Here is a 115,343-nt window from a genome sequence, read left to right on the forward strand (position 1 = left end):
TGCATACAAATTTTCATGAATGCTGACGAGATAAGCTGCGATAAATCCTTGAAATACGTCAATTGTCACTACACAAATCCATGCCGCAGTGGTGATACCAAACATTACGGGTAATGAATTTAATCCTAGCTGGCGATCGCCTTCTACACTCTTAAAGTCATTGACAATGGCAATACCCAATCCAGCCAAGCTGTAGAACATTGTCAAAATTATAATTGTGGAATTGAGATCGCCAAACAAAGCGTGTCCTGTAGACCAAGGTAGGGTAATGTAACTTGCACCCAAGGCATAACTTCCTAGCCAGCCGTTTTGCTTGAGTTTCAGGGGAGGTGCAGAATAAATATAGGCGATGAAAGAACCGATAATTGCGATCGCTGTAATTGTCGGGAATTCATGACCAGACCACACATCCAGCGCAAACGCCAAACCATAGCCAGCAATCAGTAATACCCAAATCTGAATAATTACCTGGGGTAGGGGAATTGCCCCAGAGGGAATTGGGCGATAGGGTTCATTGATGGCATCGATTTCGCGATCGTAGTAATCATTAAGGATTTGGGTGTAACCTGTCATCAATGGGCCAGCCAGCAGCATACAGGTTAATACTTTCAACACATTTTCCAGCGTCCAAGTATAGTTACCCGAAGAAGCCGCACCACAGACTACGCCCCAAATTAAGGGAATCCAGGTAATCGGCTTCATTAGCTGCAAACGAATTTTCCAAATTGAAGTTTCTCCAGCAGCTGCGCCTTTCATCCCCAGCAACTGCCTAGTTTTCGCATTGCGATCGGCGGATGCTATTGCTTGCTCATTGGGATTATTTACCACTGAGTCTAATGTCTCAGATGGGTTAGGGTCTGGGGTAATGGGAGTTAATTCTGACATAAGATTTACTGATTAATAGGGCATTGGGCAAAACAGTTCCTCTTTTCCATGTTCCAGTTCTGAGTAAAGAAGTGAGATTTTCTACTCGGTACGGGCTAAATCTTAGCTATCCACTAACAGCATTCATGAGGGGCATTGAGCATTAGCCAGAAAACCATCTTCCACAAAATTTAAACAACTTACAGGAGTTAGTCGCAGAACTTATCAGTTAATGGTTCGTATGAGTTAAAGGAAAAAACTACTCATAAAAAACCTGGGCGTTCTCCCGAATTAATAATTCTAGATCAAGTCTTAATGGTGCTTCAGTGTTGCAGCAAAGCAAGAAAAGCTCCACCTCATGAGTAAGAACATGGAGCATATTATCATATCAACTACCTCTAGCCGGCTTCTCTACGAGATGCTGTGCGTAGCTTGCTTCGACCTAGGAGTATACGGTAGTCTGCGGCAAGCCCTACGGGTAGACGCTCGTACCGACGCTCGTTCCTCGCTAACGCTGCGCTATCGCTAACGCAGTTCCTTTATACCGGGAAACCCGTCCACCGGACTGGCTCACCGCTTTGCGTCTACGTTCAAAAAATTGACTTTGATAAAGAGTTTTAGCCTTAACTGAACCGTATTGGCTTATATATCATTTTTCAATAAGCAATAGTACTTAAAACCTTGCTCAAAATCGGATCGGAAACACAATTTTTCGGTAGGCAATGCCGTTCGGGTAGCGTCTCGTAGAGAAGGCTAGCTACGTCTACGCATAATCTTAATACATTATTACCCCAAAGCTTAATTTAAAGTCTTATTTTATACCTAAAAATTTATGAGATTTCAAGAATAAACACTTGTTAGACAAAAGTAATATTATTTTATCCTCACACGGATCTCATCCGTGTATGATGTTTTCTTCTACTTTCTTCTTGGAGAGAAACACAATGTCTTTTGAGCTTCCCCAGTTGGGTACGTCTTGTACTGATGTGATATCTAAAAACAGCCTTGCGCCTGCCTTGGACGAAGGCAGCTTGACAAGTTCTTTAACGGGACTGGGACGAGCTAGCCAATCTCTCTTGTTTGTCGATAGATCAGTGACAAACTATGAGCAGTTACTGGCGGGTGTGACTACGGGCACGGAGATCCATGTGCTTGACTCGGTGCAGGATGCTGTTACCCAGATTACTAACACCCTGCTGGGACGGCAAAACATTGCCAGTTTGCATATCGTTTGCCACGGGGAAGCCGGCGGACTGGACTTTGGCAGCAGTCAGCTGAACTTGGGCAACTTGCCAGAGTATGCGTCACAGTTGCAGAGTTGGGGCAAGGCACTGACCAACGATGCCGATATTTTGCTGTATGGCTGTAACGTTGCCCAAGGTGAACTCGGTCAGAAGTTTGTCCAAAGAATCAGCCAGGTTATTGGAGCCAATGTTGCCGCCTCCAATAACCTGACAGGTAAGGATGGCGACTGGAATTTGGAAGTAACCATTGGCAACATTGAGTCACCCCTCGTCTTTGACTCTAAAGTTACCTCTGCCTATGCTTACAATTTGGATAATATTCTCAGAGAAACCTTCACGGGCAATGATATTACGAACTCCTCCTGGATCTACAATACAACAGGAACAGGCACAGCACCGCTACTGACCGCCCGTTCTACAATAGGAGCATCCACCGGCGGCATACCCGGTGGTGGCTCCGATGCGGTTGGGTCAGGCGCATTGCGATTAACCTCTGCTACCTCGGATCAGGCATCCTTTGTCATCTACAACCGCCCCATTAACGCCAGCAACAGTCTTTCCATTACGTTCAACATTCATGCCTATGGTGGCACTGGTGCAGATGGTATCAGCTTCTTTCTTATTGATGGCAATGCCAACCCAACTGCGGCAGGTTCAACTGGAGGATCGCTCGGCTATTCTAGTAACGGCTCTACACCTGGTCTTGTAGGCGGCTACCTTGGTGTTGGTTTTGACGAGTTTGGTAACTTCTCTAAGTCCGTATATGGTGCAGGTGGTCCAGGTGCTAGACCTGACTCTATTGCAGTTCATGGCAGTCAAGCCAACAGCTACAACTATCTGGCGGGAACGGAAACGCTTCCAGAAGGTATTGACACTCCAGGTCAGAGCCGATCGGCTGCTCAGAAGAAGGTGCAGATTGATTTGACACCTGCTGGGCTGTTATCTCTCAAAATTGATTTGAACAATGACGGAGATTTTTTAGACAATAACGAAACTCCAGCCGCACTCCAAAATTACAATGTCGTTGCCAGTAATGGCGAACTGCCATCCACGTTCAAGTTCGGTTTCTCCGCCTCCACTGGCGATTATACCAACGTCCATGAAATCACAGGACTGGGTGTTGATACGTTCGATGGTGTGCCGTATACCCCGTTGGTCAACTTTACCAGTAGTAATGGCTCAGTTGGTGAAGGAGCAACTAGTCTAAACATCACAGCACAAATTGATGCTGTAACTTCCAATACCGTTACAGTACCAGTTACGCTATCGGGAACAGCGACGGACGGAACAGACTACACACTGTCTAACAATTCCATCACAATTCTGCCAGGACAACTGACTGGTAGCATCACCCTGAATCCGATTGATAATTTAGTTGTCGAGCCTAATAAAACTGCTGTGTTGACACTGGGAACACCGACGAATGCTCAACTGAGTCCTCAGAATAAGGTACTTACAGCAACGATCGTAGACAACGATAGTGTGATCCAAAGCTCGCTCAATAATCTGCTGTGGCGCAACAGTGGCACTGGGGAGAATGCTGTTTGGCAACTGAATAACTTCTCCCTGCAAAGCGACTACTTTTTACCCACCGTGACTGATGCGAACTGGCAGATTGCCAGCACAGCTGACTTCAACGGTGATGGCATTGCTGACATCCTTTGGCGCAACCAGGCAAGCGGGCAGAACGTCATTTGGCAGATGAATACCACTGGCTTTCAATCCGACCACTACATTACCCAGGTGTTTGATCCGAACTGGGAGATTGCAGGTACTGATGATTTCAACAGTGACGGTACACCTGATATCCTCTGGCGCAATCAGGCAAGCGGCGAGAATGTGATTTGGCAGATGAATAGCAACTTCACCCTGCAAACCGACCACTACATTACCCAGGAGTTTGATCCGAACTGGGAGATTGCGGGTACTGATGATTTCAATAGTGACGGTACACCTGATATCCTCTGGCGCAATAAGGCAAGCGGCGAGAATGTGATTTGGCAGATGAATAGCAACTTCACCCTGCAAACCGACCACTCCATTACCCAGGAGTTTGATCCGAACTGGGAGATTGCGGGTACTGATGATTTCAATAGTGACGGTACACCTGATATCCTCTGGCGCAATAAGGCAAGCGGCGAGAATATGATTTGGCAGATGAATAGCAACTTCACCCTGCAAACCGACCACTTCATTACCCAGGTGTTTGATCCGAACTGGGAGATTGCGGGTACTGATGATTTCAACAGTGACGGTACACCTGATATCCTCTGGCGCAACAAGCAGACGATGAAGGAAGATATCTGGCAAATGAGTGGCTTTAACTATGTACAAAGGTATCAACTCGTTGACGTGATCGATCCCAATTGGAGCGTGAGACCTTTTGTGGCAGCTTAATATCGTTTCCGAAGAAAGACTTATCATTAAGACCGCAGACGAGCAGAAGGGAGGGATTTTTGGATTTTCTGCATAGATTCGGGAACTATAACTAAGTAACCGAACTTGATATTAGATACTTCTGACAGATCCAACTAAGCAAAGCGAGAGCCGCATGATCGCGACTCTCGCTTTCCCTATGTCCACCCTCTCATGGGTAGGTTTTTCAGATTAGACGAATTTTTTGGCTTTTAGAACTAAAATTATTGTCCTAAACCTTAAAACTACGTTGAATAATTGAGAACATTCCCAATTATTTCTCCAAAACCTAAATACCTATCCTTGAAAGACTCCCCATTCCCTTAACTTAAAACGAAATTATCAAATAATTATTCTGAAACTTTGCTCCAGCAACGGGTCTGCCACTTAGAGCCGGAGGTAAGGGAATATTGCGTCGCTGATCTCCTGCTTCTACCGTAACTTCTGGCCCGTATTGGGTAAGCTTTACCTGCTTTTTGTCAAATCCTGGCAAAAATAAGCGTACTTGACGATTGTGGATGTCTATTTCAATTGGTTTAGGAGCCTGTAAAGCTTGTGCTTCAAAGTTGGGTAGTGCGTCTATCAGTGTTTGCCAGTCACTTGTTGGCGAGTCGGGAACAACGCTGACAGGTAGGGGTATAAATTCCTCTGGCAGATTGACGTTTGTCTCAGGAGACACAAGCAGAACACCACCGACAGTTAAACCAATTTGTTGAGCGCTACCCCATAAATAACGAGCATTTGCTACGTCAATTGGATCTCCTGTGGTCACTAAGAAAGCAGCAAGACGCTTCGGATCGGCAAGAGCGGCTCTCCCTTTTTCCAAAAAATTATTGACTTGGTTGGTAGGTTGAGCAAAGTTATCTGCTGTCCAGTTGATATTGAAAAAGCTGCTAATTAGCGGTTGGATTAAGGGCGATTCAGTAATAGTCTTACCCAAATCGGAGTTGACAAATAATTGCCGAAATCGCCGAACATACCAACTGAGAGATTCTGGCAAACCCAACATTCGCAACGTTAAAGAGTCACCCGTGCCATCGTAGACGATCGCATCATATTTGCCACTGGCATCATATTCGCGGATAGCATTGAGAGCTAGGGCGTTGTCCATCCCTGGCAATACTACCAGTTCTTGACCAAAAACGTCTTTGAAGATGGGCGTGCGGAGATATTGTGCCTCCAGTTTTTTCACTTCGTCCCAGTTGCGCTCAAGCAGTACAGATGCTTGAAACTGTACCGCCTGTAACTTGGGAGCGATTTCTTGAGGATCGGCAGCAATGGTAGTACCCAACAGGATTGACAATGTTGGTTCTGCTTGTCCTGCTAGGAGTACGCGCTTGCCTTGACTTGCCAATAATTTGGCTGCGGCGATCGCAATTTTGGTACGAGCGGTGCCGCCTTTGCCCAAAAATGTCAATATTAGAGCCATTACTTGATTCCTATTTTCACCGCCGATCTTTTCAATTCCAACTTAGCACTCAATAAAGATTCTCAACCTGTGCTGGAAATTTCAGATACCGAGAAAAACTCTGATCTGAGTTCTTTATCACTACACAGGTTTAATTTCATCTTCAAAAAACCAAGTGGAAGTATTGTCCTCAAACAGCACTACTACACCGATCCCACTATCAATGACTTTGTAGCCTTGAATGATACCCACTTGTCCTAGTTTTTTTACAATTGGGGGAGAAACGCGATCGCGCAAACGAAACACTTTAACCTTTTGTCCGATTTCCATGCCTGATTACAATGCAACAAACCAGTCTCAGTGTAGCGGAATCCGTGACTCAGCTTTCACAATTTCAGGGGAGATGAGGGAGAAAATTCTAAACTTCTAACCTCAGAACTTAAAATTAACCACAGATGCGATCGCAACGATTAGTCGTATTGATGGAACATTTGTGATCGTTAGAGGTTCATCTAGATAGCTTGAGTTAAGCAACCCAAGTAGTCGTTATGTATCAAACTATCCTCCGTCCACGACAAGAAACCATGCCTAGGATGGATAATTTACCCAGTGAATTAATAGGATAATCAGGTTTTACAGATAAATTTCACTGCATTCAGGCGGATTTTCTGAGTGAGACTTGTCAAGCTCTAACCTTATCCATCTGAAGAAGTTTTGTTTGCTAGCAACTTAAACCTTTACTACCATGCCCGCCATCCTTTGTAATATAAAGAGTTTGTGGTTGCATTGCTATACTTCAGGGGGTTGGGTGGCAAAGCTAGGAGAAAAAGCAGAGCAAGACCGCCAACGGCAGAGCGATTAGCAGAGTGTCTGCGATCGCAAGGAATTGATCCAGATAGCTTGAGTTAAGCAAAAACTTACGTCCTTAACAAGACAAGCAGTGTTGCCAACAGAATTTATATTGCTAAGAAAAATATACTTAGCAATAGCCGATTCATTGTATAATCACCAAGACAATTTGTGTAAGATTTTCTAGTAATAATGTATTCCCCAAGTAACACAAGGATACTTTCATAGCTATTAAGCTTTATGGAGACAAATTGGGTGTGTCGGTAGTGAACGAGGAAGCAGGAATTGTTGCGAGCAATACGAGGATTTGTACATAAAGCAGGGAGGCTGAGGCGCATACTACCGATAAATGAACGGTTGTGGGCAAAGTTTGACTTGCTGAGAACTTTGGTGCGTCGTGATTTAGAAGCGAGGTATAAGGGTTCTGTTTTAGGCAATTTGTGGCCTTTGCTAAATCAGCTATCACAATTACTGATTTACACCTATGTGTTTTCGGTTGTGTTGAAGGTGAAGTTAAGTCTGAAAACTTTACCAGAAAATAACTTCACCTTTGGTTTGTGGCTATTTGCGGGATTAGTTCCTTGGATTGCTTTTAGTGGTGGTTTAAGTCAGGCTGCTAGTTGTGTAATCGGACAGCCAAATTTAGTCAAGAAAGTGGTATTTCCACTAGGATTGTTACCTCTAGTACCAATCTTGTCAATGTTTATCGAAAGTTCCTTTGGTTTAATAGCATTGATTTTTTTTGGGGCGATCAGTTCTCATACTCTACACACTACATTAGCGTTTTTGCCGTTGGTCTGGATACCGCAGTTATTGTTAACAGCAGGATTGAGTTATTTAGCCGCAGGACTAACGGTATTTTTGCGAGATATCCCGCAGACTTTAGGGGTGATTTTAAATATTTGGATGTATTTGACACCAATTATTTATCCAGCCTCAGCAATTCCAGAGGCATGGCGGGAATGGGTATTTTGGTTAAATCCGATGACAGCGATCGTTGAGGGATATAGAGATTTAATTTTAGTAGGAGAAGTTAAACATTGGGGCGAGTTAGGAGTTTCTTCGCTAATTGCTTTAGTAATTTTTTGTAGCGGATTGTGGTGTTACCGTCGCCTGCGTCCAGCTTTTGCAGATGTATTGTAAGCACAACTGTTGAAGTATAGATGCCATAATTGTCTTTGATTAATAGTGTGGTAGTTTTGAGGATTGGCAGCAAAATATGGGAGAAAAAATTGCAATTTCCCTAAAGAATGTATCTAAGTGTTTTAAACGGTATGCTCATCCTGTAGATCGACTCAAAGAAATTTTGTTACCAGGAAAAAGTAGAGCAGATGAATTTTGGGCACTGCGCGATATTAACTTGGATATTCCCAAGGGAGAGACTGTGGGAATTATTGGTCAAAATGGTTCTGGCAAAAGTACACTTTTGCAAATTATTGCTGGGACTCTCAGTCAAACTAGAGGTAATGTAAAAGTTAATGGTCGAGTTTCTGCATTGCTAGAGTTAGGAAGTGGATTCAACCCAGAGTTTACCGGCCGACAAAACGTATTTTTTAATGGACAGCTACTCGGCTTAAGTAAAATAGAACTTGAGCAAAAATTTGAAGAAATAGTCAAATTTGCAGATATAGGAGATTTTATTGATGAACCTGTTAAAACTTATTCCAGTGGTATGTTTGTCCGCTTGGCATTTGCAGTAGCTATTAATGTGAATCCAGAAATTTTGATTGTAGATGAAGCTTTGTCTGTGGGAGATGGTGTGTTTGTGCATCGCTGCATGGCAAAAATTAAAGATTTTCAAGACTCTGGTGGAACTATTTTGTTTGTATCTCATGATATAGCATCTGTGAATCGTCTGTGTTCAAGTGCTATATGGATTAATCATGGTCAAATAGTTGAAAAAGGTACTCCAGTTGATATTAGTAAATCGTACCAAGCGTGGATATATGAAAAGATAAATGATGGAATTAAAAATAAGACAGAACGCTTAATTGATTCGCAAAATATAGAAATAATAAAAAATCATGAAGGAAACATAGAAGTTAAATTGGATAAATCTATTGAAAATTTGAATTACAACTATTTTACGAATAAAGAATTTCTGGCGTTTCCGACAGTTAAGAGATTCGGAACCGGACGTTGTGAAATTTTAAGTTTAGAAATTTTTAACAGTGAAGGGCAAAAAACAGGTTTTGTTATGCCTGATGATACTTTGATAATCCGCACAAAAATCGTCAGTCACGACTACGTTGAAAGCCCAATCTTTGGTATTACAATGTATGACAGATTAAGAGTCCCAATTGCTGGGTGGAACACACATCAGTATAAGCATCCATTAGCCAAATTTGAGAAAGAAAAATTGATTAGTGTGAGTTTTGAAATAAAATGGCCTCATATAAAAAGTGATACTTATTCACTTGAACCAGCCGTAGCCGATGGTAGCCAGGAAAGCCATGAAATGATGGATTGGTTGCAGGCTCCTGTGGTTATAGAGTCGGGAGTTACGGATTTAACTTTTGGTTTTTTTAGATTTACCAAAGTTACCGTTTCTCATGAAATAGATATTTTCTTAACAACTCAATTATTAACAAATACCTTAGTAAAATGATTTGTTATTGTTGCGGATCGAGTTACTTAAAAACTTATGATGTTCTGTGGAAAGAATTAATCGATGAATGGCGTATATCACCTTATGAAGTCGAGTATATTAACAAACAGCAAGGTCTACATTGCATAGACTGTAAGTCTAACTTACGCTCCATGTCGTTAGCCAAAGCAATAATGAGATGTTTTAGCTATACAGGGTTTTTTAAAGATTTTGTGAAGCAGAAAGAAATCCAAAATTTGCAAATACTAGAAATCAATGAAGCAGGGAGTTTAACAAACTTTTTAGTTGAAATACCGAATCATACTTTAAAAGTATATCCGGAAATAGATATGATGAATATGAATATTGCAAACATGACTTTTGATTTGGTTATTCATTCAGATGTTTTAGAACACATAAAGCATCCAATTCGAGGTTTATCTGAGTGCTACAGGGTATTAAAGCCTGGGGGATATTGTGCTTTCACTATACCCATGATTGTCGATAGACTAACCATTTATAGAGAAGGTATGCCTGCAAGTTATCATGGCTCTCAAGAAAATCAACCAGATTTTGTAGTTCATACAGAATATGGATGTGATGCCTGGAAGCATGTAATTCAGGCAGGATTTACAGAGTGTCGACTGTTCTCTGTAGAATATCCTTCAGCACAAGCGTTAGTAGCAGTAAAGTAATTTTATAAGGTTGATAGGAAATATGGAATTTACAGGTGAGAGATATGTTCCTTCCCTAAATGGTCAAATTCAATATGAGCATCTACATAGATATGCTCTATGCGTTGACTATGTAGCTGGTAAACATGTATTAGATATTGCTTGCGGTGAGGGATATGGTTGTGCGTTGCTCGCAAGTGTAGCCGAGTCGGTTGTTGGAGTTGATATAAATTCTGAAGTTATAGAGTATGCCACTAAAGAGTATAGTACTCATAAGAATATAAGATTTATGGTGGGTTCGTGCGACTCAATACCACTACCTGATAACTCAGTTGACGTAGTAACATCTTTTGAAACAATTGAGCATCACGATAAGCATGAAGAAATGATGCAGGAGATTAAGCGAGTTCTTAAGCCTGGTGGACTATTAATTATTTCCTCTCCTAATCGCTTAACTTATTCAGATGAACCGAACTATTCTAATCCATTTCATGTCAAAGAGCTTTACTATGATGAATTAGCAGCCTTATTAAGAAGTTATTTTGATTATGTTGAGATTTATGGACAAAAAATAGCTATAGCTTCTTTCATATTTAAATTAGAAAATTCCCAAGTAAATAATTTTAAAGCCTATACAACAGACGGGAATAAAGTCGAGCCAAAAGTTTCTAGTTTAAATGCACCTATTTATTTTTTTGCAATATGTTCCAACCAGAATATTACTACTAAGCCAGATATTGATTCAGTTTATATTAATAGCCAGGATGATTTGTTCAAGTTGATGGAAGTAGGTTGGCGCCAAACTCAGACAGAATTGGAGCGCTCGCACTCTCAACTGCAACAAACTCAGACAGAATTGGAGCGTTCGCAATCTCAACTGCAACAAACTCAGACAGAATTGGAGCGCTCGCACTCTCAACTGCAACAAACTCAGACAGAATTGGAGCGTTCGCAATCTCAACTGCAACAAACTCAGACAGAATTGGAGCGTTCGCACTCTCAATTGCAAGAAACTCAGACAGAATTAGAGCGTTCGCACTCTCAATTGCAAGAAACTCAGACAGAATTGGAGCGTTCGCAATCTCAATTGCAACAGACTCAAAGAAAGTTGGATTTTCTTAAAATTACCACTTGGATCAGATTTTTGAATAATCCACTAATCAAAATTATCACAAAATCTTCTAAATTCAATGAAATATCTCCCTCTAGATATCTGCAAGGTAATTTAGAAACACCAAGAACTCAAGAAAATAACATTAATGATACCTTGCTAGTTTCAGGCTGGCTTTTCAGTAGAGAAGCCAAAATTAAATCTCTCATCTTGGTGAAAGACAATTTGGTAGAAAATCAAATTGAGTACGGATTTTCACGTCCCGATGTATCTCAAGCATATCCAGATATGGAAAATGCAGGTTCATCAGGATTTGTACATAATTTGATTTTAAATAATCAACACTCTGGATACATAGATATTCAAATTTGGGCAATCTTTGAAACTGGACAACCAATTTGTTGTTTTACCAGACGTGTTAATTTTCAATCTCCCAATCGAGGTAACTACATTAAAAGTCCAATAAGTCTAAGAAATATTCTTTTCTTTATGCGTAGTGTGGTTATCAAAGCAATTACTGCCTATAAACAGGGAAGATTACCACTTTCTCCAGCTTTGTGGATTTATTATCTACGACGTTATTATAGGCAAATTCAGCATTTTCAAAATACAGATATAAAATACTCAGGCATAATTCATCCCTGGCAAACGCAAGATTTATATCAAAGATGGCTTCAAACTAATGTATTGTCATCAAATCTTTTAGGCAGGATGAGAGAAGATGCTGAAAAACTAGTTTCAAAGGGAGTAAAGATTAGCATCGTTGTACCTGTTTACAATACTCCCAAACATTTTTTCAAAGAAATGATTGACTCAGTAAGAAGTCAAATATATCCAAATTGGGAATTATGCATTGTTGATGATGCTTCTACCAAGCCCCATATCAAAGAATTGTTGCAACAACTAATAGCAGAAGACTCACGAATCAAAATCATTTTTCGGCAAGAAAATGGTCATATTGTAGAGGCTACTAATTCGGCATTGGAAATTGCCACTGGTGATTATGTAGCTCTGCTGGATCATGATGATATTTTATCTATTGATGCCCTATTACACGTTGCCGAATGTATAAACAACCATCCTGAAGTGGACTGGATTTATACTGATGAAGACAAAATAAACGAATCTGGATACCACTTCGATCCACAAATGAAGGGTGAGTGGAGTCCTGAAATGGCAATTACTCACAACTTTACTCATCACCTGACAGTTATCCGCAAAACTCTGATTGATCAACTTGGAGGAATGCGAAAGGGGTTTGAAGGAGCGCAGGATCTCGATTTGTTTTTGCGTGTGAGCGAGAAAACAACGCCAGATAAAGTTCACCACATCCCCCATATATGCTATCACTGGCGAACACACCCTGGCAGCACAGCCTCACATGGCACGCAAAAGCAGTATGTATTTGATAGCGCCTACAATGCCATAGAAGATGCAATTCAACGCAGGGGTTTAAAAGCTAAAACATTTTTACCCTCCATTGCTAAACAACACGGCTTATGCCTACACCAGCTTAAATGGGATTATTCCCTAATAGCCGAAAATAATGTCACAATTGTTATTCCGACAAAGGATAGAGTAGACCTACTACAAAAATGCATTTCTAGTCTACAAAAAACCGTAGATCAGCGGTTTGTCAAACTATTAATCATTGATGACTGCTCAAAAGAACAATCAACTCACCAATACTTTAAAAAATTACAACAAGACTGCGTATTGCAATGTCGAGTTATTCGCTCCGAACGTAGAATAGATGTTTTTAATTATGCCAAATTAATGAATTTGGGTTGCGAGCATGTCGATACACCGTATATGCTTCACCTTAATAATGATATACAAGCTTTAGAGCCAGGTTGGTTAGAAGACATGGTTGGTTGGATGTCCATAGATGGTGTGGGTGTCGTGGGAGCTAAACTTTTATATCCCGATAGCACTATTCAACACGCTGGAGTTGTAGTCGGATACCACAATGGACTAGCTGACCATTTATTTCATCGTTTGCATAAAGATGAAATTGGCTATATTTGTTTACCCCATGCAGCACGCAACGCTTCAGCAGTGACAGGTGCTTGTATGCTGACATCAACCAACCTGTATCGTCAACTTGGTGGCTTTGATGAAGATAATTTTGCAGTTGAATATAACGATGTTGATTATTGCTTACGTGTGTTGCGTTCGGGAAAACGTATTGTTTATACACCTCAAGCCATCCTGATACACGAGACTAGCGTATCTAGAGGTAAAAGTTATAACCCCAGTGAACATATTAACTTTATTGAAAAATACAAGTACTTTGTAGATCCATTCTTTAATAAAAATTTAGAGATAAATTCTATGCTTATGGCTATTAATCCTTACCATTATAGCCATGTAGATAGAATATCAACGGCAAAAATTCTCTTTATTACTCACAACCTAAATCTAGAAGGTGCGCCACTAATCGTTTACAATTATGCTCGTTATTTTGCAACTAAAGCTGGGTGTGAAATATGTGTAATTTCTTGTATTGATGGTGTTTTACGACAAGAGTATGAGAATTTAAATATTCAGGTAATGATTTTCCAAGAAACATTACCTTTACAGCAGGAAAGTTTAGAAAAGTATCACCAGCGTCTCCAAGAATTTGGAGATAACCTAAATTTAAATTCATATAACTTAGTAGTATGTAATACATTACTCAGTTTTTGGGGTATCGAGTTGGCTAAACTCTTTAAATTGCCAACTATCTGGCATATTCATGAAAGTCAAAGTCTAAATATGAGCATCAATAATTTCTTTGGTCATGCATCTAAAGAAATTATGCAGAAAATATTGCCGGATTGCTTTGTCAACGCTACAAGAGTAATTTATCAGGCTGAAGCTACCCGCAGGATTTTTCATCAATTTGATATCAAAGACAATTTCCGCACCATACCAGGAGGAATCGACTTAGAAAAAATCAAAGATTTTCGCAATCTCCATCACAAACATCAGTTACGGGATAAATATGCAATTAATCAAGAGCATCTAGTAATTTCTATAATTGGTACTACATGTCAACGTAAAGGTCAACACATCTTTATTGAAGCCCTTAAAGAGTTAGAGAAACTCTGTCCTAACAAGTTTGGTAATATATCTTGTCTCATAGTAGGCGCTAGAAATAGTACATATATAGATAGCAACTATCTAGAGTTTTTGAAAAATCAAATACAAGATTTATCACTTAATAACTTTTCTATTTATTTTGAGACTAAAGATGTTTATGATTTTTATGCCTTGAGTGATATTTTTGTCTGTGCATCTTTTGAAGAATCTTTCCCTAGAGTATTGCTAGAAGCAATGGCATTTGAATTAAAGATTATCAGCACCGATGTATTTGGCATTCCAGAAATAATCAATGATGGCGGTGAAGGCTATTTAGTACAGCCAGGGGATGCTAAAGCCCTAGCTAATGCAATTCATAAATGCATAATTGAGCCAGAAATATCAGATCGTTTGGCAAAAAATGGTTACGCAAAAGTCTGCCGAATGTTTGATAACAATAATCTTCTTCAACAGCATTGGTTACTCGCGAAAGAAGCTATTTTGAGCCAGTCCTAAAGCAAAGTTTCAATGATTATGTTCAATAAAACTCTTCCATATCAAAAAACAAAGCTACTCTTATTAGTTGCCTATTCACTACCAGTTATTCTACTTTTCTGGTTTATTGCTACCTTCAGTGTCAACGTACCTTTTGGGGACGACTGGCAAATAGTAGCATTTTTTGAAAAGATTTATATGGGTACTGTAAACTTGGAAGATTTCTTTGAACAACACAATGAACATCGTATTTTTTTCCCAAGGATAGTATTTGCAACCCTTGCATTTTCATCACAGTGGAACATTAAATTGGAAACTTACTTTAGCCTTTTCCTGGCTTTAGTCAATTTTATTATCTTGTATAGAATTGCACTTTGTACTTACAATAAGCATCATAAAATATTATTTCATTTATTTAATTTTACAGTTTGTATAATAAACTTCTCTTTAATTCAGTATGAAAATTGGCTATGGGGATTTCAAATAGCTTGGTTCTTAATAAATACCTGCGTAATTCTGGCAGTTTTCATTCTTAGTGTACCAACAAATATACATCCGAATTTCAGACTCTCACTTGCATCTATTTGCTGTTTTATTGCTAGCTTTTCGTCGGCTCATGGATTACTGTGTTGGCTGGCACTATTACCATCAGTATACTTAGTTGAAGGGAGGACTAAACAAAAAAAAATCAGGATTTTAGTATGGATTGTAATTTTTGCTTTTTGTGTTGCTATCTACTCTATTGGTTATAAAAAACCTTCTCAACATCCTAGCATATTCTTTATTTTACAGAAGCCATTAATTGCATTTGAATATTTCTTCTCCCTCATAGGTTTTTCATTGGGCAGAAATATTTGGCCGGCTGTAGTTACTGGGCTCATAATACTATTAATTTTTTCCTTTTTTAATATTTTCTGTTTAAAAAATTATCAATCAGAGTTTGTCAATAAAGCAGCCCCCTGGCTATCATTAGGTTGGTTTGCCATTTTGTTTGCATTAATTACGACTATTGGTAGAGCTGGTTTTGGTGTTGAGCAAGCTATAGCGCCAAGGTATGTAAGCGTTTCGATATTATTAGTCATATCTTGCCTACAATTGTGTCAATTATGGATTTTATATAAATGGCAAGATGCAGACAAAAATAAAAATATCTTTCCACTATTATTTCTAGGTTTTTTAATATCTCTTTTTGTTTTTAGCTCTAAGAGTAGCATTGCAGAAGCCAAGAATATTTATACACAGAGAAATATAGGAAAAAATTGCTTAGAAATTATAAATTTTATAGACCAATCTAATAGTAATTCATCTGGTAATTGTTTATCTTTTCTTTTCCCAGATGAATTGCAGATACGAAAACTAAGTAAAACTCTTGAAACATTAGAGTTTAGGTATTTTCCTCGTAATATAGCTTTTATCACTAAACCTGAACAAGCTCACGGTTACATTGAGATTCCCACAACAAAGGAACAACCTTTCAATTTACGCAAGAGCGATACTTTAAAGTTGTTTGGGTGGGCGATTCTCCCTGAACGCCGAGAACAGCCATCGCTAGTTCTACTGTCCTATGGTAATAATCAATCATTTTTTGCCACTGGGCTTGTAAATTCAAATAGACCTGATGTTGCTACAGCTTTAAACTCAAGTCTTTACAATACATCAGGTTGGGAAGCAAATGTTTCTCTGAATTCTATACCAACAGGTGAAACTGTAATTAAAGCTTGGGTTTATGACAGAGAACGTCAACAGTTCATACAGTTAATTGGTGAACCAAAGATAAAAGTGATTGAGTAAAAAAGCAACCTACTTTAGAAACTTTTATATTAATGATTGGGAGCATAAAATGATTGATAGAGTAAAAATGTTAAAAAAAATGTTTAACCCAAAAATACTAAAGTTTCTACTAGGTGGCGGTTTAGCCGCAGCACTCAATTTAGCTCTAATTTTTTTAATAATTGAAAAATTAGAATTCAATACTCCTTTATTACGAAATATCGCCAATGTAGTTTCAATTGAAATTTCCCTAATATTTAGTTTTTTTATATACCGAAGTTTGGTTTGGACTGGCGGTATTTGGACAATTAAAGAAGTATTATTACGACAACTTCCTCTGTATCATGTTTCTGCTGGAGTTGCAGTTATTACTCGTGTTTTCTTTATTTTTCCGGTTTTAGATTGGTTAAAAGTTAACTATGCAATCAATACTATAGTAGGCGCACTTGTTAGTGCATCGATTAATTATTTGATTAGCGATCGCTTTGTATTTAAAACCACAACACAAAAAAATCATGACAATTCACAGACAGAAAAAATATCAGTTACGTATTATCCAGAATCATTTGCTCCAGCCCTATCAGTAAATCCCAGTCTCAGAAAAGATGAATCAATAACCATAGATACTTCAAAATATGTCAAGACTTTATCAATAGTAATTCCAGCCTACAATGAAGAAGATTGCATAGTTCCAACTGTTCAGACTATTAGCAAATTTTTGGAAGAAGAAAAAATAGATTACGAAATTTTAGTTGTTAATGACAACAGCAAAGATAAAACAGAAGAATTATTGCAGCAGATGAATTTTCAAAATAATAAGCTGCGTTATCTAAATAATTATTATCCTAACGGCTTTGGCTTTGCAGTTCGCTGTGGGTTAGAAAATTTTACAGGAGATGCTGTAGCGGTAGTTATGGCAGATAGTTCAGATGCACCAGAAGACATTGTATCTTATTACTATAAACTGCAAGAGGGATACGATTGTGTTTTTGGTTCCCGCTTTATTAAAGGAGGTAAAGTAATTGACTATCCCAGCCACAAATTAATTGTAAATCGTTTAGCTAACTTGTTTATTAAAATTTTATTTGGTTTAAAATTCAATGACACTACCAATGCATTTAAGATTTATCGTAAAGAAGTTATTGAAGGGATCTCACCATTAGTATCTCATCATTTCAACTTAACCGTAGAGATGCCACTCAAAGCTATAGCAAGAGGGTATTCTTATACAACTGTTCCAATTACTTGGAGAAATAGAACTACTGGAGTTTCTAAGTTAAAGCTAAAGGAAATGGGGAGTCGATATTTGTTTATAGTTCTCTACATTTGGCTAGAAAAACATTTATCGCGTGGAGATTATCATCTAAGCAAAAATAGACTGTTAGGAAATCAAAGGTTGAAATCAAATGGCTGAGAATATTCTGATTTTAGGAGGGGCTGGTTTTGTTGGCAGTTGTTTAGCAATTAGTCTAAAAAAGCATCATCCTCAATGGAAGATTATCTGCTTTGATAATCTCCGAAGGCGTGGTTCAGAATTAAATCTTTCTAGACTAAAAAATTTGGGAATTGACTTTATTCATGGTGATATTCGCTTTTCTAGCGATTTAGATCCTGGAATGTTTAACGTCGATACTATCATTGATTGTTCTGCTGAACCTTCTGTACTTGCAGGATTTGCCTCTCCACAATACGTCCTGCAAACGAATTTAGTAGGAACGATGAATGTCCTTGAACTAGCTAGACAAATCCATGCTCGTTTACTCTTTCTATCGACTAGTCGCGTTTATCCAATTGAAACACTGAAATCAATTAATTTAGTAGAACTACCAACCCGCTTTAGCATTACTCCTGACCAGACAATACCTGGAGTATCTAATTGTGGTATTGCAGAGGAATTTCCACTCCAAAGCTATCGTTCTCTATACGGTACTACTAAACTTGCCTCGGAAATGCTGATCGAAGAGTATCGACAAGCTTATAATATTCAAGCAATAGTCAACCGTTGTGGTGTAATTACAGGCCCTTGGCAAATGGGTAAAGTTGATCAAGGTGTTTTCGTTTTGTGGTTAGCCGCACACTATTTTGAAAAGTCTCTTAGTTATATAGGCTATGGCGGTACAGGCAAACAAGTTAGAGATTTATTGCATATTGAAGATTTGTTAAGCTTGATTAATTATCAATTAGAAAATTTTTCAGAACTAGATGGGGATGTTTTAAATGTTGGTGGAGGGGCTGATAATAGTCTATCTCTATTAGAGACTACTAGACTATGTGAGGCAATTACTGGTAAATCTATTCCTATCAAATTAGAAGAAACAGCTAGACAAGGTGACATCCCCATTTATATTACAGATGCTTCCAAGATCAGCTCTAAGACTGGATGGAAACCAATCATGAATCCAGAACGAACTCTCCAAGATATTTATAACTGGATTATTGAGTATGAAAAAATGCTTGAGCCTATATTATCTTAAGTTGTTTAGTGAAAACAAACTTTTTGTGAGCAAAAACCTATGAAACAAGAGGAATACCTTAAAAAACTTTACTCTAATCGTTTTGATCATAAACAAAAAAGAGCTAAAATAGCTCTGTGGAAAACTTTAATTGAGGAATTCTTGCAAAAACATTTGGGAAAAGACTCAGTTACTTTAGATATTGGTGGGGGCTATTGTGAGTTTATCAATAATATTAAAGCAAAAGAAAAATACTTAATTGATATCAATCCTGATTCTCAGACATTTGCCAATCCTGATGTAAATATTCTCAATCTGGATATTTTGAACAAAACAGAACAGGAGAAAGTAACGGAACGCTTTGACAAAATATTTGTTTCAAATTTTTTTGAACATTTAAACAATAAGGAAGAACTAGTTGAAGTTTTGTTATTTTGCTTTAACTACCTCAAACCTGGAGGAGCGATATTAATCATACAGCCAAACTTCAAGTATTCTGTTAAGGAATATTATGATTTCATCGATCATCAATTACCAATCACCCATCTTTCTCTTCAAGAATTATTACATACTCTTGGTTTTAAAATTGATGTTTTAATTCCCAGGTTTTTACCATATTCAACTAAAGGTAGACCAGGGTCGCCTAATCTTTTGAAGCTTTATCTCAAGTTACCATTCCTTTGGAGTTTTCTGGGAGGGCAGATGTTTATCAAAGCATCCAAACCCCTCTAGTTTAACTGCGATTATAAATCTATTTTATCCTAAAATGTGGATTGTACTGTAAGTGAGTCAAAATATTATGCCCACCGTTTTAATTACTGGTTCCTCTGGTCTTATTGGTTCAGAATCAGTTCATTTTTTTGCACAGAACGGTTTTCATGTTGTGGGTATAGATAATAATATGCGGGCGGTATTTTTTGGTGAATCTGCTTCGACAGAATGGAATCGTCAGATATTACAAGATAAATATGGTGATAGTTATCGTCATTATGACATTGATATCCGCGATCGCTCGGCAGTAGAAAACCTATTTCAAGAATATTCCTCTGATATTTCTCTTATTATTCATACAGCAGCACAACCATCTCATGACTGGGCAGCAAAAGACCCTCATACAGACTTTACGGTTAATGCCAACGGTACTTTAGTATTACTAGAAGCAACTCGGCAATACTGCCGTGATGCAATTTTTATATTTACCTCAACCAATAAAGTCTATGGCGATACTCCTAATTATCTACCCTTGCAGGAGTTAGAGACTCGCTGGGAGATTGAACCAAATCATCAATATATAGAAGGCATTGATGAGTCAATGACAATTGACAACTCCAAACATTCTCTATTTGGCGCTTCTAAAATTGCCGCAGATATACTAGTTCAAGAATATGGTAAATACTTTGGTATGAAGACTGCTACCTTTAGAGGAGGTTGTCTGACTGGACCAAACCATTGTGGCGCTCAGTTGCATGGTTTTCTAGCGTACTTAATGAAATGTACTATCACTGGTCAAACTTACACCATATTTGGCTATCAAGGCAAACAGGTTAGAGATAATATACATAGTTATGATTTAGTCAAGGCCTTTTACTATTTTTATCAAAATCCTAGATGTGGAGAGGTTTATAATATTGGGGGTTCTCGGCATAGTAATTGTTCTATGTTAGAAGCAATCTCAATTTGCGAAAACATCGTAGGTAAAAAGCTGAAATACATCTATACAGATGAGAACCGCTCTGGCGATCATATCTGGTATATTTCAGATGTAATAAAGTTCCGCTCTCACTATCCAATATGGGAATATAAGTATAATCTTCAACAGATACTAGAAGAGATTTATTATGCCCAAGCATCTAGGAAAACAAACTAAACTAGTATAAAAATCAGGCGTTGCTGAATCACAATATAAATTATTCAATGCCTGCGGTGGGCTTAGCTATCGCCATATCCTTGCGGGGGCTTTCCCTTGCATTGAAATACAACGATACTTGAGATAATAAACTAACAATTTATTTTACGGTTATGGTTTGAATTACAACGTGGATATTACATGAATATTCACTCCAATACTGCTCGGTTAAGGAGAAATAGAGGGTAAAACAAGGAAGATTTTGTTCGCGTAAACTGTCCGCGAACAAAATAAATAATTAGACTTACTTTTTCTCTTTGAGGCTATCGTACAAGTCCACCCAATTTTGACGAAGAGAGTCGATGCACTCTGTTAAGTAATCGATTTGGGTTCTTCTAGCCACAGAAAGAACAGCATTAATATGGGCAGAGCTTCCAGCCTTACCCAAATGCTTGTATTTGCTCAATTTGTTAGGTTGAGTTGTGGAAAAAATTGGTTTGGTTGCATGTAACTTATAGTACCAGTAAGCTTGCTTTTTCCCGCGTGCTTGGTAACGCAAAACGCAACAACCAGGTGGTGCAACTTCCCCCGAAGTCTGAATTTGTTGAATGGAGAGTTGTAACGTCGCAATGGCTTGTTGTATGAGTTCGGCTCTAGAAATAATGTCAGAGTCAACCATCTGGCAAAACAAGAGTGCTTATGGTGATCGCAGTGTTCGCGTATTGATTACGAGAACAAGCCCGAATTTAGTTTATATTATTTTACAGCCAAAATTAAACGTAAGTACCGTCTTGTTAATGTCACTTGTTAACTTTGAGGTTCAACAGCCATACATTACCCCAGGGCAAACGCATCTAAAGTATAAGAATCCTTTAATAGCAAGGGTTTTGGCGTTTTTTAATTTAGCCTATTTTTTCATCAAGATCCTTGCCCAGCAAGGGTTTCAGAAATCCCGTGCGTTCGCCCTGTACATTACCCCAAGCCAATTACTTCTGGCAATGGATAAAGTAATTCCATCTCAAACCATAACGAACGCAATTATCAGTACTTCTTCTGTTGGACAACGACAACGAATACTTCCGACTCATGTAGTTGTGGTTTTGGTAATAGCCATGAGTTTTTGGTCATCGGACTCTATTGTATCGGTGTTCAAAAATCTGATTCATGGTTTCGCCAGTTTACGCATACCGGAATTAATACGTTTTAAAACACCAACTTCTTCATCAATTACCGAAGCACGGCAACGAACCGGAGCATCTGTAATGACACGTTTGTTTGAGATGGTTGCAAAGCCATTAGCAACGCCTTTAACACCAGGTGCTTTTTTGGGAGGGTTAAGAATAATGGCTGTAGATGGGACAGTAATGGACATTCCTGAGACTCAAGAGAATGCCAGAGTATTTGGTTATCCAGGTTCGCGTCCTGGTACATATCCAGCATTTCCTAAAGCCAGATTAGTTTTTTTAGTAGAAGCAGGGACTCATTTAATTACTGATGCATTCATTAGTCCTTATCGAATTGGTGAAAGAAAAGGAGCTTTAAAATTATTACGAAGTGTTAGTGATGGGATGTTGCTGATGTGGGATAGGGGACTACATTCATTCAAGATGGTTAATGCTGCAATTAAACAAAAATGCCATATTCTTGGACGTGTACCAGCCCACGTTAAATTCGAGGTCGTTCAAACTTTTGACGATGGTTCTTATTTGTCTTGGATTGGACCTGATGGTCAATCTAAAAAGAAGGGTGCAACCCGAATACCCATCCGTGTAATTGAATATGTTGTTGAAGAGAATGGGATAGAAAAAGTTTATCGTCTGATTACTGATTTGATGGATATTACAATTTTCCCAGCTTTACTTCTAGCGACTGAGTATCACCAGCGATGGGAAGCAGAGAATACTTTGGATGAATTAAAAGTTCATCTTTTAGGGCGAAAAACTCTTATCCGCTCGAAAAATCCTCGTGAAGTAGTCCAAGAAATTTATGACTGGTTACTGGGACATTACTGTATACGTTGTTTAATGTTTCAAAGTGCTGAAAAAGTAGGATTATCACCATTACGTCTAAGCTTTACTGGCAGCCTGAGAGTGGTTAGACGCGCTATCCCTTTGTTCCAGATTGCAATAGAAATGTTCCCAGATATCAATGTATTTTTTAGCTGGTTAATTTCGGAAATAAAAGATTTAAAAATTCCACCACCACAGCACAGAAGTAATCCCAGAGTCGTCAAGAAAACTCGCTCAAAATTTCCGAGTAAAAAACGATGTCATAGAAATAATGGCACTCCTCGACAACTATTATCCTTTCAAATTTTCAGGAAAGCAAGTTGAATACATCTATTATTTAGGCGATACCGTAAATTGTTCATTCTCAATTTATAGTTCAACAGGTTAAAAATCTTCTCAGCAATTGACAATTAAATTTTTCGAGAGTGCCTTTAGGTACAAGCAACGTTTTTAGCTGTTTTTGTTCTCGTAAATCATACGCGAACAAATTATGATTTATTCCACTATCTATTTTTCCTTAACCGAGCAGTATTGATATTCACTCTAATTCATATTATTGTTATGCAATACCAAATAATTTTGAGTAAAAGAATAGCAGAGTAAAAATTTATGAAACTTATCCTCACCTTACCTTTAAAATTATACTTTAATAAAAGTTGCCCATCTCGTTATGCCAAAATAAATTAAACTTAGATGCAGGCTCAAGAAAAAATCGGTATTGTTTTAGCAACCTATAATCCTCAGCTTGAATATTTTCAGAAACAGATCCAGTCCATTCAAAATCAGACTTGGTGCAATTGGGTTTGTCATATTGTTGATGACTGCTCGCAACCTGAATATCAAACTGCAATGCAAGAAATTGTTGGCAATGATTCACGGTTTATTTTTCATTTTCATAGCGATAATCTTAAACATTACTATAATTTTGAAAGGGGTTTGGAATACTGTATTCAAGACCACACAGTTACAGCCATAAGCTTCTCCGACCAAGATGATATTTGGCAGCCAGAAAAGCTAGAAGTATTGCTAAAAACTTTACGCGCTGAACACGCACTATTGGTTCATTCTGATTTGGAGTTAATAAACAGTGATGACCAAACTATCAATCCTTCTACTTGGGATTTTGAAGGACGTAATCCCGAAAAAACGACGGTAGAATTGTTACTACTTCGTAATGTCGTGACAGGATGCTCTTTGTTATTTTCTAGTTCTCTAGTTCCTTATATTCTACCCTTTCCCCAACAAGATGAAATTGGTTGGCATCATGATTGGTGGGTAGCATTGGTGGCAATTCAAAAAGGTAAAATTTCTCATATTCGCCAACCATTAGTCCGCTATAGGCTTCATAGTTGCAATGCAGTAGGAGCAATGCAAAATGCTGGTAATTTTTATACTGAATTTATGCTCTGGTTCAGTAAAAAATATAAAATTAGAGGTAAAAGCTATATAATTCATTCTAAGTTGAGTAAAGTGTTTCAGGCTAGATTTTACCACCAATTAGATTCAAATTGGTATAATCCTTTTGACGATAGGCAATTAGATTTTGGTTTGGGCATTCTTAAGCTCTGTTACCAAAGTTTAAAAGCTGGATATCATTCTGAAGGTATAGCACTACGAATTTTGATTTTTAAAATTTTATTCGATATTCAACGAGTTCAAAATTATATCTTCAAGGTGTTGCCCAGATTTAAAATGAATAAGAGCAATATCCCAAAAAAATGAATCAGCAAAAACCTATCTCAGTATCGATTATTTTAGTTAACTATAATGGGGTAGATATTCTACCTGATTGCTTAAACTCTATACAAAAATTTATTGATATACCTAACCATGAAATCATTCTTGTAGACAATGCTTCTAGCGACGGCAGTGTTGAATTAGTTGAGGCAAATTATCCCCAAATTCGCTTAGTTAAACAGCTAGAAAATAGAGGTTTTGGAGCAGGGAATAATGCAGGTGCAAAACTTGCTAGTGGAGAATTCTTATTTTTATTAAATACTGATACTGTACTTAATAGTAATATTATACCGCCTTTAATTGAATTGATGCAAGCAGACCCACAAGTAGGAATTATTGGCCCAAAACTGCTAAATCCAGATGGAAGCTTACAAATTTCTGTTTCGCCAGCATTAGGAATTAAGGGTGAATATCAAGCTCGTCAGCTTCATAAAGCTTATCAAAATATCTCTCAGCAACATTTGATTGAACAGAAATTTCAAGAAATTCGAGAATTCGATATTGTTGTAGGGGCTGCTTTTTTTATTCGCTCAAGTTTATTTCATGAATTAGGCGGATTTGACGAAAATTTTTTCATGTATTTTGAAGAATCAGATTTATGCCAAAGAGCGCAATATCAAGGATATAAAATTATCTACATGCCTCATGTATCTTTAATTCATTTGAAAGGATATTCGATACAGAAAGCTGCAAATTTAATGGCGATTGAATATAGACGTAGCCAACTTTATTATTATCAAAAGCATCGTCCTGTCTGGGAACAAATCATATTACGTCTATATCTTTTTTATAAATTTTTTGGCGAATTTATAACTACAGCTAATCCTAACAGTCTAAAAATTATTGTTTTGTTACTTACTATAAAAAAAAATGCCGTTAAAGTATCTGTATCTAATTAATAATATAGGGATTTTATTATGCCCATACTGGCAAATCTATCTTTCGCTCCGGCACAGCCGACAGGTTGGTTAAGTTATAGCTTGAATTTATTAAAAGAACTAAAAAATTTAGATATTGATGTATTAAGTCCAATAGAAATTTCTGGAATTAAATGTCATCAATCACCATCAGGTATGACAACAGATTTTGGTATGAAAGGGAACTTAAAGCGTCTGCTATGGACACAATTAAAACTGCCAAGTCTTTATAAACAGATGAAGTCTACATTATTATTTTCTCCGATCCCAGAGGCTCCTTTATTTTCTTCCTGCCCTTATGTTGTTACTGTTCATGATTTAATTCCTTTAAGATTTCCACAATGGTTTTCCATAACACAGCGACTTTATTGTAGTTATTATATTCGTGCTGTAATACAACAATCAAAACACGTTATTTGTAATTCAATGGCAACGGCTCAGGATTTAAACAGTTTTTTGGGAGTTTCTGAAGAAAAAATCACTGCGATTCCACTAGCGTATGATATAAAGAATTTTCTTTGCTTGGATTTATCCACACAAAACTATTTCCTTTATTTGGGACGGCATAATCCTTACAAAAATCCTGAACGTTTAATTACCGCCTTTGCCGCACTGCCTAATTACAAAGATTACGAATTGTGGTTAGCAGGGCCGACTGACGCACGTTACACCCCAAGTTTAATAGCGCAAGTTGCAGAACTAGGCATAACTAATCAAGTCAAGTTCCTAGATTATATTCCTTACAGCGAATTGCCAAAAATCATCAATGAAGCGATCGCTCTGGTTTTCCCCAGTCTCTGGGAAGGCTTTGGTTTACCTATCCTCGAAGCAATGGCTTGTGGTACTCCCGTCATCACCTCCAATCTCTCCTCCCTACCAGAGGTTGCTGGAGACGCGGCGATTCTGATCGATCCATACAACACTGGAGAAATTACAGAGGCGATGCAGGCGATCGCAACTGATTCGGGTTTGCGATCGCACCTTTCTAGCCAGGGTATCACTCATTCCCAACAATTCAGTTGGGAAAAAACAGGAAAAGCAACCGTCGAAGTGTTATCCCGGTACATGTAAAATAATACCGTTGAGTAAGGCAGGGACTTAGAGAACGCAGGAACGCGGAGAATAACAAATGAAAAATGAAAAATCCCTATGAAAGCACTAATTCTCTCTGGTGGAAAAGGTACACGCCTACGTCCCCTTACTTATAGCGGAGCCAAACAACTCGTACCAGTTGCTAATAAACCTGTTTTATGGTATGGCATTGAAGAAATGGTCGCTGCTGGGATTACTGATATTGGTATTATCATCAGCCCGGAAACTGGAGCAGAAGTCCAAGGGAAAACCGGAAATGGAGAATACTTTGGAGCAAACATAACATACATCGTACAAGAGCAGCCACTCGGACTTGCTCACGCCGTCCAAATTGCCCATCCGTTTTTAGAAAATTCTCCCTTTGTCATGTACTTGGGCGATAACCTAATTCAACTAGGTGAATTACGTTACTTCCTGCAACAATTTAGCCAACAACAGCCAGATGCTTTGATTCTCTTGCGTTCAGTTGCCAACCCTAGCGCCTTTGGTGTAGCTGAGGTAGATGAGACAGGACGGGTATTACAGTTAATTGAAAAACCCAAAGTTCCTCCTTCAAATCTGGCATTAGTAGGGGTTTATTTCTTTTCTCACCTCATCTTTGATGCGATCGCAAATATCCAACCTTCTGCCAGAGGCGAACTAGAAATCACTGATGCTATTCAATACCTAATTAATCAGGAAAAGCAAGTTTTAGCATACAATCTCAAAGGTTGGTGGTTAGACACTGGTAAGAAAGATGACTTGTTAGAAGCTAACCGATTGATTCTCGATACCTATCTGATAGCATCAGTTCTTGGCGAAATCGATGCCCAAAGTCAGATTATTGGACGAGTCCAAATCGGTGCAAAATCTAAAGTAATTAACTGCACAATTCGGGGGCCAGTAGTCATTGGTAGCAATTGTCATTTAGAAAACTGCTTTATTGGCCCTTATAGTAGCATTGCCAACAATGCGACACTCATTGATACTGATTTAGAACACAGCGTGATTTTAGAAGGCGCTAAAATTGCCGGAATTCATCAGCGCATTATTGATAGTGTCATTGGGCAACGGGCACAATTGACTCTTGCACCTCGCCGCCCCAAAGCCTTGCGATTTCTAATTGGCGATGACTGTCAAATTGAACTAACCTGATTTAATTGTTGAAAAGAGGAAAAGCCACGGTCGAAGTGTTACCTGCTAGCTGTAAAATACAAGCATTAAATTACTCTCACAATTAAGGGACTTGCGTAAAAATAAAGTACCAGTAAACCGAGTTTCGACTGCGCTCAACTCTCGATGGCTGAGGGTTGAGCGCAGTCGAAACCCGTCTAGTTGGGATACTATTAACCCGCAGATCCCTAACACTGTGGTGGGTTACTCGAAATAATATTGATGAGTATTGTACATACCAAAATTCCCGAAGTTATACAACTCGAACCCAAAGTATTTGCAGACGATCGCGGGTTCTTTTTTGAAGCCTACAACGATCGAAAATTTGCCCAAGATACTGGTATTATTACCAACTTTGTCCAAGATAACCACTCTTGCTCTAAACAAAACGTTTTGCGGGGATTGCATTACCAAATTCAACAACCCCAAGGTAAACTTGTCCGAGCTATTGTTGGCACTATCTTTGACGTAGCTGTAGATATTAGAAAAAGTTCAGCTACCTTCGGTAAATGGGTGGGTTATGAACTCAGTGCTGAGAACAAACGTCTACTGTGGATACCACCAGGCTTTGCTCACGGGTTTCTTGTGCTTTCAGAAATAGCCGAAGTTCTCTATAAAGCTACAGATTACTACGCACCCCAAGGCGATCGCACAATTCTATGGAACGATCCAGATTTAGCAATAGATTGGCCCCTGAGTGCGCCACCGATTTTATCAGCTAAAGACCAAGCCGGGAAACCTTTGAGAACTGCTGAAGTATTTGATTAAGTAGTAGTCATTGGTCATTGGTCATTGGTCAGATACGCAGCTTCTTGCTATACCCTAAGCTTACTTTTATAGTGTGCGGAAAAACTTTGTCTTTCATCGAACTAATTCAAACCACGTTAAAGAGTGGGCGTGGCTTCTCTTGGACAAATGACAAATGACAAATGACAAATGACTAAATCAATTTTGCTGATTGGTAGCAACGGTCAAGTGGGTAAGGAACTAGAACAAATCGTCTCAAGCTATGGCGATGTTACCTCAGTAGCACGCCCAATAGTAGACCTTGCCCAACCCGATAACCTCCGCAATTTTATCAGAGCAAAGCAGCCGCAAATCATTATTAATGCTGCTGCTTACACTGCTGTAGACAAAGCCGAAAGCGAACCCGAACTTGCGATCGCTATTAATGCTACTGCACCCCTGATTATTGCCCAAGAAAGCCAAAAATTAGGAGCTTTTCTAATTCATATTTCGACCGATTATGTTTTTGATGGTAATGGGTATCGTCCTTACCAGGAAACCGATGTAACTAATCCCTTGAGTGTTTATGGTAAAACCAAACTTGCTGGAGAAGAAGCAATTCGGGAAACTTGCGCCCATCACCTCATCCTCCGCACTGCTTGGGTTTATGGAACCTTTGGCAAAAGTAATTTTGTCAAAACCATGCTGCGACTAGGTGCAGAACGCCAAGAACTTCGTGTTGTTGCCGATCAAATTGGTAGCCCGACTTGGGCGCAAGATATAGCCACAGTCATCGCCCAGACGATTCCTCAGTTAACCTCAGAAATTAGTGGCACTTATCACTACACTAATAGCGGCGTTGCTAGCTGGTATGACTTTGCAGTTGCCATTTTTGAAGAAGCCCAACAGCTAGGCTTCCCTTTGAAAGTTGAACGTATTGTCCCCATTACAACTGCCGAATATCCAACACCAGCCAGTCGCCCAGCCTATTCTGTGCTTGCTTGTGGGAAAATTTCTGCAATTCTAGGGACTTATGCCCCTCATTGGCGACAAAGACTTCGGCAAATGCTTAGGGATTTGAAAATTGGGAATGAAGATTAGGGGAGAGGTGACAGGTGACAGGTAATAGAAAATAATCTATACCCTGTAACCTGTAACCTATTCCCTTCTTCACTACCCATTCCCTATTTCCTTTGACTTTTTAATACTCCCGTTTCATGTTGTATTGGCAAAACATCTAAAATATCAGTTTGGGAACAATATTTTAAATCATCTAGACAGTCAAGACGCAACAATCGTTGTCCGTGACTAGCTTGGTGGAATAATCCTAATAAGTTATCTTGCCACTGAGAGTAAAGAGCGATCGCACCAGCCACTTCATCGTTACCAGCTAGTTCTTCTGGTGACAACTGTGTTTGTTGTAAAATGCTATGAGCGATCGCACCCGCACAAACTGTATCCTCTAAAGAAAAACTACCTTCCCAACCGGAACCGACAATCCACACTGTCTCTGGTTGTTTTTCTAGGAGAAATTGCACTACCGCCGCCCGGTTAATCAAGGCAGCTGCTAAGAGATTTGGGGAGTCTTGTACCCGTTGTAAAGCACGAGTGCCATTAGTGGTACTGATAAACAACCGTCGCCCCTGCACTAATTCTGGTGTGCAATCGAGGGGAGAGTTACCCAACTCAAAGCCAGGTACTTTCGCGCCACCGCGTTCTCCAGCTCGCAGCCGTTTTTCAGCGGGCCATTTTTCGCTAACTTCAACTAACTTGTCTAAATCGCTGAATACTTGTACAGCTTCGCCTCCAGCTGCCAAAACTGTCGCTATTGTGCTAGTAGCCCGCAAAACATCGACTGCGATCGCACATTCTGGCGCTTTACCCGTTGGAGTCAATTCAGGAGTGTGGTATACAAATAGCTTCACGTGCTGGATACACCTGCTTTAATACAACTTCCGCAAATAACATTCTACCCAGTTGGTGACACTAACTATAGTTACAATTACTCTCAGGGATTTTTTTAGCATCAGAATGCACTATGCAACCCATTCAATATATAATAAACACTCAAAAAGTCTACTTTTATGCTTATAGACTTTCAGACTTACTGCATTATCCTGTAATCTAAAACAAGAACAGACTTTCTAAAACTGTATTTGGCATTCCAAGTTAGCACCACTACACATACTGACTAACCTTGCCAAACAAAAACCGAAATTTTCACCTCCACTCCGCTTATCCAAAATCTCAAATCGAAATCGCTATGGCACCTTTACCCGACTACCGCCCTAAACAACTATCTTTAGGCCCCTTGGAAGCGGAAATTTTAAATATCATCTGGGAACTTGGTTCAGCCACAGTCAAGGATGTACACGATCGCATTTTGACCGATCCCAACCGCGAATTAGCCTATACTTCTGTCACCACAGTTTTACGTCGCCTCACTGATAAAGGTTGGTTAGCCTGCGATAAAAAAGAGCGGGCATTCTATTGGCGGCCAATGCTGAGTAAGCAGCAATCAGATGTCATCAAAGCTCATGAGCAGTTACAGCGATTTCTAGCGGTGGGGAACCCCGATGTTGTTGCAGCCTTTGCTGATAGTCTGGATGAAGCAGCTAGTGAGCAAATAGCAGCGATCGCCAAACGGATTCAATCTGCACGCCAAGCCAGGGAGGAAAAATGATGCATCTGATAATGATTTTGAATTCTTTGGCAGTTGCCTGGTGGTTAAGATCCGCTTGGAATCAACACCAAGGTAATTGGAATCTGCGGTGGCAGCGATCGCTATTTTTGTTCCTCTTCCCCCCCTTACTAATTTTCATGACTGCGATCGCTGTGCTGTTCATGGGGCCTCAAGGACAAATGGGCGGGATGTATACAGGCTCAATTAGCTATTTACTAGCATTAATTTATTTGGCATTTTTTGCCATTTCATGTATTAAACTTGCCTTCCAAGGTTGGCAATCTGTAGAATCTGCCCGTAACTGCCCTCTAGTGAATGTTGGCGATAGACGAGCCAGACTACTGCAAACGGGCGCGTTGTTTGCAGGTCAAATCGGTTTTTGGCAACCAGAATTAGTGGTTAGTCAAGGATTAGTGCAAACTCTCTCCCCGGCTCATTTAGAAAGCGTTTTAGCCCATGAGCAAGGGCATCACCATTACAGGGATACGTTCTGGTTTTTCTGGCTGGGTTGGGTGCGTTCCTGCACTGCATGGTTGCCGAATACAGAGCCTTTGTGGGAAGAACTGTTAGCTTTGCGCGAACTCCGTGCTGACGGTTATGCAGCATTGCAGGTAGATCCTCTGGTGCTAGCAGAATCACTTTTATTAGTAGTTAGTAGCGGCCCCGTCTTATCAGAAATTTGCTGTGCTGCATTAGGTTCCTCTGGTGCAGATCGCTTAGAACAAAGAGTAGAAGCTTTATTAGCACCACCAGAACCAACCACAGAAGCTAAATTGCAATCTTGGCATGGCTTTCTGTTGGCATTCCTGCCTTTACTGACTGTGATATTTCATAGTTAATAAAGTAATTTGACCTAAATAATACAATTATGAAGTCAGTGAATTAACATTGTACTGACAACTATCGCATCTATTCAAAACGCAAATATCGACGCGATCACTTACTGTTCCCCAAGTACTAAACAGGAGGTAAGCGATCGCTGTTTTTTGGTTCTGTAGTTAACAAGCAAGTGATATCTGGTCGCAGTAAAATCGTTTAAGACGAGGCACTAACTGATTTTTCCAGCAATGAGCCAAGTCTTTTAGTTCAAGAGTAAAAACAGTTGCATCTGTGTAAGGGTGGGCAACAACAATTAGTGCATGACTAATTTCCAGATTGTAAAAGTTCCGAACTGCCTTGACTTGGGCAGTTACTTGCTCTAACTTATTACCGAGAAATGCTAACTCAGAAACAGCCTGTGTGCTGGATGTCCACTCAATTACATGAAGTATTCCATCGTATTTGCCCATAAAATCTAGCTTGGCAGCATAAGGTAAAATTCCTTTCCAAGGAACTACCTTTTCTACAAGGTGAACTGCACTAATTTTTTCTAAAACTGGTTCTATGCTACGTCGATAAGCCTTAATGCGATCGCAGTAGTGCGCCAAAGGCTGATTATTAAAGTGCTGCTCCATCATTTTATGAAAAGATGCTCCCTCAGTACGATTTCTATACGCAATCCAATCTGATTCTCGTTTATCTAGATTTTGCTGCCGTTTTGGAACAGTGGTAGTTTTCTTAGACCAAGTGGTATTAAACACTGTGCCTATAGCCGGACGAAGTTTTCCGTCAAATTCATCCTGGTAAAAGGATAGACCATTAAGCGAAATGGGACGTTGAAGATTTAACTCCAGTTGCTTATATTCTTCCAGTTTTTGCGTGAACGAGGATAAAGGCTGAAAAAGTCCAGATATATTCTGCTGTTGGTGATTCATGTTTTTGATGTTTAAAATATGAACTTTCCCTGATTCGTCAGAGCTAAAGGATCTATCTTTAGGCAGTGATGCTCTCAGTTGGAGATTCACTATCAATGCGTGGAGTTGTAGGAAACTCAGCATTTAGGCTAAACAGAAATATACCCCGGTAATTGAGGAAGGATGAAATGTACCCGCACTTAGATTACGTGAGTAAACAGCCACATTCATGACAGCACAAAGTAATGCTGCTATTTTGGAAGAACTTATGAAAATTTTAATGTTAGCCGTTTTGACAAAAAGCTAACAAAATCCATTTGTTAGTTTCACTTATTTTGTTAGCCGTTTTTTTATTTGCTCTACTAGCTGTTTACGTTGTTTGGAAGATAATTTTGTATAGCCATAAGAATCAACGTTGGGATCTCCCTTCATCACCCATTGGGCTGCCTTTCGCCCGTCATCAGTAATTCTTATATGCGTACTGTACTTAGGAGCCGCTATATTCTTATACTTTCGAGGTAAATTTTTATAATTATTGCGGATAATCAAGCCCCGATTTTCTAGTCTCTTGAGAGAGCGAGACAGGTCAGAACGGTCAGATGATGTGTATTCATCTGAGCTTTTATTCTCAATATTTTTCTCATAAAATTCTGATGGATGAAGCCACCACGGAAATCCCAAGTCATCAATCTCAATATTTTCCTCATTTACTATTTGCATCCGAAACTCCAAAACGCTCAAAATTCTTTTTTGTAAACGGCTGAGTTTTCGAGTTGCTTTTCTAACTTCTGGACTGTCCAAGCATTTTGGTAACTGCTTAACTGGAAACACTGAGTCTTGTGTATCAACCAAGTTGGCTATTCTGTAACCTAAGTAAGTAAGTTTGATTGCTGTGGTGCGCTTAGGTGGGGGAGTATCCGTAGATAGCCGAGGCTCACAATTGTAATTATTCCGAATGATTAAACCACGATACTCTAAATTTGCTAGGGATTTAGACCAAGAAGCTCGCTTGGATGCTGACCATTCTGATCCTTGTCCAAAAAATTTACAAAATGTCTCTCTATTGTTTCCTGGCTTCCAAGAAAATCCCCATATACTGGCTTGTCTAAACCATTCTGGTCTGTGAGATTCTTTTGCTACTGAATACCAAATTTTTACCTGATCCAATACAACAAGCAAAATTAATTTCTGTTGAAGACTAAGTTTTTTCGCAGCCGTTTTAGCTTCTAAACTATTTAGGTCTTCGTTCCACTCTGGTAAATTCACAGCAAATTAGCCTCCATACAGGTTGCTCTGTTGGATATTTTGGCACAACTGTATTGCTACTTTTATACCCTGTACCCCTGAATGATAAGACTTTGGATTACTTTGAACTAACAATCAGTGCGAGGAGATCACTTCTACTTGCTCATCTATTTTTCAACAACTTCAAAAGTGCTTTTACTAAATACTCATACTGCTCTAAAGTATTGTAAATCTGCGCCGAAATCCTTACCAACAGCCGAGGTTGTTCTTGCCACGGCATCACCTGCACTTGAATACCAAACTTATCAAACAACTCATCGTGTACAGATATAAAATCACGGTTTTCCAAAGTCGTAGGCATTGGCACAACTGCCATTGAACCAATCATCTCCTCTGGACAAAGCGGCTGCACTTCTAACGCTTCACAAAGTAGCCGTCTTCCCTGCAACACTAGCTGATGATTTTGCTGTCTCAATTCTGTCCACCCACCAGGTAGCAACGAACCCATAAAAGCGATCGCTTCTGGTACACACATATAAGCTGTAGGATCGTCTGTACCTGTCCAATCAAATTCCAACTGGAAGCGGCTTTTATCAGTGCGTGGCGAATTTGTCCCGTGGCTAATTGTCAGAGGACGAATTTCTGACTGTTTATCTCGCCGCACATACAAAAATGCTGCCCCTTTGGGCGCACACAGCCATTTATGACAATTCCCGGTGTAATAAGTTGCCCCAATCTCTCGCAAATCGAGAGAAATCATTCCAGGCGCATGTGCCCCATCAACTAATGTATCTACACCCCGTTGTTGCAACTCTTTCGCCAACTCTTGAATCGGGAAGATTAGCCCTGTCTGGCTAGTAACATGATCCAAAAGTGCTAATCGGGTTTTTGGTGAAACTCGCTCAATTACTGCTGCAATTACTTGCTGTGGCGAGTCAATCGGGAAAGGAACTTTTGCCACCACCACCCGCGCACCAGTGCGACTGGCAATAAAATCAAGTGCATTGCAGCAAGCATTATATTCGTGGTTGGTTGTAAGTATTTCGTCCTCTGGTGAAAACGTCAGCGACCTTAACACCGAATTAACGCCAGTCGTCGCATTGGGTACAAATACCAAATCTTGTACATCAGCACCCACAAACGCCGCCACCTTACTTCTGGCATCATCTAGCAGAGGTTCCCACTCCCTACCAAAAAAGCGTAAGGGTTCATGTTCTAACTGCGATCGCAATCTTTGTTGAAACTCCAGCACTTGTTTAGGACAAGCACCAAAAGACCCATGATTCAGAAACGTCACAGTCGAGTCAAGCGACCATAAGTCTCTAATGGATAATCTAGAATCCAAAATTTAAAATCCAAGATTGATAAACTCCCCAGGCTGGATTCGAACCAGCGACCAATCGATTAACAGTCGATCGCTCTACCACTGAGCTACTGAGGACCACTCACGATTTATAATAGTAGGGCTAAAAATAAGATTTGGCAAGTACTTTCGCCAATATTTTTTTTAGATGCTTAATTTAGATAATTTTTGCAGCCAAAATCCATTCAGTAACTTAAGCAGAGACTCTTAAATACTAGATAATCTACTGTAATCCCATTCGTAATTCAGCCAGACGTTGCCGTGCTTTAGCATCAATAGCATTAGCTAAAAATCTACTCTTCGATTGTTTGCGCGTATGATACTTTTGTCGCATCCGGCAGACAGTAGCTTCCACTTCCCCACAAAGTTGTTGCGCCGACAACCATTCAGCCCCATAACCCTGTATCATCAACTGCTGCGCCCGATCTGATGTAGCAACAATCACACGAGAAATTAAAGATTGGGCTATTTGGTGGCGAAAAGAAGCACAGGATTTTTCAATGTAAGTATCCGCCGTCTGCCCAAAATCAGTGTAATAAACTGATAAAAGCTCAGTGATTATTTCTTTATTGCTAGAAGAATTCTGATATTGGGCATCAAAAACAATCTGAGTTGTATAACCTTGAAACGCACTATAACCAGTCATTGCTTCCACAAGTTCGCCCCGTGCGGCCTCTAATCCAACGCTATCACGCGTTTTTTTAAGGCAAGGCCAAGCGCCTATTATATTGTAGCCGTCCACTAACAAAACGGCTTGGAGTAAGGAACGGGGCATGGTTTTTAATCACAATTTTCTAGAGTTAACAAAATTCATTCATAAGTTTTATAATAATTGATGCATTGTCTGTAACACTATGCTACACAGAATAAAAAATACGGCAACCTCATAAAACTACAACCTAAGATAGACGCACCAACTTAAAACGCGCCTTTATTTAAAAGGCGCGTTACAGTTCTTTCTTAGTAGTATTCAGGAGTGCTAAGTACAATTCATTGTACTTATTCACTCAGCACTCAATTAAGAGGCTTCGCTGTGTACCTCCATCAGACGTTGTTTAAGGCGTTGGGCTTCACCTTTATCTACCAGAGAGCCTTTTTCTAGCAAAAAAGCGCCGTCACAGTAATTTAACTCGTCTAATCGATGTGTTACCCACAAGGCTGTTATCCCTCGACTTTTGACAAGGCGACGGACACTAGCAACTAAATCTAACTGGCTATCTGGATCTAGTAAGGCAGTGGGTTCATCTAATAATAAGACTTCACAGCGACGGGCGATCGCACCTGCGATCGCCACTCGTTGTTTCTGTCCCCCAGAGAGTGCATAAATAGGTCGTCGTTGGAGGGTAAGCAAATTCACCGCTCCCAGCGCCTCCTCAACCCTGGCTCTAGTGGCAGCAGGTGGCAACTTTTCTTCCACCAATCCAAAAGCCACATCAGCACCAACCGTTGGCATCACTAGTTGATGGTCTGGATTTTGGAAGACAAAGCCAACGGGGTGTAAAACCCGAATTTCGCCAGATTCAGGAGCCAATAACCCCGCCAGCAGTCTAAGTAACGTTGATTTTCCACTGCCATTTGTACCCAAGAGCATCCAAAACTCACCCTTGGGTACTTCTAAAGAGCAAGATTTGATAACTTTCTCTCCATTTGGCCAACTGAAATTTAAATCCTTGACCTCAATGCCCACTTGAGCCATTTGTCAACCTTGGTTACTCAGCAGCTACAGCGAAAAATCCAGGTGGTCTTCCACCACCGGGGGTTGTACCATCTTTCTGAACAATCTGCACCCCAGAAATTTCACTAGCGCGGACAGCAATTTTTTTCTCTGTCTTGCCCTCACACTTGAGTTCCACAATGTCAGGATTCCCAGAACGGATTGCTGCCAAAATTAGCTGATAGACAGCCTCAGCATCCTCTGCTGACTTACGTTGTACCGAGATAGGGAAAGCAGTGTTTCTGATGCTTAAATCGATGGTAAACATTTAGCAATAATCAAATTTAACTGTGGACTCATTTTAGCGTCAGCTGACTGATTCTAGGGAAATGGGTATTGGAAGAGGTAGAGGGGCAGGGCGAAGGGAGCAAGGGGGAGAATTCAAATTACCTCTTTCCTCTCTACTCTTCTGCTTTATCTACCTCATCTGGATAAAAAATTAATTTTTATTACAAAACCCCTAGAAAAATTAGCGATTTACACCTAATATGATTAAAGGTGTGTAAAAAATTGTAAACTTGGTTAACAACCCGGTTAACTTTCTGCTTATAGAAGGCTTTTATTTAGCCATCTATAATACAGATACAACCTGTACTTATAAACATTTGGAGATTTGCTCTAATGACCATCGCAGTTGGACGTGCACCCAGTAGAGGGTGGTTTGACGTTCTAGACGACTGGCTCAAGCGCGATCGCTTCGTATTCGTAGGTTGGTCAGGGATACTATTGTTCCCCTGTGCCTTCCTAGCACTAGGCGGTTGGCTGACCGGCACCACCTTCGTCACCTCTTGGTATACCCACGGATTAGCCTCCTCATACCTAGAAGGTGCTAACTTCCTCACAGTGGCAGTATCAACCCCCGCCGACAGCATGGGACATTCCCTATTGCTGTTATGGGGACCAGAAGCCCAAGGCGACCTCACCCGTTGGTTCCAACTGGGTGGCTTGTGGCCATTCGTTGCCCTACACGGAGCCTTTGGTTTGATTGGCTTCATGTTACGGCAATTTGAAATTGCGCGTCTAGTAGGAATTCGTCCTTATAACGCCCTCGCCTTCTCCGCTCCCATTGCAGTATTCGTCAGCGTATTCCTGATGTACCCCTTGGGACAATCAAGCTGGTTCTTTGCACCCAGCTTTGGCGTAGCGGCAATTTTCCGGTTCCTGCTATTCCTGCAAGGCTTCCACAACTGGACACTCAACCCCTTCCACATGATGGGTGTTGCTGGTGTATTGGGTGGTGCATTATTGTGTGCTATTCATGGAGCCACGGTAGAAAATACCTTGTTTGAAGATGGTGATGGTGCTAACACCTTCCGCGCCTTCAATCCCACCCAGTCTGAAGAAACCTATTCAATGGTGACAGCAAACCGTTTCTGGTCACAGATTTTCGGGATTGCTTTCTCAAACAAACGCTGGTTGCACTTCTTTATGTTGTTCGTACCAGTCACAGGTTTGTGGATGAGTGCCGTCGGCATCGTCGGTTTAGCACTCAACCTGCGGGCTTATGATTTCGTCTCCCAAGAATTACGGGCGGCGGAAGACCCTGAGTTTGAAACCTTCTATACCAAAAACATTTTGCTGAACGAGGGTATCCGCGCTTGGATGGCTCCTCAAGATCAACCCCACGAACAGTTTGTATTCCCTGAGGAAGTTCTACCTCGCGGTAATGCTCTGTAGTATTAAAAGCTGATCATGACTTGAATCAGTTTTATGGTTGCCTAAAATTGACATCAGCCAGATTAAATAATCTCCTTGGCATAAGCTAAAAAAGTGTCAATATTCCCCATTCTCCAGTCATCTCCCACCAAAAGGCGGGAGATTTTTTTATATATAGCTAATATCTCTAAATTTATGTGTTATGTTAGGTGAAGGTTATAAACCCGGAGTAAATACTCTGCCCTTTTAAAACTAAGACCGCTTAGGCAATAAGGAGGTGATGCCCATGATAGAAAGTAGTAAATGCGTGGGTCATCAGGTTGCAGTTAGCCGGCTGTGTGCCGGGGCTGTTCTCTAAAAGTTAGCCTTAGTCATCTTTGAGATACTAAGTTAGCTCAATTAGCTAGGCAAGCTCGGAGTTCCTTCCGGCAGTCTGGTTGCAACCTGAAGACCCGCTAGACCGCTCTGATTTAGATCATCCGATCAAAATCAGAGCGGATAGTTTTTTATGGGTGACTTTTTAAAACTTAGATAGCAATACACGCGATAGATAAAGCCAATGCGTTTAAGTTTTCTTAAAATTAAAAATATCTTGCATCAAACCTTGGTGTATGACCTGATGTGAGCTAGAGCATTTATTTACCAAGCCTGATTTAAATATACACACACGCATTAGGCATTAGCTGATCTTCCCATAGTTTATGTGTGGAAAATTAAATGGGTCTATTTCTGTCAAATGCAAGATGTAACAAATATATAAGTAGGAATTTTTTGAGATGACACAACTACTCACGGAAACGGAAATTCAAGAGCAAGCAAAGGTTTTGTCAGGTTGGACTGTCGAAGAATCTAAGTTGTATATTACTCGCACATTCAAGGATTTTATCCAAGCAATTGAGTTCGTCAATAAACTGGTGGAACCCTCTGAGTCAGCAGGACATCATCCAGACATAGAGATTTCCTACAACAAAGTGAAGATTACACTCACAACCCATGATGCAGGCGGACTAACACAGGCAGACTTTGATGTAGCGCAGACGATTTCCGAAATTAAATAAGTGATTTCTTCTGATATCTTGCACCAGGCGACTGTGAAGTAACAGCGACAAAGACAAAACACGCATATCTGTACTCATGAGGGAAAACTAACCCGTAGCTTGATTGAGAGTAAAGGTATGCGTTTTTCTTGAAAGTTCGCGGGTTTCAAAAACCTTGATTCCTGATTTTGTTTTTTATTCCAAAAATACCAGGCAACGACCCTCCTGAAAGGCTTTGCTATGTTTGATTATGGCCCCAATTTCTACAGGCTAAGTGTAAGAAGTGATTTTTATCTGCAAGATGCTAAGTATAGAAGACTTTCAGCAATTTAGCCAAGTAGGAACTAAATGCCCTAAACTTTACTCCCTGCTTAGATATATAGATAGCTATGTGTGACAGTTATTAAGCCGATCGCTCCAATCTTGCCATCTAGATCAGATGTTTTATAATGTTATGATATAAAGATATGTTTTTGCATAAGTTAATCACATCAGTTTTTAACCCCAAGTTAATCGTTTATTAGCTTTGCAAAAACTAGAATTGTAGTAAGGCAATTATGCCTCATCCATAGGTTTCGATGAGATGTCGCATTTTCGAGAATTAGGTGGAACGAAACCAATTATCTAAACAAGGTGTGAGGAGTAAAGAAAAAATGTCTAATCTATTATGGAAATCCTTAGTGGTTAGCCCAGCAGTTTTGGGAGCAACGTTGTTAGTTTCGACAACAGCGATCGCGGCTCCAAACACAACCACTGAAGTATCACCAGCAAAACAAGTAGGTGTAGCTGAAGTTGCCCAACAGCCAGAATTGTTGGCTCAAACAACGATAGATCAAGTTAATCGTTACAGCAACGAAGGCAACCAAAATAACTCTCAGTCTCAAGTAACATCGGTTTCGCAATTTTCCGACGTACAACCAACTGACTGGGCATTCCAAGCATTGCAGTCCTTGGTTGAACGCTATGGTTGTATTGCAGGTTATCCGAATGCCACTTACCGTGGTAATCGTGCTTTGACCCGTTATGAATTTGCTGCTGGTTTGAACGCCTGTTTGGATCGCGTTAACGAGTTGATTGCCACAGCAACAGCTGACTTGGTAACGAAACAAGATTTAGCTACCCTACAGCGTTTACAAGAAGAATTTTCCGCAGAATTGGCAACCCTACGCGGTCGCGTAGATTCCTTAGAAGCGCGGACTGCTGAATTGGAAGCGAATCAGTTCTCCACCACTACAAAACTAGTCGGTGAAGCCATTTTTGCCGTTACTGATGTCTTTGGCGGTAACACTGGTGACAACAACAATACAGTCTTCCAAGATCGGGTACGTTTAGACTTGCAAACCAGCTTCACTGGTAGAGACATTTTACATACTCGTCTCGCAGCAGGGAATGCAACAGCTTTCACACAATTTGATAACGCTGGTGGTGCGATCAACACTGCTGAAGGCACACAAACATTTGAAGTTGGTAGCACTGGTAACAACGCTGTTCGGATAGACCGATTGACCTATGAAGTTCCCGTAGGTCCAGCCAATGTATACTTGGCAGCCAGTGGTGGACGACACAGCCATTATGCTGCTGTCAACAATCCTTACTTTTTCGACAACACTGATGGCGGTAACGGCGCTTTATCCACCTTTGCTTCTGAAAGTCCTATCTATCGGATTGGTGGCGGTGCAGGTATAGCGCTCAATCTACCTCTTGGTAAGGGTGGCGGCCTCTTAGGAAATAGCTCAATCACTGCGGGTTACTTGGCATCACAAGCTAATGATCCTGCTCTTAGTTCCGGTCTGACCAACGGCGATTATGCTGCTTTAGGACAGTTGAACTTTAGTGTTGGCGATCGCTTGGCTTTAGCTGCTACCTACGTCCACGGATATAGCGCAGGTGGTGCTTTATTTAACTCTGGTTCTACGACAGATGGAGATATTGTTGCAGTAGGTACTGGACAAGCAAACACTCTACTAGGTGCAGGTTCCAGCAACTCCTACGGTGTGTCAGCTGCGTTTAGACCCAGTGACAAACTATCAGTTAGTGGCTTCGTCTCTTACCACGATGTGACTGGCTTCGGTGTAGGTGATGATTATGAAGCTTGGAGCTATGGTTTAGGGGTAGCCTTACCTGATTTCGGTAAAAAGGGTAACGTTTTAGGTATTTTTGCAGGTGCAGAACCCTACTCCTTTAACCGAACAGGTGTTGCTGCTGGTAATGATGTACCATATCACTTTGAAGGCTTTTACAAATATCGCGTATCGGATAACATCTCTATTACCCCTGGCGTAATTTGGTTGACCTCTCCTGGTCAAAGCAGCGCTAACGATGATGCAATTATCGGTACACTCAGAACAACTTTCACCTTCTAGACTGTTGACTATCCATTGATAATTTAGAACTTTATTTTTCCCCGCCATCAGGCGGGGTTTTTTATTTTGAGTAGCAGCAATGGATAAACCCCAGTGATTAACCCGGGTATAGTAGGGGCAAAAGGCTTTGTGCCCCTACGTTCGCTCAAATTAACAGATCGCGCGTCTTCTATCTCGTAGCACTGTTAGGCGAACCAACCGCAGCGACTGGATTTGTCTGATTCAGATAATCGTAAACTAGTTGGGAAACTTGACGGATAAAGTCCCTCCCCCTAGTGTCCTTATAGGGACGTGTGACGAAGATAGCCGCTAAATAACGTTTTCCATTTGGCATACTCACAAATCCGGCATCACCGATGAGAAACCCGATATCTCCGGTTTTGTTGGCTATGACTGCACCTTTCCCCAAACCTGCGGGAAGCAGTGTGTGAATTGTAGTGTGACGCAGAATATCCAAAGCTTGCTCCCGACTTTGTGGAGAAACTAGCTTGTTATTCACAACTAAAGCCAGCACTCGCGCCATATCTTGAGAACTTGTGGTGTTGGTTCCTCTCAAGTCAGCCAAAAGATGCCGAATTACTGTGTCTTTCAGTCCCCAGTTATGGAAGCGCTGATTTAGTTTCGTAGCTCCACCTAAGCGATCAATAATCATATTGGTGGCGGTATTGTCACTAATGGTAATCATCTTAGTGATGGTTTCCAAAGCTGTATACTTTTTGCCAACTCGCTCATACTGCATAGTTCCAGAACCATTGGTTACTAAGTCACGTCGCATAGTCAGGTTTTCCTGAAGAGTGACTTTACCCGCATCTAAATCTTGGAAAAAGGCGATGAGAATTGGCAATTTAATCGTACTAGCTGCGGGGAAAACGCGATCGCCCCCAACATCCAAATAATCCCCAGTATCCAAATCCAGGAAAAACATTCCTGTTTTCAGGAAGCTGTAACGATTCATCAAGGCTTTAATCTGCGGTTCCAGCGCTTTCATCGGTGAATGCATTGGAACTACACCAGCAAACAGAGTGCTATCATCACTTACTGCTGGAGAAATACTCGATTGAGTCGGAGTTATTTCTAAAATGTTTGGCCGGGTTGCAGTCAATTGTATCGGCTTGGGTAACTGCACAGACCAATGATTGAGAGATTCCTCTTGCAGCTTCACCTGTGCTAAGTCGAAAGTATAATTGGGTGCTAAGGTAACTACCATACGGGTAGTATCTGCATTAAACTGCCCGATGCTAATGTCTTTAACGACTAACCCCACTCTTTGACTAGTCTGTGGATATCCTAGTTTGACTCCAGGTAAATCAATTACCAGACGGGTTGGATTGGTAAGTAATTGTACTTTGGGTTGAATATTCTCGTCTGTCGTAAAATCTAGATGATTACGATTGCTATCAAAATGCCAATTAGCGATCGCAGCAGCTTTGACAGTGGAACCAAACAGGAACAAGCTGAAGAAGCTGGGTAGAAGCCAGCTAAATTTTAAAATGTTTTCTTTGTGTGTGAGGAGCATCGGTGATCGTTTTGTGTGATGAAAATTCATGAACGAACAAAAGCCGCCCACTATTAAAGCACACATATCAAAAAAGTTTTCAATTATTGATTTATCAAAACAGAATTCAGGAGTCAGGAGCCAGAATTCAGAATTTAATTCTGTGTGACTGGCGGATAGCGGTAGCGGGGCGTTTAGCCCATTCTGACTTCTGAATTCTTGAAACAAAAAACATCAGTTACAAGTATTTAATTTAACTAGTATTTGACAAGAGGCTATTTATATACTGAATCTAAAGGCGAGTAGAAAAGAGCGTTGCCTTGGCGATCGCTATATGAACAATCTCTCTCTGCATAAAAAAAAGGCGGGCAAGATGCCCACCTCACAATATTTTGAGAATATTCTGTTGCTATTAACCCAACAATTGTTTAGCCTTAGCTAACACATTATCAACGCTAAAGCCAAACTTCTCTAGACAAACATTGCCTGGAGCCGAAGCACCAAAGCGATCAATACTAACGCAATCGCCTTCAGTACCAACATATTTGTGCCAACCGAAACTGCTAGCAGCTTCTACAGACAAACGCTTGGTGACTGCTTTTGGTAGAACAGACTCTTTATAAGCTGCATCCTGTGCTTCAAAGAGTTCCCATGAAGGTAGCGAGACAACACGGACTTTCTTACCTTCAGCCTTGAGTTTTTCGGCTGCGCCGACGGCGAGGCTCAATTCTGAACCAGTACCAATCAAGATGATTTCAGGTGTACCTTCGCTATCCACCACGGTGTATCCACCCTTAGCTACACCTGCAATCGATGTACCTGCCAAGTTGGGGACGTTTTGACGAGTGAATGCCAATAGAGATGGAGCGTTTTGCTTCGCTTTCTCGATCGCTACTTTATAAGCACCAGAGGTTTCGTTACCGTCTGCGGGACGAAAGACTAATAAATTAGGAATGGCTCTCAAGGAAGCAAGAGTTTCAATGGGTTGGTGTGTGGGGCCATCTTCACCTTGTCCAATTGAGTCGTGAGTCATCACCCAAATCGCGCCAGCTTGAGAAAGGGCGGATAAGCGGATGGCAGCACGCATATAATCTGTGAAGATTAAGAAAGTAGCACCGTAGGGAATTAATCCTGAAGTGTGCAGCGCTATACCATTACAGATTGCGCCCATAGCATGTTCCCGCACACCAAAGTGGATGTTGGGGTTTTCGTAGTGACCTTTTTGGAAGTCGCCCTTGCCCTTGATTTCGGTCAAGTTAGAGTGGGTTAAGTCAGCCGAACCACCAATCAATTCAGGTAAAACTGCCGCTAGTTTGTTGAGGCAGTTTTCTGAATGTTTGCGGGTGGGTAGTGCTTTATCTTCTGGAGTGTATTCGGGTAGTACCTTATCCCAACCATCGGGTAGTTTGCTGCTTAGGTAGCGTTCAAATTCAGCTGCTTCTTGAGGATACTTAGCTTTGTAGTCGGCAAATGTTTTGTTCCATTCGGTTTCGTAACCTGCGCCGCGTTCAACTGCTTTGCGTGTGTGGTTAAGGGCTTCTTGTGGAATATCAAAAGGCTCGTATTCCCAACCCAAATTTTTCCGAGTCAAGGCTATTTCGTCTCCACCCAAAGCAGCACCGTGAATACCAGCAGTGTTTTGTTTGTTGGGAGAACCATAACCAATGGTGGTTGTCACCTTAATCATTGATGGTTTATCGGTGACAGCTTTAGCTTCTTCAATTGCTTTGGCGATCGCTGCTAAATCGGTATTGCCGTCTTCAACGTGGAGAACGTGCCAACCGTAAGCTTCAAACCGTTTGGAAACATCTTCGGTGAATGCTACATCTGTGGAACCGTCGATGGAAATGTGGTTGTCGTCGTACAGAGCGATGAGTTTGCCTAATCCCAAGTGTCCTGCGAAAGAAGCAGCTTCACCAGAAATACCTTCCATGTTGCAACCATCACCTAAAATTACGTAGGTGTAATGGTCAACAATTTTGGTATCAGGTTTGTTGTATTTAGCGGCAAGATGCGCTTCGGCGATCGCTAAACCAACTCCATTAGCAATTCCTTGACCCAAGGGCCCAGTTGTGACTTCCACGCCTGGGGTTTCAAAGTTTTCTGGGTGTCCAGGAGTTTTAGAACCCCATTGACGGAATTGTTTGATATCTTCAATGGTGACGCTATCGTAGCCTGTCAGGTACAGTAGGGCGTACTGCAACATCGAGCCATGACCGGCAGACAAGACAAAGCGATCGCGGTTAAACCACTTGGGATTCTTGGGATTAAACTTCAAAAAGCGATCCCAGAGGACAAAAGCCATCGGAGCTGCGCCCATTGGTAGTCCTGGGTGTCCCGATTTTGCCTTTTCTACGGCATCAATAGCCAAGAAGCGGATCGAGTTAATAGCCAGTTCTTCGACGGACAATTCTTTGGCGGATTGGGTTGCAACAGTCATAATCTCTTGTTTTTAACGACGGGTTAGCACTCTTCGTAGCTTCTCTTGTTGGGGTTATTTTAGATTCCCCACAGTATCCTCATCATCCCATTCCCGCTTGTCGATGGACAAGCGGGATCTCCTGAGTTTCTGGTGATAAATCAAGCTGATAATTGGGTCATGCTGAACGCTTAAGTTATATCGGAATGATATTTCTGATACTTTGGGCATTGGGCATCCCTTCGGCTTCGCTCAGGGCAAGTGGGCATTGGGCATTGGGCATGAGGCATGGGGCATGGGGCAAACGGGCAGAGTCAGATTAAACTACTGAATTCTGACTCCTGCCTCCTGCCTCCTGCCCCCTGCCTCCTGATTTCTTTTAAACGTATTTCTTAAAGGCCAGTGTGACATTATGACCGCCAAACCCAAAAGAATTGGATATTGCCACCTCGACTTTTTGAGCGCGGCTGTAGTTAGGCACGTAATCTAGGTCACATTCTGGATCGGGATTTTCTAGATTAATTGTCGGTGGAATTTGGTCATTAGCGATCGCTAGTACTGTTGCCACAGCTTCAATACCTCCAGAACCGCCTAATAAATGACCTGTCATCGATTTGGTTGAGCTAATTGCCACCTTATAAGCATGTTCTCCCAAGGCTTTTTTGATGGCTGAGGTTTCAGTTGAATCATTCGCCGGGGTACTAGTGCCGTGGGCATTAATGTAGCTAATTTGTTCGGGAGTTATACTAGCATCTTTGAGCGCCAGTTCTATAGCTCTCGCTGCACCTAATCCGCCAGGGACGGGGGAAGTGATATGGTATGCGTCACAGGTCATACCATAACCGATCATTTCGGCATAAATGTGAGCGCCGCGACTTAGGGCGTGTTGCAGTTCTTCTAGAATTAAAATTCCTGAACCTTCACCTAATATAAATCCGTTGCGATCGCGGTCAAAGGGGCGGCAAGCATGAGCCGGATCGTCATTGCGAAAAGAAAGGGCTTTGCAGGCAGCAAACCCAGCCATTGATAATGGTGTCACAGCTGCCTCTGTTCCGCCGCAAATCATTGCTTTGGCATATCCCCCTTGAATTAAGCGGAACGCATCGCCTACAGCATTAGATCCAGCAGCGCAGGCAGTTACAGGGCAGGAATTAGGGCCTTTAGCACCCGTGTGAATTGCCGTCAATCCTGCTGCCATATTAGCGATCATCATCGGTATCATGAATGGACTACAGCGATCGGGCCCACGGTTGAGGTAGATCGTTTGCTGGTCTTCTAATACCTTAATGCCGCCAACGCCAGAACCGATCATGACACCTACCTGTTCTGCATTCAGTTCATTAATAACTAACTGCGCGTTAGCTATAGCTTGTTTTGCTGCTGAAACCCCAAATTGGGCAAATCGATCCATGCGCTTGGCATCTTTGCGCTCCAAGTAATCATGTGGATCGAAGTTTTTTACCTCACCAGCAATGCGGCAATCATGGCTAGACGCATCAAAAAATGTGATGTAGTCAATGCCATTGCGTCCACTTAATAATCCATCCCAATATTCTGTTGCTGTGTTACCTATCGGTGTAATCGCGCCAACACCAGTTACAACAACGCGTTTACGTGTATGATCTGTCATGATTCAGTTAAAGGTGGCGAAAAAGCAGCAGGCATTAAACAGTGCTGAGTTATGTTAGCGGATAGCTAGGGTTTAGCCCGTCCTGAGTTCTGAGTTTTGGAAGCACCCAAAGATGGAGAAAACTCCGAACTTTTGCCTCCGAAAACTCTAACTCCTAAACTTTTAACCGTTCAGCACTCAGTTAAAAGTTAAAGCAGTGGTTTTTGCCATAAACGCCCAGAGGGAGCGAGACAAAGCCATCTGAACTTCTCCCAATCGGAGACTGCAAGGGCGAACAGAGACTCAAAACTTTTTTTAAGCTGATGCAGCAACTTTGTTATTGATGTAATCTACTGCGTCTTGAACCGATACAATCTGCTCGGCAGCTTCGTCGGGAATTTCGATATCAAATTCTTCTTCCAAAGCCATCACGAGTTCAACAGTATCCAGGGAATCAGCTCCTAAATCTTCCATAAACTTAGCTTGTGGAGTGATTTTGGAAGCATCTTCAACACTCAGTTGTTCGATGACGATTTTCTTGACCTTTTCAAAAAGTTCCGTTTGGCTCATAAATAATAAAAGTCCTTAACCAGTTGCTAGGATCTACTCTTTAGAGAAGACATTGTTTTGAGCATATACATCTTATCGTCAAGCGCGATCGCCCGTATACTACCAAGAGTTTTTCTGTTAGAAAACCTCTCCTGTTCCTCAAAAGAATAGGGTAACTTTTCTGGGAACAGTTGTTTATGGGAGCGGGCTACGCCATCGTCGATACCGTGTAAATGCTTTTATTGTCAATTATTGCTAAATTTTTTTACAATGTCTCGATCGGTATTTACAGCCTTGCTAGCAATCAGAATATTTAGACGCTGCGGCTTTGAACCTAGATGGTTAAAGAATCGCTGAAGGTCAAACATCATAATTTTGGTGCTAACAAGGAAGTAATAAAACAGTTATTGTTTAGAGCGATCGCTCTAACCCAAATATACCTCTATGCTATCTCAGACACTCAAACTCAAGTACGCTTATTTCCCTGGTTGTGTTGCTCAAGGGGCCTGTCGGGAACTTTACCAGTCAACTCAAGCCCTTACCAAAGCACTAGGTATTGAATTGGTTGAACTTAAAAAAGCTGCTTGCTGTGGTTCGGGCACATTCAAAGAAGATTCTCAACTGTTAGAAGATACAGTCAACGCGAGAAATATCGCCCTAGCAGAAGAATTAAATTTGCCCTTACTTACCCATTGCAGTACTTGTCAAGGTGTTATTGGTCATGTAAACGAACACCTGAAAGAATGTAAGACTTCTGACCCTACATACATTGAACAGGTTAATGGCTTGCTGCATAAAGAAGGCTGTTCGCCTTATCGCGGCAGTACTGACGTTAAACATCTTCTCTACGCTTTGGTGACAGATTACGGTTTAGAGGAAATTACCAAACGTGTCACCCGGAAGTTAACTGGATTAAAATGCGCGGCTTTTTATGGCTGTTATCTCCTCCGCGCCCAAAAATCCATGCCTTATGACGACCCGTTCCAACCAGAAGCGATGGAAAATATGTTTCGGGCGGTGGGTGCAACACCAATTTATTACCGAGGCCGGACACAATGTTGTGGTTGGCCTCTTGCTAGTTATGCTACTACCCAATCTTTCAAGATGGCGGGGATGCATATTCAGGACGCTTTGACATCTGGTGCTGACTGTATAGTTACACCTTGTCCACTGTGCCACTTAAATTTAGACTCGCGTCAGCCAGAGGTGGAAAAGGTAATTGAGCAAAAGTTAGGTTTACCAGTATTGCATTTACCCCAGTTGATTGCTTTAGCACTTGGGGTTAGTCCAAAAGAACTGGGTTTAGAACGGCACGTTGTTTCCACCAAGCCAGTGTTGGAGAAATTAGGATTTTAGTTTGTGGATTATCAGGCAATACAGTTCAGATAAGACTAAAACAATTGTAGAGACGGCGATTTATCGCGTCTCAAAACCCATGATTTTGTTTTGAACCGTATTGGATTATCAGGTAGGGGCATAAGACAATACGGTTCGGTTAAAGGGAAAAGTTTTAATACATCTTTTACCCTTTACCTAGACCACAAGGAAAGTGAAAAATGCTTATCCAAACCGTATGGGAGTTTAAAATTGTTTATGCTATCAACTTAAGCAAAATCCCGTGTAGTAAAGTTTTGCGTCAAAGTGTAGCGTTTTTAATGTAAGCCGACGCATTAACAATGTAAGCTGACGCATTAACAATGCAAGCTGACGCATTAACAGTAAAATCGATTTGTTTCATCAAAGATTTATGTTTAACTATTCAAGGGATGCTTGATCACCAAAGGCTCAATATATGCTTGTAGAGTATCTTTAATTTTAGAAGGCTGGCGAACTGGAGCGATCGCAGAATAATCCGGTTTTACTGTCCAGTCGTAATGGCGAAGTAGTATGGAAAGCACAATTTTCATTTCCATCTGGGCAAATTCCATACCTAAACAACTGTGCGAACCATGACCAAAACCTACTAATGCTAAGGGATGTTTCTTATCTTCTTCACGAGGTGGTGCAAAGCGATCGGGGTCAAAGCGATCGGGTTCGGTGTACAGTTCTGGTAAACGGTGAGTCAGCATTGGCGAAATAGTCACAAACCAACCTGCTGGGATGCGATAGCCTCCATACTCAATATCCTTGAGGACACCACGATTATAGGCATACACTGGCGGATAGAGTCTTTCTGCTTCTTTTAGTACGTTGGTTAACTGTGGAAGTTGTTTGAGATGGGACAGGCTAAGGGGATTATTTCCCACAACTGCTAATTGTTCTTGGCGCAGCCGTTCTCGCCATTCTGGATGATTACCTAATTCAAAGATTACCCAAGTCAGCAAGGAGGCTGTTGTCTCATGTCCAGCAAACAGCAATAGTAATGCTTCGTTGATTACCTGTGTTTCGCTCAACTTATTGCCGTCTTCATCAACAGCGGCTAGCAGCAATCCCAAAACATCTTTTGATTCTTCTAAGTTACCCTGCTCGATACGTTGGGCGATTTCTTGACGCAAGAAAGCCACTAATTTACGCCTAGCATTTTGACCACGACCATATAAGGTAAAAGGGACATTCCATTTCAATATTGCCATACTGCTATCTATCAGTTGTGTAAACCACTGACTGGTCAGGGCAAACGCATCTAAAGTATAAGAATCCTTTAATAGCAAGGGTTTTGGCGTTTTTTAATTTAGCCTATTTTTTCATCAAGATCCTTGCCCAGCAAGGGTTTCAGAAATCCCGTGCGTTCGCCCTGACTGACTGGTTTGCTCAACTTCGCTCTTGTTATGACTTCCCAAAAATAAAAATAGGCGAGTCGCAACCATCAGGGTAAGCTGACGGAAACTAGAATTTAAGGAAACCGTTCCCCGTTCTCCCCAATCTTCGAGGAAGTCTTGCACAATATTTTGAATGGTATCGAAGTATGTTGCGATCGCTTTTCCGTGAAATGCTGGATACATCAAGCGACGAGTTAACCGATGTTCTTCCCCATCTTGTAATAAAATATTGTTGCCAAATGTTGATTCTAGGAAATACCATCCTATCCGCGACGACATATTTTCAGCCTGTTCCACCAGTACTAGCCGATTAGCATCAGGGCCAATTAAATAAGCACGTTTACGCCCCATGACGCTCGTTTTAAAAACTGAACCATGCTGCTGGAATCTTCGCAATAGATACAGTTCTAAATCCCGAAATATTTCTAAAGTCTCCCCCAAGATGGGCAAGCCATAGCTACCAGGCATTTCCTCGGCGGATTTTAGTTGCCGCATATTTGAGTATCTCCAGCAGTAATTAGCTACAGTTTAATTGTAAAGTGCAGTTAGACTTTGCAAATCCAAATTACCAATCGCGGTAGAGTTTTTCTGCGTAGAACATAATCTCTTCATTTGGCAATCTAATTTTCGGTTTTTGCCGAGGATACAAACTTTCAACTGCACCTGTATCCTGTTCAATGACTGTCGCTGCTGCTTGTAAAACTGAGTTTTTAAACAGAAATTTCATCAAAGGATTGACGACTTTGGCATACATCAAAATAAAAGTTTTGGTGATTTTGTCTGTTTCAGGGTAGAGAATATGAATTTGAGCAATATCACCAATCGGCGTTTTAGCAAAAAAAGCTGTAGTTGAAGGAAAAGCGTATTCTAGTGTGTTAGAAAGTGTTTCCGGAAGGATTCCCAAAACAGGGTTTTTGATAATTTCTCCTAACGTGTTGTTGGCTCTGATGAGTTCTTGTTTAACTGTGGCATAATATCCTTTTTCTTCAAAATTACTGACATTACAATTTGTAATCTTAAATAGTTCTTTATGAGTACCATTTTGGTGATTATAGTCATAGTTAACCATCAGGTTAGTCAAAAACTCACCCTGAATACTTTTATCCCCAGTTACTCCGAGAAACTCATATTCATCGACAATTTTTTGATGCAAATCTGGAATTGGTAATCTTGGCTCAAATCCGGCATAAGTCCAGATACAATCATTGCTAATAATTAGCTCTAATGGTTTGGTGATTGGCTGAGTGTCTTTTTTATTTCCTTGCTGTAGTCTGCCTTGTCCATCAAATTCTAGTGCATGAAAAGGACAAGTAATAGTATCTCTTTCTTGGCAAACCCAGCCGTTTGATAATGGAGCCTGCATGTGTGGGCAGATGTTATCAAGGGCAAATACTTCGCCTTTTGGGTTTTGCCAAATGACATAATCCTGTCCGTTTAAAGTTATTTTATTGGGTTTATTGACTCCTAATGTAGATTTGTGGGCGATTAACCAAGGCGCACCTGGTAAAATTGGTTCCATTTTTCCTCCAAAATATTGAAAAGTTATTTATTGAAGTTCGATAGATGCGTTAGCAAAAGGTAACGCAATCTTGGAAATTAAAAGTTGTGGGCAAGCTGGTGTCACTTGCCCTACATTGCTATTTTGAATGTTAATTGGAAAATTAAAGTCTTATCTGCAATGGACGAACTAACACTACCAAGCATTTACTTGGCTGACTTCGGCTACTGCATGGATGAGTTATACAACTAACTAAATTTTTAGTTAGTTCATATTAATGTAATAAATTTCATTTTCTATGTCAACTACCAACCAATTTTTTAGTTAATATATTTTCGTTATGATGATGGAGCAACGTGGGTCGTTCAACGCAGTCAAAATTTTCATCTAAAAAGCCGCGTCAGGTGCGTGATGCAGAAGCGACGAAAAAGCAGATTCTCGATGCGGCGGAAGCAGAGTTTGCCAGAAATGGACTTCAAGGGGCGCGGACAGGAGCGATCGCTAAAGGTTCAGGTGTCACCACAGCGATGATTTACTACTACTTCCAGAGCAAGGAAGGACTATATGAAGCTGTTCTGCAACGTCCGGCGGTGGAGATGCACGAAGGGTTTCAACAGCTAAATCTGGATCAGTTTCCACCAGAGGAGGCGTTGAAGGTGCTAGTTAAGGAAGCGATCGCTTATGAAGCTGCTCACCCGCACCGGGGAATGCTTTGGTTTCAAGAAGCCAACCAAAATCAGGGAAAGTATTTCAAACAGGCAAATTGGCAAGAAAATTTTAGCTATCTCATCAAGATTTTAGAGCGGGGGATGGCAGAAGGTTGTTTCCGTCAGATCGATCCATTTCTCACCACTCTTCATATTATTGGGGTTTGTAATTTATACTTCAACGCTTACGAAAACATCAAGCATACTAGACCTGATTTGCAACTGCTAAGTCCAGAAATGATTGAGCAGCATACTCAAGCAGCAGTTAATTTTATTTTGGCTGGGGTGCGACGTACTGGAGATTAAGGATTGAATATTGGGAAACTGCGATCGCTTAACTTAAAATCTGCGTCAAATCCAGCACAAACCCAGGCAATACATCCTCTCCTGATAAGCTGGTAGGCGAGCGTAAAACCTCAACTTCCTGTCCTGGGCGGTAAATTTCCACCTGTTGGTTCTGAGGGTCAATCAGCCACCCTAAACGCACACCGTTGTCAATATACTCCTGCATTTTTTGTTGCACAGTCTTTAAGCTGTCTGAAGCAGAGCGTAATTCTACCGCAAAATCTGGAGCAAGCGGTAGGAATTTAGCAGGGTCGGGATTTAGGGCTTCTAATCGCTCCCGGCTCACCCAAGACGCATCGGGAGAACGGTTTGCACCATTGGGGAGTTTGAAACCTGTAGAAGAATCAAAAGATAGTCCTGTACCATCAGCGTCAGTCCAATTACCTAAACGCTGTGTCAGTCTACTATTACGATTTCCGCTTTCCCATCCAGTTGGTGGCATGATAATTAATTCTCCCTGTGCTGTGCGCTCAAGTCGCAAATCTCGATTATTTTGACACAGTTGGAAGAACTGCTCATCTGTTAGTTCAATGGTGGGGCTGAGGTTTAGAATCAGGGCAGTCATAGTTGCCTCTCAATCTTGCTAACTGTAGCGTAGCATTTGGTTGACATACTAGGTTGTTATTAATTTTTTAGTATTAAATTTTACATATCCTTTTAAAATTATCTAAGTTAAAAGCTTATATTGTAAATCTGATTAATATTAGAGAGTATATTAAATGAAAGAAAGACAAAAAACAACTAGGTTTAACGGAATATCAAAGTGGTTATCTAACTCAGTTAGCGAATCTGAAGATAAGCGGTACACACATCGTCTGCTCACAGAAGATAAAAGCCAACGAGATATAATTATCAATGAATTAATATTAATCGTTCAAAAAGCCCATGAAGATGCTCGATATCGTCTTCGTAAATTAGCAGGAAATTCTCTAGCCCCATTTGGAGATTTTTCAGAAACCGATCCAAGCGATGGCTATCCTGAGCGTCTTCATATTCAGACACTCAAAGGTTATTTTGGAGAGATATTTGCAGGAATTATTGCTGAAAATTTTGCTCCTTTTGGGCAAGATAATTGGGAAGTTCCCGCTTTTCTCTTTCGATTCCACCCAGTTACGTTTCAGCATTTAGAATTTCTAAAGCAAACTGGAGAAACTGCAAAGCCACAACCTGGACGTACAGGTGATGATTGTCTTGCCTTTCGGCGTAATAGTGAAGGAATAATTATTGCTTCTTTAATTTGCGAAGCAAAATGCACAGCCAATCATGATACAAACATGATATCTGAAGCACATATAAAAGCAAATAAATCAAGTGGATATCCAGTTGATATTCCACAACTTATTGATATTTTGCAAGATTATAATGATGATTTATCTTTTAACTGGAAAAATGCTCTACAAGTTTTACAGCTAAAGATAAATCTAAATAAAGTTGATAAAAATTATGAGAGTTGTTATTTAATTAGTTACACATGTGGTCAGCATCCTGTCAAAAAGCTAACTTGGATGTCTCCTAAGAAAGTACACGAAAAATATACAGCAGAAAGAAGACTCGAAGCAGCTGAAATTCATCTTCATGAAGTTGAAAATATTGTTAAAACTATCTATATCCAGCAGAAAGTTTCTACACCTTCAACAGATATTCCTGCCCAGACAGTTCAACAACCAGATGATGCAGAGATTGCAAAAGCTGATTACTCCAAATGGTAGAAATTTCTTAGAATGTTATTTACGTCAAAGTTATCAAAAGTGTAAAGCTTTAGCATGGCGTTCTCAAGTTTGTGGAATCGAACGACTAGCAAGAGCAGAATCGTTTGCTCTTTGTACCCCTACAGGTTCAGGAAAAACAACGATAGCTGAAATTGCAATTCTGCAAAGCTTGTTCTTGAAAACAACAAATTCTAACAATTTTAGTAGTTCGGCTCCTTTAGTAATTTACTTAGTGCCAAGTAGAGCGCTTGCCACAGAAGTTGAATCAAATTTATCTCGTGTTTTAAAGCGTTCTACTAATAACAATGTCATAGTTACAGGTTTGTATGGAGGTACTGACTGGGGGCCAACAGATGTATGGCTGACATCAGAACAACCAACAGTTTTAATTTGCACTTACGAAAAAGCAGAAGCTTTGATGAAATTTTTAGGATCTCTATTTATCCGTAGAGTATCGCTTATTGTACTTGATGAAGCCCATGCAGTTCAATTTGATGGTAATAAAGATTCTTTGCAAAAAGCTGAGAATAGATCCTTACGCTTAGAGTCACTAGGGGCAAGACTGTTTACTTATGTAGAACAAAATTATAGCCGAATTATTGCACTATCCGCTGTTGCATCACAAACAGAAAACGCATTAGCAAGCTGGATAGAAAATTCAACTGATGCTAGCCCAGCAAAGACAAATTACAGAAGTACACGTCAATTAATAGGGCGGCTTGAATGCTTACCAGGAAGAAGATTTGAAATACGCTATGACTTACTTGACGGCAGAAAATTAGAATTTCAAGAAGGTGGTCAAGCTGACACACCTTTTATTCCAAATCCTTTTCCGACATATCCTCCTGTGCCAAAAGGGAAAAATGAAGGAGCTGAGAAGAGGTTACGCCCTTATCTTTTCTGGGCAGCTATGCACTTAGCTGCACCAGATGAAAAAGGTCAAAGGCGTGCTGTTCTTATTTCAGTCACACAGCAGCCTGGTGGTTATGCAGAAGACTTTCTGAAATTGTTGAAAACATGGTCGCAAATAGAAATGCCTGCATTTTTTCAAGAACCTATAGAGGCAGAAAAACTTGAGGTTTGGCAAAAGTGTTTACGTTCATGTGAAGATTATTTCGGTACTAAATCCCGCGAGTATCAGCTGTTAGAGAAAGGAATCATAGTACATCATGGGAAAATGCCAGGTTTGATGGCTCGATTACTTATCGATGTCATAGATGAAAAAATTGTACATTTAGTTTTAGCAACGTCAACTCTTTCCGAAGGGGTTAATCTTCCTTTTGAAACAGTATTGATTCCAAGTTTAAGACGTGGTACGGGAGAACTAAATATTCGTGAGTTTGGTAATTTAGTTGGCCGTTCTGGAAGACCTGGATTTGGCACAGAAGGACGTAGTTTAGTATTACTTAGTAATCCATCGACAGATTGGAGCGACAAAGAAGCACGTAAAAGATACTTATCTTTGATAGGAGAATTCGAGAATCAAACACAGGCAATTAACCCAAATGCAAATCCTCTAAGTCCTCTAGCAGAATTGCTGCTACGTTTGGAAGAACAATGGCAGCTAATTTTTATTTATAATAGACAGGATAATTTTTTAAACTGGCTGGAAAAAACTGCACCGATTAACCCTGGTAATAATCTTTCTGATGCACAATTATCAGCTATTGAAACTCTCGATTCACTAGATAGTATTTTATTGTCTGCCATTGTCGAAATTGAACAACTAGAAGCTAAAGATTTAAGCCCTAATGAATTGGAGGAGCATCTACAAAAAATTTGGCAACGAACCTTTGCTCATTACGCTAGCTGCGAACAAGAAAGATTAGAAAATTTATTTATCAGGCGAGGTAGGGCACTAAAAACAGAAATTTATAAAGATTTGTCACAGCGTCGGCGCTTGTATCGTACAAGTTTACCACCACGTGATGGAAATCAGCTTTTAACTCTCTATCCTAGACTTAAAGAACAATTAGCAGTGGGTGGAGATTATGCTATTTGGACAGTAGAAAAACGCTTTAATTATATTCAAATATAGTTAGTAATTTAAGCAGTCTGTCCAAATTCAGACTTAGTGACTCATCAATAAATGTTTCTTGGAATGAAATATTGCACTGGTGGCTTGACCCTACTAAAGCAACTAAACAACCAAAACCGACTCAAATTTCAAAATGGCATTCATATATTAGCCAAAATTTTGGATATCGATTTAATTGGGGTTTAGGAAGTATTATTGCACTAGCAATAGATGAAGCTTTTGGTGGCGAGTTAGTTGAATCATCATTGGAAAACTGGTCACAAACTGGGCTACCTTGGATTGTTTTCTGGATGAAAGAACTTATTGTATGGGGAACTTTAGATCCTGTAGCTGCATATTTGCTTGCTAAAGTAGAAGATGTAACAACTCGTAAACAAGCTGAAGAATTAGCGCAAACTTACTATCAGTATATTAGTGAAAGACAAACAGAAGTCAATGAACATCTTAATGCAATCAATATCAAAAATTGGGTAGAGCAATAATTTTCTAGTGTTGAACGAAATTTACCAACTCCTAAACCTCCTAATCAAATTAATGTCAATCTGCTGAGAGATTTCAGTAAGGCTCCAAGTAAAAATTGGAGAGTAGTACCAGTAGAAATTGGGGATGATATTCAATGGTTTGATTTAGCAGGATTTCCGCTTGCCATTTGCCAAAAGCCTGAAAAGTGGCAGTCTGATTTTCTAAATACCTATGACTTTATGCTAGATGCGGAAAATCGAGTTGTTTCATCAATGGTTTATGTTTGACTTTACGAGGGATGTTTGAATCAGTAAAGGCTCAATACAGCACTTCCGTCTGTTATAAGGTACACTAGATTAAAATATAAATACTTTTAAATGAAGTCATACTCTGTCGAGCTTCGAGAAAAAATAGTTGCGGCACATCTTCAGAAAAACATCTCAATCAGGAAAGTAGCTAATATATTTTCCGTCTCAAATAGTTTAGTCCAAAAGCTTGTAAAACAACAAAAAGTTGAAGGAAATTTACAATCCAAGCCGCGAGGAAAGCCACAATTTAGTCATCTAACAAATGCTGACATAGAGTTGACAGAATTAGTTGCATCACATCCAGATGCAACATTAATAGAATTGTGTGAATTATTTGCAGACAAGACTGGCAATTTCGTAGGTCGAAGTGCAATGTGTCGTGCGTTACAGAAATTAGGATTAAATCGGAAAAAAAAACAAAGCGGAGTACCCAAGCAGGCACGGAGAGAGTCCTGAATTTAAGATTAGATTTTTGGGAAAAGGTCAAACATATAGAGCCAGAAAATTTAGTATTTTTGGACGAAACTGGCGTTCTACTTGGTTTAACAAGGACTCATGCCCGTTCACAAATTGGAACAAGAGCTTACTCTCTTAACCCCTTCTATCGGGGATGAAAAGTTACAGTAATTGGAGCAATTAGTATTAAAAAAGTAGTCGCATTAATGACAATGAATAATTCAATGGATGGCGTTGCAAATGATGTATTTATTGAGAAGTTTTTAGTACCAGAGTTATGGTCAGGAGCAGTCGTAGTGATGGATAATTTATCCGCGCATAAACTCGATTCAATTGTGCCAATGATTGAAGCTGTCGGCGCTTCAGTTCTTTGTTTATCCCCATATTCTCCCGATTTTAATCCAATTGAATTATGGTGGTCACAACTCAAATCTTTCTTACGCAGTTTTGCTCCAACTACAACAGAAATGGTTGATAAACTAATATCAGTTGCACTCGACTTAATAAATCCTCAACATTTAAGAAACTGGTTTGCTAATTGCTGCTACTGTACCTCATAACAGCCGGAAGTGCTGTATATGCTTTTAGAGGCTATTCGTGCTTTTGATTCCATAACTGCTTTAAGCTTTTTCTCGCAAATTAGGTGATTGCTTGCATCATTGCGCTATAGTCTTTCTTATTTTTATTCTGTCAAAGTGTCAAGTTTAGCCAGTATTCTTAAGCCTTCTTCTGGGTTGCCAGTTGCAGCCATTGCTTTAAATCTGGTATTGGCATCAAATTCTGCTAGGGCTATCGTAGAAAGTTCTTCAATCAGCTTCTTTACACTTATTCCTTTAGCTTGAGCAACTTCTTTTAATCTGTTGTGTTTTTCGTCTGGTAAACGAATAGTTAAAGTAGCCATTTTTGTTTAACTCCTAATAATTTCTTTGGGTTTTAAGATTGATAAGTTAGGAAATAAAATTCAGCATTTTGGAAATCTTTAATTACAAATTCCGCGCAGTGTTACTAGCCTTCAACTTCGGATAAGCAATGCGTTTGTGGTGAAATTGCTGCCAAACATCCACAAATATCTGGGCAATTTGTGACATCTCTTCCCGCTTTAATCCTGAATCAACGAGTTGATTGTCTTGCCATTTAGCACGCAGGATATTATTCAGCATTGTTAAAGCTTGTTCGGTGGAGACATCTTTAAGCGATCGCTTCTCTCCCACACGCTTACCTGAACTTGATGCTTGCAGCGATCGCAACGCTGCTTCGCAAGAGTCCGCTAACATCACAATTCCGGTCTCGCGTGATTGGGGAATCGGGCCATCGTAGCGAAAATCTGCGTCGTCTACTGTTAAACTTGGATTTTCCTGAGCCATTTGCTGGGCTTGGTGATGGAAATAGGCAATTAGCATCGTTCCCTGATGCTCTGGAATAAAAGCTTGAATCGCTGTCGGTAAAAGGTGTTTACGCGCCATCACTAACCCTTCAGTTACGTGCTTTTTGATAATCTCTGCACTCTTCCAAGGGTCTTTAATCTCTGTATCATGTTTATTCGGCCCCCCCATTTGATTTTCAATAAATCCAAGTGGGTCGTGCATTTTACCAATATCGTGATATAGTGTCCCAGCCCTAACTAGTTCAACATTGCATCCTAGTTCTTTGGCAGCAGCTTCGGCAAGGGTAGCTACAAATAACGTGTGTTGAAAAGTTCCAGGAGTCTCTGTAGCGAGCCGTTTTAATAAGGGACGATTAGGGTTCGCCAACTCTGCTAAACGGATGGGAGTGACTAAATCGAACACTTTTTCGAGATAAGGACTCAACCCTAAAGCTACAACACTCCAGCCTAAACCGGATAAACCAAAAAACCCGGCTTCTCGGAGAACTATATACCAGGTTGAACCAAATGCTTGACCAATTAAGATTTTAACAACCAGATAAATGCCGCCCTGAGTTAAAGCGATCGCAAGCCCTAATAATGCCAATTCTTCACGCGATCGCAATCGTTGCGCTATGTAACTACCTAATATTGCCCCACCAGCACCAGCTAAAAGCGCAACTTTGCTCATATCCAAGATAACAGCTAATATCGGCAACAACAGTCCAACAACTGTTAACCCTAAAGTCGGGCCGTAGAAGCTTCCCAACAATAAACCAAGGGCGCTCCAAGTGGTGTAAGGCAATCCCATTGTCACCAATCCTGGCACACTTAGAGTTAGCAATAAAACTAATAGGCGATCGCGTTGTCGTAATTCATAATCAACATGGCGTTCTACCCAGACAAAAATGCCAATGGCGATCGCAATCAAGCCTCCTAACTTCAACAACCCCCGCCATTTTACTTCTCGGCGAACCAAGCGATAATGCTCCAGCACCTCTAAGTTCCATGCAGTAATTTGCACTCCTCTTTTGACAATTACCTCACCATGTCGTACCTCTTCCATCACAGGTGGCACTCCAGCAGCAGCCTTTTGAGCGTTTACTCTCGTTTCTTCTTCATCTTTTTGCAGATTCGGCTTGAGTACAGCTAACAACAGGTTCTTTGCCAAAGGTTGGGCGGATTCTGGTACAAAGGACTGCAATTGTAAACTCACCGCATCCTGTAAGATATTTTTTGGCAGTCCTTGTGGGATGCCTTGGGTGAGAATCCGCTCTGCACTCTGATGGATTCCCATTTGTGTTTTTTCCCACTCCACATCTGACAAATCCAAAAGAAAGGATTCTTCATATACTGCTTCTGGGGTAACAGTCTCTAACTGTAAAAGTTTGGTAGTCGCTTCGGTGTATCTTTTGCGTGTTTGGGAAATTTGGGCAATCAGTAAAGACAAGTTTTTCTCAGAAGTTGTGAGGCGGTAAGATTCTAGTTCTGCAACTGCTTGAGTAAAATCAGTACTTTGAGAAAAATCAACTGGCTCTGTTTTCTGTGGTGTTGTGCGCGGTTGGCGTTCCTGATTGGGTGCAGCTATAGATGATGAACGGGATGAGGCGGTGGTTTGTCCTGTTCCTTTCTTTTGCTGATTTTTACTATTTTCTACGGCAACTAGTACCGCTTGCCATTCTGAGTCATTACAAGAACGGAGGTAACGCTGGGTAGAGATGGGCAAAACTACAGGATCAAAAAAAGGAAAAGCTCCAGCAACAGCGCGAATTTCGTTACCATCATCCAGAAGTTGCTGCAAATTTTCGTTGATTTGTTCGTTCATTCGCGCATCCAGCATCAACACTTGTAAGGAGCTTCTACTGACGGCTTTACGCTCGGCTTCTGTTTTTTTCTGATCTTCGATTTTAGCTGTATAAGGCGCTGTAATCGTTTGGGGCGCGGGATGTCCTACTTGCAGTTGAGTTTGGTTGTATAATTTTTGCCCAATAACGCCTGTAAGGGATAATACAGCGATCGCTAAAATTCCTAAGGATCTCTGTTCATGCACCCAATCTAAACAGACTGAATAAATACTACTCTTAGTTGTCACCGATTTTGCCTTTGACTGGAGCGCTCTTTCTTGTTTTCGACGAGCGCTTTTGTCATTGCTTTTGGATAAAAATAAGATTACATTCTTCTGGAAAGTCCTTAAAAGTTGCTTTCTATCGCTTTTACTTTTAGGGCTTCTCATTAACTTTCCTTTACGGCGTAGTCCTTTGTACTGTCGCCGCCAGTGAGTCAATTGCTGGGTTAAGAACTGCAAAAATTCCTGCATTTTCATTATCTCTGCCTGCAATTGCCTACTTTGATAGCTCAAAAAAAAGACAATCATCAGGGAAATTTTATCTGCTACTGTTGCAACTACGGTGACGGAGGCTAATTAAAGCTGATTTGCCACAATAGCTACTGACAGAATCTGTCTGAGGTTTGCTGAAAAGTTCTAGTATATAAGACTAGTACACTATAGCAATGGGCAAAAGCCCCTTGTCTAGTTTATTGAGATGCTAGCTGGATTTAATTCAAGCTTGTCCTATTATGTTTTATCGAACAGAATTCAGGAGTCAGGAGTCAGAATGAATTCTGACTCCTGTTAGCGGATAGCTAAGGTTTAGCCCATTCTGACTTCTGAATTCTTCTTCAACAAGCTAATTTTGAGAGTTTAGTACCCGCACCATTGTTCGGTGGAAATAAAATTAACGCGATCGAATAACGCGGGGAGCTGCGTAAACTGAAAGCAAAGCCTCCTCACATCCCTGTGTTAACTCTCTGGGATTTAGGTCAATATCATACACTCCTGACCACACCGCCACAAATGCATCGGTCAATTTTAACATTTGGGAAAAGCTAGTTAATCCCCATGCTGGAGAATTCCTTTGCAAGAGCAAGACTTGCCAATTTACAGGGATTCCGCCTATACCGTTATATGCTCCTGATAAAGCACCAGTAATTGCACCTGTAGCCTGTGAGCTTAAAGATGTAACATCTTGCACTTTAGAATTGCCATTGTGAACAGCCTGCAAAACTGCAAGGCGAAAGTCTTCTAAGGTACTCAAAAAGCAGTAAAATGCCATAGCAATAGTATTACTGAGTTTTTCTTCCCTAACAAACTCAGCTTGCGCCCTTGACAATCCCGCCCCTTGCTCTAATAAATTCTGGACTTTTAATAATTTGTTTGGTATAGATGTCGGTGTTTCACCAAGAAAAGAAATTGTTTGTGGGATGAGGGTTAGAGGGTCGAGTTTTTCAGTTAGGGCAAGAGATATCGCATAAGCTACCGCGAGTGTTCCATCCCTTACTACTGGGTCATCTTCCCAGATTTTGAGTACACGCAGCAAGTTTTGTCGCAACTTAATCGGATTTTCGTGAAAAAAAAGTGCTATTGGTAGTGTGGCAATAATTATTTTTATCGATATATCATCAGCTGCTAAATGAAGAGATTCTTGCTGCTGACGCGCTATCCAATCATCGAAATCTAATTTACCCAAGTTAATTAAACTCTCAGTACCCAGAATCGCCATTCTACCTAAATCTAGGTAACTCTGAGACTGTATTTTACCATCAGATGTTAAACTTCCCCCCAGAAATGCTCCGAGGAAAGTACCTCTAAATCGACTTATAGGAGAGTACCGCATAGAATTTTAGATTTTGGGTCGCACTTTTGGTGCGCTTCTAGCGTAACTTAGATTTGGGATTGAATAATTTAACTCCAAATCTAAACTCTAAAATCGATTCATTTTTCATTCTTTACGTTTCATTTTTTCTTAAATGATTTACCAAAGCTTGTAAGCCCAACAAGTAACTTTGAACACCAAAACCACTTATTTGCCCGATCGCAACTGGGGCGATGTACGAATGATGGCGAAAATCTTCCCGGCGGTAAATATTACTCAGATGTACTTCGACTGTGGGCAAATTAACAGCCGCGATCGCATCTCGCAATGCCACACTTGTGTGAGTATATGCCCCGGCATTAATCAAAATTCCTTGATGTTGTCCTAATGCCTCATGAATAGTATCTACTAAAATTCCTTCATGATTTGACTGCAAGGAAAAAACTTTCGCCTGTAACTTGAATCCTTCTTCTTCTAACAGGCGGTTAATTTCAGCTAGCGTCAACGAACCATAAATTCCTGGTTCTCGTTGTCCTAGCAAATTCAAGTTTGGCCCATGCAGTGCCAGAATGCTTAAGGGTTGTAATGTCGAGTTCAGCACTTTAGCTCTAGTGGCGACGACGCGAGCGATCGTTCACAGGAATCGGAATCAGTTCCGGTTCCGGTTCAGCCTCTGGCCCTAACAGGCTCTCAATCAGCCTGCGTGCTAATTCCTTAAGCTTTTCCAGCACCTTTTCTATATAGTCCATGAACTGAATGCTCCTGAGATACTACCTCAAATTTTGATTAACAGGTACGCAGAAAATGGCACATTGTCGTACCTCTGGCTTCCAACTGGGCACAGACACAATCCCGTATTTGGGACATAAGCCACTTCTAAAATTTGGCGTTGTGTTCTCCCTTACTTTTTAGAGTATCACACTTGCAACCTACAGAACTGCATCCTATCAAGGATGAATATCAAGGGTCAAGAGTTTAAAGATCGGACTTTGGACTCTTGACTACGAATTTTAGATTTACGCTAGGGTAGCGTTAGCGAAGCGGTAGCGAGTCATCGAGCGTCCGTAGGTAGGAGCGTCTTTTAGATTTTAGATTTTGCCTACAAGGGGGAGCCACTGCGGTGGAAGGATTCTCCGGCATAAAGCAAGTGGCATCGGGGTATGAACCGCAAAATTCTATTTAATCCAAAATTCGAGTTGCACTGGAAGCGCACCAAAGCTAGGATTCAAAATCCAAAATTAGTTGACTTACAGTTAGCCTTCTGTGACTTTCTTTTTCGCAGCCGTCGTTGACTTAGCAGTTGACTTAGCAGTTGACTTAGATTTGGAAGTCGTTGATTTAGTCGTTTTGCGAGTCGATTTCGTTGTCGATGCCTTAGCTGCCAATAAGTTAAGCGCCTCAGTCAGGGTTATATCTTCTACAGTTTGACCTTCTGGGATACTCACATTAGTTTTGCCATGCTTGATGTAAGGGCCATAAGGGCCATCGTAGATGTTAATTGTTTCCCCGTCCTCTGGATGTGGGCCCAATTCGCGTAAGGCTGCCTTGGACTTGCTATTGGTGGAACTGCGTCCCTTTTTTGGTTCGGACAATAATTCCAATGCACGCTCTAGGCTAATTGTCAATACATTGTCAGCAGCTTTAAGGGAACGGTAATCTTTCCCTTCCTTACCCTGGTCATGAACCACATAAGGGCCAAAGCGTCCCAAACTTGCTTGGATTTTGCTGCCTGTGACTGGGTGAACTCCCAATGTCCGGGGTAGTGCCAATAGACCAACAGCCATTTCCAGGGTAACGGTTTCTGGGGTGACACCCTTGAGTAGAGAAGCTTGTTTCGGTTTGGGGTTTTCGTCGGTTTTATCGCCCAATTGGACATAGGGCCCATAAGCACCGATTTTCACATAAATCGGTTCCCCAGTTTCGGGATGCCGACCTACCTGGTCAGGGCCTGTGATTTTTTGTCGCAGCAAAACTTCTACCTGTTTGGGGTCGAGGTCAGCTGGGGTCAAGTCTTTGGGAATTGAGGCGGTGATTACCCCCTCACCATTTGTAACTTCAATGTAGGGGCCATATTTACCAATACGGACTTTGGCATCTAGATTCTCCAGTTCTACAGTCCTAGCTGTGGTGGCATCAATTTGACTTTCCCGTTCTTTTACCAGGGTTTCCAGCCCTTTTTCTCCCAGATAAAATTTCTGCAAGTAGGGTAGCCATTTTACCTCACCTGTAGAAATGTCATCAAGGGTTTGCTCCATCTTCGAGGTAAAACTGGGATCAACAATGTCTGGGAAATGTTTTTCCAGTAAGTCGGTGACGGCGAAAGCGGTGAAGGTAGGAATGAGGGCGTTACTCACCAAATGGGCATAACCTTTGTCAATAATTGTGCCAATGATGCTGGCGTAGGTACTGGGACGACCGATACCTTCACTTTCTAAGGTTTTCACCAAAGAAGCTTCGGTGTATCTAGCTGGCGGTTGAGTTTCGTGTCCAATTGCTTCTAAATCTGTACAATTCGGATGATCTCCCACTTTCACATTGGGCAAAATTACTTCCTGGTCTTCCAGTGCTGCTTCTGGGTCATCTGAACCTTCGACGTAGGCACGTAAATATCCAGGAAATTCAATCCGTTTGCCAGAAGACCGGAATCCAGCATCCTCAACTTGCAATTGCACGCTAATTTGAGTTTGTCGGGAATCAGCCATTTGACAGGCGACAGTCCGCTTCCAAATCAAATCGTAAACGGCAAGTTCTCGACCGCCCAAACCAGTTTCTTGGGGAGTGCGAAAGGTGCTACCGGCTGGACGAATTGCTTCGTGCGCCTCTTGTGCGCCTTTGGATTTGGTGGTGTATTGGCGGGGTTGGGGACTGAGGTATTGTTGACCGTAAAGCTTTTCTACAGAACTCCGAGCAGCTGCGATCGCTTGATCTGACAAATGCACCGAATCTGTACGCATATAGGTAATATACCCTTGTTCGTACAAATTCTGGGCAACCCGCATCGTGTCACGGGCTGAGAGGCGCAGTTTCCGGTTAGATTCTTGTTGCAACGTCGAGGTGGTAAACGGTGGCGACGGTTTGCGCGTCACTGGGCGTTCTTCGATGTCGGTAACACTCCAGGTTTTCCCTGTTAGGCGTTCCTTGAGGGCTACCGCTTGATCTTCGTTCAGCAACAAGACATTACGACCTGCGATAATTTCTCCAGTCGCTGCGTCAAAATCGCTGCCGTTAGCAATTTTGGTTCCTGCCAATGTTACCAACTGGGCACCAAAGGGCGTTTTTTCCTTTGACAAACTGGCTTTCAAATCCCAGTATGTACCCTCATGGAAAGCGCGGCGTTGGCGTTCTCTAGTGACTAAAAGCCGCACAGCTACAGATTGCACCCGCCCAGCAGATAATCCCCAGGCGATTTTTTTCCATAGTAGTGGAGATAGGGTATAGCCTACGAGTCGGTCTAAAATCCGCCGCGTTTCTTGAGCGCGAACCAACTGCTCATCGATTTGGCGGCAGTTTTTCAGAGCTTTTTTGATTGCCTCTTGGGTAATTTCGTGAAACACCATCCGCTTAGTGGGAACTTTCGGCTTCAGCAATTGGTATAAATGCCAACTAATGCTTTCACCTTCCCGGTCTTCGTCTGTTGCCAGAATCAGTTCATCTACATCTTTAAGGGCTTCTTTAAGCTGGGTGACAATTTTCTTTTTGTCTTTCGGGACAACATATACCGGTTCAAAGTCGGCGTCCACATTTACCCCTAGCTGCGCCCATGTTTCCCCCTTGACGGCAGCAGGAATTTCACTAGCCGACTGGGGGAGGTCACGCACATGACCCATAGACGCTTCCACCCGATAGCCTGCTGGCAGGTAGTTGCGAATGGTACGAGCTTTGGTTGGAGATTCGACGATGACGAGAGTTGACATGGAAATTTCAATAAAAAGAATAGCTACTAAGCTAAACAGTCAAATTGAGGTAATTTTTGCAAATTGTCAAGATAAAAGGTCGCGCTTAGGGCGGTGACTTAATCCTCACATAAACTGTCTGCTTGGGAGAAAATCCCCTGAACTTGTGGCCCCGTCTGTCCCAAAGGATAGAGAAGGCTACGCTGGGTGTGAATTTCCAGCTATTTCAATCTTTAACTTATCTAACGCATAATTGGCGACTACAGTTTTAAAATTTGGGGAATTGGGAATGGGGAATGGGGAATGGGGAATTGGGGAAGGAAGGGAAGAATAACTATTTATTGCCCAATGCCCAATTCCCAATTCCCACTTTCATATAGCTTGTGCCAAAATTAAACCAAATTTGAGAGCAAAAGCGAAGTAGGGCTTGTAGCTGTGTCAAGAAAGCAAAACTATGCAACCAATTCGTCAAGGTGATGTAATTTTACTGCCTGTGCAGCAAATTGAAGGACAAAAAATACCTCACTTAACTTTGGCAGAAGGCGAAGTTACGGGGCATAAGCATCGCATTACTGAGGGAAATGCCGAATTATACGATAAAGATAGCACACTATACTTGCGTGTGTTTTCAGAGTCGGCATTGCTTACCCATGAGGAGCATAAAGCTATTTCTATTCCCCAAGGTGATTGGATGGGATGGTGAAAATTCAGAGGGAATACGAACCGGAAGGTTGGCGATATGTCGCTGATTGAAAATTTAACGCCTGAGCAAGAGGCTTTGATTCCAGTTTATCGGGAAAAGTGGAGAGCGATCGCGCTTTCAACTGAGCGGATTGATAAAGAAAAGGCGGCGGAAGTCATTAAAGCTGCATATACAGCGATCGGTAAACAACAGCCGGAAATTATTTTTTGTGACAGTCCTTATGCAGGTTTGAAAATTATTCTTAAAAAGCGAAATAATAAATTAAATTCGAATAACATAAATTTAAATAACAATTTTATTAACTATATTTCTACAGCTTTAGTTAATAAAACTTCAAAAACATTATATAAACTAGATAGGCAGGTTATTAGGCAATTAACTATTTTTAGACTAGATTTTATTATATCTGAATATGTATTTGAAAAAAAATTAAAATTCAAAATTCAACCTAAAATGAATTTAGATCGTCTTTGGTTAAAATCACAAAAGTTGGCTAGTGATTGTTGTTGGTTAGATTTTTATATATCTGTATTAAATTGTTCTTACAGCAAAATAAGATGGAAAACCTTACAGTCTCTATCAAGATTTTGTGGTTGGATTTCTCCATTTGAAAACCTTTGTATTATCTGCGATCGCCCCCTTCACCTACGCTTTGACAATGAAAACCGTCTCCACGCTGAAGGCGAACCAGCCATTGAATTTACTGATGGATATAGCCTTTACTCATACCACGGTGTAACCTTGCCTGAAGAATACGGTAAAATTCACCCGCAGCAATGCCAATCTCAATGGCTTTTAACAGAAGAAAACGCCGAACTACGGCGAGTGTTAATTCAGGGTATCGGTTACGCCAGAATTTGCCAAGAATTACAAGCTATTGAATTAGATATTTGGCAAGAATACACGTTATTAAAAATTGATGCTGATGTTGATGAAGAACCAATTTACTTATTAAAAATGACTTGCCCCAGTACAGGGTTTATTCACGCCTTGCGAGTTCCACCAAATATGAATTCAGCGCGTGAGGCAATTGGCTGGGTGAATTGGGGTGTAGACCCAGAGGGATTTGGTATGCAAACATAACTGCTTCAGCGACCTTCCCCATTTAGAACCATACTAAAAAAGCGTAAGACTATTATTATTGTCTCTACTTCTGGTAGCGTAGCGGGCTAGATGAAAATGGAACAGCCATAGAATCGCTATATTATTTTGAAATATCAAGCCCAGCAAAAATACTAGGTTTTATTTTTGAAACCACACACAAAAAAAGACGCAAAGGATTAACTTGCGTCTTTTTCAATATTTGAAAATTAGAAAGTGAATGTGGTTCTCACTGTCCCAATCACGATATCATCGTTTTGATTATTATGATCTGGCGCTGTTAGCCAGATAATTCCTGGGGTGATGCTGATATTGTCACTCAATTTATATTGATAGAAACCTTCAATGTGATATGAAGTGTCTGGATCTTTGTTGATACCTGCATTACTGAGAGAACTGCTGACGCTGGTAACTTTAGGTTCCATACCCACAATAATGCCTGCAATGTTACCTGTTTTACCAAGATCCGGAAAAGCCAGTGTGACGGCATAGTTCCAGATGTCAGCATCGCCAGGAGTGACCGAAAGAATGCGAGCTTTGGTCAAGCCAGCCCAACCGCCAATCACAAATTTTGAGCTAGGTTGAAAGGATGCTTCTATACCGTAGGAGTTACTAGAAGCATTTTGCAAGATGTTATTGGCGTTATTGCTACCACCACTACCATTGGCAAAAAAAGTATTGTTGTAGGCGTTAAGGTAGGTTAAACCAAGGGTAATTTGGTTGCTAGGCTTAACAGTTAACTGCGCCATAGCACCATAAGCACCGTTGAACAGTCCAGAGCCTAGCTGAGGATTAGCAGCGTCATTCGCTAAATACCCCAAGCTTAGTTCCAGCTGATCGCTGAACTCGTGTTTGATTCCGATACCAGTACCATTGGCTAGATAATAAATTGGGTTGCGAGTTCCAAAATGAGAAAGGGCACCGCTACCACCGTCCCCATCTAAGTATGGGTTAACTGTGTTAGTGAAATCATCAATTGCACCTGCATTTGCTTCCAGGGTGATGCCTGTTTTACTACCGAGAGGGAACTGATACAACAGTGCGTCTATCACAACTCCATTACTGTTGTTACCACCAGCAAATCGGAAGTCACCTTCTGGTGTAAAGGTAGCAGTGTCAGAGAATGGGTCTAAGTTTGTTGCCTGAAGTCGTGTTCTGAGTAAATCTTTTCCTGTGAAACTGGTGTCGAGGTTCAGACGTACCCGATCTGCAAGGACAGCATTTTGGTTGACTTCTTGACCATTAACTGCATTACCACTGACGACACTTGCGATCGCTATTACTACTTCCGCATTCAGCTTGGTTGTGGTTGAGAACTGATTCGCCTCCAATTCAGCAGTTTTAGCTTCTACTGCATCTACACGGCCTCGGAGTGTCGCCAGTTCTGCTGAAAAATCTTCTTGCAACTTTTGTAATGTTGCTAAATCTTGTTTGCTAACTAAATCGCTTGTGGCTGTAGCAATAAGTTCGTTAACGCGATCTAGACAAGCATTCAAACCAGCAGCAAACTCATATCGCGTTAATGCGCGATTACCGCGATAAGTACTATTTGGGTATCCTGCAATACAGCCATAGCGCTCAACCAACGACTGCAATGCTTGGAATGCCCAGTCGGTGGGTTGTACGTCGGAAAATTGAGATACGGAAGTAACTTGCCCTGTTATGTGAGTGTTTGTGTCTGGACTAGCTAAAACTTGCGGTTGATTGATTTCAGACGTAGCGGATGTTTCACCTGCAAATGCAGCAGTATTCACAAATAGCATTGCACAGCAGACTGCTGGACTAACTAGCAGATATTTACAGAAATTTTGCATTTTTCTCCTCACACTTATCTCCAATTCACACCCAAAGCACGTTTTTTTAACGTGTATTTCATGCAAATATTTGTCAGTAATATTATCAGAAATAGACAACCTTTTTAACAAAAAAAGTCAAGAAATCCTAATTATTCAAGGAAAACTAAATTGCAGAGGACTGTACCATCTGACAAAGTTTTGTTGTTACTCATTACACAGGAAACTGAGAATGATATTATGTGTTGGGAATGAGAATGAGAATTATTATAGTCTAAAATTTAGAATACGTCTCATAGACTTGCATCCATTTTGAGGAGGAAAACACCGTGACGATCAATGGCAAAGGGCTGATCAGAGGAAGACAAAGAAGCGGCATCTTGTCCATAATGACTCTATTAATGTTGTCGATGATTGCTAGCTGTAGCCAATCGAATCCGAATCAGGGAACAATACCTGAACAGTCACCGCAAGCACAGGCGACTGTATCCACCCCAGTAGCGCAGTTAGGAAAAACTAAAGTTGTGACGACATTTTTGCCGATATATTTGTTTACTAAGGCAGTAGCTGGGAATGTGGCAGATGTAGAAATTCTAGTGCCGCCTGGTACGGAGGTACATGAATACCAAGCGACACCCGAAAATGTCAAAGCGATCGCAACCGCGAATGTGTTAGTAAAAAATGGTTTAGGTTTGGAGGTATTTCTGGAAAATACGGTCAAAAATGCTCAAAATACAAAACTAGCTGAAATTGATGCCAGTAAAGGTATTAAACCCTTAAATGAAATTTCACCTGTTGTAAAAACAGCGAAGGAGGAAGAAGACCACGATCACGCCCAAGGTAATCCTCATGTTTGGTTAGATCCAGTTTTGGCAAAACAACAGGTAACTAATATTCGAGATGGATTAATTGCTGCTGACCCTGTGAATAAAGCTACTTATGAAGAAAATGCTGCGGCTTATATTAAAGAATTAGAAAGTTTAAATAATGAATTTCAACAGACTTTACAAAAAACTCCTAGTTGTACCTTTATTACCTTTCATGATGCGTTTCCCTATTTAGCAAAACGCTATAACCTCAAGCAAGTTGCTGTGGTGCAAATACCCGAAGATCAACTTTCACCAACTGATGTGCAAAATGCAGTTAATGCTGTTAAAAAGTACAAAGTTAAAGCTTTGTTTAGTGAACCAGGAGTAGATAATAAACTCCTAAGTAGCCTCTCCAAAGACTTGAAATTAACTTTGCGTCCTCTGGATTCCCTGGAAACTGGCGAAACAGATCCACAGCATTATTTCAAGGCAATGAAAGCTAACTTACAAATTTTGGAAACGTCATGTAAATAGGTTTGTCATTTGTCCTTTGTAAAAACTAATGACCAACGATCAATGACTAATGACTAATGACCAATGACTAATAATGACTAAGAACCAATGACTAATGACATTGCTATTTTAAAAGTAGAAGGATTAACTGTCTATCAAGGTAGTTATCTAGCTGTTCGAGATGTTTCTTTTGAATTATTGCCAGGAACAGATACAGCCATAGTTGGCCCCAATGGTGCTGGTAAAAGTACCTTAGTAAAAGCGGTTTTAGATTTGATACCTCGAAGTGCTGGTACGATTGAAATTTTCGGTCGCCCAATTGCAAGGCTGGGGCGTTTGCGTCATTTATTAGGCTATATGCCGCAAAACTTTATTTTTGACCGCAGCTTTCCTATTTCTGTTAGCGAATTGGTGGGACTGGGATGGGCAAAGGAAGGAAAAAAGGGAGATTTATTTTTCTCCAAGCTGTGGAAACAAGACAGAGAAAAATCGGCAGCAGTAGTAGAAGCTTTGCGGCGAACCGATGCTTATCATTTACAGCATCAAGCTATTGGTACTCTTAGCGGTGGTCAACTCAAGCGGGTGTTGTTGGCTTATTGTTTGGTAATGCCTCGGAAACTTTTGGTACTCGATGAAGCCTTTGCTGGTGTTGATGTGCAAGGTTCAGCAGATTTTTACGCTTTGCTAAATGAATTAAAGCGAGAGGAGGGTTGGACGGTATTACAAGTTTCTCATGATATTGATATGGTAAATCGCCATTGCGATCGCGTGCTTTGCCTGAACCAAAGCATTGTTTGTACTGGTAAACCGGAAATTGCCCTTTCACCGCAAAACCTGTTAGCCACATACGGCCCAGGTTTCAGCCGTTACCAGCACCAACATTAAAGCTTATAAGTATGAATTTCTTCAATGATTGTCAGATATCTTGGCTTGCGATCGCCAGTAGTAATGACTTGGTAAGCTTGTTAACATTCCCCTTTATGCAGCGTGCGATCGTCGGTGCTGTGTTAATGGGAATACTTGGTGGGATGTTGGGCAGTTTTGTCACCTTGCGCCAGTTGTCCTTTTTCAGCCACGCCGTTGGTCATGCAGCATTAGTAGGTGTGGCGTTAGGTGTACTACTCCAAATAAATCCGACTTGGATGCTATTACCTTTTACCTTAGTTTTCGGCGTTATTGTCCTCTACTTCATCGACAAAACCGATTTAGGTAGCGATAGCGTCCTTAGCATAGTGCTATCTGGGGCATTAGCGATCGGTGTGATTCTCACTAGCCTGATTAAAGGATATCGCGGCAACTTGATGGCTGTGCTGTTCGGGGATATTCTAGCGATCGATACCACAGATTTGATTTTGACGCTGTTAGTACTGGTGGGAGGTAGCATATTTTTACTATCAACCCTGCGACAGCAAATTTTGTTGACCCTTAACCCTGATGTAGCACAAGTCCAAGGCGTTCCCGTCCAATTGTACCGCTATATATTTGTGGTTTTGCTTTCACTCGCCGTTGCCGTAGCGATTAAAGCTGTCGGCGTTTTACTAGTGAACGCCTTTTTGGTTATTCCCGCCTCTACTGCCAAATTGATGAGTCACCACTTTAGCCGCTTTCTAGTCATATCGGTGATAGTTGGTTCCATCAGCAGCATTGCTGGCATCATTGTCTCTGGTATTTTCAACCTTGCTTCTGGCCCAAGTATTGTTCTTGTACAATTCCTGCTATTTATAGCTGTTTTCATCTGGTTTAAGTTGAATTTGAAAGCTGCATAAATCTTTTTTCTCCAAGGGCTTGCTATATTTTGGGATGTTTGCTACATTTATTAATCGTGGCTCACAAAAGCCCAAGCCGGGATAGCTCAGTTGGTAGAGCAGAGGACTGAAAATCCTCGTGTCACCGGTTCAAGTCCGGTTCCTGGCATCATTAAAAACCCTTGAAATCGTTTGATTTCAAGGGTTTTTTGGTTTTTAATCCCTGAAAAATAGAGGATAAATGTTCTAGTCTTTATGCCATTTTTGGACGTTTTTGATACCTTTAGATACAAAAGTGGTGTAAATAGTGTAGAGGACAAGTACACCATTAATACTTATGTACCAAAATTCTTCTAGGGAACGAGGATATAAAGGATCTTTATCAATCATTAACTCTAATGGTCGAATACAGTTGAGATTTCACTATGCTGGTAAGCGCCATTTATTACTTGTCCACAGGATGGCTAGATACTCCTGCTAGTCGGAAACTGGCAAAACTTAAAGCAGAGGAGATTGAGAAGGATATCTTATATGAGCAGTTGAACGAGACTTTAGCGAAGTAGCGTATTGAGCTATAAATGCTCAAAAAATACTCAAAGTGCTGTATTAAATACAAAAAGACCAGCCTCCCACAGCTGGTCTATAAAATATTTTTTTTGCGTTGTCTTCTCAAGAGAGTTAAAACCCAATTGCGCGTTCCCAAAATGCAACGGGCAACTTTTCTTAACAATATTGTAACAGTCAACACAGATTTTTCAGGAATATTCATCAAAAAAAGATATTAGCAAAGCTTAAATGCCTCTATCTATTAGAAGAATTCAGTAGAACGCAGGGTATAGAATGATAAAACCAGAGGTAGAGGAAGCAGAAAAGAATTGACCAATACTTCTCTACCAAAGGCTGCGCCCTAAGCGTAGCTATGCCGCAGGCTTTACGACTACGCGGTAGTTGAATCTCGACTTCTCCTAACGGAGACGCTACGCGAACGCTCGATTTTCGCGCAGTCGAAACTCAGTATAAGTGACTAGTGACTAATGACTATTTGTGGTTTTCCCCAAAGGATGCTCTCCTGCTTGTAAATTGCAATTCCCGGTTTTGCTCCTTTGGGTTTGTAAACGTGTTTTGGCTGAGTGTAAACTACTGGCACTTGCTCACTCTGACGCGCGCGACTGTAGTAAGCAGCAAGATTAGCGACAAATTGCAAATCAGCTTCTTCTGCCACAGCACCGGGTTCTAGACGTAGTAGTAGATGACTCCCTGGAATTTCTTGAGCGTGGAACCAGATGTCATAATCCCCAGCTACACGAAAGGTTAATTGGTCATTTTGGCGATTGTTGCGACCGATTAATACTTCAAAGCCGCTGGGGGTAAGATAACGATGAAAGTTGGTGCTAGGAGGTTCGTTTGCACTGCGACTGCGATATTCTGGATCTTCTAGATACTTTTGTCCAATCAACTCTTCACGGATTTCTTCTAAAGCTCGTAAATCTTCTGATGTTTTGTAGGTGTCTATCTGAGCGATCGCAGCTTCTACTTGTTCTAAATAATCAATTTCTGTCTGCACTTCTAATAATAGAGGTTCCACGGCAGCACGTGCGCGTTTCAGCTTTTGGTGCTGTTTGTAAAGACCTTGAGCATTTTGGACAGCATTTTTATCTGGCTGGAGAGCGATCGCTACTGGCAAATTTGTCTCAAAATCAGCAAGGATAATTTCTTTCATCCCTGGTTCCCAGTTTTGCAGGTGAGCCATTAATAAATCAGCTTTTTGTCGATACTCGTCGGCTTGATCTGATTGCTGTAAGCGCGTTTTAAAGGTTTGAGCTTTGTTGCGTAATTTCGCCAGAATATTATTTAATTTCTGACTCAACTGATGGCGCAATTGAGAAAATAACTGTTGGTCAATTTCGTTACTATAGTAAAGGTTGAGCAACTCCTGGATATTTTTGACTTTTTCAACTACACCCCAACCCATTACGGTGTAACCATCTTTTGTCCAAGCAGGTTGAAATTTCTTGGAGTCCAAAGCTTGCAGCCATTCTTGCCAACGCTCAAACAACCGTCGCCAATCGTCAGGGTTGAGAGTATCGGTAGATGTTTCTGGTGCGATATTTGCTTCTAACAGCATTAACTCCAGCAATGCTGCACTCAAGCCACTATAACTTTTCAGTAATTGCCGCTTGATTGCTCCTGGTACTAAACTTACCCGTTCTTGCCAACGTTCTTGAGATTCGCTCAAACTGGGGACAGTTCCAGTCAGTTTTGGTGGTGTTTCATAAGGTTGTCCGGTTTGGATGGGACGGACACTAGATTGTTGCTGACTGACTTGATGGGCGGCGGTGATAATTATATTGCTAGCGTCGGTGAGAATAACGTTGCTATATTTGCCCATGATTTCTGCATAGACATGATATAGAGCGCTTTCTCCGGGACGACGGGCAAATTGCAAATCAATAACACGCTCCCAAGGTGCGATCGCTTCAATACCCACTAATGCCAAACCACCCAATTGGTGTATCAGTTGTTGGCTAAAGGTAAAGGTATCTGGCGATCGCGGTGGGGGATCGCCAATACAAATGTGTGCAGCTTGGGGATGCCAAGAAATCTGTAGCCAATCACGCTGTTTCAGAGTGCGTAATGCTATGGCAATAGTATAGCGATCGCGCTGATAAACCTGTTCTGTCCGCGAGGGCAGCCAGTTAGCGCGTATTTCGCTACAAGTAGCTGTAAGGGTAGTGAAGTCAACTGGTTGCATAGCCATTCGCGTTCAAAGGTCGATGCTCAGTATACTTCCATCATCTCTAATATTGATATTAATGTAGGGTAGATATCCCCCAATTGCTCCCATAACAAATATAGAGACGCAAAATTTTGCGTCTCTCTACAGATATTGCTATGTAAAATGATTTTATCTGAAGTGGATTAAGTTGCTTGAAACACTATTTAGCAACCAATGCAGGTTCTTTTGCTGATGGTTCTAACAATTGAGTGTAAAGTTCACTCAACTGAGTTGCGACACCATGCCAACTAAATTTGTTTTCAGTACGCTTTCTGCCAGCTTTACCCAATTCGTCTCGCCACTCTGGATTAAAGAGAATTCGGTCAATAGCAGACGCAAAAGCACCTACATCTTGTGGTGGTGCTAATAAACCAGTTTGTTCATTAACTACAGTAAACTGAAGTCCACCGACATCACTAGCTACAACCGGCGTACCGCTTGCCATCGCTTCGATCGCTACGAGTCCAAAGGGTTCGTAGTGACTAGGAACAACGCAGACATCGGCAGCTGCATAATAAGTTGGTAAAATATCTTGACTGAGACGACCAGCAAAGATGGTCAAGTCAGTGATTCCTAATTCGTGGACGATTTGCTCAATGCGATCGCGCTCAATGCCGTCGCTGTTACCTGGAGTACTACCACCGCCAATAATTAGCTTGAGATTCTTCGAGTCTCGTAGTTCAGACTCGTTAACTGCACGCACTAGGGTTTCTATACCTTTGCGTTGGTCGAAACGCCCTACATATAATACAACTTTGGCATCTTTGGCAATTTCCAGTTCAGCTCTAGCTGCTTCTCGCCCAATGGAACCAAAACGCTGAATATCTGTACCGCAGGGGATAATATCGATATTACCTTCAGTGGAAACTAGCGATCGCATGTGTTGCTGTTCTTGCGGACTGGTCGCCACAATTCGCTCTGCTGTTTCTAACACCTGTTTTTCTACCGCTAATCGCTGACTAGCAATCAGAGGAATATTTTCTATCGTGTTGTACTTGACTGCTCCTAATGAGTGATAGGTGTGAACCTGTTTACTCTCTTGGATTGTCTTTAACTGCATCCCCACCCAACTAGAGAGCCAATAGTTAGTGTGAACTAACTCATATTTAATCTCATTTTTTGCCTGAAATTTGAGGAAATTATCCACAAATTCTGGCAAATATTCAAAAATTTCATCTCGCGGCACAAACTCAAGGGGTCCAGCTTTTAAACGAATAGTTCGGCAATTGTCGCTATGTTCAACAATCGAATCTTGCTCCAGACTAGCCTTGCGGGTAAACATATCAACTTGCCATCCCAGCTGCGCTAGTGCTTCACCCACTTGGCGCACATAAACATTTTGTCCCCCAGCTTCTTCTTTCCCTATTTCAATCGCCGGGTCTCCGTGGACGGAGATCAAGGCGATACGTTTTTCGGTGGTAGAGTTCATAGTTTGTGTGTTGCTGATTTTAACAAAGCTCTAGGCTGTTTCAAGTACGTGTGTAACACACTTACTTAAATTGTTGAGAAACTTTGATTAATATTCATTTTAATTTAATATACCTAATATTTTTTTACATCTTCTGCCAGAAGTATAATTTTAGGTTAAGTATTTATATTTATTTTCTTTAGATAGAGGAAAATTTATACCTTATATTTCATACTTTTGATAGATAAAAATTATAGTTTTTCACCTTTTTTTATGCTTATCTAAATTAATTAAATAAACACTTAACGTGAATTTGACAAATTGACAGCAAAAATTAGGAGTTAGAAATTATATTCACCATGCCAAAAATCCCACCCACAAGGGAATAATATTTTTGATTTTTTTGGTAAATGTAAGCAACTACCCGACTTAAAAATTGACCCCGAAGTCAAGTAAGTCTTAATTTTGGCGTGTAAAATTGACAAGTATTTATGAGTGTAGCTAAGTAGCTAACTGAGAATACTATATGTTATTTTTACAACCTTAAAAGTGGGATTAACATTTGCTGACTATAGATAAACCTTTATTAATTCTCCTTGACATCTGATGTACAGGTGTAATTTGAAACTAGGAAAACGCTTACTTCTGAGATTGAAGTTAAAAGCAGCTAGTAGTTCGCCAAGTGAACTTAGCGGGGTAAAGGGTAAAGGGGAAGGGAGAAAGGTTTCAAATCCCTTACCCCTTACCCCTTCCCCTTTACCCAGCCATCACGCAGCATTTTTGGGTTGGCAGACTACTAGCACAGTTAACTCACCACGTTGAACTCAAGTTGTATTAAGTAGTTATAATAACTGTTAAATATTGATGCAAAATCGGGTACTTTATTGAATTTGCTTCGAAAAGTTTCAGATTATATTTTCAATCATTAATAAATTTCAGGAGCAAATCAGGTGTTTACTTCAACCTTACTCGCTGCTGCAACTACACCCCTGCAATGGAGTCCGACAGTTGGACTGATTATCATTATTGCTAATATCATTGCCATTGCCTTTGGGAAATCGACCATCAAATATCCCAATGCAGAGCCAGCACTACCCTCATCTAATCTTTTTGGTGGTTTTGGTTTACCAGCCCTTTTAGCAACCACTGCCTTTGGTCATATCTTAGGAGTGGGAGCTGTTTTAGGGCTGCATAACCTGGGAAGAATTTAGGTTCTTGCCCAAGTTAGCCTTTATTTGATGATTCTTTTGTCTCCAGCATTGAGCCAGAGAGTGTTAATTCTCTGGCTCTTTTTTAGAGATAAATTGTCTAATATTCGCTGGATTGCTCTTAAATTCTAATCTGTACTAACTCTTAACGAATGTCCACTCAAGTACCTTGATGGGAGCTTCTTGTAGCGCTTGAGTTAGTTGGGCACTGCTCTCAAATTTTACCTGGGAAAGGTCGCAGGCTTCAACATTGACCGTGAATTTATCATCTTGGAAGGGCCAGGGTTTGACAACAACCAAGTTATCACTGCGCTGCATGATGTCATAGCGCTCACCTTCAGGGCCCTTGCTAATTTCTAAAAACCGCTCATCGTCAGGTAGTTCTTGCTGACATAAGATGAGAGAAAGGCGATCGCACCACTGCATAAACGCATAAGCTGCATCAACTTCCTCCTTTTTTATCCCCAGTTCCTTCCGCCAACGTTGCTGGTTTTGAAGTTGCTCATCCAAAAGTTTGTCTAGTTTGGAACCCTTACCCCGGCTTCCCTCATTTAGACGGCTGATGTGCATGGAAATTAATAAAGCTACCCATCGTCCACGGTAAAGGGCATTCTTTGCCAAATCAGCCAATTTCTGTACCTCAGCATCTACATCGGCATTTGAGGACAGCATGAAGTCCTTTGGCGCACCGGCTTCAGTCAGAATATCTTCTTCCCACTCTTTCTCTAAATCATCGTGATGAGAAATTGCAGCGATGGTTTCATACAATCTTACTGGCGCATCTTTACGTCGCCATTGCCCCGCCAGTTGAGCTGCTAATAAAGCATGGGCACGATGGTAAATGACTTCCCAACCATTTGGCGTAGCGTTGACAATCACAAATTAATCTCCTGATTGTTAGTTTTGATTTTGAGTTGAATGTGAATTCAGAAACGTCGGGCTAGATATTGAAGAGGCGATCGCTCTGACTTTTTCAGTGTGACTTATGATTTACACCCATTTTAATTTGAGTGCAATATAGTCCATCCTTCATAACGCAGAGATATGTAGCCAATACTCCCAACTTCTTTAAGAAATCGGGAGTATAGTTGTTCACTAACCTTCGGTCGAGGAAACAGGGAACAGTGAAGATTTTTGGTTAGATGCCCCCTTTTTTAGGGGCAAAAACCTCTCAAAATCCTCCTTTCTAAGGAGAATTTTGGAGTATCTACTACATTTTGGTTTTGTAGAGAGATGTGTGTACCCTGTAGCCTAAAAAAGGGGAGGGTTAGGGGAGATCAATAAGTACCCAAAATCACAGGTAAATACTTTTCAACAAACTTCTAAGAGTGGCTTTCTAGGGGATTAGCAACGTATTTGAATGTTGGCTCAGAATTCCAAGGGCCACGCTCATCTTTACCATTACCGTTTGTAGATAGGTTGTAGTAAAGAGCAACAGTTTCATCTGGCTTAATATTACCAAAGAACGGATCTGTCAACTTACCCAGTGAATCTAGAGCTTTCATAAACATCTGGGTATGAGAAATTTCTCGTGTTAACAGATGGACTAAAGTTTCTTGGGTTCCTTTGTCAGTTGCCAACTTAATTAACTCTTCGTAAGTCTGACGAGCGCCGGCTTCTGCTGCAACATTAGCCCTTAAATCACGGACTACATCTCCACCTTCATTCAAGTAACTTGCAGTCCAAGCATTACCCTGACTATCTAGAAAATGAGGCCCAATCCCGCGAACTGCAAAGAGAGTACTCTTATAAGCCTCTGTTTGATCCACATTTTTGGTATGAGCCTCAATCAGTTTACCAACCATTTCTAAATGGCTGAATTCCTCGATTGCAATGTCTTGGAGCATATCTTTAATTCCAGCATTTTCAACATGGAATGATTGCACCCAATATTGTAAAGCTGCACTAAGTTCTCCAGTAGCTCCGCCAAACTGCTCTAGAAGTAATTGAGCAAAACGAGGGTTTGGTTCACTAACGTTAACTGCATGAATAGGCTCTTTTTTGTGAAAAAACATAGATTTACACTTCCAAAAAATATGATGTTACAGAAGGGATTGAATGGTCTTTTAGGATTGTTCCACAGAGAGCTAATTTGATGTTTTATAGCTTCTCTACCTGGGAAACTATAAGACCAATAAAATACAGCGATCGTGTGAGTGTTGATAACTACCAATCAGCGATTAGGCATTGCTGCTTCTTCTAATTAATCCCCATAGATAAATGGCAACAATTGCACCAAGCACAGCCACCAAAATACCTGGAAGAGTTAAACCAGTGCCAGCCGCAGTAATTTGCAGAGTTCCTGTTCGCAACAGGGTAAAGAGACTTCCACCGACGAAAGCACCAATGATACCTAAAATCATTGTGGAGAGAATTCCACCACTTTGATAGCCAGGATAAATAGCTTTAGCAATCGCACCTGCCAAAAGTCCTAAAACTACCCAAGCAATAATACTCATAACTGCCTCAACAATCTCACTTCTATCTAAGTTATCAACTCTGATTCAGAATTCTTTCTACCAGATGGGATAAATGCTAAATCCAAAAGTTAGACAAAAGAGTTTACATACAAATTAGATGGAAATTGCCATTTGACGTTTATAGCATGAAAATGCTCAACGATTTTTTGGCAGCCAAATAAATAATAGATTATTAAATCTCTTGTATTCTTCTATTAAGCTTTACTAGTTAAATAACGAGGTCGATGAACATAACATATTTTTCGGTTTATTATAAATATCGGTAATCTAAATTTGATATATCTATCTGAAGATATAATTACATAATCTAACTTTTTAGAGATGCATGAAAAGTTTTTGTCTATCAAGTTGGAAAATTAATATTTAATGAATTTGATTTTGTACATTTTTATTTAAAAATTAAATGTGATGGTGAAAAACTAGATCCCCAATTTCTTTAATAAATCGGGGATCTAAAGGCTGCAAAATTTCACCAATGATTTGCGGCTGTTTTAAATAGCACGAGAGAATTTTGTCTCTCGCATTTTTGTGTGGGTATCAAATACAACAGCAATATTTCTGACTAGTAATCGACCGATGTCTGTAATCTGGATCTGATTTTTTGATAAACTGACCAGACCATCAGCTTCTAGCGGTTTTAATGCCTCTAGCTCCTCAGAGAAATATTCATCAAAGTTGATTTGATATTTGTTTTCAATATCTTGCTTGTGTAACTGAAAGTGAGACATAATACCCATGATTACATCCCTTCTGATAATATCATTTTGACTAAGCTTGACACCTTTGCTAACAGGTAAATTACCCGATGCAATTGTCTGATAGTAATCTTTTAATTCCTTGTGATTTTGAGCATAAGCATCTTCTAGCATACTGATGGATGTAGAACCAAAGCCAAACAATTCTGTCTCCGCGTGGGTAGTGTAGCCCTGAAAATTACGCTTAAGAGTGCCATTGCGTTGAGCGATCGCTAGTTCGTCATTAGTTTTCGCAAAGTGATCCATTCCAATAAATAAATATTGGTTACTCGTCAATTCTTCAATAGTCATTTTCAGAATATCTAACTTTTCTTCGGCTGGTGGTAGCGCTTCTTGAGGAATATTTTTTTGCGCCGGTTTGAGCCAGGGAACATAGGCAAAGTTAAAAACAACAATTCGGTCAGGATCTAACTCAATTGTCTTCTTCACCGTTTCTTGAAATGTCTCGCGGGTTTGATAGGGTAAACCATAAATTAGGTCGACATTCACACTTTCAAACTTAGCTTCTTTCACCCAACTCATGACATCAAAGAGCATTTCTTCTGGCTGAACACGATTTACAGCTACTTGAACTTGGTTATTAAAATCCTGAATGCCGAAACTAATGCGGTTAAACCCAATCTCTCTGAGAAAGAAAATGTAGTTTTTATCGATATAGCGAGGATTAATCTCAATTGAGATTTCTGCTTGTGGATCAATGTTGAAATAGCGATTGATGTTTTTCCATAAAAATTCTACTTGGTGATGATCCAAGTAATTAGGAGTACCGCCTCCCCAATGGATTTGCAGCACTTTTCTGTCTGGATCGATTAAAGCTGCGGTGTTTTTGATGTCTTGAACCAAAGACTCCACATAAGGTTTAGCAATATTCTTGTTGTTGGAAATTACTGTGTTACAGCCGCAGAAGTAGCAAGCACTTTGGCAAAAGGGGATGTGGAAATATAAACTCATAGGAGTTTGGCGTTGATTCGATGCTGCGATCGCGGCCTTAAAATCAGTTTCAGTGAATGTTTCGCTTAACTCTGTAGCGGGCGGGTAACTAGTATATCTAGGTGCGCGAGTGTCGTACTTTTGAATCAGATCCAGATCGAACTTAACACCAGGTAATAAAAAAACCATTGAGTTGCTTTCCAATGAATGTGTGAAGCGAAGGGGAATAGGGAGTAGAGGAGCAAGAACTATTGACCAATGACCAATGACCAATGACAAATGACCAATGACAAATGACAAACTTAATTAGCCGCACCTATTTCAGTACTACCTGAATTCTGGGAACGAGTTAGACTATTAAACAGGACTTGGCCGAGTGCTTTAATTAGACTTCCCTCTAACTCTTGAGCCATTAGCAAATTAAATCCAAAGGCATTATTAGCTTCTGCAACAATCCGTTCTGCTGTTGCATCATCAATAGGTAGCGCGTTTAATACCTGACGATACTTATCCTTAAATGCCTTTTTATCAGAAATTTGCTCAAAATTGTAAAAGGACGTGCCTTCATAGCCAGAAAGCTTCAGGGCTGATTGAGCAACTTTTTGTAGCATTTGACCCCCAGAAAGATCGCCCATGTAGCGAGTGTAGGCATGACCTAGCAATAAAGTCGGTTCACTAGCAGAAATTTCCCGAATGCGGTCAATATACTTTTGAGCAGCAGGTGAGGGTGTAATTTGCTCTCGCCAATTATCCCCATAATAGAACACCATGTCTTTTTCGAGCGAGGATTGGCGATTAAGTTCAGGAAAGTAAACCGCACTAATTACAGGATGCTTTACATGGCTATCTAACGCCGCTTCTAATTGGCTGTAGACGTAATACAAGTTACTTAAGAACTTGGCAAAGCAGTCTCTATCCACCACTCCTTGTAGAAAACATTTCATGAATCCAACATTTTCTGCTGATGTGTGGGCTTGTTGAGTTCCAGAACGCAGTTTGATGGCGAGATTGCTACTCATTGTTGCTTCCTTCATTTTCAAGCGCAAGGTTTCTGGACAGCCACCGACTTAGGATGCCTGCCAATTCCAGCTAAAAGATTGTTATTCTAGGTTTAGAGAGGATCTGCATCAGTCTATCCAGCAAGTACCACTGCCGATGTAAATCCAGGTATTTTTATTTCTCCTAAGATTATTTAACTATTAATTCATATATAACTATCAAAGATATTAGTATTTATTTATGTTTTTCTGATACTCATGTTCAGGCATATTTCAGTTGAGTAGTAACAAAACTGATTTTGCAATAGGCATTTTAACTCTGCTGAAACGATCGCATTCTTTAATACCAAAGTCATTGAAGAGACGAATAACACAGCTGCACGAGCATTTTCCCTGATTTTGGATACAAATCATCCAGAGTTTTTGCAACTATTTAGAGCAATGTTGCAATCTTAATTTGAGAATAACAGAGATTAATAAGAGCGATGCCACGGCGGCAAGCTATGCTCATCAATTGTAAAATTATGCCAAAAATTACCCTTGATAGCCTCCATTGTTGGGTATCTATTGCAGACTTATCTAATCAAACCCGTTGATGCTGAATCATTGAGAGGGACAGTTCATTAACTGGTAACTGTATACATCAACTGAATTTACAAGTCTACTTTGGAAATCTCTTCACTCGAATTTTATAACTGTTACACAATTTACCTGATTTTTACGAAAAACATTTGAAACGGGAACTTGAGCTTGCAGAATATTTATTATTAAAAATTCTGATTAATTTATTACAATCAATAAAACTGTAAGCCTTGAAGCATTGGCTACTAGTTTACCCATACCAATATTATTTGAAAATAGAAGAAAGAAAAACCAACGATTTTTATCTTTAACTTATATAAATGTTGAAGAGATTGGGTTCCCAATTATTAAAAGCTGGCTAGAAATATATTTTCTGTCCAAAAAATTAAACGTATAGGTGTTCAAAAATATGTCAGTTGAATTAAAAAATCCAGGGCAAACGCATCTAAAGTATAAGAATCCTTTAATAGCAAGGGTTTTGGCGTTTTTTAATTTAGCCTATTTTTTCATCAAGATCCTTGCCCAGCAAGGGTTTCAGAAATCCCGTGCGTTCGCCCTGTTAAAAAATCTAAGCGGATTGTTCGACGACATAGTAGTTTTTATATTGGTCTTCATGACCACAATTGAGTCAATTTCATGGAAAATTCTTATGAGTTAGTCACTGAATTATTGAGATTAAGTCCTAATAAGTGTAAGTACTACCAGCAAGGATAGAGGGCTATGAGGCTTATTATTATATCTGCATCCTAGCCCTTTTTATATCCCCGCGAGGTCAGAAGCCCACCGGTTTAATAGCCTTGATGGTGCTAGTAACAATATTAATAACTTTAGTTATTTCTGATAAAAAATCTCCAAACTTCTCAATCTTTTTAGCAGCTTCTTGTAGGCTATTTGTGGCACTCAGAATTTGTGAGTAAGAACTATTAACATCGTTATTGAGTATAGAACCTAGTTTTACCCCATCGATCAAACCAGGGCGAACGCACGGGATTTCTGAAACCCTTGCTGGGCAAGGATCTTGATGAAAAAATAGGCTAAATTAAAAAACGCCAAAACCCTTGCTATTAAAGGATTCTTATACTTTAGATGCGTTTGCCCTGTCGATCAAACCCTGTAGTTCAATTGCTTTGGTTTCCAACTTGCCCCATTCATCTTTTGCCTGTGTAAATTTTGTGCGATCAATTCTCCCATCGTCACGAGCTTTGCCAGCCTCTTCACTGAGAAATTTAATTGTATTAGTTAGTTGATCATGAATCTCTTTTAAATGATCTATATTTAGTTCAGTAGTCATAAGTCCTCTTTCTTTTATTTACAAACGGTTGACTTAATAATTAATCTTGAATCTCATTAAATAGAGGAGTAACTTTGTCAATGTATTCCTTGGTTACTTTCTTGGCTTGCTTTAACTCTGATGTGGTAATTTCTTGATTCCAAACATCATATTCTTTCTCGGTATTTTGAAAACTTAGGCTTTCCTTTTTAGAGCGATATTTATTGCATTTTTGAATTTGGTCTGATGAGAGTTCTTCCCGATCTTTATTGAAAATACGCTTCAATTTGCGGTGAAATTCTGCGGTAGAACGAATAGCAGCTACGTAGGCTGAACCCTGTTTTTTACGTTCAATTACCTTTGTAATTTCTGCTCGTTCTTCTGCCTCTAATAAAGTCTGTTGTGCCTGAAGTGTGCTAAAATCTTGTAGATTATCTTCTAGGTTTGATAATTTTAGTAATCTTATATTGACCTCACTTATGTAGAAACCATAATTTTCATGAATCTGCGTAATTTCTGCATTGAGCAAATACTTTACATAAGATGATTCAATGAAATCGGACAGTTCAGTAGAATATTTCTGAATATCTTGATCTGTGCAAACAATAGCAACTTTCAAGTTATCTCGCCGAAAATCCGTAACTAGAAGATTAGTAATAAAGTCAGCAATTTTAACCCCTGCTGTGCGAGCATTTTCATCAATATTAAGCTTTCCTAAACCGTCTGAAATTTTATTTAACTGAGGAGTAAAGCCGTTATCATTTTCAGTGGCTAAATTTCCAACTGCCGCAACATAGTTGACTAAAACGCTGCCAGCTATTTCAGTATTTTGTGAATTCGGAAGGTAAATTTCGTCGCATTTATCCAAACGTTCTTTGCTATTTATTCTACTTTGCTGTGTTCCCAAAGCTTCCCAAGTTGCGGATCGGGCGCAGGAAGCATAAATATCAGCCGATATTGTTTCGTTGGCAATTGCTAAAGATTGGGATAAATCACCAAATGATTTAGCTGCTGATAAGTCTTCTTTTTGGCAACTGCCAAGGATAAAGGAAAAGGGAATTAAAGCAAGTAAAACTTTAACTTTAGGTCTCATAAATTGTTAATTAGATTAATCTTGCAGGAAACCTTGGAGCAAATTTTAGGATTTATTATCTTTGCCAAGCCTTAGACAAAAAGAAGTTAATACATCAACTCACCCTCGTAAATTGGCGAAGTAGTGTCAAATGAAAACTTCCTTCAAGTAATTCTAACCCTATGTATATTTTTAATCGATTACAAGGTTAAGAGCCATTAATAGTATTTAGTGGTATATAGCAATCCTAAATGAGTTGTTAAAACCGCCCTTGTTCAGTTCTGTGATTTCTTTGAGAGGTTGCAGAGCTTGTTATTCACGAATGATTTAGGATTGCTACTGTTACGTTAGTTGAATTCCTATGTGATTAGCACGGAGATGAATAATTTGCGCCAGTCTAGTTTGTGTTGTTATTGCAGTCTGATCGTCTTTGGCTTGCCATTTTTGGTAATTAGCGCGAACTGAGTCTAATTCTTGCTGCAAATCTTCTTTGGTAGTCATTGCCATAATTTGGCTTTCAATTGGGTTAGTGTCGTGAGGACTAGGATTGGGTTGGCTATTTTCATTAGGAATTAGAAAAGTCATACAACCTCCAGAAGGCTAATATTAGCTTGATATGAATCAACACTACAGATTCCCGATTCCTAACACTACCAAGGTTTACAACTTTAAGAAAAAAGTTAAGGATTTAGCACCAGCAAATCCCCAAAGCCATTCCCCATATTGGTTTCAGCTACCGAAAATTTAAGTGCCTCGCAACCATTCATTTAACGGCGTTGTTAACTTTGGAAAAACCCCCAAGTTAAGAACTTGCTTGCTTCTGTTTACCTTTCCCAGAGCAAACTCCGACTCCCAGGCGCGTTGAGAATAGACTTTTTTGAATTGCATCCGTAAGTAGTCGTGCGAAATTATTGGTGTCACTGTAAGCAAAATGTAATTCTGATACTGTATTTGCCAATTTAGAAACCCAATGGCAATAGGCTCAACGTGCCAATTTTACTCAATAGCCTAACTACTTAAGATTTGTAACCATACTGCATAAATTTGTAAAGTGCATCAGTTATCTATATTTAGTAAGCAAATTACTAAGCACATTTTTATACTTTATTTCCAAGTAAAAATGCAATTACAATCGAAAAATCATCTCCGGCGGCGGGGTGCGACTTTGACAACTCAAGGCTCAAGGAAACTCAATCAGGCAAAAGCTCAGTTAGAAATTGAGCAAAACTTTAAACGATACACTCTCGAAGACCTAAGTGAGAAAACAGGTTTAACCCCCAATACCCTCAGTAAGGTCTTTACTGGCTCAGTAGGAGTTGATAAGCGAACCTTGGAGTGCTGCTTCAATGCCTTTAATATGACCTTGTTAAACAATACCATTGCCAAAATAAGAGTATGAAGAGGTAGGGCATTTCGTAGTAGATTTATTGTCTCTCACAACGATAAATCAAACACTACAAGCAGCCCATGCCTGATATCTTATCACTGCTACAATGCCTGCTACCGCAGATCAACGCGACAACAATGCGGCAATTTAACCAAATAATCCTGGCTATGTTAACGATGAGCGGGCGAGTCACGATGTTGGGAATCTCGCGTTGGGCAGGCACTGGTGGTAGTTATCGGACGATATTAAGATTCTTTCAGACAGTAATACCTTGGGCGACGTTGTTTTGGCTATTTTTCCGTAAGCATTTATTCCGTGCAAATGAGGTGTATTTGCTTGCAGGAGATGAAGTTGTAGTGAGTAAATCAGGTAAAAAAACTTATGGTTTGGATAGATTTTTTTCCAGCCTAGTAAGTAAACCGATATTAGGACTGTCTTTCTTTACATTATCATTAGTAAGTGTTGAACAAAGGCACTCATTTCCCATTCAAATAGAACAGGTGATTAAGAGCGATGTAGAAAAAAGTAGTTCAACATTAGCCTCAGAAATAAAGCCTAAAGAAAAACGTAAGCGTGGACGACCAAAAGGAAGTAAGAATAAGAATAAAGCCGAGGTGATTTTAACATCTGAATTAGTGCGAATTCAAAAGATGATTAATTCGCTGTTCAAATTATTAGCTGGATTTGTGCCGCTTACTTACTTAGTGCTAGATGGGCATTTTGGTAACAATAATGCTTTGCAGATGGCACGTCTTGTTAACTTACACATAATTTCTAAGTTGCGCCACGATTCTGCATTGTATATCCCATATCAACATCCTGACTCCCATAAACGCTCTCGTCGTAAATACGGTGATAAGATTGACTACCATAACATACCTGATAAGTATTTGCGTAAAAGTAGCATAGAGGATGAAATTCAAACTGATGTTTATCAATGCACTCTCCTTCACAAGGAATTTGCCCAAGCACTAAATGTAGTTATTTTAGTTAAAATTAATCTTAAAACTCATGCTCGTAGTCATGTAATTCTATTTTCTAGTGACCTAAAGTTGTCCTACGAAAAAATAATAGATTACTACAAATTGCGCTTCCAAATCGAGTTTAATTTCCGTGATGCCAAGCAGTTTTGGGGACTGGAAGATTTCATGAACTTAAGCCAAACTGCTGTGACTAATGCTGTTAATTTAGCATTTTTCATGGTCAACTTGTCCCATCATCTTCTCTTGGATTTTCGTCTCCTTAATCCCGACTCTGGCATTATTGACCTGAAGACTCATTATCGTGGTTTTCGATATGTCCGTGAAATCTTAAAAATGCTTCCGGAAATGCCTGAGCCTATTTTATTAACCCAGATTTTTGCCAAGATTACTTCTTTGGGACGGATTCATAACGTTTCTACAGGCGTTGAACCCTCGTAAATTGGCAAAGGTATTGGTTAAAGGATGATTATTTTTATCTGGAGCCTCATCAAGACAGTTTTGACGAGATTGGCTCAATGTCCGGGGCTGAAGTTTGCGATCGCATCGAACCAGTATACGATTCTCGCAGCAGTGTAGGGCAAACCCACAAAATGGAACACTCGCCAGACAATGTATACCCTCGTTCCCCAAACCTACCAGGAGGGCAGATGCCCCTGGATTCAGTCTTCTACATTGACCGTCCCATTCTCGAATCCCTCTGTTATGAAGCCATCCAGCAACCCGGTGCGTTGATCAACATCCGCGCCCCCAAGCAAATGGGCAAAACTTCCCTAATGACTCGCATCCTGGCTTACGCTAACTCCCAGGGTAATCGCGCCGTTTCCGTGAACTTGCAACTTGCTAACGACGAGATTTTACGGAATCTAGAACGCTTCCTACAATGGTTCTGTGCCAGAGTCAGCAAGCAGTTAAGCTTGCCAAATGAGATTGCTAGTTTTTGGGATAACTCCTTGGGCAGTAAATCAAATGCCACTGATTATTTCCAGGATGTAATCTTAACCAACCTCGAGCGCGGAGTTTCTTCAAGAGAGAATCGCCCTCTAGTCATTGCGATCAATGAACTCAACCAGCTTTTTGCCTACCCCGATGTTGCTCGTGAATTTCTCCTACTTTTACGAACATGGTCTGAGCAAGGCAAAGAAGCCGATGCAGACATTAATTCTTGGCACAAGCTGCGATTGGTGACGGTTCATTCTACTGAAATTCTCATGCCTCCCTCCATCGAGCCCTCTCTCTTGAATACTGGGCTAGTTATTGAGTTACCTGAGTTTAACCCTGCTCAGGTGCAGGATCTAGCATATAGGTGCGAACAGGAGATAAGCTCGTCACAAACCCAGCGCCTGATCGCTGGACATCCCTATCGGTTGCAGTTAGCATTTTATTGCCTACAGCAGCAGATAATAACCCTAGAAGAACTCTTAGAAAATTCTGCGATCGCAGCCGCTATCTATGCAGACCACCTAGAACAGCAATGGTGGAACCTGCAACGCTATCCCGATTTATTGCCATCGTTTATAGAAATCGTCAGACAGTCAAGTCCTGTAGATTGTGAGGCTGTGCAAGGTTCCCAGCTACACAAAATGGGGTTAGGGATTTGCAAGAAAATAAGATACCAATTAAACGGGGAAAATTGTGATATCCCATTTAGGTAGAGTTTCGGAAGGTTGCCAGAAGGTTTGGTAGTGTTCTAACTCTTGTGAGAGAACCTTGATTCCTTTTTCATAGGTTGCTTCAACACGGTGAACAATGGGTGCAATCCCTTTCCAAGTCATATTGGAAGCCCACTTGATGGCAACTTCAATCGAATCCAGAATTGCGCCATTCCAATAGTTCTCTAGGGCTGCCCAACACCTCTCTATGGGATTGTACTTGCTATGGTACGGAGGATAGTAAATCAGTCGGATTCTTAAATTAATTGCTTGAGACAGTTCAACCATACGTTTGATAAACTGTGTGCGGTTACTGCGAGTTGCTGCACCACCATCAAGGTCAATTACCCATTCATCATAATCTTGGTAATCGTGTTGATTCTCATACCACCAAGCAGTTAAACAATCGACAATAAAATCACTGGTTTCAGCCGACTGACCTAAGTAAATCGTAAGCTTTTCACTGTGTGTGTTGAGAATGCCAAAAGGAACTAAGACTGCCTCCCACTGTGTATCGTGGTCATCCGCAGCTTTTGCTTCCAGTGTCCGAGCTTTACCACCTCTGGAAAGATTGCCAATCTTCACCTTGGCTTTAGTATCGATAGAGACTCGCAACGATTTGGGATTCTCATCCGATGCCTGATTTTCCTGAAACACATTGTCGAAAATGGCATCTGTTTGCGGAATCTTTTCAAGGGCTTTGTTTTTTGTGTTTTTTTAGGCGATACCCCAAGCTATTAAGAATCTTCCCCAGAGTTTGACGAGACGGCAATTGACTGTGGTCATAACCTATTTCACTGATTAATGCTTCTCGTACCGCTCTGGCACTGATACGAGCATATAGAAAGGTCGATTGAAATTTTGGATCTGCTTGGGCTTGAGCATCTACCAAAGAACAAATATCTGCTTCTAAATTGGGCAGAATCTCAACACTATTATGTCGTCCCCTTGCATGATAGTTATCCACACAGACTATCCCTGTCCGCCGTTCATGCAAGCCAAGTTGTACACAGGAGCGATTCCATCCTAAAACTGTTTCTGCAATGCGTGCTGAACTATCGAAGTAATCTTCAGTAACTTTTGCCATGAAGTCTCTTTTACAGCTGCCAGTTAGTTTCTTGGCTGCATCTTTGAAGGTAGATTTTATGGTGTCGGTAAGCATGAACCCTGTGATTCCAATTCTAGAAATTCAGAGCAAACGCGGGCAGATCCGCGCCTCCTATTCTTCTAGAATGACTGGTATTTTATTTTCTTGCAAGCCCCTTAGTGCATCTGCATGATCTTAAAGCAAGTCTCGCCTGTGAGTTATTTCGTCCCTTTTTCTGCGATCGCTTGCTACAAATCAACAGTTAGAGGCTATTTATAAAGTAAATCTAAAAGCCAGGAGAAAGGAGTTATGATAACGATAAAATACTTCATGTGCAGTGTATTTACATAGATAGTCGGTATGGCGCGAAAGTCTTACCCCACAGATTTAACTGATATAGAGTGGGAAATCTTGGCTCCCTTGATTCCACCAGCTAAAGAAGGAGGGCATCCACGCACAACAGATATGCGTGAAATATGCAATGCCATCTATTATCATTTGAAAACTGGATGTCAATGGAATATGCTTCCGGGGGACTTCCCGCCAAGCTCAACGGTATACAGCTATTACCGTAAATGGCAACGCAAGGGAGTTTGGGAAAAATTAAACCATACACTGCGCGATCAAGTTCGCATAAAATTAGGTAGGTCAACACAACCAAGTGCGATCGCAGCAGATAGTCAGTCGGTAAAAACGACTGAAAAAAGGGGGATGTGTACGGCTTTGATGGTGGCAAGTTAGTCAAAGGAAGAAAACGCCAAACAATCGTTGATAGCCTTGGGCTATTGCTCAAAGTGATTGTGAGCGAAGGCAATGCTCCTGAAAGAGTGCTTGCAGCGTATGCCTTGATGGAACTGGTGGAAGAACGCCCAGAATTATTGGAAAAAGTTGAAGTCATGTGGGTTGACTCGGGGTATGACGGCGATAAGTTTGCGCTGGCTGTTTGGTTGATGATTCAAGCTCATGTTGAGGTCATGCGCCGTACTAATAAAGAATTTGAAGTTTTACCCAAGCGTTGGGTAGTAGAAAGAACATTCGGTTGGTTTAACCAGTACCATCGTTTGAGTAAAGATTACGAACGCCTGACTGAAATGAGTGAAGCTGCCATATATGCCGTTATGACTCGTATTATGTTACGTCGTCTAGCCGTCTAAAGATTTACTTTATAAATGGTCTCTTAAAGGTGCTAAGAACAGGCACACAAATTTTAAGTGGGACGTTGAAGGGAAAATTTAACTTAATCTTATCCTTTCGTTGATTTATTCTTAGTTGTGCAAAGACTTTTAATCCAATATAGTCTATTTAATAAGTATAAAATCTTCTATAAAAATTCTATTTAATCGTTTAAAAGCCTTGCTGCTGATAACTTTGGTAATTTTAATTAGGTTTCAGTATACTTAACAATATCCATACCAGATTCTTAAGAATTCTATGTGATATTGTCAAAGTAGATTTAAATATTTCAGCCTGACTGTTTGGTATCGTACTCACGAAAACAGGATAAACTCTATGTATCGATTCCAGATCAGTGCATACACGCAAACAGGTGAATCCATCGGTCTGGTCGGTTCTACTCCAGAGTTGGGACTGTGGGAAATTAAAAAATGTATCCACCTGCGTACAAGTGGCGATCGCTATCCTCTATGGTGGACAGATATTGAAATTCAAGAGTCAGGCGGTCAACAGAGAGTTGAATACAAGTACGTCCGCCTTGATGCCAACGGCAATGCTCGATGGGAGAGCTTACTAGATATAAACCGATGGATACCGATTGATTCTGAGGATCATTCCAGCACGATTATTGTGGATGATGGTGCATTCGGTTATTTACAACCTTACCCCTTTGGATACATTGAGAAATCAACTGTCAAGATGCCCGTAGAAGAAAGGGCTGAGAGACTCAAAATTGTGGTCATTGGCAGTTCCGTCGCATTAGGTCATAAAGCCTGGTTTTTGAAAGGTTGGGTCTGGTTGTTAGCACAGGCTTTAGAGCAAAAATATGGGCATCAACTGGTAAATGTATCGGAGGTAGGGGCGAATGTCAGCAGAACGATCGCTCGATTCCCCTGGTTTGTCACCCCAGAAAAACCAGATATTGTGATTATTGCCTTGTCTTTAGGCAATGAAGGTTTAGCCTACTGTCCCCCTCACGAACGGCGGGCGGTACAACGGCGGTTTGAAAGTGGCTTGCAGCAGCTTGTGAAAATGACGCGCGACATCGGAGCAATCCCGATTTTAGGCGGAGTCTATCCCAACGGTGATTATTCCCTGGAACATTACTCGCTGATCCGAGACACACACAAACGAATGCTCAGTTGGGGCGTACCTGTATTGGATTGGTTGGCAGCTGTAGATGATGGACAAGGACGATGGAAAGCGGGGACATCCTTCGATCCGGCTCACCCGAACACGGTCGGTCATAGCCTTATGTATCAGCAGATCGACCACCATTTATTCGATATCAACAAAGACGCATTAGCAAAAGAAAAACAACGCTTCCAGCAACCGAATGAATTTCCCATCTACTTTGACAATGCGGGCTTTCATGTCTCTGTCTGTATGGAAGAGAAGCATTTACGGATCGTTAATTCATCGGCATACAGCTACACGATCGCTCCCTATTGGCAGGAACTACAAACTGCACTGCAAAGTAAGGCTGGATTGATATCAGGTATTTACATTGCGAAGAATACCCAGACGGGGACGCTGCCTTTCTTGGCTGTAGAGGATGGCGCGATCGCAACTACAGTAAATATCCCCTCTGGCGCAGACTTAGAATATAGCGCTGCCTTCAATCTTTTTTTGCCAAACAACTCACAAGTTTTGTTCTATGACGGGCAACTGGGGATTTTGCAAGCAGACGAACGCCATCTCTGGATAATCAACGAATCAGATAACGAGTACAATATCCAACCGATGTGGACGGAAGTTTGCAACGCCCTTAAAGCCATGCCATCGGGTGTTTATGAAGATCCACTTCATCCCGACATTCCCTTTCGTACCATGATGATTGGCAAAGATGGGCTAGAAAGCCGGGTGAAAGCACCACCTAAGTCTGCGGTGTTTTTCCAATACAAATGTCAGTTATCGGATATCAGCCGTGTGGCAATTCTTCCCCTTGGCGATCGCTGTGCCGTCCGCATGATGCTATATAAAATGGAATATGATGGTCCTGCTTTTCCCTTCGATCTAACGCGCACAACTAATATTGCAGATGTTGCGGATGCGATCGAAAACGGTTTTTATGATATGTGGAATCCTGCCTTCCTGCACTACAGCCCCGATGCAGGTAGAATCTACCATAGTAAGTGGTCGGGTCTATCCTTTGCCCATGAAGTCGAGGAGACAGACGATCCAAGCAACGATATGTCTCCCATCCATGAACGGATGCGCGTTCGATACACAGCACGTTCTGAAAGGTTTTGGTACGCATTGCAGCACTGTGACAAAGTGCTTTTTGTTCGTACAGGAATTAGCGATCGCGGTGGTGTGATAGATTTAGTCAACAAGCTAGAAAAACAATGCCACGGGAAGCCATTTCATCTCTTGCTTCTTTCTCCTCAAGGCGATGACGAGTTTTTAGACCTTCCCAATGTGCTGCACTACAATGTCGAGTTTAATCCCGATCGCATGTATGACGATTTGGGGCATTGGATGTATTGCACAGAGGTGATGCGAGGAATCCTGGAATCTCTTGGTGTGTCTAGTAAAAACCTCTTTTGGTGTCCGCCGAAAATACCGAAGGGGTGGGAAATTAGGTAGGAGCGTTCGCATTTGTTGATTCGGCGTTCGCATTTGTTGATTTGGCGATCGCATTTGTTAATTCAGTCAAAAACCATAAACTGCGTAGGTTGGGTGGAGGAACGAAACCCAACATTTTCGAGGATTTGTTGGGTTTCAGTACGTTCCACCCAACCTACGATTATCTACAATAAGGTTTGCGATCATTTAGTTAATACTGAGGCAAGATGAGCAGGACGAGACAAGTGTGGGCAATGTCCTCCAGGCAGTTCTATAGCATCAACTCCCAAGCGCTTACGTGCAGCATAGTGTGACCATGCAGGAGAGATTATCAGGTCATCAGTACAAAAAATATATTTATACTCTACATTTGGTAAAGCATTCAAGGGATTAACCTCAAAAATATATGCCATTGATTGCTGCAAACGTCTTTTTGAGAGTGCCCAGCGCATTACATCCGGCTGACAATCTTGATAAAAAAATTCCATCAAGACTGCTTCATCTGAAAAGTTCTTCCCAGCAGAAACAGGATTAAACATATAAGGTTCATCATCAAATTGTTCGAGTTTAGGTGACTCTTTTGGTTCGTAATTTAATGATTTGAGGCTATCAGAATCGAGATGATGAGAAAATTGCTCAAGTGTACTAGTTCCTGGGTATGGAATAAGCGCGGTAAGGAATACCAGTTGACGTACTTGGCGCACTTCTGCAACAAGGGGAATAACAGTACCAGCCATTGAGTGACCAACCAGGACAATATCATCATTAGTTTTTGGAAGGGCTTGCAATACTACATCTGCAAATTGCGATAAACTTGCAGACGCATCTTCAATTGGCAAATCCATTGCTACTGTTTTGTGACCTTGCGCTTCTAAATAAGGAATTAACAAATCCCAACACCAAGCGCCTTGAAAAGCGCCATGAACTAGACAAAAAAGACTCATAGTTATATTTAAGTTTTTTAAATTGTGCTTATCTTCTACCTCACGTATTGCAGAATTGTCAACAAGCTTTGCCGCTAGCTTTGAAAAACAGGGGCATCGCTATTATTTAAATAGCTCAACCACTGTCGGCTTAGTAACTTTCCCCATCGCATTGCGCGGTAATTCTTCAACTATCAAAATTTGGGTTGGCACTTTATAAACAGCCAATCGCTCTTTTGCCCAACTTCTGAAAGATTCTAATGTTAAAGGTTGTGACCCTTGCAATACTAACGCCGCACAAACCCGTTCACCCCACTCTATATCTGCAACTCCAACTACTGCACATTCCTGAATATTTGGATGCGATCGCAATACTTCTTCAATTTCCAAAGCTGAAACTTTATAGCCTCCGGTTTTGATAATATCCACACTCATCCGTCCCAGAATGCGGTAGCTACCGTTCTCAATGACGGCGGTATCTCCAGTACAAAACCAGCCATCTTGAAAGGCTTTGGCGGTTGCTTCGGGGTTTTGCCAATATTCAAGAAACACTCCGGGGCCTTTAACTTGGATTTCTCCTGGTGTTCCTGTTGGGACTAATCCCTTCTCATCTACTAATCTCACTTCAACTTCAGGTAGAGGCTTTCCTACATATCCAGGCAAACGTTCACCGTGTAAAGGGTTCGATAGCGCCATACCGATTTCAGTCATTCCATAGCGCTCAAGCAGAAAATGGCCGCTAATACTCTGCCACTTTTCTAAAACTTGAACTGGTAACGCTGCCGAGCCGGAAACCATCAGGCGCATCTTAGCACAGCCTTCTGACATGGTTTTTTGGCGTTCTTTAGAGGCATTTTCCCAAGCGGTAATGAGCTTTACATAAATCGTTGGTACTGCCATAAATAGGGTTAAGTTACCGTCACAAATTCGTCTCCAAACGGTTTCGGTGTCAAATTTGCTCAACAGATGGCACTCCGCGCCAGCCCATAAAGCACAAGTCAGGACGTTAATAATTCCATGAATATGATGTAGTGGCAGTATATGTAAAATGCGATCGCTAGATGTCCATTCCCAAGCGGTGATTAAGCTAGTCACTTGCGCTTGAATATTTTGATGAGTAGTAACTACACCCTTGGGTTTACCTGTTGTACCGCTAGTGTAGAGAATTAAGGCGCGTCTAGTAATATCTACTTCTGGGAGACGAGCAATATTAGATGGAAGGGTTTCTGAGGTGAGGATAAATCGCAAATTGTGTTCTTCGGCGAGCGATGCCTGCGGCGGTAAACTACGCAGTATACCCTCAAAATTAGGATGAGCAACAATAATCGATGCTCCAGAATTGGTAATTACATACTCCAATTCTGGGCGCGGATGGGAAACACACAGAGGTACAGCTATGCCACCAGCACGCCAAATCCCCCATTGAGTAGCTACATACTCAAATCCAGGTGGGATGAGGAAGGCGACTCGCTCCTCTTGTAAATCTTCTGTATTCTGAAGAAGACTTGTTGCTATTTGACTGGAAGTGTGGAGCAAATCCCGATAGGTAAATGATCCATCTGTTGTAGTGATAGCTATTTTCTCGCTGTGTTCTTCAGCACGAATAATCAATGGGAGATTCACGTTTATTTACCGATTTAGGTTTAATGCAGTCTACTTAATAGGACTTACGCACATGCGTAAGTCCTACTTAATAGAAAGCATATAGCAAAGCCAAACGAGATGTAAATTTTACTATTCCAGTAATAGCCTATAACTTGATAAATGCTACAACCAACGTTGTTTTTTAACATAAGCAATACTACAAATCACAATTAAGATCATTACGCCGATTACAGCAGGATAAGCCCAAGGTTGCTCTAATTCCGGCATATATTTGAAGTTCATACCATAGAAACCAGACATGAACGTAATTGGTAAGAATACGGTCGAGAGGATAGTTAGGCGATTAATTCGTTCACCTGTTTTACTAGCAATATTATCACGTTGAATTTCCATTAATTCTGACATCCAGGCTCTTATAGCTTGATATTCTTGCCAGAGTTTATCAACGTGATGAACCAATTCTTGATTGAATAGTTCTTTTACTGGCTGGCCGATCCACTGGAAATCTTCATTATCCATAATAGCCATAAGTAATTTGATGCTTTGAAAATTACGCCGTCCTGAACGAGTAGATTGCCTCATCGTGGCAATTTTTTGATACGTTGATTCATCACCGGAATTATCTAAAACTTCATCTTCTAAATCATCAAGTTTTCTAGAAATATAAGTAAATACAGTTTCGTAATTATTCAAAATATCTTTAAAGATTAAATAAAAAAGATAGTCAATTCCTAGCTTTTGAATATCTAGAGTTCGTTTTTGGAGATTATTAGCTAGAACACTTAAGATTTTTAGTTCAGTGATTTCAAAAGATATAATAAAATTATTTCCAACGACAATGTTGCCACGCACAACCTCAAACTCATTATTTTTTATTTGAGCAGTTAGAATTTCATAGCTATCAAATAAACAATCTTCTACGTCTTCATCAATTCCTAGAGGGGAATGGTTGAAAATCATGTTAACACGAGATGGATTGAGTCCAAAGTGCTTGATAATTTTAGCCGTTCCAGTGCGATCGCGGAACTGAACACAGCGTAACCAAATATTCTGAGAAGCATCAATTCTTTTCAGCACCGTATCGACATCCCTATGAGTGAATATTTCCAGGTTATCTGGATAAAAAGTAAGGAGAATTAGCATATAGCCATCCTAATTGAACCGTGAAAAAATGCGGTGACTCATGTTGAGCGATAATTTAGTTGACTTACTCTGGAGGATTAAAAAAACGAACCGCAAAGGACACAAAGGACACAAAGGGAAGAGGATTTAAAAGGGTTTTTGCATCAGTGGCTTATATTTTGCCAAATTGGGACGCTCTCTGGTGTTAGTGATATTTTACCTCGGAATATCCCCCCAACCCATTAAAAAGTAGGGCTTAAAAAGCAGCGAATTAAGCCCCATTAAGGAGGATAAAGTCTTAACCTAAGCGGATTGAGACATATTGGGCTGATAGTATAAAAAGTATCATCATCAAATGATATAACTGTATTGAGTCATAGCTCAGTTTTTTTCCATTTTTCCCGATTTAGGACGAGAAGCTTTCGCTGGTACTGAATTATTTTGCAGAATTGCAATTTCTCTCTGTGCATCTTGATAACTATCTTTTTCGCCTTGCTGCTGGAACAGTTTTGCAGCTTTTTTAAAATCTGCGATCGCTCCCTGTTTATTTTTCTGCTTGGTGCGAATCACACCCCGATTATAGTAGGCTAAGGCGTTGTTAGCATTAATTGCGATCGCTTGTGAATAATCTTGATTGGCAGCTTTTTTATTTCCCAGTTCAAGATAAGCGTTACCACGATTGTTGTAAGCTGCTATATTATTAGGATCTAGTTTCAGAGCTTCGCTGTAATCTTCAATAGCGCCTTTATAATCTCCGAAAGAAAAGCGGTGAATACCTCTGTGAATATAAGCAGCAATAAATTTAGGGTCAATCTGTAAAATAGTATTGTAATCTTCAGTGGCTTCGACTTTATTTCCCAGATCGCTGAAAACATCACCTCGATTAAGATATGCTTCTATATATTTTGGATTAATGTTAATGGCATCAGTGTAATCTTTAAGGGCTGCATATTTTTGTTTATTAATAGATTGAGTTAAAGCCCTTTGATAATAAGCTTTGGCATCACTAGGATTAATCTTAATCACTGTATCAAAATCTTCGATTGCCCCTTGCTTGAGTCTGAGGCGACGGCGGATAATGCCACGCTGTAAGTAGGCTTCGGTATATTGAGGCTTGAGGGAAATCGCTTTACTAAAATCTCCGATTGCCCCTTTATTATCTTTCAATTGAACACGAGTTAACCCTCGCCCATAGTAAGCATAAGCATCATCAGAGTTTAACTTAATCGCTTGAGTATAGTCTGCGATCGCTTCTTTGTATTTGCCTAATTCCGAAAAAGCAAACCCTCGGTCAAAATAGGCATTACCATCTTGAGGATTGAGTAAAATGGCCTGACTAGAATCTGCTTGTGCTTGCTCATAGTCTCCTAATCGATAATAAGCATCGCCTCGCTTATTATAAGCTAAAGCATTTTTTGGATCTAATTCAATAACGTGATTGAAATCTTTAACTGCTCCTTCATAATTTCCTGCATCATATTTATCTAGCCCTTCTTGATATAATTCTTTTTGAGCATTACTTATAGGTTTTGGCGAATTTAAAAACCGCACTCCTACACCAAGTAGGATTAAGCCAGCTATCCCAGCCAAAACTATTAATAATTTTTTAGCCGGCTGTTTTTGCGGAACTTCAACATCTGTTAACTTTTTCAGGTCATCTAAAACTTCGGTTGCATACTGGTAGCGCTTCCGATAGTCCAAACGCACCATTTTATTGATAATTTTTACTAGCTTTTTGCTGATTTTTAGATTTTTGTTATACCAAAGTATTTCACCAGTCAGGCGCTTTTTTTGATTTTGCAAATTAGATATTTCGTTTGCAGATAAACCTAAAATTGCTGCGATCGCAACCATACCTAAAGTATATATATCACTGTTATATTTAACATTGTTGTTAACTTGTTCTATAGGCATATATTCGAGATTTTCAGCATTATTAGTGATGGCTTCATTAAAATTACTAAAATCAACCAACACTAATTTTTTATCTGACTCTCTGCGAATAATATTTGCTGGTTTAATATTCCGGTGAATAACACCTAAGCTATGTACAATCACCAAAATTTCTAATATCTCTGATAAAAGATAAATTATTTGGTCTTCCCTGAGAGTTTGTCCCTGGATAATTTCCTCAGTAAAAGGATTACCAGGGATGAATTCTTGGACTATATAAAATTCTTCGTTTTCTTCAAAATAAGCAATTAGCTTCTGAATTTGGTCGTGTTCTTGCCCTAGTTTTTCTAAAGTTTCTGCTTTACTGGCAAACAAGCGAGGCAGGATAGTTAAAGCTTGAGAATTGCCGCTAGGACTACGTAACTGCTTGACTACAAATTGGCTCTCAGGAAGACTCGCATCTTCAACTAGATAGGTTTTTGCCTTTTCCCCATCATTCAGAACTTTCAGTATTAGGTAACGGCCATCTAGTAAATGAATAGGCATCAATATCAATATAGTCTTATAAATTGTTTGATTATAGCTTACGTGTTATTACTGGTAACTATTTTTTTTGAAAAAATATTTAGTTAAAACAAATCAATGCCATTGTGGCAGGTAAAAGTATTAATTACTAGCTAATGCTGCATATTGCTAGTAATATTTATTTTTATTAAAAGAATGTTATTGATTTAGTACGGTTATATATTAACAGACTTAAGTAAAATTTGTGAGTTCAACGAGGCTTGGGAAAAAAAGTTAATCCATAGGGGAGGGATATTTTGATTGGGACTATTCAGCAATGCCACTCATGACAGATAATCCTCAAATAGGGTAAAAAAATAGCAGTTTTAATTATGTATAACCCCATATAACATATAAGAAATCCAAAATGAACGTATTTGGGCGAAAAAAAGCCTTGGTAGCTACTGCGAAGCGTCAATTTCTCAAGGCGCTCAATGACCGCGACATTGCTGCAATTAATAGCTTAGTTGTAGATTTACAAAGCATTTTGAGAGCGGAAAAGTTAACTGATTTGATTGTTAATGAGGTAATGGTTGAATGCGATGCTGACAGCCACAGTTGGTTTTGTCAAATTTTTCTTGGACAAGCCCAATATGAACAGATGGAGGGAAAAGCTCAAAGTAACGTCTTTAAAATTCTAGTGAGTAAAGGTTTGGAACCGGGCAAAGACTTTAGCTCTGGGCGCGATCGCAGTATTATTATAGGCGATCGCGCCAAGCAAGTCTTACTTAGCGAATTGCACCAGGAGCATCAGGCAGCATTTGAGGCACAGTTAGAATCCTCGCTAGTTTTAGATCCAGTTACCACCATCGAACAGCAGTTAGGTTGTGCATTTTTTACCAATTTGACTGAGATTGCCATTCAACAAATGGAGTTACTGAGTAATTCTCAAGCAGCTGCTTATCTAGGAGTGCTGTTGGCTGGATTAGTATCGCGTCATCCTCAACTTAAAGATGCGGACTTTCCCACACGATTTATTGTCAATGCTCTCCAAGGATTGTCGCAAGAACGAGCAATGGCAATTTTGAACGATCCAGAGACAAATCCCCAGTTCGATGAAATGATTATTTTTGGGCATTTATTAGCAGCAATGGGAGATAAAGAATATCACCGCATTGCTGAAGAAGAGGGTGGTATAAGTCTTGAACAACTTAAAAAACTTGATTTAGTTTGGTGTGGTGAACGCCGGCTTTCAGAAATAGTAGCCATGATGGAAAAATGGCATTTCAAAGATAGATAATCAGCAATTTAAAATTCAAACTTTAGTTCTATGCTGGCACGACAACTTTCTCACTACCAGCTAGTCCAAAAGCGGCATGAATGGCTTGCAAAGCTTTAACACCTTGCTCTTGTGCTACGACACAACTAATTTTTATTTCTGAGGTAGCAATCATTTGAATATTAATTTGGTGTTGGGCTAGCGCTTCAAACATTTTGGCAGCAACACCTGGTTGTCCTACCATACCTGCACCAACAATACTCACTTTAGCGATCGCACTATCTAAAACAACTTCACCCCATCCTAACTCTGCCGCTACTTGGGTAAGCATTTTTTTTGCACTTTCCCCGTCTATCCGCGAGACTGTAAAAGCAATATCTCTCCTGGGAACACCATCAATCACCCGACAGCGCTGAGATTGAATAATCATGTCAACGCTGATATTGTGTTGCGCTAATAATCCAAATAACTTCGCCGCCATCCCCGGACGATCTGGTAATTGGCGAATAGCGAGACGCGCTTGATTCAAATCTAAAGCAACACCGCGAACGGGAGGACAATTGGGCAGGGGGGCGGAGGGGCACAGGGGCAGAGGGGAATCTATACATGCACTCTCCCCTGCTCCCCTGCTCCCCTGCTCCCCTGCTTCTATTTCAAAGGCGGTGCGGAGTGCGGTGACGGCGCGATCGCATTCGGCGGCGTTGACTACGCAACTTACTTTCACTTCGCTGGTGGAAATCATTTGAATATTCACGCCAGCTTCAGCTAAGGTAGCGAACATTTTTGCAGCCACACCGGGACGGCCAATCATTCCTGCGCCTGCGATACTGACTTTGGCAATGTTATGTTCTAGCATTACCTCGGCTTCATCAGATTTGGGGTTAGATGGATTTCTCAGGGCTGGGGCGATCGCAGCGGCTACTGCTTCTGCCCGTTTTAAGATTGGGGTGGTGACAGTAAAAGCAATGTCATTACTGTTACCTTCATGAATAGACTGAATAATCAAATCTACATCTACTTTTTGTCGGGAAATTTCGCCAAATAACCTGGCTGCTACACCTGGTTTATCGGGTACGCGCAACAATGCTACTTTTGCTTGGTCGGTGTCAAATTCTACAGCATCCACCGGACGGGCAATTTCTAGATTGATTAGCGATCGCCCTTGGGGTTTGGCTGATGTTACCCAAGTACCTGGTTGATCTGTCCAGCTAGACCTAACTACAAGGGGAACACCATAGTTACGAGCAATTTCTACAGCACGGGGATGCAGCACTTTTGCGCCCAAGCTAGCTAGTTCCAACATTTCATCGCAGGTGATGTCATCCATCAACTGGGCTTCGGCTACTAAGCGGGGGTCTGTAGTTAGAATCCCTGGAACGTCTGTATAAATTTCACAAAAATTAGCTCGTAATGCGGCTGCGATCGCTACCGCCGAAGTGTCAGAACCACCGCGCCCCAAAGTCGTAATTTCCATCTCTCCGGCGTTGGATGTGCCTTGGAACCCTGCTACAACAACTACTTTACCTGCATTTATGTGGCGACAGAGGCGAGTAGTGTCAATATGCAAAATCCGAGCGCGGCTGTGTTCAGCTTCGGTAACAATTCCTACCTGAGCGCCAGTCATAGAAATTGCTGGTTGTCCGAGTTCTTGCAAAGCCATGCTGAGTAAGGCAATGGTTACTTGTTCGCCAGTAGAAAGCAGCATATCCATTTCCCGGCGGTTTGGATTGGAAGAAATTTCATTAGCTAGTTTGACGAGTCCATCGGTGGTTTTGCCCATTGCTGAAACCACTACTACCAGAGAGTTTCCAGCTTGGACAGTTTTATAAACACGCTGTGCGACAGCTTGAATGCGTTCCACTGAACCGACAGATGTACCACCGTATTTCTGAACTATGAGCGCCATAACTTTTATGCAATCAATTGTGTCTGTTTTGCTCAATGCCTCCGCCGGGTTAGGAAGCCTTGAAGATATTAATAGATATTTAGTTTACTAAAAATTGTGTAGCATACCCAATTATGAGTTGATTATTCAAAAACCACATCTTCGTAAAGTGCTGCCATTGTTTCCTCAAAATCCACGCTGTTGAGTCTAAATGATTTATCTTCTGCTGTATAGGATTGTAAAACCCACAACCCTTGCTCATTGCGGCGAAAACACTCGACTCGCTGACGTTTTGTATTAATTAAAACATACTCTTGCAGACTTTCCAGTGTTTGATAATCGGCAAATTTGTCGCCCCGGTCAAAGGCTTCGGTAGAATTAGATAAAACTTCGACAATTAAACAGGGAAATCTTTTATAACCTGGCGTTTCTTGATCTCGTTGATCGCAAGTAACCATCACATCGGGATAATAAAAGCGATTCAGAGATTCAATTCGGGCTTTCATGTCAGCGATGTAAACACGACAACCAGAGCCGCGCACATGATTACGGAGGAGAGATGCCAGGTTAAGAGCAATGGTAACGTGTGGATCTAGCGCTCCAGCCATTGCATAGATGTAACCGTCTATATATTCATGCTTGATATCGCTCTGTTCCTCCATTTGGAGGTATTCTTCAGCAGTGAGGTAGTTTTGTTGGGGCGAGGCAATCATATTTTAAAGGTTTTATTGTGCCGATTTACTTGTGGCGATGCGTTAGGTGCAGTAGACCTTATAATCAAGTAAGGAACTTATGTAAGGAACGTGGATAATGGCTAGTGCTACCATCACCACTAAAGGGCAAGTAACTATTCCTAAAGAAATTAGGGATTATCTTAACCTTGATACAGGTAGTAAGGTTGATTTTGTCATTGATGAAAATGGAATAGTTAAATTAATTCCCCTGAATATCTCTATCAAAAGTTTATCAGGGATTTTACACCGTCCGGGAATGAAAAGCGCAACTTTAGAAGAAATGGAAACTGCAATTAAAGAAGGCTCAAGTGATTGGACTTGATACAAATATTTTAGTGCGCTACTTGACAAAAGATGATGAAAAGCAGTGGGAGCAAGCTGCTGAAATTATCGAAGGGGGAGAGCAATGTTTTGTTGCTAATATAGTTCTTTGTGAATTGGTTTGGGTTTTACGGAGTAATACTTATCAATTTAGTAGGGAAGAAATTAGTAACACTATCGAATTAATGGTGCAATGTTCAGTATTTGAGCTAGAAAATCGCTCTTTAGTTTATCAAGCATTACAAAGATTTAAGCAGGGAAGTGCAGATTTTTCTGATTATTTAATTGGGGCGATTGCTCAAGATTCTGGTTGTAGTTCAACTGTGACATTTGATAGAAAGTTGAGAAGTGAAAAGGGATTTGATTTATTTGAGTAGTGGTTATATAGCGATGTCTACGACGGGCTACGCCTACGCTCTCCATCATTTACAACCACATAAATGCGATCGCTTGTAGATTTACACTTATTTTCTAGAGCGATGTCTCCGACGGGCTACGCCTACGCCAGTTTTCGGCTAAATAATATACCAAAATGAATGCGTAAATTACCCAAATGAGAAAGCAAACTGGGGTTTGAGAAAGAAAAGCTGCTTTTGCTTGCGTAAAACACTAAAATGAGAAACTAAAAGCTGCTTTTGTTTGTGGAAAACACTAAAATGCGAGATTAAAAGCTGCTTTTGGAGAAGTAAAAGCTGCTTTCGTTTGTGGAAAACACTAAAATGCGAGATTAAAAGCTGCTTTTAAAGAAGTAAAAGTTGCTTTCGTTTGTGGAAAACACTAAAATGCGAGATTAAAAGCTGCTTTTGAGAAAGTAAAAGCTGCTTTTGCATAAGTAATCAGGCATTTTTACTTAACTCAATATGAATTTCAGTCTAGGCGATACCTTTCATTCGGAACGGTACGCGATCGCGATCGCGATCGCACTTTTCAGTTTTATCACGGTACGCTTTGCACAAAACTAGCTTATTCTGGATTTGGAGGGAGGCGATCGCGCAAATCTGCTAAATTTTGACGCACAGTAACACTATTAGGATGATCTGCACCTAACCGTCGCTCAAAAATATCTAATGCTTGTATGTACAAGGCTTCAGCCTCGCTGTATCTGCCTTGGTCACAGTAGAGTGCTGCTAGGTTCTTGAGGCTGTGTGCGACATCTAGATGTTCATCTCCCAGCAGCTTGCGCCTGAGTGCTAAAGCTTGGATGAAAAGGGGTTCTGCTTCGCTGTATCTGCCTTGGTCACGGTAGAGATATGCTAGGTTGTTGAGGTTAGTGGCGACATCTGGATGTTCATTTCCCAGCAGCTTGCGTTTGAGTTCCAAAGCTTGGATGTAAAGGGGTTCGGCTTCGCTGTATCTGCCTTGGTAGTTGTAGAGTAATGCGAGGTTGTTGAGGGTTTGTGCGACATCTGGATGTTCATCTCCCAGCATCTTGCGCGTGAGTGCCAAAGCTTCAATCAAAAGGGGTTCGGCTTCGCTGTATTTGCTTTGGAAGCTGTAGATTAACGCTAGGTTGTTGAGGCTTTGTGCAACAAATGGATGTTCATATCCCAGCAGCTTGCGGTAGAGTGCCAAAGCTTGGATAGCAAAGGGTTCGGCTTCGCTGTATCTGCCTTGTAAGTTGTAGACTCCTGCTAGGTTGTGGAGGGTTTCTGCGACATCTGGATGTTCTTCTCCTAGCAGCTTGCGCCTGAGTGCCAAACTTTGGATGTAAAAGGGTTCGGCTTCGCTGTATCTGCTTTGGAAACTATAGAGTACCGCTAGGTTGTTGAGGCTAGTGGCGACATCTGGATGTTCTTCTCCTAGCAGCTTGCGCCTGAGTGCCAAACTTTGGATGTAAAGGGGTTCGGCTTCGCTGTATTTGCCTTGCAAACGATAGAGTACCGCTAGGTTATTGAGGCTTTGTGCGACATCTGGATGTTCTTCTCCCAAGCGTTTTTGGGTAATTTTTATACACTGGTTATACCAAGGTGCTGCTTTGTCATACAATCCCTGGCCTTTATAAAATCGAGCGTTGCCGAGGAATGACCAAATTAAATCATCATCACTGACATATTGAATGAGATTATTTGCTACTTCAGCTATATGAGGTATGGCGGCGGTGACATTGTTGATTTGCTGAAGTGTGGAAATGTCAGGAATATCTTTAGCAATTTCTACCATTACCTTGCAAAAATTTCGCTTTAATTCCTCTACTACTTGATTAAACTTAGCCTGTTTGAGTTGAAAAAATTCCCGAATGAGTTGATGTAGTTGATAGCTGTCTTTACCTTGAAGCAGATGCAAATCTTTTAACTCAACTCTACTACCTTCCAATTGTTCAATATTTTTCCCAGTTTCGACACTTTCTACCAGACTCCAGGGAATCGGAGCTAAAGCAAATAAACTCAGTAAAACACCTAACTCCTTGGCATCATCACTTAATTCGTCCCAACTTAACTCAAAAGCAGCAGCAACACCCCGTTTTACATTTAGCGTCCAAGTGCGGTCTTTTTCATCCCGTGCTAAAGACTCATGAGTTAACTTTTTTTCTTCTAACCGCCGCAACATTTCTGCTAAAGAAATTTTCCGCTTTTTCACATACCTCCCAGGGCAAACGCATCTAAAGTATAAGAATCCTTTAATAGCAAGGGTTTTGGCGTTTTTTAATTTAGCCTATTTTTTCATCAAGATCCTTGCCCAGCAAGGGTTTCAGAAATCCCGTGCGTTCGCCCTGACATACCTCCCCACCAAATTCAGCGCCAAAGGCAAACAACCTAAACGCTGACAAATTTCTTTGGTATTTTCTAATTCCTGTGCGACTTTTTCTGCTCCCACCCATTCTTGTAAAAGTTCCAGTGCTGCCGACTCACTTAAAACATCTAGAGTAAATGACTGGGGAAAATCTAACTGTAACCTGGTGGTAATTAGCAGCTTAAACCGGGGTGATTGTGGTGGTAAATATTGTTCTACTTTGGGGTAATCGTTGACATCATCCAGCACTACCAACACATTCCCATCGTGCCAGCGTGACCAACAGAAATCAACTTGCTGTGGTAAATCCCAATCTTCTGGTGGTTTTAGTCCTAACTTAGCTATAGCAAACTGCAATATCTGAAGCCCAATATCTTCATCTCTAGCGCGTAACCAACAGATACCACCAGGATAAGTGTTGAGTAGCAGGTGAATCAGTGCATACTGAGTTGCTAACTCTGTTTTCCCAACTCCTCCCATACCCTCAATCGCAGCAATCACCACTTGAGAACTGTGTTGTAGCCTGTCGTGCAGATTTACTAAAGTATCAGCACGTCCGACAAACTTGACTGTGCTACCACGAGGAATATTTTGAGGAATTTCTTTAGGCTTAAAAGATTCGTACTGATAAATAAAGACCAGCAAATTCTCAATTATTGTTTGGGTAATATTGCCTGTAGACAGATTGCCGCCTACTTGTACATTCTGAAGAATGCTCTGTAAAATTTCTTCTGGGCTGTGATTTTTGCTCATGATTTTAGGCTTTCATGTCCACATTACCAAGGTCAAGATCGCCGGCAAATTGAGAATCAACCACCGCTTCTTGATTCACTGAACCGTCTCTTGTGGCTGACAAATTTATATTGCCGACTTTAGCCTTACCTTTTACCTGAATTTCTTTTATAACTATTTGATTAATCTGCGTTTGTGCTTCATTGGCTACAGCCTCAACAGCTTGAGCAATCTCAGGATCTTTCTTTGCCACTTCCTCTACTTGCTGCCCAATGAGATAAGCTTGACCATAATCTAAAGATTGTGTTTTAGCCTGTTCGATAACCTTCGCCGTGCTAGGTTCCTTGCGTTTCAGCAGAACTAACAACTTTTCGCCTTCGTTCCAAGCCTTTTCACCGATGATTTCCCCAGTTTTTTCAAAGGCTTTGATGATTACCAAAGTTGCGATCGCAGCTGCTGTCAGCGATACTGGCTCCATAAGTTTGCCAAAATATACGAAATTTTACTTATGGTTCTCAGTTTAACAGTCTCTAAAGAGGTAATAAAGAGCAAATAGCAGAATAAACTATAAAACAATTTAAAGGGACGACTTCAACAAGTGAAATCGTCCCTTTAGACTTATAAATAGTAAAATATACCCTATCTGCTTACTCTGGAAGGTTCAACCCACTCATCCCAAGAGCTATCGTAGCCATCATAAGTAATTTTATAAAGATCGTTACTAACTTCTAAAACCTGCCCTTTATACCATTTCCGCTTCCACAAAATTCTCACTGCATCTCCAACTTCAAATGATGCCCGGAAGCGTTCAGCACCAACCCATTCATTCCAGGAACTATCATAACCTTCATAAGTAATATAGCAATTATCATCATTAACCTTAAGTACCGTTGCTGGATACCATTTTTCCTTCCAAAGAACCTCAGCCTTTTGTCCTACAGAACAGGGTGAAGCAGCAAAAGCACTGGGAATCAATGTGCCTACCCAAGTTGCCATGAATATGGCACCAAACAATACTTTATTTTTCATGATTCTATCCTCAAACAGTAAAACGGAATTTTGATTGTGATTGATGAAAATCTAATTAAAAATTTCCATTAACTCTTACTATTGTGATGGAATCAAATTAGCAATCGCCTCAGCAAAAATTATGAATTTTCGCCGTTATTTATGAAGATATCATATTTAAAATTAAGAGATTTTATAAATTTTACTTAGAGGATATTTGAAAAGTCTTTTTGTCGATATCAAATAGTTTTAGATCCCCCTAAGTCCCCCTTTTTAAGGGGGACTTTGATTCCGGTTCCCCCCTTTTTAAGGGGGGTTAGGGGGGATCAAAAGTGCCTAAGCTCATAGCGAAACACTTTTCAAACAACCTCTTAGTCAAAAGTCTCAGAACCCCGACTTCTTTAAGAAGTCGGGGTTCTAATTGTTAGTGTTAATACTGAAACTACAATTTACAGTTTATTAATATTTTTTAAATTACGGGTTCTAAATCTAATTTCATAAATCCCTAGCAAAGCCGATGCTACTAGCAAAGGTAAAAAATAATAGACTCCCCGATAAGCTAACATTGACCCCAAAATTGCCGCCGCCGAAACTTGGGATGAGAGAATCAGCAAAATTATAGTTTCAAATACTCCCAAACCACCGGGGACATTACTAACAACACCTGCAAACATCGCTAGCAAATAGATACCCAAAAAATCCAGATAAGACAAAGATATATTAGTGGGAAGCACTGCATAAAGAATTGCTGCTGCCAAAATCCAATCAAGACCAGAAATTGCTATCTGAATAAGGGATATCTTAAAATCAGGAAATCTAAATTCTTGCCCACGAATTATTAAAGGTTGTTTAATAAAAAGACTTCCTAGCAAATAACTAGCAACCAATAGCAGAAAAATCACGCCGATGGGACGCACAGTAGCAAAAGGTAAATGTAGTTGAGTAGGAATTTTCAGGGGATTGATGAGGAATAAGCAACCTGCAACCGCAAACATGCCCAACCAAAAAGTAAAATTGGCGAAAGCAATTACTTGAGCGATCGCAACTGCTGGCACTCCCCAAGTAGCATAAAATCGATAACGGATAGCACTGCCAGTCAGCAAAGCAAAACCTATAGTATTACTAAACGCCGAGCTAATAAAGCTGGTTAAAGCAATCTTGTTCCAGTTTAGGGAACGATTAATGTAACTAAAACCCAAAATATCGTACCCAATCATCACTAGATAGCCCAAGACTGTCAGCCAAACTGCCCAGCTTAAGCGGCTTTTGGGGATAGCAGCTAGAGAGTTGAGGATGTCACGATAATTATACTCATGCAGTTCGTTAGCGATCGCCCACAGGGAAAGCACCAGCAATGATAAGCCAAACAGTGTGCTGAAATTCAGTTGCAGTTTTTTAAGCATCGTGAAGAAACTTATCCTAACTCTTGACTTTTAACTTACAACAAGTCGCAAAGTTTACATCCTCTTGACACAACATTGACAACTTACTTCCGTAAACTTAATGGTTGCCAGCACAGACTGTCCAATGACCTGCAAAGATGAACTACAAACAATCAAAAATTATCTTGCTAGTTTCAGTATTAACCCTAGTTAGCTGTAATTTATCGCAAAATGTCGTAGCAAAACCACCTCTACAGCAAGATTTAAAAACAACTCCTTCTGTTCTTTCAACAAAGTCTAATACTGGCGACTCAGCTACTCACTTAACCTACAAAATTGCAACCTACAATAGTCAATTAATGGGTGCAAATCGCACTTACGGCGTTTCTTTACCCCTTGGCTATGAACAAAACCCAAAACAAAGATATCCTGTAATCTTTCTCCTCCACGGCGGACATGGTAATCCCAGTGATTGGTTTATTCAGAATAAGGGAGAAGCTCTCAAGACCGTGGAACAACTTTATACTACAGGTAAGCTGCCACCTAGCATTATTATCACACCAGATGGTAACGACAAACGTGGCTCTAGTCCCTACCGAGATCCCGAATATATTGATGGCCCTAACGGGAAAGTCTCCACAGCCGTAGGTGATGAATTAGTAAAAGTCGTGCAAAGTCGTTATCGTACACTAACTAATCCAGATTTTTGGGCAATAGGTGGTTTATCTTCTGGTGCTTGGGGTGCAATGAATGTCGGGTTACACAATGTAAATCATTTCTCAATTTTATTTAGTCATAGTGGTTATTTTAATGATAAAAGCGGCCCAACAAATAGCCCGATAATTTATATCAAAAGCATTCCCACACCAGCTAAACAAAGATTGCGAATTTACTTAGATTCAGGCAAAGCAGATATTGAAGAAATCGATGAAGCTAAAAATTTCTCTAAAGTACTAAATAACCTAAAAATTTATAATTTGTTTCGTCAATTTCCTGGCAGCCATACTTGGCAATACTGGCGGGAACATTTAGCCGATTCTTTGACGTTTGTAGGCGAACAATTTAAATCTGCTGAAATGGCAAGTATGGCTCGTAATGTGGGTATTAATAATAAAAATCCTTAGCGATCGCCAGGATAAATAATACTATTTTGTAAATCCGTTGATATTTAAATATCACTGTGGAAAACTCTACTGCCATTCTTAAGCAGATTCACTATAGTAAGTTCTAACGGAGGTGATTTTTCTAACCCTAAAAAAATATGAAAATTTCTAAATTGTTAATTAGTTTACTAGGAGCGATCGCACTCCTAACTACTGCTGGTTATTATTATGTCTTTATCTTAGGTGCGCCGCAACTAGATCCACCCCAAAGAGTGGCAAAGACTGGGCTAAAGTTTCAATTAGCAACCTTCAACTCGCAAGCGATGGGTGCAGTCCGCAAGTATGGCGTGATTTTGCCGCCTGATTATGATAAAAATCAGCAAAAGCGCTACCCGGTGATATTTTTATTGCACGGTGGTCATGATGATGCTCGTGCTTATGCTAACAAGTATGCAGTCTTAGATGTACTTCATCAACTTTATCAAAATGGAAAATTACCGCCATCAATTGTGATTACACCTGATGGTAATGATAATCGTGGTTCCAGTCCTTTCTACGATCCTGATTACTTTGATGGGCCAAATGGCAAAATCGGGACTTTGATTGGTTCTGAATTAGTGCAAGTTATCAAGTCTCGCTACCGCACTTTAGAAGAACCCCAGTTTTGGGCGCTGGGAGGTCTGTCTTCTGGGGGATGGGGGGCATTTAATATCGGGTTACGCTATCTTAACAACTTCCACATTCTGTTTAGCCATAGCGGTTACTTTACCGATAATAGCGGTTCACAAAATAGTCCCCAACAAATCGTGCAACAGCTACCGCTTCAAGATAGGAAGCGATTGCATATTTACTTGGATGCAGGTTTGAATGATACTAATTTATTGGCTTCTACTAAAGCCTTCAACGAAACCTTAAATAAATTAGGCATTGCTCACGTATTTTATGCGTTTCCAGGAGGTCATGGTTTGTCTGGTGCTGATATAGGCTGGAACTACTTCCATAAACACCTTAAAGATTCGCTCTCGTATGTAGGAGAACAATTTAAAAATTTAGGAGTTAAGAGTTAGGAGTTAACGCGATCTGCAACTTATTCTTAAGAACCCCTCTCCAAACCTCTCCTCCACAGGGAGAGAGGCTTTAATTTTTGCTCCCCAAGCCGTGGCGAGAAGGGGGAAAATTCAAAGTCTCTCTCCTTTTAGGAGAGAGATTTAGAGAGAGGTTTTCCAGATCCCGTAAAAAGTCAGAAAACTAATAACCAATGACAAATGACAAATGACTAATAATTTAAAAACTCAGATTGGACTTTGGAGTGCAGCTTTCCTTACTGGTTTAGTGGGAGTAGTGAATTTGTTGTCAGCAGTGACACCTAACTTGTATGGGCGGAATCACTGGTTAAAGGAATTTTTGCCATTTGAAATTCGTGCCACTGGTCATATCTTTGCAGCGCTGACTGGGTTTGTTTTACTCGCACTTGCTACTAATTTATTACGCAGAAAAAGAATCGCCTGGTTACTAACCATTGCTTTATTAGTAATTTCCATCTTCAGCCATTTGCTCAAGGGATTGGACTATGAAGAAAGTCTCCTCTCTGGAGTTTTACTGGTGCAATTAATCTTAATGCGCCATTTTTTTACAGCACAATCAGATCGTCCTTCAATTGCAC

At 40.6% G+C, this 115,343-nt stretch carries 97 protein-coding genes, 2 tRNA genes and 2 pseudogenes (2 of these 101 running past the window's edge); 51 read left to right on the forward strand and 50 right to left on the reverse strand.

The window, feature by feature from the left end:
- Positions 1–885, reverse strand: partial view of a chlorophyll synthase ChlG gene (gene chlG / locus FD724_RS25245; RefSeq protein WP_179074482.1) — the 5' portion only. The gene continues 162 nt to the left of window position 1, outside the view; only the first 885 of its 1,047 coding nucleotides appear in the window; its start codon is at positions 883–885; the stop codon falls past the left edge of the window.
- 349 nt (positions 886–1,234) lie between these two features.
- Here chlG and FD724_RS25250 point away from each other — a divergent pair, with 349 nt between their 5' ends.
- Positions 1,235–1,393 (forward strand): hypothetical protein, encoded by a 159-nt coding sequence (locus FD724_RS25250; protein ID WP_218651476.1) that lies wholly within the window; start codon positions 1,235–1,237, stop codon positions 1,391–1,393.
- Between the two features lie 415 nt (positions 1,394–1,808).
- The gene (locus FD724_RS25255) at positions 1,809–4,505 is read left to right on the forward strand and encodes a DUF4347 domain-containing protein (protein ID WP_179074484.1); all 2,697 of its coding nucleotides are present in this window, start codon (positions 1,809–1,811) and stop codon (positions 4,503–4,505) included.
- Positions 4,506–4,851: 346 nt separating this feature from the next.
- On the opposite strand, the gene FD724_RS25260 is transcribed toward FD724_RS25255, so the two are convergent.
- Both FD724_RS25260 and FD724_RS25265 read right to left on the reverse strand, forming a co-directional pair.
- Positions 4,852–5,952 carry an ArsA family ATPase gene (locus FD724_RS25260; protein WP_179074485.1) on the reverse strand — a complete coding sequence of 367 codons (1,101 nt, stop codon included), beginning with the start codon at positions 5,950–5,952 and terminating at the stop codon, positions 4,852–4,854.
- A gap of 120 nt (positions 5,953–6,072) precedes the next feature.
- On the reverse strand, positions 6,073–6,261 hold the full coding sequence (locus FD724_RS25265) for a DUF2862 domain-containing protein (protein ID WP_114082757.1): 189 nt from the start codon (positions 6,259–6,261) through the stop codon (positions 6,073–6,075).
- A gap of 447 nt (positions 6,262–6,708) precedes the next feature.
- On the opposite strand from FD724_RS25265, the gene FD724_RS41080 reads away from it, so the two are divergent.
- The 10 genes from FD724_RS41080 to FD724_RS25310 all read left to right on the forward strand — a co-directional run bounded on the left by FD724_RS41080 (position 6,709) and on the right by FD724_RS25310 (position 20,800).
- The gene (locus FD724_RS41080) at positions 6,709–6,840 is read left to right on the forward strand and encodes a hypothetical protein (RefSeq protein WP_256874353.1); all 132 of its coding nucleotides are present in this window, start codon (positions 6,709–6,711) and stop codon (positions 6,838–6,840) included.
- Positions 6,841–7,077: 237 nt separating this feature from the next.
- Positions 7,078–7,923: an ABC transporter permease gene (locus tag FD724_RS25270; RefSeq protein ID WP_179075622.1), complete on the forward strand. Its 846-nt coding sequence runs from the start codon at positions 7,078–7,080 to the stop codon at positions 7,921–7,923.
- A gap of 76 nt (positions 7,924–7,999) precedes the next feature.
- Positions 8,000–9,388, forward strand: coding sequence for an ABC transporter ATP-binding protein (locus FD724_RS25275; RefSeq protein ID WP_179074486.1), 1,389 nt, complete (start codon positions 8,000–8,002; stop codon positions 9,386–9,388).
- A 152-nt stretch (positions 9,389–9,540) separates the two neighbouring features.
- Positions 9,541–10,062, forward strand: coding sequence for a class I SAM-dependent methyltransferase (locus FD724_RS25280; protein WP_179074487.1), 522 nt, complete (start codon positions 9,541–9,543; stop codon positions 10,060–10,062).
- Between the two features lie 22 nt (positions 10,063–10,084).
- Positions 10,085–14,731, forward strand: a complete 4,647-nt coding sequence (locus FD724_RS25285) for a glycosyltransferase (RefSeq protein ID WP_179074488.1) — start codon at positions 10,085–10,087, stop codon at positions 14,729–14,731.
- 12 nt (positions 14,732–14,743) lie between these two features.
- Positions 14,744–16,501, forward strand: coding sequence for a hypothetical protein (locus tag FD724_RS25290; RefSeq protein ID WP_179074489.1), 1,758 nt, complete (start codon positions 14,744–14,746; stop codon positions 16,499–16,501).
- The gene (locus FD724_RS25295) at positions 16,494–17,894 is read left to right on the forward strand and encodes a glycosyltransferase (RefSeq protein ID WP_256874354.1); all 1,401 of its coding nucleotides are present in this window, start codon (positions 16,494–16,496) and stop codon (positions 17,892–17,894) included. Before FD724_RS25290 ends, FD724_RS25295 begins: the two co-directional genes overlap by 8 nt.
- A complete protein-coding gene (locus FD724_RS25300; RefSeq protein ID WP_179074490.1) occupies positions 17,887–18,954 on the forward strand; it encodes an NAD-dependent epimerase/dehydratase family protein in 1,068 nt (355 codons plus the stop codon). Before FD724_RS25295 ends, FD724_RS25300 begins: the two co-directional genes overlap by 8 nt.
- 39 nt (positions 18,955–18,993) lie before the next feature.
- Positions 18,994–19,665, forward strand: a complete 672-nt coding sequence (locus FD724_RS25305; RefSeq protein WP_179074491.1) for a bifunctional 2-polyprenyl-6-hydroxyphenol methylase/3-demethylubiquinol 3-O-methyltransferase UbiG — start codon at positions 18,994–18,996, stop codon at positions 19,663–19,665.
- Positions 19,666–19,732: 67 nt separating this feature from the next.
- Positions 19,733–20,800, forward strand: coding sequence for an NAD-dependent epimerase/dehydratase family protein (locus FD724_RS25310; RefSeq protein ID WP_179074492.1), 1,068 nt, complete (start codon positions 19,733–19,735; stop codon positions 20,798–20,800).
- A gap of 283 nt (positions 20,801–21,083) precedes the next feature.
- Here the strand turns inward: FD724_RS25310 and FD724_RS25315 are convergent, their stop codons facing one another.
- Complete coding sequence (locus FD724_RS25315; protein WP_179071699.1) at positions 21,084–21,458, reverse strand: hypothetical protein; 375 nt, start codon at positions 21,456–21,458, stop codon at positions 21,084–21,086.
- Between the two features lie 319 nt (positions 21,459–21,777).
- Here FD724_RS25315 and FD724_RS25320 point away from each other — a divergent pair, with 319 nt between their 5' ends.
- The 7 genes from FD724_RS25320 to rfbD all read left to right on the forward strand — a co-directional run bounded on the left by FD724_RS25320 (position 21,778) and on the right by rfbD (position 29,513).
- Positions 21,778–23,112: an IS4 family transposase gene (locus tag FD724_RS25320; RefSeq protein ID WP_179075624.1), complete on the forward strand. Its 1,335-nt coding sequence runs from the start codon at positions 21,778–21,780 to the stop codon at positions 23,110–23,112.
- Positions 23,113–23,481: 369 nt separating this feature from the next.
- Positions 23,482–24,510, forward strand: a complete 1,029-nt coding sequence (locus tag FD724_RS25325) for a glycosyltransferase family 2 protein (RefSeq protein WP_179074493.1) — start codon at positions 23,482–23,484, stop codon at positions 24,508–24,510.
- Complete coding sequence (locus FD724_RS25330; RefSeq protein WP_179074494.1) at positions 24,507–25,424, forward strand: glycosyltransferase family 2 protein; 918 nt, start codon at positions 24,507–24,509, stop codon at positions 25,422–25,424. Before FD724_RS25325 ends, FD724_RS25330 begins: the two co-directional genes overlap by 4 nt.
- An 18-nt stretch (positions 25,425–25,442) precedes the next feature.
- Positions 25,443–26,513 (forward strand): glycosyltransferase family 1 protein, encoded by a 1,071-nt coding sequence (locus tag FD724_RS25335; RefSeq protein WP_179074495.1) that lies wholly within the window; start codon positions 25,443–25,445, stop codon positions 26,511–26,513.
- Between the two features lie 78 nt (positions 26,514–26,591).
- Complete coding sequence (locus FD724_RS25340) at positions 26,592–27,668, forward strand: glucose-1-phosphate thymidylyltransferase (RefSeq protein WP_179074496.1); 1,077 nt, start codon at positions 26,592–26,594, stop codon at positions 27,666–27,668.
- A 240-nt stretch (positions 27,669–27,908) separates the two neighbouring features.
- Positions 27,909–28,454, forward strand: a complete 546-nt coding sequence (gene rfbC, locus FD724_RS25345) for a dTDP-4-dehydrorhamnose 3,5-epimerase (protein ID WP_179074497.1) — start codon at positions 27,909–27,911, stop codon at positions 28,452–28,454.
- A 168-nt stretch (positions 28,455–28,622) separates the two neighbouring features.
- Positions 28,623–29,513 carry a dTDP-4-dehydrorhamnose reductase gene (rfbD, locus tag FD724_RS25350; RefSeq protein WP_179074498.1) on the forward strand — a complete coding sequence of 297 codons (891 nt, stop codon included), beginning with the start codon at positions 28,623–28,625 and terminating at the stop codon, positions 29,511–29,513.
- Positions 29,514–29,596: 83 nt separating this feature from the next.
- On the opposite strand, the gene FD724_RS25355 is transcribed toward rfbD, so the two are convergent.
- Positions 29,597–30,337 (reverse strand): 2-phosphosulfolactate phosphatase family protein, encoded by a 741-nt coding sequence (locus tag FD724_RS25355; protein WP_114082773.1) that lies wholly within the window; start codon positions 30,335–30,337, stop codon positions 29,597–29,599.
- Between the two features lie 338 nt (positions 30,338–30,675).
- Here FD724_RS25355 and FD724_RS25360 point away from each other — a divergent pair, with 338 nt between their 5' ends.
- Together FD724_RS25360 and FD724_RS25365 are read left to right on the forward strand one after the other, a co-directional pair.
- Positions 30,676–31,095: a BlaI/MecI/CopY family transcriptional regulator gene (locus FD724_RS25360; protein WP_094329782.1), complete on the forward strand. Its 420-nt coding sequence runs from the start codon at positions 30,676–30,678 to the stop codon at positions 31,093–31,095.
- Positions 31,095–31,934, forward strand: coding sequence for a M56 family metallopeptidase (locus tag FD724_RS25365; protein ID WP_179075625.1), 840 nt, complete (start codon positions 31,095–31,097; stop codon positions 31,932–31,934). Before FD724_RS25360 ends, FD724_RS25365 begins: the two co-directional genes overlap by 1 nt.
- Positions 31,935–32,093: 159 nt before the next feature.
- Here FD724_RS25365 and FD724_RS25370 read toward each other — a convergent pair whose 3' ends face one another.
- The 7 genes from FD724_RS25370 to FD724_RS25400 all read right to left on the reverse strand — a co-directional run bounded on the left by FD724_RS25370 (position 32,094) and on the right by FD724_RS25400 (position 37,418).
- Positions 32,094–32,849 (reverse strand): hypothetical protein, encoded by a 756-nt coding sequence (locus tag FD724_RS25370; protein ID WP_179074499.1) that lies wholly within the window; start codon positions 32,847–32,849, stop codon positions 32,094–32,096.
- Between the two features lie 309 nt (positions 32,850–33,158).
- Positions 33,159–34,094: a hypothetical protein gene (locus FD724_RS25375; protein ID WP_179074500.1), complete on the reverse strand. Its 936-nt coding sequence runs from the start codon at positions 34,092–34,094 to the stop codon at positions 33,159–33,161.
- 142 nt (positions 34,095–34,236) lie between these two features.
- Entirely contained in the window at positions 34,237–35,418 is a 1,182-nt protein-coding gene (locus FD724_RS25380; protein WP_218651477.1) for an aminotransferase class V-fold PLP-dependent enzyme, read from the reverse strand.
- 24 nt (positions 35,419–35,442) lie between these two features.
- Positions 35,443–35,514 (reverse strand) — tRNA-Asn (locus FD724_RS25385).
- Positions 35,515–35,659: 145 nt separating this feature from the next.
- Positions 35,660–36,211 carry an NYN domain-containing protein gene (locus tag FD724_RS25390; protein ID WP_114082779.1) on the reverse strand — a complete coding sequence of 184 codons (552 nt, stop codon included), beginning with the start codon at positions 36,209–36,211 and terminating at the stop codon, positions 35,660–35,662.
- 243 nt (positions 36,212–36,454) lie between these two features.
- Positions 36,455–37,132, reverse strand: a complete 678-nt coding sequence (locus tag FD724_RS25395) for an ABC transporter ATP-binding protein (RefSeq protein ID WP_114082780.1) — start codon at positions 37,130–37,132, stop codon at positions 36,455–36,457.
- Between the two features lie 13 nt (positions 37,133–37,145).
- Positions 37,146–37,418 carry a hypothetical protein gene (locus tag FD724_RS25400; protein ID WP_012410874.1) on the reverse strand — a complete coding sequence of 91 codons (273 nt, stop codon included), beginning with the start codon at positions 37,416–37,418 and terminating at the stop codon, positions 37,146–37,148.
- Positions 37,419–37,771: 353 nt separating this feature from the next.
- Between FD724_RS25400 and psbD the strand changes: the two genes are divergently transcribed.
- The 3 genes from psbD (at position 37,772) to FD724_RS25415 (ending at position 42,206) form a co-directional block, all read left to right on the forward strand.
- Complete coding sequence (gene psbD, locus FD724_RS25405; protein ID WP_012409998.1) at positions 37,772–38,827, forward strand: photosystem II D2 protein (photosystem q(a) protein); 1,056 nt, start codon at positions 37,772–37,774, stop codon at positions 38,825–38,827.
- Between the two features lie 755 nt (positions 38,828–39,582).
- Positions 39,583–39,864: a 4a-hydroxytetrahydrobiopterin dehydratase gene (locus FD724_RS25410; RefSeq protein WP_179074501.1), complete on the forward strand. Its 282-nt coding sequence runs from the start codon at positions 39,583–39,585 to the stop codon at positions 39,862–39,864.
- A gap of 632 nt (positions 39,865–40,496) precedes the next feature.
- Positions 40,497–42,206: an iron uptake porin gene (locus tag FD724_RS25415; RefSeq protein ID WP_179074502.1), complete on the forward strand. Its 1,710-nt coding sequence runs from the start codon at positions 40,497–40,499 to the stop codon at positions 42,204–42,206.
- Positions 42,207–42,375: 169 nt separating this feature from the next.
- Here FD724_RS25415 and FD724_RS25420 read toward each other — a convergent pair whose 3' ends face one another.
- The 5 genes from FD724_RS25420 to acpP all read right to left on the reverse strand — a co-directional run bounded on the left by FD724_RS25420 (position 42,376) and on the right by acpP (position 48,299).
- Entirely contained in the window at positions 42,376–43,722 is a 1,347-nt protein-coding gene (locus FD724_RS25420) for a serine hydrolase (protein WP_179074503.1), read from the reverse strand.
- A gap of 391 nt (positions 43,723–44,113) precedes the next feature.
- The gene (gene tkt / locus FD724_RS25425) at positions 44,114–46,141 is read right to left on the reverse strand and encodes a transketolase (RefSeq protein WP_179074504.1); all 2,028 of its coding nucleotides are present in this window, start codon (positions 46,139–46,141) and stop codon (positions 44,114–44,116) included.
- Between the two features lie 54 nt (positions 46,142–46,195).
- A complete protein-coding gene (locus tag FD724_RS25430) occupies positions 46,196–46,351 on the reverse strand; it encodes a hypothetical protein (RefSeq protein WP_157816647.1) in 156 nt (51 codons plus the stop codon).
- A 148-nt stretch (positions 46,352–46,499) separates the two neighbouring features.
- Entirely contained in the window at positions 46,500–47,750 is a 1,251-nt protein-coding gene (gene fabF / locus FD724_RS25435) for a beta-ketoacyl-ACP synthase II (RefSeq protein WP_114085683.1), read from the reverse strand.
- A 294-nt stretch (positions 47,751–48,044) separates the two neighbouring features.
- Positions 48,045–48,299: an acyl carrier protein gene (gene acpP / locus FD724_RS25440; RefSeq protein WP_012410880.1), complete on the reverse strand. Its 255-nt coding sequence runs from the start codon at positions 48,297–48,299 to the stop codon at positions 48,045–48,047.
- Between the two features lie 423 nt (positions 48,300–48,722).
- Between acpP and FD724_RS25445 the strand changes: the two genes are divergently transcribed.
- Positions 48,723–49,634, forward strand: a complete 912-nt coding sequence (locus FD724_RS25445) for a CoB--CoM heterodisulfide reductase iron-sulfur subunit B family protein (protein ID WP_114085684.1) — start codon at positions 48,723–48,725, stop codon at positions 49,632–49,634.
- A gap of 395 nt (positions 49,635–50,029) precedes the next feature.
- On the opposite strand, the gene FD724_RS25450 is transcribed toward FD724_RS25445, so the two are convergent.
- From FD724_RS25450 to FD724_RS25460, 3 genes are all read right to left on the reverse strand, one after another.
- On the reverse strand, positions 50,030–50,851 hold the full coding sequence (locus tag FD724_RS25450; RefSeq protein WP_256874355.1) for a cytochrome P450: 822 nt from the start codon (positions 50,849–50,851) through the stop codon (positions 50,030–50,032).
- A 114-nt stretch (positions 50,852–50,965) separates the two neighbouring features.
- The gene (locus FD724_RS25455) at positions 50,966–51,532 is read right to left on the reverse strand and encodes a cytochrome P450 (protein ID WP_256874356.1); all 567 of its coding nucleotides are present in this window, start codon (positions 51,530–51,532) and stop codon (positions 50,966–50,968) included.
- A gap of 70 nt (positions 51,533–51,602) precedes the next feature.
- Positions 51,603–52,556, reverse strand: coding sequence for a Rieske 2Fe-2S domain-containing protein (locus FD724_RS25460; RefSeq protein ID WP_179074505.1), 954 nt, complete (start codon positions 52,554–52,556; stop codon positions 51,603–51,605).
- A gap of 335 nt (positions 52,557–52,891) precedes the next feature.
- On the opposite strand from FD724_RS25460, the gene FD724_RS25465 reads away from it, so the two are divergent.
- Positions 52,892–53,548, forward strand: coding sequence for a TetR/AcrR family transcriptional regulator (locus FD724_RS25465; protein ID WP_179074506.1), 657 nt, complete (start codon positions 52,892–52,894; stop codon positions 53,546–53,548).
- Positions 53,549–53,576: 28 nt separating this feature from the next.
- On the opposite strand, the gene FD724_RS25470 is transcribed toward FD724_RS25465, so the two are convergent.
- Complete coding sequence (locus FD724_RS25470; RefSeq protein WP_179074507.1) at positions 53,577–54,152, reverse strand: Uma2 family endonuclease; 576 nt, start codon at positions 54,150–54,152, stop codon at positions 53,577–53,579.
- Positions 54,153–54,306: 154 nt separating this feature from the next.
- Here FD724_RS25470 and FD724_RS25475 point away from each other — a divergent pair, with 154 nt between their 5' ends.
- The 5 genes from FD724_RS25475 (at position 54,307) to FD724_RS25495 (ending at position 59,120) form a co-directional block, all read left to right on the forward strand.
- A complete protein-coding gene (locus tag FD724_RS25475; RefSeq protein WP_179074508.1) occupies positions 54,307–55,296 on the forward strand; it encodes a hypothetical protein in 990 nt (329 codons plus the stop codon).
- Positions 55,256–57,334, forward strand: coding sequence for a DEAD/DEAH box helicase (locus FD724_RS25480; protein WP_179074509.1), 2,079 nt, complete (start codon positions 55,256–55,258; stop codon positions 57,332–57,334). The genes FD724_RS25475 and FD724_RS25480 overlap by 41 nt, the downstream gene beginning before the upstream one ends.
- 71 nt (positions 57,335–57,405) lie before the next feature.
- Positions 57,406–57,816 (forward strand): hypothetical protein, encoded by a 411-nt coding sequence (locus FD724_RS25485; protein WP_179074510.1) that lies wholly within the window; start codon positions 57,406–57,408, stop codon positions 57,814–57,816.
- Positions 57,817–58,173: 357 nt separating this feature from the next.
- Positions 58,174–58,560, forward strand: coding sequence for an IS630 transposase-related protein (locus FD724_RS25490; RefSeq protein ID WP_179071816.1), 387 nt, complete (start codon positions 58,174–58,176; stop codon positions 58,558–58,560).
- 206 nt (positions 58,561–58,766) lie between these two features.
- Complete coding sequence (locus FD724_RS25495) at positions 58,767–59,120, forward strand: transposase (RefSeq protein ID WP_179075627.1); 354 nt, start codon at positions 58,767–58,769, stop codon at positions 59,118–59,120.
- Positions 59,121–59,242: 122 nt separating this feature from the next.
- Here the strand turns inward: FD724_RS25495 and FD724_RS25500 are convergent, their stop codons facing one another.
- The 6 genes from FD724_RS25500 to topA all read right to left on the reverse strand — a co-directional run bounded on the left by FD724_RS25500 (position 59,243) and on the right by topA (position 67,490).
- Positions 59,243–59,461, reverse strand: coding sequence for a toxin-antitoxin system HicB family antitoxin (locus FD724_RS25500; RefSeq protein WP_179074511.1), 219 nt, complete (start codon positions 59,459–59,461; stop codon positions 59,243–59,245).
- A gap of 82 nt (positions 59,462–59,543) precedes the next feature.
- Positions 59,544–62,246, reverse strand: coding sequence for an HD family phosphohydrolase (locus FD724_RS25505; RefSeq protein ID WP_179074512.1), 2,703 nt, complete (start codon positions 62,244–62,246; stop codon positions 59,544–59,546).
- A gap of 412 nt (positions 62,247–62,658) precedes the next feature.
- Positions 62,659–63,597 (reverse strand): ADP-ribosylglycohydrolase family protein, encoded by a 939-nt coding sequence (locus FD724_RS25510; RefSeq protein ID WP_179074513.1) that lies wholly within the window; start codon positions 63,595–63,597, stop codon positions 62,659–62,661.
- A gap of 112 nt (positions 63,598–63,709) precedes the next feature.
- Positions 63,710–64,177, reverse strand: coding sequence for a type II 3-dehydroquinate dehydratase (aroQ, locus tag FD724_RS25515; RefSeq protein ID WP_179074514.1), 468 nt, complete (start codon positions 64,175–64,177; stop codon positions 63,710–63,712).
- Between the two features lie 7 nt (positions 64,178–64,184).
- Positions 64,185–64,325, reverse strand: coding sequence for a hypothetical protein (locus FD724_RS25520; protein WP_012410890.1), 141 nt, complete (start codon positions 64,323–64,325; stop codon positions 64,185–64,187).
- A 504-nt stretch (positions 64,326–64,829) separates the two neighbouring features.
- Positions 64,830–67,490, reverse strand: a complete 2,661-nt coding sequence (topA, locus tag FD724_RS25525) for a type I DNA topoisomerase (protein ID WP_179074515.1) — start codon at positions 67,488–67,490, stop codon at positions 64,830–64,832.
- Positions 67,491–67,923: 433 nt separating this feature from the next.
- Between topA and FD724_RS25530 the strand changes: the two genes are divergently transcribed.
- Both FD724_RS25530 and FD724_RS25535 read left to right on the forward strand, forming a co-directional pair.
- On the forward strand, positions 67,924–68,172 hold the full coding sequence (locus FD724_RS25530; RefSeq protein WP_256874357.1) for a hypothetical protein: 249 nt from the start codon (positions 67,924–67,926) through the stop codon (positions 68,170–68,172).
- A gap of 36 nt (positions 68,173–68,208) precedes the next feature.
- Positions 68,209–69,255 (forward strand): DUF6745 domain-containing protein, encoded by a 1,047-nt coding sequence (locus FD724_RS25535; protein WP_179074516.1) that lies wholly within the window; start codon positions 68,209–68,211, stop codon positions 69,253–69,255.
- 227 nt (positions 69,256–69,482) lie between these two features.
- Here FD724_RS25535 and FD724_RS25540 read toward each other — a convergent pair whose 3' ends face one another.
- On the reverse strand, positions 69,483–71,087 hold the full coding sequence (locus FD724_RS25540; RefSeq protein ID WP_179074517.1) for an iron uptake porin: 1,605 nt from the start codon (positions 71,085–71,087) through the stop codon (positions 69,483–69,485).
- Positions 71,088–71,467: 380 nt separating this feature from the next.
- Between FD724_RS25540 and FD724_RS25545 the strand changes: the two genes are divergently transcribed.
- From FD724_RS25545 to FD724_RS25565, 5 genes are all read left to right on the forward strand, one after another.
- Positions 71,468–72,409 carry a metal ABC transporter substrate-binding protein gene (locus tag FD724_RS25545; protein ID WP_372726529.1) on the forward strand — a complete coding sequence of 314 codons (942 nt, stop codon included), beginning with the start codon at positions 71,468–71,470 and terminating at the stop codon, positions 72,407–72,409.
- An 87-nt stretch (positions 72,410–72,496) separates the two neighbouring features.
- Positions 72,497–73,273 carry a metal ABC transporter ATP-binding protein gene (locus tag FD724_RS25550; protein WP_114085699.1) on the forward strand — a complete coding sequence of 259 codons (777 nt, stop codon included), beginning with the start codon at positions 72,497–72,499 and terminating at the stop codon, positions 73,271–73,273.
- 11 nt (positions 73,274–73,284) lie between these two features.
- A complete protein-coding gene (locus tag FD724_RS25555) occupies positions 73,285–74,154 on the forward strand; it encodes a metal ABC transporter permease (RefSeq protein WP_179074518.1) in 870 nt (289 codons plus the stop codon).
- A gap of 75 nt (positions 74,155–74,229) precedes the next feature.
- Positions 74,230–74,302 (forward strand) — tRNA-Phe (locus FD724_RS25560).
- A gap of 256 nt (positions 74,303–74,558) precedes the next feature.
- Complete coding sequence (locus FD724_RS25565) at positions 74,559–74,696, forward strand: hypothetical protein (RefSeq protein ID WP_179074519.1); 138 nt, start codon at positions 74,559–74,561, stop codon at positions 74,694–74,696.
- Between the two features lie 461 nt (positions 74,697–75,157).
- Here FD724_RS25565 and FD724_RS25570 read toward each other — a convergent pair whose 3' ends face one another.
- Positions 75,158–76,885 (reverse strand): NFACT family protein, encoded by a 1,728-nt coding sequence (locus tag FD724_RS25570; protein ID WP_179074520.1) that lies wholly within the window; start codon positions 76,883–76,885, stop codon positions 75,158–75,160.
- A gap of 184 nt (positions 76,886–77,069) precedes the next feature.
- Entirely contained in the window at positions 77,070–78,338 is a 1,269-nt protein-coding gene (locus FD724_RS25575) for a glycosyltransferase family 1 protein (RefSeq protein WP_179074521.1), read from the reverse strand.
- A gap of 929 nt (positions 78,339–79,267) precedes the next feature.
- Between FD724_RS25575 and psaK the strand changes: the two genes are divergently transcribed.
- A complete protein-coding gene (gene psaK / locus FD724_RS25580; protein ID WP_012410900.1) occupies positions 79,268–79,528 on the forward strand; it encodes a photosystem I reaction center subunit PsaK in 261 nt (86 codons plus the stop codon).
- 135 nt (positions 79,529–79,663) lie between these two features.
- Here the strand turns inward: psaK and FD724_RS25585 are convergent, their stop codons facing one another.
- From FD724_RS25585 to FD724_RS25605, 5 genes are all read right to left on the reverse strand, one after another.
- Entirely contained in the window at positions 79,664–80,404 is a 741-nt protein-coding gene (locus tag FD724_RS25585) for a DUF3891 family protein (protein WP_179074522.1), read from the reverse strand.
- Positions 80,405–80,847: 443 nt separating this feature from the next.
- Entirely contained in the window at positions 80,848–81,540 is a 693-nt protein-coding gene (locus FD724_RS25590) for a manganese catalase family protein (RefSeq protein ID WP_114083922.1), read from the reverse strand.
- Between the two features lie 165 nt (positions 81,541–81,705).
- Positions 81,706–81,984 (reverse strand): GlsB/YeaQ/YmgE family stress response membrane protein, encoded by a 279-nt coding sequence (locus tag FD724_RS25595; protein ID WP_179074523.1) that lies wholly within the window; start codon positions 81,982–81,984, stop codon positions 81,706–81,708.
- 512 nt (positions 81,985–82,496) lie between these two features.
- Complete coding sequence (hemN, locus tag FD724_RS25600) at positions 82,497–83,879, reverse strand: oxygen-independent coproporphyrinogen III oxidase (RefSeq protein WP_179074524.1); 1,383 nt, start codon at positions 83,877–83,879, stop codon at positions 82,497–82,499.
- A gap of 113 nt (positions 83,880–83,992) precedes the next feature.
- The gene (locus FD724_RS25605) at positions 83,993–84,709 is read right to left on the reverse strand and encodes a heme oxygenase (biliverdin-producing) (protein WP_179074525.1); all 717 of its coding nucleotides are present in this window, start codon (positions 84,707–84,709) and stop codon (positions 83,993–83,995) included.
- Positions 84,710–85,383: 674 nt separating this feature from the next.
- On the opposite strand from FD724_RS25605, the pseudogene FD724_RS41085 reads away from it, so the two are divergent.
- Positions 85,384–85,658: pseudogene (locus FD724_RS41085) on the forward strand (IS4 family transposase); the annotation flags it as partial.
- Positions 85,659–86,345: 687 nt separating this feature from the next.
- On the opposite strand, the gene FD724_RS25610 reads toward FD724_RS41085, so the two are convergent.
- The 3 genes from FD724_RS25610 to FD724_RS25620 all read right to left on the reverse strand — a co-directional run bounded on the left by FD724_RS25610 (position 86,346) and on the right by FD724_RS25620 (position 88,197).
- Positions 86,346–86,561 (reverse strand): hypothetical protein, encoded by a 216-nt coding sequence (locus FD724_RS25610; RefSeq protein ID WP_179074526.1) that lies wholly within the window; start codon positions 86,559–86,561, stop codon positions 86,346–86,348.
- A 40-nt stretch (positions 86,562–86,601) separates the two neighbouring features.
- Positions 86,602–87,633 (reverse strand): hypothetical protein, encoded by a 1,032-nt coding sequence (locus FD724_RS25615; RefSeq protein ID WP_179074527.1) that lies wholly within the window; start codon positions 87,631–87,633, stop codon positions 86,602–86,604.
- Between the two features lie 321 nt (positions 87,634–87,954).
- A complete protein-coding gene (locus FD724_RS25620; RefSeq protein WP_179074528.1) occupies positions 87,955–88,197 on the reverse strand; it encodes a hypothetical protein in 243 nt (80 codons plus the stop codon).
- A 535-nt stretch (positions 88,198–88,732) separates the two neighbouring features.
- Here FD724_RS25620 and FD724_RS25625 point away from each other — a divergent pair.
- The 3 genes from FD724_RS25625 to FD724_RS25635 all read left to right on the forward strand — a co-directional run bounded on the left by FD724_RS25625 (position 88,733) and on the right by FD724_RS25635 (position 91,634).
- Complete coding sequence (locus FD724_RS25625) at positions 88,733–89,011, forward strand: helix-turn-helix transcriptional regulator (protein ID WP_256874358.1); 279 nt, start codon at positions 88,733–88,735, stop codon at positions 89,009–89,011.
- 68 nt (positions 89,012–89,079) lie between these two features.
- Positions 89,080–90,420 carry a transposase gene (locus FD724_RS25630; RefSeq protein WP_179071337.1) on the forward strand — a complete coding sequence of 447 codons (1,341 nt, stop codon included), beginning with the start codon at positions 89,080–89,082 and terminating at the stop codon, positions 90,418–90,420.
- Positions 90,421–90,497: 77 nt separating this feature from the next.
- Positions 90,498–91,634, forward strand: coding sequence for an AAA-like domain-containing protein (locus FD724_RS25635; protein ID WP_256874359.1), 1,137 nt, complete (start codon positions 90,498–90,500; stop codon positions 91,632–91,634).
- On the opposite strand, the pseudogene FD724_RS42135 reads toward FD724_RS25635, so the two are convergent.
- Positions 91,599–92,793, reverse strand: a pseudogene (locus tag FD724_RS42135) (ISAzo13 family transposase). The gene FD724_RS25635 and the pseudogene FD724_RS42135 overlap by 36 nt on opposite strands.
- 285 nt (positions 92,794–93,078) lie before the next feature.
- On the opposite strand from FD724_RS42135, the gene FD724_RS25645 reads away from it, so the two are divergent.
- Together FD724_RS25645 and FD724_RS25650 are read left to right on the forward strand one after the other, a co-directional pair.
- Positions 93,079–93,872, forward strand: a protein-coding gene (locus FD724_RS25645) for an IS5 family transposase (protein WP_179072334.1) whose coding sequence is annotated in 2 segments (ribosomal slippage) — positions 93,079–93,418 and positions 93,418–93,872 — 795 coding nt in all. Because the reading frame shifts where the segments join, the coding sequence is not laid out codon by codon here.
- A gap of 355 nt (positions 93,873–94,227) precedes the next feature.
- Positions 94,228–96,480: a DUF1796 family putative cysteine peptidase gene (locus FD724_RS25650; RefSeq protein ID WP_179074529.1), complete on the forward strand. Its 2,253-nt coding sequence runs from the start codon at positions 94,228–94,230 to the stop codon at positions 96,478–96,480.
- A gap of 182 nt (positions 96,481–96,662) precedes the next feature.
- Here FD724_RS25650 and FD724_RS25655 read toward each other — a convergent pair whose 3' ends face one another.
- The 4 genes from FD724_RS25655 to FD724_RS25670 form a co-directional block, all read right to left on the reverse strand.
- A complete protein-coding gene (locus FD724_RS25655) occupies positions 96,663–97,403 on the reverse strand; it encodes an alpha/beta fold hydrolase (protein WP_179074530.1) in 741 nt (246 codons plus the stop codon).
- A gap of 102 nt (positions 97,404–97,505) precedes the next feature.
- The gene (locus FD724_RS25660; RefSeq protein ID WP_179074531.1) at positions 97,506–99,005 is read right to left on the reverse strand and encodes an acyl-CoA synthetase; all 1,500 of its coding nucleotides are present in this window, start codon (positions 99,003–99,005) and stop codon (positions 97,506–97,508) included.
- A gap of 144 nt (positions 99,006–99,149) precedes the next feature.
- Positions 99,150–100,130 carry a magnesium transporter CorA family protein gene (locus tag FD724_RS25665; RefSeq protein WP_179074532.1) on the reverse strand — a complete coding sequence of 327 codons (981 nt, stop codon included), beginning with the start codon at positions 100,128–100,130 and terminating at the stop codon, positions 99,150–99,152.
- Positions 100,131–100,490: 360 nt separating this feature from the next.
- Entirely contained in the window at positions 100,491–102,548 is a 2,058-nt protein-coding gene (locus FD724_RS25670) for a tetratricopeptide repeat protein (RefSeq protein ID WP_179074533.1), read from the reverse strand.
- 385 nt (positions 102,549–102,933) lie between these two features.
- On the opposite strand from FD724_RS25670, the gene FD724_RS25675 reads away from it, so the two are divergent.
- On the forward strand, positions 102,934–103,806 hold the full coding sequence (locus FD724_RS25675; protein WP_179074534.1) for a hypothetical protein: 873 nt from the start codon (positions 102,934–102,936) through the stop codon (positions 103,804–103,806).
- A gap of 28 nt (positions 103,807–103,834) precedes the next feature.
- On the opposite strand, the gene FD724_RS25680 is transcribed toward FD724_RS25675, so the two are convergent.
- Together FD724_RS25680 and FD724_RS25685 are read right to left on the reverse strand one after the other, a co-directional pair.
- Entirely contained in the window at positions 103,835–105,691 is a 1,857-nt protein-coding gene (locus FD724_RS25680) for an aspartate kinase (RefSeq protein ID WP_179074535.1), read from the reverse strand.
- 122 nt (positions 105,692–105,813) lie between these two features.
- The gene (locus FD724_RS25685) at positions 105,814–106,383 is read right to left on the reverse strand and encodes a Uma2 family endonuclease (protein ID WP_179074536.1); all 570 of its coding nucleotides are present in this window, start codon (positions 106,381–106,383) and stop codon (positions 105,814–105,816) included.
- A gap of 97 nt (positions 106,384–106,480) precedes the next feature.
- Between FD724_RS25685 and FD724_RS25690 the strand changes: the two genes are divergently transcribed.
- Together FD724_RS25690 and FD724_RS25695 are read left to right on the forward strand one after the other, a co-directional pair.
- Positions 106,481–106,726 (forward strand): AbrB/MazE/SpoVT family DNA-binding domain-containing protein, encoded by a 246-nt coding sequence (locus FD724_RS25690; RefSeq protein WP_114083907.1) that lies wholly within the window; start codon positions 106,481–106,483, stop codon positions 106,724–106,726.
- Positions 106,713–107,102, forward strand: coding sequence for a PIN domain-containing protein (locus FD724_RS25695; protein ID WP_179074537.1), 390 nt, complete (start codon positions 106,713–106,715; stop codon positions 107,100–107,102). Before FD724_RS25690 ends, FD724_RS25695 begins: the two co-directional genes overlap by 14 nt.
- 586 nt (positions 107,103–107,688) lie before the next feature.
- Here the strand turns inward: FD724_RS25695 and FD724_RS25700 are convergent.
- The 5 genes from FD724_RS25700 to FD724_RS25720 all read right to left on the reverse strand — a co-directional run bounded on the left by FD724_RS25700 (position 107,689) and on the right by FD724_RS25720 (position 112,598).
- On the reverse strand, positions 107,689–109,302 hold the full coding sequence (locus tag FD724_RS25700; RefSeq protein WP_256874360.1) for a tetratricopeptide repeat protein: 1,614 nt from the start codon (positions 109,300–109,302) through the stop codon (positions 107,689–107,691).
- A 111-nt stretch (positions 109,303–109,413) separates the two neighbouring features.
- The gene (locus FD724_RS25705; protein ID WP_179074538.1) at positions 109,414–110,208 is read right to left on the reverse strand and encodes an NB-ARC domain-containing protein; all 795 of its coding nucleotides are present in this window, start codon (positions 110,206–110,208) and stop codon (positions 109,414–109,416) included.
- A gap of 4 nt (positions 110,209–110,212) precedes the next feature.
- Positions 110,213–110,665 (reverse strand): hypothetical protein, encoded by a 453-nt coding sequence (locus FD724_RS25710; RefSeq protein ID WP_179074539.1) that lies wholly within the window; start codon positions 110,663–110,665, stop codon positions 110,213–110,215.
- A 161-nt stretch (positions 110,666–110,826) separates the two neighbouring features.
- Complete coding sequence (locus FD724_RS25715; RefSeq protein ID WP_179074540.1) at positions 110,827–111,216, reverse strand: agenet domain-containing protein; 390 nt, start codon at positions 111,214–111,216, stop codon at positions 110,827–110,829.
- A gap of 428 nt (positions 111,217–111,644) precedes the next feature.
- A complete protein-coding gene (locus FD724_RS25720) occupies positions 111,645–112,598 on the reverse strand; it encodes a lysylphosphatidylglycerol synthase domain-containing protein (RefSeq protein WP_179074541.1) in 954 nt (317 codons plus the stop codon).
- Between the two features lie 137 nt (positions 112,599–112,735).
- On the opposite strand from FD724_RS25720, the gene FD724_RS25725 reads away from it, so the two are divergent.
- The 3 genes from FD724_RS25725 to FD724_RS25735 all read left to right on the forward strand — a co-directional run.
- Positions 112,736–113,701, forward strand: coding sequence for an esterase family protein (locus FD724_RS25725; RefSeq protein WP_179074542.1), 966 nt, complete (start codon positions 112,736–112,738; stop codon positions 113,699–113,701).
- Between the two features lie 137 nt (positions 113,702–113,838).
- The gene (locus FD724_RS25730) at positions 113,839–114,747 is read left to right on the forward strand and encodes an esterase family protein (RefSeq protein WP_179074543.1); all 909 of its coding nucleotides are present in this window, start codon (positions 113,839–113,841) and stop codon (positions 114,745–114,747) included.
- 205 nt (positions 114,748–114,952) lie between these two features.
- Positions 114,953–115,343: the beginning of a phosphatidylglycerol lysyltransferase domain-containing protein gene (locus FD724_RS25735; protein ID WP_179074544.1), read on the forward strand. Its footprint extends 1,280 nt past the window's final position; the window shows 391 of its 1,671 coding nt (coding positions 1–391); its start codon is at positions 114,953–114,955; the stop codon falls past the right edge of the window.

Source organism: Nostoc sp. C057, from assembly GCF_013393925.1.
Lineage (GTDB): Bacteria > Cyanobacteriota > Cyanobacteriia > Cyanobacteriales > Nostocaceae > Nostoc > Nostoc muscorum_A.

Coding starts and splice junctions, on each gene's coding strand:
- FD724_RS25430 (WP_157816647.1), bottom strand. CDS start 46,351: ATGCCCAAAGTATCAGAAATATCATTCCGATATAACTTAAGCGTTCAG.
- FD724_RS25340 (WP_179074496.1), top strand. CDS start 26,592: ATGAAAGCACTAATTCTCTCTGGTGGAAAAGGTACACGCCTACGTCCC.
- FD724_RS25605 (WP_179074525.1), bottom strand. CDS start 84,709: ATGAGTAGCAATCTCGCCATCAAACTGCGTTCTGGAACTCAACAAGCC.
- FD724_RS25360 (WP_094329782.1), top strand. CDS start 30,676: ATGGCACCTTTACCCGACTACCGCCCTAAACAACTATCTTTAGGCCCC.
- FD724_RS25250 (WP_218651476.1), top strand. CDS start 1,235: ATGGAGCATATTATCATATCAACTACCTCTAGCCGGCTTCTCTACGAG.
- rfbC (WP_179074497.1), top strand. CDS start 27,909: ATGAGTATTGTACATACCAAAATTCCCGAAGTTATACAACTCGAACCC.
- FD724_RS25315 (WP_179071699.1), bottom strand. CDS start 21,458: ATGGTTGACTCTGACATTATTTCTAGAGCCGAACTCATACAACAAGCC.
- FD724_RS25260 (WP_179074485.1), bottom strand. CDS start 5,952: ATGGCTCTAATATTGACATTTTTGGGCAAAGGCGGCACCGCTCGTACC.
- FD724_RS25290 (WP_179074489.1), top strand. CDS start 14,744: ATGATTATGTTCAATAAAACTCTTCCATATCAAAAAACAAAGCTACTC.
- FD724_RS25635 (WP_256874359.1), top strand. CDS start 90,498: ATGTCCGGGGCTGAAGTTTGCGATCGCATCGAACCAGTATACGATTCT.
- FD724_RS25535 (WP_179074516.1), top strand. CDS start 68,209: ATGTCGCTGATTGAAAATTTAACGCCTGAGCAAGAGGCTTTGATTCCA.
- FD724_RS25305 (WP_179074491.1), top strand. CDS start 18,994: ATGAAACAAGAGGAATACCTTAAAAAACTTTACTCTAATCGTTTTGAT.
- FD724_RS25665 (WP_179074532.1), bottom strand. CDS start 100,130: ATGCTAATTCTCCTTACTTTTTATCCAGATAACCTGGAAATATTCACT.
- FD724_RS25510 (WP_179074513.1), bottom strand. CDS start 63,597: ATGCGGTACTCTCCTATAAGTCGATTTAGAGGTACTTTCCTCGGAGCA.
- FD724_RS25630 (WP_179071337.1), top strand. CDS start 89,080: ATGCCTGATATCTTATCACTGCTACAATGCCTGCTACCGCAGATCAAC.
- FD724_RS25450 (WP_256874355.1), bottom strand. CDS start 50,851: ATGGCAATATTGAAATGGAATGTCCCTTTTACCTTATATGGTCGTGGT.
- FD724_RS25495 (WP_179075627.1), top strand. CDS start 58,767: ATGACAATGAATAATTCAATGGATGGCGTTGCAAATGATGTATTTATT.
- FD724_RS25300 (WP_179074490.1), top strand. CDS start 17,887: ATGGCTGAGAATATTCTGATTTTAGGAGGGGCTGGTTTTGTTGGCAGT.
- FD724_RS25545 (WP_372726529.1), top strand. CDS start 71,468: ATGTTGTCGATGATTGCTAGCTGTAGCCAATCGAATCCGAATCAGGGA.
- FD724_RS25725 (WP_179074542.1), top strand. CDS start 112,736: ATGAACTACAAACAATCAAAAATTATCTTGCTAGTTTCAGTATTAACC.
- FD724_RS25690 (WP_114083907.1), top strand. CDS start 106,481: ATGGCTAGTGCTACCATCACCACTAAAGGGCAAGTAACTATTCCTAAA.
- FD724_RS25335 (WP_179074495.1), top strand. CDS start 25,443: ATGCCCATACTGGCAAATCTATCTTTCGCTCCGGCACAGCCGACAGGT.
- FD724_RS25390 (WP_114082779.1), bottom strand. CDS start 36,211: ATGCCCCGTTCCTTACTCCAAGCCGTTTTGTTAGTGGACGGCTACAAT.
- FD724_RS25555 (WP_179074518.1), top strand. CDS start 73,285: ATGAATTTCTTCAATGATTGTCAGATATCTTGGCTTGCGATCGCCAGT.
- FD724_RS25720 (WP_179074541.1), bottom strand. CDS start 112,598: ATGCTTAAAAAACTGCAACTGAATTTCAGCACACTGTTTGGCTTATCA.
- FD724_RS25530 (WP_256874357.1), top strand. CDS start 67,924: ATGCAACCAATTCGTCAAGGTGATGTAATTTTACTGCCTGTGCAGCAA.
- FD724_RS25275 (WP_179074486.1), top strand. CDS start 8,000: ATGGGAGAAAAAATTGCAATTTCCCTAAAGAATGTATCTAAGTGTTTT.
- FD724_RS25615 (WP_179074527.1), bottom strand. CDS start 87,633: ATGAGACCTAAAGTTAAAGTTTTACTTGCTTTAATTCCCTTTTCCTTT.
- FD724_RS25370 (WP_179074499.1), bottom strand. CDS start 32,849: ATGAATCACCAACAGCAGAATATATCTGGACTTTTTCAGCCTTTATCC.
- FD724_RS25540 (WP_179074517.1), bottom strand. CDS start 71,087: ATGCAAAATTTCTGTAAATATCTGCTAGTTAGTCCAGCAGTCTGCTGT.
- FD724_RS25570 (WP_179074520.1), bottom strand. CDS start 76,885: ATGCAACCAGTTGACTTCACTACCCTTACAGCTACTTGTAGCGAAATA.
- FD724_RS25680 (WP_179074535.1), bottom strand. CDS start 105,691: ATGGCGCTCATAGTTCAGAAATACGGTGGTACATCTGTCGGTTCAGTG.
- FD724_RS25445 (WP_114085684.1), top strand. CDS start 48,723: ATGCTATCTCAGACACTCAAACTCAAGTACGCTTATTTCCCTGGTTGT.
- FD724_RS25325 (WP_179074493.1), top strand. CDS start 23,482: ATGCAGGCTCAAGAAAAAATCGGTATTGTTTTAGCAACCTATAATCCT.
- FD724_RS25255 (WP_179074484.1), top strand. CDS start 1,809: ATGTCTTTTGAGCTTCCCCAGTTGGGTACGTCTTGTACTGATGTGATA.
- FD724_RS25365 (WP_179075625.1), top strand. CDS start 31,095: ATGCATCTGATAATGATTTTGAATTCTTTGGCAGTTGCCTGGTGGTTA.
- topA (WP_179074515.1), bottom strand. CDS start 67,490: ATGTCAACTCTCGTCATCGTCGAATCTCCAACCAAAGCTCGTACCATT.
- FD724_RS25410 (WP_179074501.1), top strand. CDS start 39,583: ATGACACAACTACTCACGGAAACGGAAATTCAAGAGCAAGCAAAGGTT.
- FD724_RS25470 (WP_179074507.1), bottom strand. CDS start 54,152: ATGACTGCCCTGATTCTAAACCTCAGCCCCACCATTGAACTAACAGAT.
- FD724_RS25480 (WP_179074509.1), top strand. CDS start 55,256: ATGATGCAGAGATTGCAAAAGCTGATTACTCCAAATGGTAGAAATTTC.
- FD724_RS25455 (WP_256874356.1), bottom strand. CDS start 51,532: ATGCGGCAACTAAAATCCGCCGAGGAAATGCCTGGTAGCTATGGCTTG.
- FD724_RS25460 (WP_179074505.1), bottom strand. CDS start 52,556: ATGGAACCAATTTTACCAGGTGCGCCTTGGTTAATCGCCCACAAATCT.
- FD724_RS25505 (WP_179074512.1), bottom strand. CDS start 62,246: ATGAAAATGCAGGAATTTTTGCAGTTCTTAACCCAGCAATTGACTCAC.
- FD724_RS25595 (WP_179074523.1), bottom strand. CDS start 81,984: ATGAGTATTATTGCTTGGGTAGTTTTAGGACTTTTGGCAGGTGCGATT.
- FD724_RS25685 (WP_179074536.1), bottom strand. CDS start 106,383: ATGATTGCCTCGCCCCAACAAAACTACCTCACTGCTGAAGAATACCTC.
- FD724_RS25475 (WP_179074508.1), top strand. CDS start 54,307: ATGAAAGAAAGACAAAAAACAACTAGGTTTAACGGAATATCAAAGTGG.
- FD724_RS25705 (WP_179074538.1), bottom strand. CDS start 110,208: ATGAGCAAAAATCACAGCCCAGAAGAAATTTTACAGAGCATTCTTCAG.
- FD724_RS25730 (WP_179074543.1), top strand. CDS start 113,839: ATGAAAATTTCTAAATTGTTAATTAGTTTACTAGGAGCGATCGCACTC.
- FD724_RS25625 (WP_256874358.1), top strand. CDS start 88,733: ATGCAATTACAATCGAAAAATCATCTCCGGCGGCGGGGTGCGACTTTG.
- FD724_RS25500 (WP_179074511.1), bottom strand. CDS start 59,461: ATGGCTACTTTAACTATTCGTTTACCAGACGAAAAACACAACAGATTA.
- FD724_RS25395 (WP_114082780.1), bottom strand. CDS start 37,132: ATGGCTCAAGTGGGCATTGAGGTCAAGGATTTAAATTTCAGTTGGCCA.
- FD724_RS25285 (WP_179074488.1), top strand. CDS start 10,085: ATGGAATTTACAGGTGAGAGATATGTTCCTTCCCTAAATGGTCAAATT.
- FD724_RS25280 (WP_179074487.1), top strand. CDS start 9,541: ATGTCGTTAGCCAAAGCAATAATGAGATGTTTTAGCTATACAGGGTTT.
- FD724_RS25330 (WP_179074494.1), top strand. CDS start 24,507: ATGAATCAGCAAAAACCTATCTCAGTATCGATTATTTTAGTTAACTAT.
- tkt (WP_179074504.1), bottom strand. CDS start 46,141: ATGACTGTTGCAACCCAATCCGCCAAAGAATTGTCCGTCGAAGAACTG.
- FD724_RS25490 (WP_179071816.1), top strand. CDS start 58,174: ATGAAGTCATACTCTGTCGAGCTTCGAGAAAAAATAGTTGCGGCACAT.
- FD724_RS25320 (WP_179075624.1), top strand. CDS start 21,778: ATGGATAAAGTAATTCCATCTCAAACCATAACGAACGCAATTATCAGT.
- FD724_RS25420 (WP_179074503.1), bottom strand. CDS start 43,722: ATGCTCCTCACACACAAAGAAAACATTTTAAAATTTAGCTGGCTTCTA.
- FD724_RS25520 (WP_012410890.1), bottom strand. CDS start 64,325: ATGGACTATATAGAAAAGGTGCTGGAAAAGCTTAAGGAATTAGCACGC.
- fabF (WP_114085683.1), bottom strand. CDS start 47,750: ATGACAGATCATACACGTAAACGCGTTGTTGTAACTGGTGTTGGCGCG.
- FD724_RS25715 (WP_179074540.1), bottom strand. CDS start 111,216: ATGAAAAATAAAGTATTGTTTGGTGCCATATTCATGGCAACTTGGGTA.
- hemN (WP_179074524.1), bottom strand. CDS start 83,879: ATGGTTTTTTTATTACCTGGTGTTAAGTTCGATCTGGATCTGATTCAA.
- rfbD (WP_179074498.1), top strand. CDS start 28,623: ATGACTAAATCAATTTTGCTGATTGGTAGCAACGGTCAAGTGGGTAAG.
- FD724_RS25650 (WP_179074529.1), top strand. CDS start 94,228: ATGTATCGATTCCAGATCAGTGCATACACGCAAACAGGTGAATCCATC.
- FD724_RS25265 (WP_114082757.1), bottom strand. CDS start 6,261: ATGGAAATCGGACAAAAGGTTAAAGTGTTTCGTTTGCGCGATCGCGTT.
- FD724_RS25415 (WP_179074502.1), top strand. CDS start 40,497: ATGTCTAATCTATTATGGAAATCCTTAGTGGTTAGCCCAGCAGTTTTG.
- FD724_RS25575 (WP_179074521.1), bottom strand. CDS start 78,338: ATGAACTCTACCACCGAAAAACGTATCGCCTTGATCTCCGTCCACGGA.
- FD724_RS25310 (WP_179074492.1), top strand. CDS start 19,733: ATGCCCACCGTTTTAATTACTGGTTCCTCTGGTCTTATTGGTTCAGAA.
- FD724_RS25590 (WP_114083922.1), bottom strand. CDS start 81,540: ATGTTTTTTCACAAAAAAGAGCCTATTCATGCAGTTAACGTTAGTGAA.
- FD724_RS25550 (WP_114085699.1), top strand. CDS start 72,497: ATGACTAATGACATTGCTATTTTAAAAGTAGAAGGATTAACTGTCTAT.
- FD724_RS25675 (WP_179074534.1), top strand. CDS start 102,934: ATGAACGTATTTGGGCGAAAAAAAGCCTTGGTAGCTACTGCGAAGCGT.
- FD724_RS25710 (WP_179074539.1), bottom strand. CDS start 110,665: ATGGAGCCAGTATCGCTGACAGCAGCTGCGATCGCAACTTTGGTAATC.
- FD724_RS25620 (WP_179074528.1), bottom strand. CDS start 88,197: ATGACTTTTCTAATTCCTAATGAAAATAGCCAACCCAATCCTAGTCCT.
- FD724_RS25400 (WP_012410874.1), bottom strand. CDS start 37,418: ATGTTTACCATCGATTTAAGCATCAGAAACACTGCTTTCCCTATCTCG.
- FD724_RS25655 (WP_179074530.1), bottom strand. CDS start 97,403: ATGAGTCTTTTTTGTCTAGTTCATGGCGCTTTTCAAGGCGCTTGGTGT.
- FD724_RS25610 (WP_179074526.1), bottom strand. CDS start 86,561: ATGACTACTGAACTAAATATAGATCATTTAAAAGAGATTCATGATCAA.
- psbD (WP_012409998.1), top strand. CDS start 37,772: ATGACCATCGCAGTTGGACGTGCACCCAGTAGAGGGTGGTTTGACGTT.
- FD724_RS25670 (WP_179074533.1), bottom strand. CDS start 102,548: ATGCCTATTCATTTACTAGATGGCCGTTACCTAATACTGAAAGTTCTG.
- acpP (WP_012410880.1), bottom strand. CDS start 48,299: ATGAGCCAAACGGAACTTTTTGAAAAGGTCAAGAAAATCGTCATCGAA.
- FD724_RS25565 (WP_179074519.1), top strand. CDS start 74,559: ATGCTGGTAAGCGCCATTTATTACTTGTCCACAGGATGGCTAGATACT.